The organism is Streptomyces sp. NPDC047869 (assembly GCF_040704065.1).
Taxonomy (GTDB): domain Bacteria; phylum Actinomycetota; class Actinomycetes; order Streptomycetales; family Streptomycetaceae; genus Streptomyces.
Map to the genome: position 1 here is coordinate 1 of NZ_JBEYRK010000003.1, position 114,921 is coordinate 114,921.

The 114,921-nt window shown below is 72.1% G+C and carries 97 protein-coding genes, 2 tRNA genes and 2 pseudogenes (1 of these 101 only partly in view); 51 read left to right on the forward strand and 50 right to left on the reverse strand.

Annotated elements, in window-relative coordinates:
• Positions 1-128: 128 nt before the first annotated feature.
• From AB0924_RS04740 to AB0924_RS04770, 7 genes are all read right to left on the reverse strand, one after another.
• Complete coding sequence (locus AB0924_RS04740) at positions 129-473, reverse strand: hypothetical protein (RefSeq protein WP_358931634.1); 345 nt, start codon at positions 471-473, stop codon at positions 129-131.
• Between the two features lie 221 nt (positions 474-694).
• A complete protein-coding gene (locus tag AB0924_RS04745; RefSeq protein ID WP_366910645.1) occupies positions 695-1,009 on the reverse strand; it encodes a hypothetical protein in 315 nt (104 codons plus the stop codon).
• 134 nt (positions 1,010-1,143) lie between these two features.
• The gene (locus AB0924_RS04750) at positions 1,144-1,473 is read right to left on the reverse strand and encodes a hypothetical protein (RefSeq protein WP_366910646.1); all 330 of its coding nucleotides are present in this window, start codon (positions 1,471-1,473) and stop codon (positions 1,144-1,146) included.
• Positions 1,474-1,540: 67 nt separating this feature from the next.
• The gene (locus AB0924_RS04755; protein WP_358931317.1) at positions 1,541-1,798 is read right to left on the reverse strand and encodes a hypothetical protein; all 258 of its coding nucleotides are present in this window, start codon (positions 1,796-1,798) and stop codon (positions 1,541-1,543) included.
• A 198-nt stretch (positions 1,799-1,996) separates the two neighbouring features.
• On the reverse strand, positions 1,997-3,409 hold the full coding sequence (locus tag AB0924_RS04760; RefSeq protein WP_366910647.1) for a condensation domain-containing protein: 1,413 nt from the start codon (positions 3,407-3,409) through the stop codon (positions 1,997-1,999).
• Positions 3,410-3,616: 207 nt separating this feature from the next.
• Complete coding sequence (locus tag AB0924_RS04765) at positions 3,617-4,159, reverse strand: DoxX family protein (RefSeq protein ID WP_366910648.1); 543 nt, start codon at positions 4,157-4,159, stop codon at positions 3,617-3,619.
• Between the two features lie 190 nt (positions 4,160-4,349).
• On the reverse strand, positions 4,350-5,102 hold the full coding sequence (locus AB0924_RS04770) for a helix-turn-helix domain-containing protein (RefSeq protein WP_366910649.1): 753 nt from the start codon (positions 5,100-5,102) through the stop codon (positions 4,350-4,352).
• A gap of 119 nt (positions 5,103-5,221) precedes the next feature.
• Here AB0924_RS04770 and AB0924_RS04775 point away from each other — a divergent pair, with 119 nt between their 5' ends.
• The 5 genes from AB0924_RS04775 (at position 5,222) to AB0924_RS04795 (ending at position 9,580) form a co-directional block, all read left to right on the forward strand.
• Complete coding sequence (locus AB0924_RS04775; RefSeq protein WP_366910650.1) at positions 5,222-5,776, forward strand: DUF2231 domain-containing protein; 555 nt, start codon at positions 5,222-5,224, stop codon at positions 5,774-5,776.
• Positions 5,777-5,857: 81 nt separating this feature from the next.
• A complete protein-coding gene (locus tag AB0924_RS04780; protein WP_366910651.1) occupies positions 5,858-6,307 on the forward strand; it encodes a hypothetical protein in 450 nt (149 codons plus the stop codon).
• A 387-nt stretch (positions 6,308-6,694) separates the two neighbouring features.
• Entirely contained in the window at positions 6,695-6,934 is a 240-nt protein-coding gene (locus AB0924_RS04785; protein WP_366910652.1) for a ferredoxin, read from the forward strand.
• The gene (locus AB0924_RS04790; RefSeq protein ID WP_366910654.1) at positions 6,931-8,325 is read left to right on the forward strand and encodes an FAD/NAD(P)-binding oxidoreductase; all 1,395 of its coding nucleotides are present in this window, start codon (positions 6,931-6,933) and stop codon (positions 8,323-8,325) included. The genes AB0924_RS04785 and AB0924_RS04790 overlap by 4 nt, the downstream gene beginning before the upstream one ends.
• 13 nt (positions 8,326-8,338) lie before the next feature.
• Entirely contained in the window at positions 8,339-9,580 is a 1,242-nt protein-coding gene (locus tag AB0924_RS04795; protein WP_366910655.1) for a cytochrome P450, read from the forward strand.
• A gap of 184 nt (positions 9,581-9,764) precedes the next feature.
• Here AB0924_RS04795 and AB0924_RS04800 read toward each other — a convergent pair whose 3' ends face one another.
• The 5 genes from AB0924_RS04800 to AB0924_RS04820 form a co-directional block, all read right to left on the reverse strand.
• Positions 9,765-10,700, reverse strand: coding sequence for a DUF5996 family protein (locus AB0924_RS04800; RefSeq protein WP_366910832.1), 936 nt, complete (start codon positions 10,698-10,700; stop codon positions 9,765-9,767).
• A 349-nt stretch (positions 10,701-11,049) separates the two neighbouring features.
• A complete protein-coding gene (locus AB0924_RS04805) occupies positions 11,050-12,384 on the reverse strand; it encodes a Dyp-type peroxidase (RefSeq protein WP_358931338.1) in 1,335 nt (444 codons plus the stop codon).
• 47 nt (positions 12,385-12,431) lie between these two features.
• Positions 12,432-13,511 (reverse strand): hypothetical protein, encoded by a 1,080-nt coding sequence (locus tag AB0924_RS04810; RefSeq protein ID WP_358931340.1) that lies wholly within the window; start codon positions 13,509-13,511, stop codon positions 12,432-12,434.
• Positions 13,508-14,665: a DUF4331 family protein gene (locus tag AB0924_RS04815; RefSeq protein WP_366910656.1), complete on the reverse strand. Its 1,158-nt coding sequence runs from the start codon at positions 14,663-14,665 to the stop codon at positions 13,508-13,510. Before AB0924_RS04815 ends, AB0924_RS04810 begins: the two co-directional genes overlap by 4 nt.
• A gap of 114 nt (positions 14,666-14,779) precedes the next feature.
• Positions 14,780-15,304, reverse strand: coding sequence for a hypothetical protein (locus AB0924_RS04820; RefSeq protein WP_358931344.1), 525 nt, complete (start codon positions 15,302-15,304; stop codon positions 14,780-14,782).
• Positions 15,305-15,623: 319 nt separating this feature from the next.
• On the opposite strand from AB0924_RS04820, the gene AB0924_RS04825 reads away from it, so the two are divergent.
• Both AB0924_RS04825 and AB0924_RS04830 read left to right on the forward strand, forming a co-directional pair.
• Positions 15,624-16,145 carry a sigma-70 family RNA polymerase sigma factor gene (locus tag AB0924_RS04825; RefSeq protein WP_358931346.1) on the forward strand — a complete coding sequence of 174 codons (522 nt, stop codon included), beginning with the start codon at positions 15,624-15,626 and terminating at the stop codon, positions 16,143-16,145.
• A 10-nt stretch (positions 16,146-16,155) separates the two neighbouring features.
• The gene (locus AB0924_RS04830; RefSeq protein WP_358931348.1) at positions 16,156-16,944 is read left to right on the forward strand and encodes a hypothetical protein; all 789 of its coding nucleotides are present in this window, start codon (positions 16,156-16,158) and stop codon (positions 16,942-16,944) included.
• Between the two features lie 360 nt (positions 16,945-17,304).
• On the opposite strand, the gene AB0924_RS04835 is transcribed toward AB0924_RS04830, so the two are convergent.
• The 11 genes from AB0924_RS04835 to AB0924_RS04885 form a co-directional block, all read right to left on the reverse strand.
• Positions 17,305-19,266: a TIGR03960 family B12-binding radical SAM protein gene (locus AB0924_RS04835; protein ID WP_366910657.1), complete on the reverse strand. Its 1,962-nt coding sequence runs from the start codon at positions 19,264-19,266 to the stop codon at positions 17,305-17,307.
• Positions 19,267-19,336: 70 nt separating this feature from the next.
• Positions 19,337-20,836 (reverse strand): CYTH and CHAD domain-containing protein, encoded by a 1,500-nt coding sequence (locus AB0924_RS04840; RefSeq protein WP_358931352.1) that lies wholly within the window; start codon positions 20,834-20,836, stop codon positions 19,337-19,339.
• A gap of 53 nt (positions 20,837-20,889) precedes the next feature.
• Positions 20,890-22,089, reverse strand: a complete 1,200-nt coding sequence (gene rodA, locus AB0924_RS04845) for a rod shape-determining protein RodA (RefSeq protein WP_358931354.1) — start codon at positions 22,087-22,089, stop codon at positions 20,890-20,892.
• Positions 22,086-24,335 carry a penicillin-binding protein 2 gene (gene mrdA, locus AB0924_RS04850; RefSeq protein WP_366910658.1) on the reverse strand — a complete coding sequence of 750 codons (2,250 nt, stop codon included), beginning with the start codon at positions 24,333-24,335 and terminating at the stop codon, positions 22,086-22,088. The genes rodA and mrdA overlap by 4 nt, the downstream gene beginning before the upstream one ends.
• Positions 24,336-24,451: 116 nt before the next feature.
• Positions 24,452-25,126 (reverse strand): rod shape-determining protein MreD, encoded by a 675-nt coding sequence (gene mreD, locus AB0924_RS04855; RefSeq protein ID WP_366910659.1) that lies wholly within the window; start codon positions 25,124-25,126, stop codon positions 24,452-24,454.
• A 13-nt stretch (positions 25,127-25,139) separates the two neighbouring features.
• Positions 25,140-26,078, reverse strand: a complete 939-nt coding sequence (gene mreC, locus AB0924_RS04860; RefSeq protein ID WP_366910660.1) for a rod shape-determining protein MreC — start codon at positions 26,076-26,078, stop codon at positions 25,140-25,142.
• Positions 26,079-26,266: 188 nt separating this feature from the next.
• Positions 26,267-27,286, reverse strand: coding sequence for a rod shape-determining protein (locus AB0924_RS04865; RefSeq protein ID WP_116151120.1), 1,020 nt, complete (start codon positions 27,284-27,286; stop codon positions 26,267-26,269).
• Between the two features lie 313 nt (positions 27,287-27,599).
• Positions 27,600-28,013 (reverse strand): nucleoside-diphosphate kinase, encoded by a 414-nt coding sequence (ndk, locus tag AB0924_RS04870; protein WP_104780585.1) that lies wholly within the window; start codon positions 28,011-28,013, stop codon positions 27,600-27,602.
• A gap of 63 nt (positions 28,014-28,076) precedes the next feature.
• The gene (locus AB0924_RS04875; RefSeq protein WP_358931363.1) at positions 28,077-28,448 is read right to left on the reverse strand and encodes a DUF4233 domain-containing protein; all 372 of its coding nucleotides are present in this window, start codon (positions 28,446-28,448) and stop codon (positions 28,077-28,079) included.
• Between the two features lie 10 nt (positions 28,449-28,458).
• Positions 28,459-29,973 (reverse strand): folylpolyglutamate synthase/dihydrofolate synthase family protein, encoded by a 1,515-nt coding sequence (locus AB0924_RS04880; protein ID WP_358931365.1) that lies wholly within the window; start codon positions 29,971-29,973, stop codon positions 28,459-28,461.
• Between the two features lie 118 nt (positions 29,974-30,091).
• On the reverse strand, positions 30,092-32,716 hold the full coding sequence (locus AB0924_RS04885; RefSeq protein ID WP_358931367.1) for a valine--tRNA ligase: 2,625 nt from the start codon (positions 32,714-32,716) through the stop codon (positions 30,092-30,094).
• A gap of 137 nt (positions 32,717-32,853) precedes the next feature.
• On the opposite strand from AB0924_RS04885, the gene AB0924_RS04890 reads away from it, so the two are divergent.
• On the forward strand, positions 32,854-33,819 hold the full coding sequence (locus tag AB0924_RS04890; protein ID WP_358931369.1) for a hypothetical protein: 966 nt from the start codon (positions 32,854-32,856) through the stop codon (positions 33,817-33,819).
• 109 nt (positions 33,820-33,928) lie between these two features.
• On the opposite strand, the gene AB0924_RS04895 is transcribed toward AB0924_RS04890, so the two are convergent.
• The 6 genes from AB0924_RS04895 to AB0924_RS04920 all read right to left on the reverse strand — a co-directional run bounded on the left by AB0924_RS04895 (position 33,929) and on the right by AB0924_RS04920 (position 39,120).
• A complete protein-coding gene (locus tag AB0924_RS04895) occupies positions 33,929-34,171 on the reverse strand; it encodes a hypothetical protein (RefSeq protein ID WP_358931371.1) in 243 nt (80 codons plus the stop codon).
• A 232-nt stretch (positions 34,172-34,403) separates the two neighbouring features.
• Positions 34,404-35,690, reverse strand: a complete 1,287-nt coding sequence (gene clpX / locus AB0924_RS04900) for an ATP-dependent Clp protease ATP-binding subunit ClpX (RefSeq protein WP_141314321.1) — start codon at positions 35,688-35,690, stop codon at positions 34,404-34,406.
• Between the two features lie 171 nt (positions 35,691-35,861).
• Positions 35,862-36,527: an ATP-dependent Clp protease proteolytic subunit gene (locus AB0924_RS04905; protein ID WP_358931373.1), complete on the reverse strand. Its 666-nt coding sequence runs from the start codon at positions 36,525-36,527 to the stop codon at positions 35,862-35,864.
• A 70-nt stretch (positions 36,528-36,597) separates the two neighbouring features.
• Positions 36,598-37,203, reverse strand: a complete 606-nt coding sequence (locus AB0924_RS04910; protein WP_143632556.1) for an ATP-dependent Clp protease proteolytic subunit — start codon at positions 37,201-37,203, stop codon at positions 36,598-36,600.
• A 290-nt stretch (positions 37,204-37,493) separates the two neighbouring features.
• Positions 37,494-38,864, reverse strand: a complete 1,371-nt coding sequence (tig, locus tag AB0924_RS04915) for a trigger factor (protein WP_358931375.1) — start codon at positions 38,862-38,864, stop codon at positions 37,494-37,496.
• A gap of 179 nt (positions 38,865-39,043) precedes the next feature.
• A tRNA-Pro gene (locus tag AB0924_RS04920) sits at positions 39,044-39,120 on the reverse strand.
• 162 nt (positions 39,121-39,282) lie between these two features.
• Between AB0924_RS04920 and AB0924_RS04925 the strand changes: the two genes are divergently transcribed.
• Positions 39,283-39,353, forward strand: a tRNA-Gly gene (locus AB0924_RS04925).
• 161 nt (positions 39,354-39,514) lie between these two features.
• On the opposite strand, the gene AB0924_RS04930 is transcribed toward AB0924_RS04925, so the two are convergent.
• The gene (locus AB0924_RS04930; RefSeq protein ID WP_136325240.1) at positions 39,515-39,709 is read right to left on the reverse strand and encodes a hypothetical protein; all 195 of its coding nucleotides are present in this window, start codon (positions 39,707-39,709) and stop codon (positions 39,515-39,517) included.
• 534 nt (positions 39,710-40,243) lie between these two features.
• On the opposite strand from AB0924_RS04930, the gene AB0924_RS04935 reads away from it, so the two are divergent.
• Entirely contained in the window at positions 40,244-41,338 is a 1,095-nt protein-coding gene (locus AB0924_RS04935; protein WP_366910661.1) for an acyltransferase family protein, read from the forward strand.
• A gap of 28 nt (positions 41,339-41,366) precedes the next feature.
• Here AB0924_RS04935 and AB0924_RS04940 read toward each other — a convergent pair whose 3' ends face one another.
• Positions 41,367-41,834: an HD domain-containing protein gene (locus AB0924_RS04940; protein ID WP_358931381.1), complete on the reverse strand. Its 468-nt coding sequence runs from the start codon at positions 41,832-41,834 to the stop codon at positions 41,367-41,369.
• Between the two features lie 41 nt (positions 41,835-41,875).
• Positions 41,876-43,048, reverse strand: coding sequence for a PP2C family protein-serine/threonine phosphatase (locus AB0924_RS04945; RefSeq protein ID WP_358931383.1), 1,173 nt, complete (start codon positions 43,046-43,048; stop codon positions 41,876-41,878).
• 174 nt (positions 43,049-43,222) lie between these two features.
• Between AB0924_RS04945 and AB0924_RS04950 the strand changes: the two genes are divergently transcribed.
• A complete protein-coding gene (locus tag AB0924_RS04950) occupies positions 43,223-44,464 on the forward strand; it encodes a GNAT family N-acetyltransferase (RefSeq protein WP_366910662.1) in 1,242 nt (413 codons plus the stop codon).
• A gap of 33 nt (positions 44,465-44,497) precedes the next feature.
• Here AB0924_RS04950 and AB0924_RS04955 read toward each other — a convergent pair whose 3' ends face one another.
• Positions 44,498-45,307: a DNA-formamidopyrimidine glycosylase family protein gene (locus tag AB0924_RS04955; protein WP_366910663.1), complete on the reverse strand. Its 810-nt coding sequence runs from the start codon at positions 45,305-45,307 to the stop codon at positions 44,498-44,500.
• 94 nt (positions 45,308-45,401) lie between these two features.
• Complete coding sequence (locus AB0924_RS04960; protein WP_199210544.1) at positions 45,402-45,887, reverse strand: ribose-5-phosphate isomerase; 486 nt, start codon at positions 45,885-45,887, stop codon at positions 45,402-45,404.
• A gap of 203 nt (positions 45,888-46,090) precedes the next feature.
• On the opposite strand from AB0924_RS04960, the gene AB0924_RS04965 reads away from it, so the two are divergent.
• Positions 46,091-47,515 carry an amino acid permease gene (locus AB0924_RS04965; protein ID WP_366910664.1) on the forward strand — a complete coding sequence of 475 codons (1,425 nt, stop codon included), beginning with the start codon at positions 46,091-46,093 and terminating at the stop codon, positions 47,513-47,515.
• Between the two features lie 108 nt (positions 47,516-47,623).
• Here the strand turns inward: AB0924_RS04965 and AB0924_RS04970 are convergent, their stop codons facing one another.
• Entirely contained in the window at positions 47,624-48,205 is a 582-nt protein-coding gene (locus AB0924_RS04970) for a biotin transporter BioY (protein ID WP_358931392.1), read from the reverse strand.
• Between the two features lie 421 nt (positions 48,206-48,626).
• Here AB0924_RS04970 and AB0924_RS04975 point away from each other — a divergent pair, with 421 nt between their 5' ends.
• The 7 genes from AB0924_RS04975 (at position 48,627) to AB0924_RS05005 (ending at position 56,431) form a co-directional block, all read left to right on the forward strand.
• Positions 48,627-49,826 (forward strand): ROK family transcriptional regulator, encoded by a 1,200-nt coding sequence (locus tag AB0924_RS04975; protein ID WP_366910665.1) that lies wholly within the window; start codon positions 48,627-48,629, stop codon positions 49,824-49,826.
• Positions 49,827-50,067: 241 nt separating this feature from the next.
• Positions 50,068-51,135 (forward strand): ABC transporter substrate-binding protein, encoded by a 1,068-nt coding sequence (locus AB0924_RS04980; protein WP_366910666.1) that lies wholly within the window; start codon positions 50,068-50,070, stop codon positions 51,133-51,135.
• Positions 51,132-51,980 (forward strand): ABC transporter permease, encoded by an 849-nt coding sequence (locus AB0924_RS04985; RefSeq protein WP_358931399.1) that lies wholly within the window; start codon positions 51,132-51,134, stop codon positions 51,978-51,980. The genes AB0924_RS04980 and AB0924_RS04985 overlap by 4 nt, the downstream gene beginning before the upstream one ends.
• Positions 51,956-52,690, forward strand: coding sequence for an ABC transporter ATP-binding protein (locus tag AB0924_RS04990; RefSeq protein ID WP_366910667.1), 735 nt, complete (start codon positions 51,956-51,958; stop codon positions 52,688-52,690). The genes AB0924_RS04985 and AB0924_RS04990 overlap by 25 nt, the downstream gene beginning before the upstream one ends.
• On the forward strand, positions 52,687-54,024 hold the full coding sequence (locus AB0924_RS04995) for an LLM class flavin-dependent oxidoreductase (RefSeq protein ID WP_366910668.1): 1,338 nt from the start codon (positions 52,687-52,689) through the stop codon (positions 54,022-54,024). Before AB0924_RS04990 ends, AB0924_RS04995 begins: the two co-directional genes overlap by 4 nt.
• Before the next feature lie 14 nt (positions 54,025-54,038).
• On the forward strand, positions 54,039-54,929 hold the full coding sequence (locus AB0924_RS05000) for a TauD/TfdA family dioxygenase (RefSeq protein WP_358931405.1): 891 nt from the start codon (positions 54,039-54,041) through the stop codon (positions 54,927-54,929).
• Between the two features lie 119 nt (positions 54,930-55,048).
• Positions 55,049-56,431 (forward strand): amino acid permease, encoded by a 1,383-nt coding sequence (locus tag AB0924_RS05005; protein WP_366910669.1) that lies wholly within the window; start codon positions 55,049-55,051, stop codon positions 56,429-56,431.
• 320 nt (positions 56,432-56,751) lie between these two features.
• Here AB0924_RS05005 and AB0924_RS05010 read toward each other — a convergent pair whose 3' ends face one another.
• Positions 56,752-57,414 (reverse strand): DsbA family protein, encoded by a 663-nt coding sequence (locus tag AB0924_RS05010; protein ID WP_366910670.1) that lies wholly within the window; start codon positions 57,412-57,414, stop codon positions 56,752-56,754.
• 164 nt (positions 57,415-57,578) lie between these two features.
• Between AB0924_RS05010 and pepN (AB0924_RS05015) the strand changes: the two genes are divergently transcribed.
• On the forward strand, positions 57,579-60,161 hold the full coding sequence (gene pepN / locus AB0924_RS05015; RefSeq protein WP_366910671.1) for an aminopeptidase N: 2,583 nt from the start codon (positions 57,579-57,581) through the stop codon (positions 60,159-60,161).
• A gap of 207 nt (positions 60,162-60,368) precedes the next feature.
• Complete coding sequence (locus tag AB0924_RS05020) at positions 60,369-61,406, forward strand: hypothetical protein (RefSeq protein WP_358931414.1); 1,038 nt, start codon at positions 60,369-60,371, stop codon at positions 61,404-61,406.
• Between the two features lie 34 nt (positions 61,407-61,440).
• Here the strand turns inward: AB0924_RS05020 and AB0924_RS05025 are convergent, their stop codons facing one another.
• The 5 genes from AB0924_RS05025 to AB0924_RS05045 all read right to left on the reverse strand — a co-directional run bounded on the left by AB0924_RS05025 (position 61,441) and on the right by AB0924_RS05045 (position 66,469).
• Positions 61,441-62,580 (reverse strand): serine hydrolase domain-containing protein, encoded by a 1,140-nt coding sequence (locus tag AB0924_RS05025; RefSeq protein WP_366910672.1) that lies wholly within the window; start codon positions 62,578-62,580, stop codon positions 61,441-61,443.
• Positions 62,581-62,673: 93 nt separating this feature from the next.
• Positions 62,674-64,422, reverse strand: a complete 1,749-nt coding sequence (locus tag AB0924_RS05030) for a TIGR03767 family metallophosphoesterase (protein WP_358931418.1) — start codon at positions 64,420-64,422, stop codon at positions 62,674-62,676.
• A 200-nt stretch (positions 64,423-64,622) separates the two neighbouring features.
• Positions 64,623-65,111 carry an NUDIX hydrolase gene (locus tag AB0924_RS05035; RefSeq protein ID WP_366910673.1) on the reverse strand — a complete coding sequence of 163 codons (489 nt, stop codon included), beginning with the start codon at positions 65,109-65,111 and terminating at the stop codon, positions 64,623-64,625.
• Between the two features lie 9 nt (positions 65,112-65,120).
• On the reverse strand, positions 65,121-66,008 hold the full coding sequence (locus tag AB0924_RS05040) for a pyridoxamine 5'-phosphate oxidase family protein (RefSeq protein ID WP_366910674.1): 888 nt from the start codon (positions 66,006-66,008) through the stop codon (positions 65,121-65,123).
• Positions 66,009-66,019: 11 nt separating this feature from the next.
• On the reverse strand, positions 66,020-66,469 hold the full coding sequence (locus tag AB0924_RS05045; protein WP_358931424.1) for a VOC family protein: 450 nt from the start codon (positions 66,467-66,469) through the stop codon (positions 66,020-66,022).
• A 109-nt stretch (positions 66,470-66,578) separates the two neighbouring features.
• On the opposite strand from AB0924_RS05045, the gene AB0924_RS05050 reads away from it, so the two are divergent.
• Positions 66,579-67,121, forward strand: a complete 543-nt coding sequence (locus tag AB0924_RS05050; RefSeq protein WP_358931426.1) for a CGNR zinc finger domain-containing protein — start codon at positions 66,579-66,581, stop codon at positions 67,119-67,121.
• A 157-nt stretch (positions 67,122-67,278) separates the two neighbouring features.
• A complete protein-coding gene (locus AB0924_RS05055; RefSeq protein WP_366910675.1) occupies positions 67,279-70,587 on the forward strand; it encodes a S8 family serine peptidase in 3,309 nt (1,102 codons plus the stop codon).
• A 224-nt stretch (positions 70,588-70,811) separates the two neighbouring features.
• Here the strand turns inward: AB0924_RS05055 and AB0924_RS05060 are convergent, their stop codons facing one another.
• Positions 70,812-71,690, reverse strand: coding sequence for a hypothetical protein (locus AB0924_RS05060; RefSeq protein ID WP_366910676.1), 879 nt, complete (start codon positions 71,688-71,690; stop codon positions 70,812-70,814).
• Position 71,691: 1 nt separating this feature from the next.
• Positions 71,692-72,234 (reverse strand): sigma-70 family RNA polymerase sigma factor, encoded by a 543-nt coding sequence (locus AB0924_RS05065; RefSeq protein WP_366910833.1) that lies wholly within the window; start codon positions 72,232-72,234, stop codon positions 71,692-71,694.
• Between the two features lie 345 nt (positions 72,235-72,579).
• Here AB0924_RS05065 and AB0924_RS05070 point away from each other — a divergent pair, with 345 nt between their 5' ends.
• The 3 genes and pseudogenes from AB0924_RS05070 to AB0924_RS05080 form a co-directional block, all read left to right on the forward strand.
• Positions 72,580-73,599 (forward strand): aspartate-semialdehyde dehydrogenase, encoded by a 1,020-nt coding sequence (locus AB0924_RS05070; protein WP_358931432.1) that lies wholly within the window; start codon positions 72,580-72,582, stop codon positions 73,597-73,599.
• Between the two features lie 124 nt (positions 73,600-73,723).
• Positions 73,724-76,294 carry an aminopeptidase N gene (gene pepN, locus AB0924_RS05075; protein ID WP_358931434.1) on the forward strand — a complete coding sequence of 857 codons (2,571 nt, stop codon included), beginning with the start codon at positions 73,724-73,726 and terminating at the stop codon, positions 76,292-76,294.
• A 220-nt stretch (positions 76,295-76,514) separates the two neighbouring features.
• Positions 76,515-76,847, forward strand: a pseudogene (locus tag AB0924_RS05080) (DUF1203 domain-containing protein); the annotation flags it as partial.
• Here AB0924_RS05080 and AB0924_RS05085 read toward each other — a convergent pair.
• Positions 76,754-77,767: an EamA family transporter gene (locus AB0924_RS05085; RefSeq protein WP_366910677.1), complete on the reverse strand. Its 1,014-nt coding sequence runs from the start codon at positions 77,765-77,767 to the stop codon at positions 76,754-76,756. The pseudogene AB0924_RS05080 and the gene AB0924_RS05085 sit on opposite strands and share 94 nt — an antisense overlap.
• 109 nt (positions 77,768-77,876) lie before the next feature.
• On the opposite strand from AB0924_RS05085, the gene AB0924_RS05090 reads away from it, so the two are divergent.
• Positions 77,877-78,383: a MarR family transcriptional regulator gene (locus AB0924_RS05090; RefSeq protein ID WP_358931438.1), complete on the forward strand. Its 507-nt coding sequence runs from the start codon at positions 77,877-77,879 to the stop codon at positions 78,381-78,383.
• Between the two features lie 12 nt (positions 78,384-78,395).
• Positions 78,396-78,497, forward strand: a pseudogene (locus AB0924_RS05095) (TetR/AcrR family transcriptional regulator); the annotation flags it as partial.
• 102 nt (positions 78,498-78,599) lie between these two features.
• Here AB0924_RS05095 and AB0924_RS05100 read toward each other — a convergent pair.
• Genes AB0924_RS05100 through AB0924_RS05110 form a run of 3 tightly spaced genes read right to left on the reverse strand, consistent with a single transcriptional unit; the run spans position 78,600 to position 81,258 of the window.
• The gene (locus tag AB0924_RS05100; protein WP_358931440.1) at positions 78,600-78,875 is read right to left on the reverse strand and encodes a hypothetical protein; all 276 of its coding nucleotides are present in this window, start codon (positions 78,873-78,875) and stop codon (positions 78,600-78,602) included.
• A 58-nt stretch (positions 78,876-78,933) separates the two neighbouring features.
• Positions 78,934-81,012, reverse strand: coding sequence for a 4-alpha-glucanotransferase (gene malQ, locus AB0924_RS05105; RefSeq protein ID WP_358931442.1), 2,079 nt, complete (start codon positions 81,010-81,012; stop codon positions 78,934-78,936).
• Positions 81,013-81,258 (reverse strand): hypothetical protein, encoded by a 246-nt coding sequence (locus AB0924_RS05110; RefSeq protein ID WP_358931444.1) that lies wholly within the window; start codon positions 81,256-81,258, stop codon positions 81,013-81,015. It abuts the gene before it with no gap.
• A gap of 150 nt (positions 81,259-81,408) precedes the next feature.
• Between AB0924_RS05110 and AB0924_RS05115 the strand changes: the two genes are divergently transcribed.
• The 5 genes from AB0924_RS05115 to AB0924_RS05135 all read left to right on the forward strand — a co-directional run bounded on the left by AB0924_RS05115 (position 81,409) and on the right by AB0924_RS05135 (position 85,940).
• The gene (locus AB0924_RS05115; RefSeq protein WP_358931446.1) at positions 81,409-82,026 is read left to right on the forward strand and encodes an RNA polymerase sigma factor; all 618 of its coding nucleotides are present in this window, start codon (positions 81,409-81,411) and stop codon (positions 82,024-82,026) included.
• On the forward strand, positions 82,023-82,904 hold the full coding sequence (locus AB0924_RS05120) for a zf-HC2 domain-containing protein (RefSeq protein WP_366910678.1): 882 nt from the start codon (positions 82,023-82,025) through the stop codon (positions 82,902-82,904). The genes AB0924_RS05115 and AB0924_RS05120 overlap by 4 nt, the downstream gene beginning before the upstream one ends.
• Positions 82,905-83,251: 347 nt before the next feature.
• The gene (locus AB0924_RS05125; RefSeq protein ID WP_366910834.1) at positions 83,252-84,013 is read left to right on the forward strand and encodes an ABC transporter ATP-binding protein; all 762 of its coding nucleotides are present in this window, start codon (positions 83,252-83,254) and stop codon (positions 84,011-84,013) included.
• Positions 84,010-85,341, forward strand: coding sequence for a hypothetical protein (locus AB0924_RS05130; RefSeq protein WP_366910679.1), 1,332 nt, complete (start codon positions 84,010-84,012; stop codon positions 85,339-85,341). Before AB0924_RS05125 ends, AB0924_RS05130 begins: the two co-directional genes overlap by 4 nt.
• A complete protein-coding gene (locus AB0924_RS05135; protein WP_366910680.1) occupies positions 85,338-85,940 on the forward strand; it encodes a hypothetical protein in 603 nt (200 codons plus the stop codon). Before AB0924_RS05130 ends, AB0924_RS05135 begins: the two co-directional genes overlap by 4 nt.
• Before the next feature lie 44 nt (positions 85,941-85,984).
• Here the strand turns inward: AB0924_RS05135 and AB0924_RS05140 are convergent, their stop codons facing one another.
• On the reverse strand, positions 85,985-86,521 hold the full coding sequence (locus tag AB0924_RS05140) for an HNH endonuclease (protein ID WP_199210575.1): 537 nt from the start codon (positions 86,519-86,521) through the stop codon (positions 85,985-85,987).
• Positions 86,522-86,836: 315 nt separating this feature from the next.
• On the opposite strand from AB0924_RS05140, the gene AB0924_RS05145 reads away from it, so the two are divergent.
• The 14 genes from AB0924_RS05145 (at position 86,837) to AB0924_RS05210 (ending at position 105,629) form a co-directional block, all read left to right on the forward strand.
• A complete protein-coding gene (locus AB0924_RS05145) occupies positions 86,837-87,940 on the forward strand; it encodes a mechanosensitive ion channel family protein (RefSeq protein WP_358931455.1) in 1,104 nt (367 codons plus the stop codon).
• 233 nt (positions 87,941-88,173) lie between these two features.
• Positions 88,174-89,385: an ROK family transcriptional regulator gene (locus tag AB0924_RS05150; RefSeq protein ID WP_358931457.1), complete on the forward strand. Its 1,212-nt coding sequence runs from the start codon at positions 88,174-88,176 to the stop codon at positions 89,383-89,385.
• A gap of 60 nt (positions 89,386-89,445) precedes the next feature.
• Positions 89,446-90,789: an ABC transporter substrate-binding protein gene (locus AB0924_RS05155; RefSeq protein ID WP_366910681.1), complete on the forward strand. Its 1,344-nt coding sequence runs from the start codon at positions 89,446-89,448 to the stop codon at positions 90,787-90,789.
• Between the two features lie 2 nt (positions 90,790-90,791).
• Positions 90,792-91,733 (forward strand): sugar ABC transporter permease, encoded by a 942-nt coding sequence (locus AB0924_RS05160; protein WP_366910682.1) that lies wholly within the window; start codon positions 90,792-90,794, stop codon positions 91,731-91,733.
• Between the two features lie 3 nt (positions 91,734-91,736).
• Positions 91,737-92,630: a carbohydrate ABC transporter permease gene (locus AB0924_RS05165; protein WP_358931463.1), complete on the forward strand. Its 894-nt coding sequence runs from the start codon at positions 91,737-91,739 to the stop codon at positions 92,628-92,630.
• Between the two features lie 7 nt (positions 92,631-92,637).
• Positions 92,638-93,906 (forward strand): 6-phospho-beta-glucosidase, encoded by a 1,269-nt coding sequence (locus AB0924_RS05170; RefSeq protein ID WP_358931465.1) that lies wholly within the window; start codon positions 92,638-92,640, stop codon positions 93,904-93,906.
• Complete coding sequence (locus AB0924_RS05175; protein ID WP_358931467.1) at positions 93,897-94,877, forward strand: BadF/BadG/BcrA/BcrD ATPase family protein; 981 nt, start codon at positions 93,897-93,899, stop codon at positions 94,875-94,877. The genes AB0924_RS05170 and AB0924_RS05175 overlap by 10 nt, the downstream gene beginning before the upstream one ends.
• Before the next feature lie 234 nt (positions 94,878-95,111).
• On the forward strand, positions 95,112-96,494 hold the full coding sequence (locus tag AB0924_RS05180; RefSeq protein WP_358931632.1) for a hypothetical protein: 1,383 nt from the start codon (positions 95,112-95,114) through the stop codon (positions 96,492-96,494).
• A 14-nt stretch (positions 96,495-96,508) separates the two neighbouring features.
• On the forward strand, positions 96,509-97,546 hold the full coding sequence (locus tag AB0924_RS05185) for a glutamate ABC transporter substrate-binding protein (protein ID WP_366910683.1): 1,038 nt from the start codon (positions 96,509-96,511) through the stop codon (positions 97,544-97,546).
• A 45-nt stretch (positions 97,547-97,591) separates the two neighbouring features.
• Positions 97,592-98,899 carry a hypothetical protein gene (locus AB0924_RS05190; protein WP_358931472.1) on the forward strand — a complete coding sequence of 436 codons (1,308 nt, stop codon included), beginning with the start codon at positions 97,592-97,594 and terminating at the stop codon, positions 98,897-98,899.
• A complete protein-coding gene (locus AB0924_RS05195) occupies positions 98,896-101,367 on the forward strand; it encodes a tetratricopeptide repeat protein (RefSeq protein ID WP_366910684.1) in 2,472 nt (823 codons plus the stop codon). The genes AB0924_RS05190 and AB0924_RS05195 overlap by 4 nt, the downstream gene beginning before the upstream one ends.
• 3 nt (positions 101,368-101,370) lie before the next feature.
• Positions 101,371-102,708 (forward strand): PP2C family serine/threonine-protein phosphatase, encoded by a 1,338-nt coding sequence (locus AB0924_RS05200; RefSeq protein ID WP_358931476.1) that lies wholly within the window; start codon positions 101,371-101,373, stop codon positions 102,706-102,708.
• A 102-nt stretch (positions 102,709-102,810) separates the two neighbouring features.
• Positions 102,811-104,157 carry a VWA domain-containing protein gene (locus tag AB0924_RS05205; protein WP_366910685.1) on the forward strand — a complete coding sequence of 449 codons (1,347 nt, stop codon included), beginning with the start codon at positions 102,811-102,813 and terminating at the stop codon, positions 104,155-104,157.
• 77 nt (positions 104,158-104,234) lie between these two features.
• Complete coding sequence (locus tag AB0924_RS05210; RefSeq protein ID WP_366910686.1) at positions 104,235-105,629, forward strand: FHA domain-containing protein; 1,395 nt, start codon at positions 104,235-104,237, stop codon at positions 105,627-105,629.
• Positions 105,630-105,635: 6 nt separating this feature from the next.
• Here AB0924_RS05210 and AB0924_RS05215 read toward each other — a convergent pair whose 3' ends face one another.
• On the reverse strand, positions 105,636-106,613 hold the full coding sequence (locus tag AB0924_RS05215; protein WP_358931482.1) for a methyltransferase domain-containing protein: 978 nt from the start codon (positions 106,611-106,613) through the stop codon (positions 105,636-105,638).
• A gap of 95 nt (positions 106,614-106,708) precedes the next feature.
• Between AB0924_RS05215 and AB0924_RS05220 the strand changes: the two genes are divergently transcribed.
• The 4 genes from AB0924_RS05220 to AB0924_RS05235 all read left to right on the forward strand — a co-directional run bounded on the left by AB0924_RS05220 (position 106,709) and on the right by AB0924_RS05235 (position 114,549).
• Entirely contained in the window at positions 106,709-107,113 is a 405-nt protein-coding gene (locus AB0924_RS05220) for a globin (RefSeq protein WP_358931484.1), read from the forward strand.
• Between the two features lie 156 nt (positions 107,114-107,269).
• Positions 107,270-110,632, forward strand: a complete 3,363-nt coding sequence (locus tag AB0924_RS05225) for an ABC transporter permease (RefSeq protein ID WP_366910687.1) — start codon at positions 107,270-107,272, stop codon at positions 110,630-110,632.
• A 1-nt stretch (position 110,633) separates the two neighbouring features.
• Complete coding sequence (locus AB0924_RS05230) at positions 110,634-113,345, forward strand: ABC transporter permease (RefSeq protein ID WP_366910688.1); 2,712 nt, start codon at positions 110,634-110,636, stop codon at positions 113,343-113,345.
• 232 nt (positions 113,346-113,577) lie between these two features.
• A complete protein-coding gene (locus tag AB0924_RS05235) occupies positions 113,578-114,549 on the forward strand; it encodes an ATP-binding cassette domain-containing protein (RefSeq protein WP_358931490.1) in 972 nt (323 codons plus the stop codon).
• 127 nt (positions 114,550-114,676) lie between these two features.
• Here AB0924_RS05235 and AB0924_RS05240 read toward each other — a convergent pair whose 3' ends face one another.
• Positions 114,677-114,921 carry the 3' end of a hypothetical protein gene (locus AB0924_RS05240; RefSeq protein ID WP_366910689.1) on the reverse strand. The gene runs 433 nt beyond the window's last position, so only the last 245 of its 678 coding nucleotides appear in the window; its start codon lies beyond the right edge, outside the window; the stop codon is at positions 114,677-114,679.

The following is a 114,921-nucleotide window of genomic DNA, read 5'->3' on the forward strand; positions in this document are numbered from 1 at the left end:
GTACTGACGGAGCACGGCATGGAGACGATGCGGAAGGTCGCGCCGCATCACGTGTCGTCGGTCCCCGACCCGCGGTCGGGGCACCGGGACTCGCCGTTTCCCCGGCGGACCGTCCGTGCCTACGGCGTTCAGAAGTCGACGTGCGGCTTCTTGAAGCCCTTGGGCAGCTGCGCCGTGTTGGAGCAGTCCACGACCTGCCCGGTGCTCGCGGACTCCTCGCCCGTGACCGCGCCCTCCGAGAACATCACGTGCGGACGGTCGGCCGGCGAGCAGTCCTGCTTCTGCTGGATGATGTGCGTGCCGTCCTTGTCGACACGGGAATCGTTCTTCTGGACGCACACGGTGCCGCCCTGTGCGGTGCTCTGGCAGCCGCCGGGGAGCCCGGAGGCGTGCGCCTGGCCGGCGCCGAGGCAGAGCGCGGCGAGACTTCCCACGAGCCCCGAGACGGTGGCCATCTTCTGTGCGGTGAACATGCGTTGCTTTCCCTCTCTCAAAACGACAGGCCCGGACGCCTGCGCCGGTGACCGGCGTGCGCCCGGGCCGATATCCCTGAACCGTGCCTTCGAAGGCCGGACTTGCCGTCCGGCGCACCCGTTGGCGGGACGCCCGTAGCCCGGGCGCGTGCCGTTACGGCCGGCGCGCGCCCGGGCTGTCTTCGCGGTGTCACCGGGACACCGCTGGACGGAGTACGTCGTTACTTGTCCTCGCCGTGCTCGCCGTGCTCGCCGTGCTCGCCGTAGCCCTGCTCGGGCTCGGAGCTCTTCTGCTCCTCCTGCGGCTCACCCTGCGACTGCTCCTCCTGCGGCTGGGCCTGAGACTGCTCCTCCGGCTGACCCTGCGGCGTGACGTAGTAGCCACCGCCGACGGCGACGGCGTTGGCCGAGGAGTTGGCCACAGCGCTGATCGACGGGGGCGCGTCGTTCTCGCCGGCGAAGCTGGCCCCGGTCCCGAGGACGGACAGTCCGGCCATCGCCGCCATCACGATTGCAGCGCGCTGAAACTTACGCATGGATAGACCCTTTCTTACCCGGACGGAACGCCCGGATCGACTACGTACCGTGAGGATATACACACACCGCGTAGTTGACGAGGATCTACACTCCCCATGTCGCGTCCGCAACTTCAGCGGCGGCCCACCGGCCCTCAGGGCGCCAGACCGAACAACCCCTTGTCACCGTCAGCCTCGTCGGGCTCCCCCGTCGTCGTGGGGGCACAGGTGATCTCGGGCCCGAGCCGGGTGACCCCGGCGCCGACGGCGGCGGGCAGGCTCACGGGCTGCACCGGCGAGCAGGTCTCCTGATGGGGGATGACGCCCCCCTCGGGCACCACGCCCGTGATCCGCTGCGAACAGCTGATGTTGCCCTGGAGGTCGGGCGCACAGGGCGCCGGACCCCCTGCGGCGAACGCCGGAGCGACGCCGGCGCAGGCCACGGCGAGGCCGCCGACGAGCCCCGAGACAGCCGCGATCTTCATCCTGCTGAACATGTGTTGCGTCTTTCTCTGCGGGGGGCGCCCGGGAACCGGCCGCACCGGGCCGGACTCAGCCGTGGAACGCGTTGTTGTGCAACGCGGTGTTGTACTGGCCGCAGGTGGTGTCCAGGGTGCCGGCGATCCCGAGCACACCGACCGGGATGCTGCTCTCGGCCACCGTCTGCGGGCTGCACTCCTGGTAGGGGCGGTAGGAGTCGGACACCTTCGGCCCGTTGTCGGGGGTGTCGGCGACCGCCGTGCCGACGCCGACGGCGGACAGGCCACCGGCCGCCAGTGCTGCGATCACGACCTGCTGGAACTTGCGCATGGAACCCTCGGTCCTTTGCCTGAACAACGAAATTGATTGCCTAGCGTGACTGGCCAGACACTAGCAGTAGCGATACGGGACATTCCACATCGCTGGTCCCGCCGGGAACGGATGGCCCCCCAGGGGTCACCGCGGGGACGTCAATTGACCGCATACGGCGCCCGGTTGCCGAACTCGGGTGCGATCGGCGGAAGTTCGTCAGAGGAAGGCCGGCTCCGCGACCCGCAGGCGACCATGGGCGGGCACGGAGAGGATCAGGTCCCGCAACGCCTCGACGTACAGCCGTACGTTCTTGTAGGCGACCTCGGTGTCCGGGTAGCGACAGGCGAACCACAGTCCCTCGTGCAGCCGGTTGACCCAGGCGCACACCTGGTCGCCGTACGACACCCGGATCAGCCCGTACGCGTTCTGCTCGGCCCAGCGGTCCGATCCGGGAGTGAGACGGGCGTCCACGAACGAGATGATCGAGTACATGTCGGGCGAGGTCGGGCGGAAGTCCGCGCCCAGCAGGCGCAGTACGCGGGCCAGCGGGATGCGTGCCAGCGACCGGTTGGCCTTCAGCTCCGCGCGGACCGTGGCGAGCGCGCCGTCGAAGTCCCGCGCCGCGGGCACCTCGATCGGGGCGCCGCCGACGTACCAGCCGACGGAGTCCGACCACGCGGACTTCAGCCGGGTGTGGAACGGCACGACCGTGCGGTATACCGGCTGCCCGCCCAGCTCGTGGACGATCAGGCTCGTCGCGGCCAGAACGCCCACCAGGCTGCCGCCGTAGGGCCTGCAGTACGCCTCGAACGCGGCGGCGGCGTCCGCGTCGACGAGCGGCTCGCACACCAGCTTCTGCGTCGGCAGCGCGTCACCGGGCCGCAGCCCGAGGTCGACGGGGAACTCCGGGAGCCTCCCGTCGCACCGGCCGATGAACTCCCGCCAGCGGTCGACGATCGCGTGCGTGTCGTCGATCCCGTCCGCACTCGTCCGCTCCTGCTCGCAGAAGTCGACGTAACTGCCGGGGGGCGGGCCGGCCGCGGGCCGCCCCGTGACGTCCGTGGAGTACAACTCCCGGATCTCGTCGGGGATGCGCTGGAGCGAGTAGGCGTCGACGTTGGTGTGGTCGAAGGCCATGTACACGCTGGTGGAGTCCTCGCGGACGACCGCCGTGTAGATGAGGTTCGGCCAGCCGAGCGCGTCCGCCGCCACGTCGAATCGGTCCTGCAGGTACCGGATCAGGGCATTGGTGTCGGCGAAGTCGCCGACCACCTCCCGGTGCAGGGACACGTCGACCTCGTCGAGGGTGAACCGGTGCATCTCCTCCTCGGCCCACCGGAAACCGCTGCGCAGCGTCTCGTGACGCAACGTCCAGCCGCGCAAGGCCCGTTCCAGCGCGTCGAGATCGGCCGGCCCCGGCAGATCGAAGGCGGTACCCAGCCAGGTCGGTACGAACAGTCCGTCCTCCCGCACCGAACGGGCCGTCCTGATGTGCGACTCCTGGATGTACGCCGGCGGCCGCGGGTCGGGCGGCAGCACTGCCGCGGCCTGGACGGTCGCAGGGCTGAACGTCCATTCGACGAGTCGTCCGGGCCGGACCTCGCAGCGCTGGATGTCAGAAATTCGCACGGTGGCGTCTCCTTCGCAGAAGACACCAGCTTGGTGAAGGGGGCGCCGTGCGCGAGCGGCGGCCGCCGTGTCGCCGTCATTTCAGCGGGACGTGTGACGCGTCGAACGGCGAAGCGATCATGCGGAGTTCACCGCCACGGTGCGCGACCGGTCCAGGTCCGGTGACCCGGGCGTTGCGCCGCGCCGGGGGCGAAGGCCGGTGCGGGTTCACAGGCTCAGCGTGATCGCGGCGCCGAGGCCGCCCAGGCCGAGGGCGAAGGCCGCCTCCTTCCAGCCGCCTCCTCCCCAGACGAAGAGGCGGTCGACGGCCAGCCGGCCAGGACCGATGGCGGCCACGGCCAGGGCGACGACCGCGATGCAGACGCTGTATTCCACACCGCCGTCCGCTTCCCACAGGCCATGAGCGCCGGTGACCGTGGCCATCGCGTTGATCATGACACCGATCAGGGCGGCGGCGGCCAGCGGCGTCAGCAGTCCGAGAGCCAGACCCAGGCCGCCGAGGAACTCGGACAGACCTCCGATCACGGCGTAGAGCCTTCCCGGGCGATAGCCCAGGCCCGCGAAGCCCTTGCCGGTCGCGGTGAGGCCCGGGCCCCCGAAGAGCCCGAAGAGTTTCTGGGCCCCGTGGGCGGCCATCAGCAGGCCGAAGGCCAGCCTGATGAGCAGCAGGCCGGCATCGGCGGCGGTGACGGGACGCGCCACCGTTTCCGCGGAACGTTCAGGGCGGTTCAGTATGCGCTTGGTCAACATGGCAATACTCCGGTCGGAACGCCGGAACGGGCGTCTTCCCCCAGCTCGGACGGATACCGAGCAACCGGTGACGGGTGGGCTCCGCGCGGGCGGCGGAGCACGCTCCCCCACACGATCCTTGCGCCGGGAGCGGCAATCGGGCATCCGGGCGGCGGCCCGGGGACGGACGGGCGGGCGGCCCCGCCTCGCCTCAGTGGTCCCGGACCGGCCGGCCGTCGCCGTCGTGGCCGCCGGGGCCGAGTCGCACGCAGCACTCCCCGGGCTCGGGTGCCAGGACGGCCTCGACTCCACCGATCTGAAGGCCGTCGAGGCAGCCCTTGAGGAAGGCGTGGTTCATGCCGCACACCAGATCCGGGGCCTTCGCGGCCAGCGGGTGGAACGGGCAGTTGCGCAGCCGCAACAGCGTGGGGGTGTCCCGGACGGGTTCGTAGCCGTACTGGTCCAGCAGGCGCTCGCACGCGGTCAGCCCACGCTCGGGGCCCAGCCGGCCCGGCCGGGTCTCCTCCCGCGCGGCCTCGCCCAGCTCCCGGCCGCGCCGCTCGGCGGTCCGGACCGCCGCCTGCGCGGCGCTCTCGTCCGCGCCCTCGGTCAGGACGGCGTCCAGCAGCAGATCCGCCAGGAGTTCGTGCCGGCGGTCGGGGATGCTCACGGTGATCTGGGCGCCGGTGGGCTCGTACACCTTCGGCTGCCTGCCGACCTTGCGGATCGCGCCGGGCGTGCCGTACCGCGCCCGCAGCAGGCCGGCGTCGACGAGCTTGTCGAGGTGAAAGGCCGCGAGCTTGCGGGAGATACCGACGCTGGCGGCGGCCTCGTCGCGGGTGACGGCGCGGCGGGCACGCCGGATGAAGGCGAACATGCGCCTCCGCGAGTCCTCGCTCAGGACGCTGACGGAGTCGATGGCGCTGTCGGCCGCGTCGGCCCGGGCGCTCGGATCGGAAGCCACCCGACCACAGTAACTCCCATCGCCGTGGGCACAAGCGTTCTTCACTCGTCGTGGGCTGTAGGTCTTGACTCCCTCCCGCAATAAGACCAAGCTTTGTTGGTGAAATAAAGGAGGTTGCGATGACCCCTGAGCCACAGCTTCAGGCGAAGCGCCCGGTCAGCGCCCCGCTCGCCGGCCCCTACGGCCACCCGTTCCACCCGATGCTGGTGACCGTGCCGATCGGAGCCTGGGTGACCAGCCTGGTGTTCGACATCGCGTCCCACGTCGTGCACCGTCCGGGCTTCCTGACCCAGTCCTCGCAGTGGCTGATCGCGGTCGGCGTGATCGGCGCCCTGCTGGCTGCCATGGCCGGATTCCTGGACCTGTTCGCGATCCCCGCCGGCACCCCGGCCTTCCGCACCGCCCTGGTGCACATGACGCTCAACCTGCTGGTGACCGCCGCCTACGCCGTCAACTTCCTGTGGCGCCACGGCGAGCACACCGGCGGTGGGAGCGTCGCGACCGGACAGCTCGTCCTGTCCGCGCTCAGCGTCGCGGCCCTGGGTGCGTCCGGGTTCCTCGGCGGCAAGCTCGCCTACCGCTACGGAGTCCGCGTCGCCGACGAGACCACCCAGGCCGAGGGATACGCATCCCACCGCGGCCCCGGGAGCAGCCACACCCGCACCCCCGTCTGACCCGGCCCCGCCCCTTCCCGCCACCGCGGCCGGGCCGGACCACCGGCCGTCGCCGCCACCGATCTCATCCGGGAGTTCCCCATGGACATCGCCGCACTGATCACCTGGGTGGTCACCGCTCTGGGCGGCTTCTACATGCTCGGCACATGGATCCAGCGCGGCGGCCTCCGCCAGCAGCGGACCGGTACCAGCCGCCTGCCCGCACCGGTCGTCCTCGGGCACTTCGCCCTGGCCGCGATGGGGCTGGTCGTATGGATCATCTATCTCGTGGCCGACCGGACCGCCCTGGCCTGGACGTCGTTCGGCCTGCTCCTGCCCGTCGCCCTGCTGGGCTTCGTGATGCTGGCCCGCTGGCTCCCCGTCCACCGCGCCGGCGCCGGGGCGCAACCGGCCGCGGCGGGTCGGGCGGCCGAGGCGACCGTCCCCGCCGAACGGCACTTCCCGGTACCTGTCGTCCTGGCCCACGGCCTGTTCGCCGTGGCCACCCTCGTCCTGGTCCTGCTGACCGCCCTGGGCGTGGGGGGCGCCTGACACGGTCGGTGACCGCGCCGGCCGGCGCGCGGATCCACCCGCCGTCCCACCGGCCGTCGGCAGAGGATCAACGACACGACGTCGCCCCGACCGCAGGGGCACGCGGCGCGGGAGTGAACACTGCGCCCGGTGTGCGGGCGATATGCGCCGGAGCTAGGCTTTTCTCACGGCAGGGTCAGGTGCTCAGGGCGGTTTCGCAGGCGCCCTTCGCCCTGTTCGCGACGATCAATTCCTGCTGCGGAGACCCGACGAGCGCGGTGCGCCCCCTCGCGGTTCGCAGGGGTGGCCGGCGGCCGCACTCTCCTCATCGAGTTCGTCCCGCGCTGTGCGTGCCGCGGTGGCACCGGCTCCCAGGGTCCGCAGTTCGCAGTCCCTGTGGAGGTCGGGATGAGAATTGTCGTTGATCTATCCCGGTGCCAGGGGTATGCGCAGTGCGCGTTCCTGGCTCCGGAGGCGTTCCGGATGCACGGCGAGGAAGCGCTGATGTACGACCCGCAGCCCGACGACGCCCGCCGGGAACAGGTGCTGCGCGCCGCGGCGGCCTGTCCGGTCCAGGCGATTCTGGTCGACCAGCTGGAGGGACGGCGCGAGGTCCGGGACGTACCGGTGGAGGCGTCGGCATCATGACCAGCGCCGATACCCTGCGAGCGTTCAAGCGCGACGGCCGCATCGTGGTCGTCGGGGCGTCACTGGCGGGACTGCGGGCCGCGGAGACCCTGCGCGACGAGGGTTTCACCGGCTCGCTGACCATGATCGGTGACGAGCGGGGCGAGCCCTACGACCGCCCGCCCCTGTCCAAGCAGGTACTGACCGGGTGGGTCCCGGCCGGCAACACCACGCTCCCCCGACGCCGTGACGTCGACGCCGAGTGGCTGCTGGGCGTACCCGCGAGCGGGCTGGACCTGGCGGCCAACCACGTGTGTCTCGCCGACGGACGTGAGATCCCCTTCGACCGGGTACTGATCTCCACCGGCGTGCGGGCCCGGCCCTGGTTCGTCGAGAGCGAGGCCGCCCTGGACGGCGTGTTCGTCCTGCGTACGCGGGAGCACGCCGAGGCGCTGCGGCAGGCCCTCGCCGCCGGCCCCAACCGCGTGCTGGTCATCGGTGCCGGATTCACCGGCTCCGAGATCGCCTCCATCTGCCGGGAGCGGGACATCCCGGTCACCGTCGCCGAGCTCGCGCCGTCCCCCCTCGTCGGGGCGCTCGGCGCCATGATCGGCGAGGTCGCGGCGGACATGCAGCGCGCCCACGGCGTCGATCTGCGCTGCGGAGTCAAGGTCACCCGGCTCGAGGGCGACGCGCAGGGGCATTTCCGCCGGGCCCACTTCGACGACGGCAGCACGGTCGACGCCGACGTGGCCGTGGTGGCACTCGGAGGCATCCGCAACACCGAGTGGCTGCGGGGCTCCGGACTGGCGGCCGGTGTGTGGGGCATCGCCTGCGACACGGGCTGCCGCGCCCTCACCCTCGACGGCCTGATCACCGACGACATCTTCGCCGCCGGGGACGTGGCACGCTGCCCGAACCCGGTCTACGAGTACCGGCTGATCTCGCTGGAGCACTGGGCCAACGCCGTGGAACAGGCCGAGGTCGCGGCGCACAACATGGTCAGCGGCCAGGCGGACCGCTGGCCCCACCTGACCCTGCCGGTGTTCTGGTCGATCCAGTTCGGCGTCAACATCAAGTCCGTCGGCGTGCCGACCTTCGCCGACGAGGTCGTCGTCGCCCAGGGGTCGGTCGCCGACCGCCGTTTCGTCGCCGCGTACGGCTACCGGGGCCGCGTCACCGCGGCCGTCACCTTCAACAACGCGAAATGGATCGACCACTACCGGCGGCTGATCGAGACGGCCGCTCCGTTCCCGCCGCCGGGCCCCACGCCCGATCAGCCCCTCGACATGAAGCCCGTGCCCGTCGACTTCCCCGGACCCCAACTGCTCGCCCAGGGCGCCACCGTGGTCGTCACCGGTCACGACCCGGGCGAACGGCGGGTCACGGCCGCGCAGCAGCACCACCGGTAGGAGGGAGAGCGAGATGACCACGACCGAGGCGGCACCCGACACGCTGCGCCGGATCCTCGACTACTCCTCCCGGGCCGACCCGTACCCGCTGTACGCCGAACTGCGCCGGACCCCGGTGGCCCGGCAGGAGGACGGCAGTTACGTCGTCAGCACCTACCGCGAGATCGCGGACCTGCTGCACGACCCGCACCTGAGTTCCGACGTCCGCAATCTGACCCGCCCGATGCCCTCGGCCGAGGGATCCACCACGCCGGCGTTCATCAACATGGACCCGCCCGAGCACGATCGTCTGCGGCGCATGGCGATGCGCCACTTCGGCCCCCCGCACACCCCCGGGCTGGTGGCCGGCCTGGACCCCGTCCTGTCCGCCATCGTCGGCGACCTGATCGACGACTGCGCGGGCAAGGAAGAGATCGACATCGTCGACGACTTCGCCTACCCGTTCCCCGTCACGGTGATCTGCCACCTGCTCGGCGTGCCACGCGAGGACGAACCGCGGTTCCGACTGTGGGTGAACGACATCATCGACGCGATCGCCTACGACCCGAAGACCGACCCGAAGGAGAAGCTGGAAAAGGGTCTGCAGGCCCGGCAGGACCTGCGCCAGTACCTCGGCGGCCTGCTGGAGCAACGCCACGGCCGGCCGGGAGACGACCTGTTGGCACGGCTGGCCAACGACGACGGTCCGGACGGGCGGATGACCGACGAGGAGATCGTCTCCACCGCCAACCTGCTGCTCATCGCCGGCCACGAGACCACCGTCAACCTCATCACCAACGGCATGCTCACCCTGCTGCGCCACCCGGAAGTGTTCCAGCGGCTGCGCGACGACCCCGGCCTGGTCGTGCCGCTGGTCGAGGAACTGCTGCGCTACGAGCCCCCCGTGCACATCATTCCGTGGCGGGCGGCGTACAGCGACATCACCGTCGCGGACACCGCCATCCCCAAGGGCTCGCAGATCATGCTCATGCTGGCCTCGGGCAGCCGTGACCCGGACCGCTTCCACGAGCCCGACCGCTTCGACCCCGACCGCCGGGACAACCAGCACCTGGGCTTCGGCAGCGGCATCCACCTGTGCTTCGGCGGCCCGATGGCCCGGCGGGAGACCCAGATCGCGCTGACCGAGCTGGTACGCCGGCTCGACCGGCCCCGGCTGGTCACCGACCCGCCGCCGTACCGCCGCAGCCCTATCCTGCGCGGCCCGATCCACCTGCGCGTCGCGCAGGGAGACGGCGTGCTCCCCACGGACACGTGAACCGAAGCCCCGGACAAGGCACCCCGCCCGTACAGGGAGGGGGCTCAACAGGCTGTCGCTGTCGTCGGCTCAGTGCGGGTGGCCGGTCGAAGCCGGCGCCGGACCCGCTTTCTTGACCGTCAGGGGCAGCAGGCGGGACACCCTTTACTGACCGCGCTCGACCGTCGGACTTTCCGGATCGGGGTCAGATCCGCCGGATCGCGTCCGTGATGCCCCCGGGGCACGCGAGCGTCGCGATGTCCCATTCGGCACGTCCGGCGCCGGCCCGGTAGGCGCTTTCGTAGAACGCGAGGACGGCGGCACGGGGATCGGTCTCGACGCGGGCCGCGTCGTAGCGCAGCACGGCGAGGTGGTTGTCGCCGCGCGGGACCCACCGCGCGGACGCGGGGCTGAGCGGCTCCCCGGCCAGGCCGGCGGGCTCGGGGGCGGTATACGAGTAGAAGGCGGGCTCGGTGAAGGTGTCGTCGCCGAACCAGAAGCCGAAGCTGATCACTTCCCTGGAGTACGCCTCCCGGGTGACCGGGTCGGCCTGCCGGGGCTGGTCGATCTGTCGCCCGGAGAACCGGCTGTGGGCGATGTCGAAGGTGTGCCAGAAGTGGTGCACCGGGCTGCTCTTTCCCGAGTAGCCCGCCGCGAACTCCTCCAGCACGGACGCCACCTGGCTCAGGACCCGCCAGTAGCGGTTGGCGGCCGGCGGATCGTAGGTCGCGTGCTCGGTGTCCTGGGCGAACGGCCGGCCGGCGTCGGGCAGGTCGAAGGGCCTGGGAATGGCGATGTCCACCCGGACGCCCAGCGCGGTCAGCGCGTCCAGGGTCGCGTCGTGGAAGGACGCGACGGACTGGCCGGGAAGCGGGAAGGACCGCTCTTCGCCGTCCAGCGTCGCGACGATGAGCCGGTGGTCGACGAAGTCGAAGTCGATCGTGAAGATCGGATTCCCGTCGACCTGACCCATCGGACGCGTGGTGATGCCCCGCCCCGTGACATGGAACGGGACGTTCCACCAGTGGTTGCGCCGGGCGCTGGCCGCCAGGCGGATCTTGCCGACGATCTGTTCGAAGCGGTGCAGGGTCTCCTTGGTGTCCCGCCACTGCGTCAACGGCATCGGTGGGAATAGCTCCATCACGGTCCCATGATGACCTCGTGGGCGACGTCCGGCACCCGCACCGGATGGCCGGAGGCATCGCCGCACCGGAGCTGCGGCACCGACAGCGCGCCCGCGCCGAGGACCGCGTGCGCGCCGCTCGCGCCACCGGCTACGCAAGCTCCCGCGCCATGACGCCGCCCTGCCTCCCGGCAGCGGAAGGGCCCCTGCGTTCCCTGCTGCGCACGAGGCCCGACCGGCTACTTGTTGACCACGGTCAAAGGCAGGAGCTTCTTGCCCGTCGGACCCACCTGGATGTTCGTGTCCATGGCCGGGCAGGACTGCGTCCACAACCAGACCCCCCAGGTCCCCCTGAGTTCACGCCGGCTCAGGAGCCGAGGTCGGCCATCCAGCGCAGTGCGCTAAGGCTCGGCAGGAAGAAGTAGTCACCGCCGCGCGTGGTGACGAAGCGCTCGACGCCGTGCAGGCGACGCCGGACGGGGTGCTGCGGGATCGTGAAGATGCCCGAGCCGTCGTTGTCACCGGTGAGCAGGTCCTTCTCCACGTCCAGTCCGGTGAAGTTGCCGTCGTTGAACCATTGCGACTTCACGAACTCGAACTGGCGGTTGAGGTGCGCGTTGACGGCGATGAACACAATGCCGCGGTCGGCGCCGTCGTCGTCCAAGGTGCCGACGGGCAGCGGCGGCCCGTAGCTGGTGCTCCGCCGAATCAGCCGGTGGAGGTCGACGTCACCGATGATCTCCGAGTCACGCGGATTGGCACGCCTGGCGTGGGCACCGTGCGGGCAGACCGCTCCACGCGGATCAGATGCGTAGTCGAAGTCGTTGTTGCGCTGCTCGTCCGCGCCCAGGTCCGGATCATCCGACTCGGGCGCGAGGATCAAAGGGGCACCACTCGGCCAGCGCCCCACGATCTTCGCGGCGAGCAGAGACTCCTCTTCCGAGCTTTTGGCGTTGTCATGGAGATACCGCCGGAAGGCGGCCACGCGCGTGTGCAGCTTCCGCCAGACCACGAAGGTGCCGTTGCGGCCCAGCACGCCCGGCTCCGGCATCGGCGGCAGGTTTCCCGTCTCGTCCGGATAGCCCAGCACGAACTCGCCCGCCTTGAGGACGGGACCGCCACCGGGCGGGTTCTCGGCTCCGCTGCCCTCCACCGCGGGATTGCTGATGCCGTCCTTGTAGCCGAAGCTGGTGCGTCCCGAGGCCAGTTGGTAGAGATCTTGCCGGTACACCACCTGAACGCCGGGAAGCTGCGTGCGCGCCTGCCGCGCCCGTTCGAGTACGACCGCCAGGGACTCCTGGTCGGCAGCGATGAGGGACAGCACGATGTGCACCTGGCCGGTGCCGAAGGGCGGCTCCCAGTGCGCGGGCGCGCTCTCGCCGGTGTCTCCCAGGAACTCGGCCCGTGCCGCCATACCCTGCCGGAACTCCTCCGGGAAGCTGTTCAGAGAGGTCTGCGGCACCTGGAGCGCTTCGAGCCCCCGGTACGTCACCGCGACGTTGAGAAGCGCCGGCAGGGGCGGCTGCCACCAGTTGGCGGCGGAATCGACCAGTCCGGCCAGGCGTCCCATCAACTCACGGCCGGCACCGGGGTCGTCCACCCGCAGCAGGATGTGGGTGCCGACGTACGGGGACGGCCGGGTACGCAGCACGATGCCTTGGATGTCGTCGAGTTGCAGTGGTGGGCCTTCAACCGTCGCCATCTCGTCCCCTCGGTCGAGCGTTGGGCGATTTGTACCAACCACAGGCACTATTGGCGCTGTCCGACACGGCATCTCGCGCGATCGACGAGCGCCCGGGCACGTGGAGTGGGTCGATGTGCGAGGTTCTGGAGCGACAGCCGAAGTGCCCGCCGAGGATCGCCGCCTACGGTCAGCCAGAACTCGGCCGCGTGATCGACGTACGCCTCGGGGTGGCGCGCCATCAGCTCCTCGTAGCGCGCGGCTGCCTGCGCTCGCCAGAACCGGGCCTCCGCCGACGCCCCGCACCCGCCCAGGAGGCGGGCGAGCCCGGTCGCGTACTCGGGGTCGTCGCTGACGAGGACCAGTCGCCGCAGCCGCTCCACCGCCGCGGCCCTCCTCCCCCCGACGGCGTCGGCCTCGGCGAGGTGCCCCAGAGCCGGAGCATAGGACGGCAGGCGGGCGACGGCCGACTCCAGCCAGGTCCGCCCCCTGGCCGGATCGCCCCGCACCAGCCACATCCGCCCGCACTGGAATTCGAGGATCGCCAGGGGAAAGGGACTGACCCCGCGATACGCGTGTCTCGCCGCCAGGAACCACGTCTCGGCCTCCGCTGCCTCATCTGCCTCTTGCACTGCACCGCCGTTCTCGGCGTGGCAGCGGGCCATGGCAGCGAGGGTCCCGAAGTCCCGCTGTCTCGACAACGCCCGTCGACACAGCGCGAGCGCCTCGCCGTACCTCCCGACCGCCTGGCAGACCGCTGCACGCTCCCCGTCGACGGTGCGCCGGTCGAGTCCCAGAACGGCCGCTGCCTCCAGATCGTCCAGCGCCGACGCGAACCGGTGGAAATGGGCCGCCACTCCGGCGCGCGCCAGGAGCGCGCGAGGATCGCCCGGCGCCCGGTCCACGAACACGTCGGCCAGCGCTGCCGCGCGCTCGGCCTCGTCGATGCGGCCCCCCACGTGTCCACGCAGGGCGGTCAGCTCCACCAGCTCACCCCAGCCGCCGGCGGTGAGCCCTCCCGGCACCGCCCGCGCTGCCAGACCTTCGATACGTGCGTCCAGGTTGCCCATGGCGATGACACCGGCCGTCGTGCGCGGCCCGCTCGCGAGGTCGCCTCCGGCAGGAGAAGCTGCGGTGACGCCGCTCATCTGTTCGCCGGAGCCTTCGGGATGGTGGTCGCCTGCTCGGGCGGGTGCGGGTTGGCCGGTGCCAGGTACGGGAAGTCGCGCAGCGCCGGAACGGTGCCGTCGACGCCGTCGCTCACGTGCGGGCCGTGTCCCGCGTTGACGATCAGCGTGTAGAGCGTGTCGATGACGTCGTCGTTGAGCGACCGGCCACCGCAGGACGTGTACTCCCGGCCCTCCAGCAGGGCCCGCTCGATCTCGAAGAAGCTGTCCTCGGCGTACGGCTTGGCAGCATCCACTACCAGGAAGTCCGCGAGAAGCAGTTCCGTCAGCGGATGTGTCCCGTCCGGCTGTGTCGTCCAGTCCAGCTTGCCGTCGAGACGGTCGAAGAAGCCCAGGTTGGCGTTGAGCCGTGAGCGATAGGCGTCCAGGTAGGTCGGACCCAGCCGGAAGGGGTCTTCCTCGTTGTAGAGATCGCGCAGGTCCACGATCTTGTTTGCGCTGTCGACCCCGTTCTCCGACATGAGGATGTTCTTGACCTCGGGACGGCCCAGGCGTTCCAGCCGCACGGGATACGGCCCGAGCGTGACGGTCTCCGCCGCGACGGCGAAGACGCTGCCCGCGGCCGGCCCGAACACCCTGGCGGCATCGAGTTCCGCCACGAAGGTCAGGACGTCGTTGCCCTCCAGCAGGTTGGTGCCCTGCGACACAAAGGCGAGCCGCCCGCTCGCCCGCGTCTCCACCTCCTTGGTCACGTCCATGAAGAAGGGATCCAGCCGCAGCCCCGCGTAGCAGCGCACATCGCCGCCCTCGCCGCCCTGCTCGTCGTTCACCAGGAACGACACCGATGCCCCGCTCGGCAGCACGCATGTTCCCCGCTGCTCCGACCGCCCGTCCTCATCCGGTGCGTCCGGAGCCGAAAAAGTGCACGTGAGCGCGAATTCGTCGGAGCCGACATCGAAGAGGGCTCCGGAATTTCCCAGGGGCACGGACACCGGGCGGACGCGAAATCGATAACTGGCGGCGTCCGAGAACAGGGCTCCGGGCCGGGCGTTGGGAAAGACATCGAGGACGAGGACGAGCCGACCGGGCCGGGAGGGGCTGGGAAAGGCGTAGAGGTCGGTCAGGTCTATGGCCGGATCGGCCACGGCGCGGGTGCCGGAAAGATGGTCGGACATGGTGCTGCGACCTCCGCTGACGGGGCCCGGCCGACACCGCGCGCCGTTGCCGGGCCACCTGGTGGTGCCCAGGCACCACGGCCACGGCTACAGCACCTGGACGCAAGACTGCTACTAGGCGGACGCGGTATCCAGCAGCGTGTTGAACGCCTGCGTGACCCTCTGAGCCTTGGCGGTGTCCTCGACGGTCATGCTCGGATTGGAGGCGTACCACATGTCGGCCTCCACGATCTTCGGCGCCAACCAGTCGACGATGCCAGGATCGCTCGCCCCGGGGTAGCCCTCGACGACACCCTCGAACATCTCGTCGAACCACTCTCCGGCGTTGGCGAAGATGTCAGCCATGTACGGCTTGAAGTCGCCGTCATAGGTGACCGCGCCTACGACCTGAGTGTCATTGTTGATGAACGTGACGCGGAAGTCGTGGACCGTGCCGACGAGCTTTTCGTAGTGAAAAGCATCTTCCTGGATCTTGGCGGCGTTCTGACGGAATCGCTCCGCCCCGCCCGGCGTGGCATCGAGGACAACGGTGATCTCCGCCACCTCCCCAACGCGCTTGCCATATCCGTCGGGCTGCCTCGCCACCTTCGGAGTCGCGTCCGCCGGAGTCGTCGACCCCGCAGAACTCTGTGTCGTCATGACTCCCTCTCCCTTTGATCGTTCATCGGCTGATCCGCGTTCCATCCTCCCGAACGCGTCCGCACAGCCCCCAAAGCAAGCTTTGTCGCCCTCCAGGACGACGGCAAGACGATCACGACCTGCGGGTTCAAGGTGGATCACCCCCGCACGCCGACGGAAAAGGCGGCCGTAACCTTGCCCGGGTGTGGAGCTTCGACTCAGCTCTAAGCCGCGGCGGCGTTGCCCGAGCCACCGAGGGCCGGCACAAATTTCTTCGAACTCTCGCGTTGCACCTTCACGGGTGGTGGACACGTAGGGGCGGAAGTAGCGAGAGGAAGCCATGGCCATCGACAGCGAGGACGAGTTCACCGATGCCTACCGCGCTCATTACGAGGACGTACTGCGTTTCGTCCGCCGGCGTGCTCATCCCATGAACGTGGACGACATCGTCGGTGAGACGTTCCTCGCCGCGTGGCGTCGCCGCCACGAGCTGCCGGAGGACCCACGTCCGTGGCTCTTCGGCACCGCCCGCAACGCGATGCTCAACGCCCACCGCGGGCAGCGCCGCCAGACGGCTGTCGCGGTACGTGTCATGGAGAACGGCGGCGAGGACAACTACGACGGTCTGGCCCGGGCCGAGGACCGGATGGACCTGGTAGCTGCCTGGCGGCAGCTGTCGGCCGTCGACCAGGAAGTACTGGCGCTCCATGTGTGGGAAGGCCTGACGGACCGGGACGCCGCCACCGTGCTCGGCTGCTCACGCGCGGCCTACACGATGCGGCTGTCCCGCTCCAAACGCCGCCTGGCCAAGCTGTTCGGCCCGACCGGTCGAACCACCCCCGCTCCGGCTCCGGCGCACTGAAGGAAGAGACGTGAACGATCACGAGAAGAACCCCCGGTTGCTGGCCGCTCTGGACGCTGCTCCCGTCCGCGAACTGACCGAAGCCGAAAGCAACCGTAAGGAACATCTGTTGCGCACCGTGATGAGTGATGCCACGCCCGTATCGCAGCCGGCCGCTCCGCCCCACCGTCGTCGCCCGTGGCTCTGGGTGGCAGCAGGCGCCGTCACCGCCACCGCGGCGGTGGCCGTCATCGCCCAGGCCCCGCACGGCGCGTCCGGCTCGGGTCCCCTTCCCGCGGCGGAACTCGCCGGTTGGACCGGCACCCCGAGTCGTCCGTCGGCCGCCTCACCGGAGGCCACCGCCGCCGAGAAGTGGTGCGTGAAGGCGCTGGGCAGCGACTACTCGGGCAAGCCCGTCTCATACGCCAACCTGGACGTGCGCGGCACGATCACCTCTGTGGTCGTCACCGATGGGAAGACCATCTCCTACTGCCTCGCTGACAAGACCGGCCACGGCATGGCCGAGGTGATCGACCCGGTCAAGAAGCTCCCCGGCAACGCGATCGAGGTGGACTCGGCCGGCGGCCACGGCGAGAACAGCACCGGCGTGAACTACCTCGTGGGCTCTGTGGGCTCCGATGTCAGGGCCGTGACCCTGCACGACGGCGGCCGCACCATCGAGGCCACCATCCAGAACAACCGGTTCACCGCCTGGTGGCCGTCCGCCGAACCGTCAGGCAGCGCCGAGAAGGTCGACATCACACTCAAGAACGGCTCCACCCGGACAGTAACCGGCGACTCGATCTTCCCGAAGGACTGAAGAACCGGCACCGTCGCCCACACCGCCTCCATCAGGCGTCGAGTCGTCGGTGACCGACCCGGTTGATGACGGAAACAAATGCCAGGAGCCCCGGACCAAGATCGGTCCGGGGCTCCCTCCTGCCATCAGGAGCGGGGCTTCAGGCGAAGCCGTCACGTGCGCCTGCAGGCTTCTCAGACCCACTCCACCTCGGAAACGATGTACGGGGTACTTCCAGGGCCCGGCAGAGGCGTCCGAGGCGATGCAAGTGGCGTCGGCGGGCGAGGACTCGAAGCACCGGCAGCAGCCAACACCGCAGCCATATCCTCCTCACTCACCCCCGCCAGCGCCTCAATCACCCGATCGAGTGCCCCGCCCACCTCAGTGCGCGTGACCACTCGAAGCCGGCGTCGGACCAGCGTTCTTGACCGTCAGGGGAAGCAACTTCTTGCCGGTCGGGCCGATTTGTATGGCCGTGTCCATCTGCGGGCAGACGCCGCAGTCGAAACAGGGCGTCCAGCGGCAGTCGTCGACCTCGGTCTCGTCGAGCGCGTCCTGCCAGTCCTCCCAGAGCCAGTCCTTGTCCAGGCCGGAGTCGAGGTGGTCCCAGGGGAGGACCTCCTCGTAGGTGCGCTCGCGGGTGGTGTACCAGTCGACGTCCACGCCGAAGGAGGCGAGGGCCTTGTCCGCGCACGCCATCCAGCGGTCGTAGGAGAAGTGCTCGCGCCAGCCGTCGAAGCGGCCGCCGTCCTCGTAGACCGCGCGGATGACGGCGCCGATACGGCGGTCGCCGCGGGAGAGCAGGCCCTCCACGATGCCGGGCTTGCCGTCGTGGTAGCGGAAGCCGATCGAGCGGCCGTACTTCTTGTCGCCGCGGATCTTGTCGCGGAGCTTCTCGAGGCGGGCGTCGGTCTCCTCGGCGGAGAGCTGGGGCGCCCACTGGAAGGGGGTGTGGGGCTTCGGTACGAAGCCGCCGATCGAGACCGTGCAGCGGATGTCGTTCGACCGGGAGACCTCGCGGCCCTTCTGGATCACGTGGGTCGCCATGTCCGCGATCTGCAGGACGTCGTCGTCGGTCTCCGTCGGCAGGCCGCACATGAAGTACAGCTTCACCTGGCGCCAGCCGTTGCCGTAGGCCGTGGCGACGGTCCTGATCAGGTCCTCTTCCGAGACCATCTTGTTGATGACCTTGCGGATGCGCTCCGAGCCGCCCTCGGGGGCGAAGGTGAGGCCGGAGCGGCGGCCGTTGCGGGTCAGTTCGTTCGCCAGGTCGATGTTGAAGGCGTCGACTCGGGTGGAGGGCAGCGAGAGGCCGATCTTGTCCTCCTCGTACCGGTCGGCCAGTCCCTTGGCGATGTCACCGATCTCGGAGTGGTCCGCCGAGGACAGGGAGAGGAGGCCGACCTCCTCGAAGCCCGTCGCCTTCAGGCCCTTGTCGACCATGTCGCCGATGCCGGTGATCGAACGCTCACGCACCGGACGGGTGATCATGCCGGCCTGGCAGAAGCGGCAGCCGCGGGTGCAGCCGCGGAAGATCTCGACCGACATCCGCTCGTGGACGGTCTCGGCGAGCGGGACCAGGGGCTGCTTGGGGTAGGGCCACTCGTCCAGGTCCATGACCGTGTGCTTGGAGACACGCCACGGGACGCCGGACCTGTTGGGGACGACACGGCCGATACGGCCGTCGGGCAGGTACTCCACGTCGTAGAACGCGGGGATGTAGACGCCGCCCGTCTTCGCCAGACGGAGGAGGACCTCCTCGCGGCCGCCGGGGCGGCCCTCCGCCTTCCACTCGCGGATGACGCGGGTCATGTCGAGGACGGCCTGCTCGCCGTCGCCGATGACCGCCGCGTCGATGAAGTCGGCGATCGGCTCCGGGTTGAAGGCCGCGTGGCCGCCGGCCAGGACGATCGGGTCGTCCAGTCCGCGGTCCTTCGACTCCAGGGGGATGCCGGCCAGGTCCAGCGCCGTCAGCATGTTGGTGTAGCCCAGCTCCGTGGAGAAGCTGAGGCCGAACACGTCGAACGACTTCACCGGGCGGTGGGTGTCCACGGTGAACTGCGGGACGCGATGCTCGCGCATCAGCGCCTCGAGGTCCGGCCACACGCTGTAGGTGCGCTCGGCGAGGACGCCCTCCTGCTCGTTGAGTACCTCGTAGAGGATCATGACGCCCTGGTTGGGCAGTCCGACCTCGTAGGCGTCCGGGTACATGAGCGCCCAGCGGACATCGCACTCGTCCCAGTTCTTGACGGTGGAGTTGAGCTCTCCGCCGACGTACTGGATCGGCTTCTGCACGTGGGGGAGCAGAGCTTCGAGCTGCGGGAAAACCGACTCGACAGGCATCTCGCGAACCTTCATGAGCTGACAGGGGTGACCATTCAGCGTAACCCGCCCGGAGGGCTCCCCCGTACGCTCAGACGGACGCCCCCGACTTGATCTTCGCCCACAGGCCCGGCAGCTCGGCTTCCGCCGCCGCCGCGCGCCGCTCCTCCCGGCCGTAAAGCAGGCCGTACGTGAAGGTGCTCTCCCCCGCCGCGTGGGCGACCGCGGCGAACTCGCGCAGGATGTGGCGGGCCATGACGCTGTCCTGGTGGTCGCCCAGCAGGGAGGTGAGGGACTTCATCGACTTGGCCAGGGATTTGGCCGGAGCGCCGAGGGCCGGGATGGCGGCCTCGGCGGCGTAGCGGGTGCGCTTGGCCTTCTTGCGGGCCTCGTGCAGGGCGACGTCGCGCTCCTGGCCGGGTGGCAGGTCGAGCGCGTGGGTGATCAGGCGGGTGACCTTGGCGAGGTCCTTGCGTACGGCCTTGGCGAGCACCTTCGCGGGCTTTTTGCCGGCCTTGCCGCGCAGTGGCGGGTCGGCGAGGAGGGCGTCGAGGGTGTCGAGCAGGGCCTGGTAGCGGGCGGAGTCGAGGATGGCGATGAGATGGCCGCGGGTGCTGCTGTGCCGGGCGTCGGCCCAGGAGGCGAGCCGCTGGGGCACGGGACCGAGGACCAGCTCGGACGGGAGTTCGTCCAGGGCGGTGCTGAGGCGCTCTGCCAGTACTTCCTGGTCGCGGTCGGCGCCCAGCTCGCGGGCCAGCCATTTCAGCTCGCTGGCGACCGGGGTGGTGACGGCGGGGTCGAGGACCGTGCCGAAAGTGCGGAAGGTGCTGCGCATACGGCGGGTCGCGACCCGCATGCGGTGCACGGAGTCCGGTATGTCCCGGCGGACGGCCGGGTCGCGGTCGAGGATCTCGTCGCGTTGTTCGCGCAGGTAGGCGAGGACGTGGTCGCCGGCGGTCACGGGGGGTGCGGGCTCGGCGGGCCGGGTGCGGGTGCCGCCGGTCCGCTCCAGCGCGCGGGCCAGCTTGGACGGTGAGGTGGACGGGCGTACGCCCGCCTTGCGCAGGCGTTTGTCGACCTTGTCGAGGAGGGCCGGATCGGCGTCGTCGGCCAGCTCCACCTCGATCTCGGTCCACCGCGTGGTGCCGCCGGCCCGGTTGAGCCGTTCGGCGGTGACCGTGTCGACGCTGGCCTCGGCCAGCAGTGTGCCGTCGGCGTCGACCAGGTGGCGTACGTCGCGGGCGGAGCGGAGCCGGACGACGGGGACCAGTTCGGCGGCCCGGACCCGGGAGCGGACCAGGGCGGCGAGTTCCTCGGGAACGGTGTCGGACAGCGGTGCCCTGATCTCGTCGCGGACACCGGGGGCGACCGGGAATTTCAGATGCCAGCCGTCGTCCGAGCCGCCGGTGCGGCGGCGCAGCGTGAGGGAGGCGGCGGCCAGGCGTTCGTCGGCGGTGTCGTAGTAGGTGGCGTCCAGCTCGACCAGGCCCTTGTCGAGGACGTCCGCCACCTTGCCGACGCCCGTCAAGTCAGGGAGCCCGCCCTCATCGGCTTCGTACTTGCGCTCGATCTCGCGTTTCGTATCCGCCATGAACAGAATCTAGCCGCGATGGGCCTGCTCAGTCCCCTTTCGTGCGGTCGGATTCACGCGGACATCGGACGTTGCACCTTGATGGACTGCAGGAGGCCGACGGCGATCCATACCGCGAACATCGACGTGCCGCCGTAGGAGACGAAGGGCAGGGGCAGGCCGGTGACGGGCATGATGCCGAGGGTCATGCCGATGTTCTCGAAGGACTGGAAGGCGAACCAGGCGATGATGCCGGCGGCGACGATCGTGCCGTACAGCTCGGTGGAGTCGCGGGCGATGCGGCAGGCGCGCCACAGCAGGATGCCGAGGAGGAGGATTATCAGTCCGGCTCCGATGAAGCCGAGTTCCTCGCCGGCGACGGTGAAGACGAAGTCCGTCTGCTGTTCGGGGACGAACTGGCCGGTGGTTTGCGAGCCATGGAAGAGGCCCGCGCCGGTGAGGCCGCCGGAGCCGATGGCGATGCGGGCCTGGTTGGTGTTGTAGCCGACGCCGGCCGGGTCGAGGTCGGGGTTGGCGAAGGCGGCGAAGCGGGCGATCTGGTACTCGTCCAGGACGTGCAGCTGCCAGACGGCGATCGCGCCGACGGTGCCGGCGGTGATCAGGCCGAAGACCCAGCGGTTGGAGGCGCCGGAGGTGAGCAGGACGCCGAGGATGATGACCACCATGACCATGACCGATCCGAGGTCGGGCATGAGCAGCACGATGAGGATGGGTACGGCGGCCAGGCCCAGGGACTGCAGGACCGTGCGGTGGTCGGGGTACTTCTTGTCGCCGGCGTCCACGCGGGCCGCGAGCAGCATGGCCATGCCCAGGATGATCGTGATCTTCACGAACTCCGAGGGCTGGAGCGAGAAGCCGCCGCCGAGCACGATCCAGGAGTGGGCGCCGTTGACGGTGGAGCCCAGCGGGGTCAGCACGGCGAGGACGCCGAAGACGGACAGGCCGTAGAGGATCGGCACGGCGTTGCGCAGGGCGCGGTGGCCGAGCCAGAGCGTGCCGATCATCAGGACGAGTCCGATGCCGGTGTTCATCAGGTGCCGGAGCAGGAAGTAGTACGGGTCGCCCTGGTTGATCTCGGTGCGGTTGCGGGTGGCCGAGTAGACCAGCAGGGAGCCGATCCCCGAGAGGGCGAGTGCCGACAGCAGTATCGGCCAGTCGAGCCGGCGGGCCAGTGAGTCGCGGGCGAAGAGTCTGGTCCAGCCGGCCCGCTCGGGTCCGTAACCGGAGACGGAGAAGCTGTTGGCGCTGGTCATGTGAGCATCCTCCGGCTTCCCCTCCTGCGGTGGCGCCTGCGGGTGTCGCGGTTGCCCGTGGTGGGCGAGGGCGAGGTGGCCGGGGTCTGGCCGTCGTCGTTGCTGGGGTTGTCCTGCTGGGAGGCCTCGACGTCCTTGGCCGGGTCGCCGGCGACCTTCGGGGAGGCGATGGTGCCGTCGGCGCGGACCTTGGGCAGGCTCTTCTGCGGTTCGGGCAGCAGTGCCTTCTTGTTGTCGATGGAGCCGTCGCCGCCGACGCCGTAGAGCGCGCTGTAGATGTTGCGCACGGCCTCACCGGAGGCTCCGGAACCCGTACCGGCCTGGGCGATCGTCATGATCACCGTGTAGTCCTTGGAGTAGGTGGCGAGCCAGGAGGTGGTCTGCTTGCCGTAGACCTCGGCGGTGCCGGTCTTGGCGTGCAGCGGGATCTTGTCCTGGGGCCAGCCGCCGAACTTCCAGGCGGCGGTACCGCGGGTGATGACGCCGGCGAAGGCGTCGTTCATGCCCGCGAGGGTGGCCTTGGTGACCGGCAGCCTGCCGTTCTTCTTCGGCTTGATCTCCGTGACCGTCTTGCCGTCCGCGCTGATGACCGCCTTGCCGATGGTGGGCTGGTACATGGTGCCGCCGTTGGCGACGGCGCCGTAGATCGCGGCCTCCTGGATGGGGGTGACCAGGGTGTCGCCCTGTCCGATGGAGTAGTTGATCGAGTCGCCCTCGCGCATCTTGTTGCCCTCGAGGCAGTTCTCGTACGCGATCTTCTCGACGTAGCTGCCGTCCTTCTTGCCGGACTTGCACCAGGCGTCCTTGTTGGCCTTCCAGTAGTCCTGCTTCCACTGGCGGTCCGGGACGCGTCCGGTGACCTCGTTGGGGAGGTCGATGCCGGTCTCCTTGCCGAGGCCGAACTGATGGGCGGCCTTGTAGAAGTAGTCCTTGGGCTTGCCCTTCTTGGGGTTGATGCCGCCGTCGCGCTTCCACTCCTTGTCGGCGAGACCGTAGAAGACGGTGTCGCAGGAGACCTCGAGGGCGCGGCCGAGGGAGATGGGGCCGAAGTTCTCGCCCTCGAAGTTCTTGAAGACCTGGCTGCCGACGGAGTAGGAGCTGGTGCAGGGGTAGCGGCCGTCGAAGGGGTAGCCGGCCTCGACCGCAGCGGCCGTGGAGACCACCTTGAAGGTCGAGCCGGGCGCGGCCTGGCCCTGGATGGCCCGGTTGAGCAGCGGGTAGTCGGAGTTCTTGCCGGTGAGGGCCTTGTAGTCCTTGGCGGAGATACCGCCGACCCAGACGTTCGGGTCGTAGGTCGGTGCGGAGGCCATGGCCACTATCCGGCCGGTCTTGGCCTCCATGACCACGACGGCACCGGAGTCCGCCTTGTAGTTCTCGCCGGTGATCTTGTCGTACTGCTGGCGGGCGACCTTCATCGCCTTGTCCAGCTCGTACTCGGCGACGCGCTGCACCCGGGAGTCGATGCTGGTGACCAGGTTGGAGCCGGACTCGGCCGCGTCGGACTGGGCCTTGCCGATGACCCGGCCGAGGTTGTCCACCTCGTAGCGGGTGACGCCGGCCTTGCCGCGCAGCACCTTGTCGTACTGACGCTCGAGGCCGGAGCGGCCGACCATGTCGGAGCGCAGGTAGGGCGAGTCGGTGTCCTTGGCCTTCTGGATCTCCTCGTCGGTGACCGGCGAGAGGTAGCCGAGGACCTGGGAGGTGTTGGACTTGCCCGGGCCCGGGTAGCGGCGCACGGCCTCGGGCTCGGCGGTGATGCCGGGGAAGTCCTCGGCACGCTCGCGGATCTGCAGGGCCTGCTTGGCGTTGGCCTCGTCGGTGATCGGGATCGGCTGGTAGGGCGAGCCGTTCCAGCAGGGCTGGGGGGTCTCGGCGTCGCACAGCCGGACCTTGCGCATGACGTCGGCGGGCTTCATGCCGAGGACGCCGGCCAGCTTGGTGAGGACGGCCTTGCCGTCGTCCGCCTGCTTGAGCAGATCGGTGCGGGAGGCGGAGACGACCAGGCGGGTCTCGTTGTCGGCGAGCGGCACGCCCCGGGCGTCGAGGATGTCGCCGCGGACGGCGGGATCGACGACCTGCTGGACGTGGTTGCCGGAGGCCTCCTTCTGGTACGCGGCGCCCTCACGGATCTGCAGGTACCACAGGCGGCCGCCGAGGGTGCCGAGGAGGGAGAGGACGAGGATCTGGATGACGACGAGGCGGATCTGGACCCGTGGGGTCCGTCCGGTCTCGGGAATGTTGGTCACTGCGGCTGTCTCCCCCTCTCAGTGCGCTGACGTGTGTGCGCCGACGAATGATGAACGATCCGCCTGTGCGGCGCCGTTCCACCGCGTTTGCCCCGTTCGGGTGAACTCTGGTGCGTTCACAGCCGCTTGACCCCCTTGATGCGGCCGACCCTGGTGGAGCGGGTGCGGGCCTTGGCCTTCAGGGCGCCGAGGCCGCGCTGACCGCCGACGCGCAGTCCGGTGCCGGAGGAGAGCCAACCGGAGGAGATGTCGCCGGCCTTGGCGGCGGGACTGGTCTCGGCGAGCGGGTCGTTGTCGGAGCGGCGGGCCAGCCACATGATCGCGGGGACCACGAAGGGGGCCAGCAGCAGGTCGTACAGGGCCGCCGAGAACAGCAGGCCCGGCAGGCCGACATGACGGGCGGCGGTGTCGCCGACCAGGGCGCCGACGCCCGCGTAGAGCAGGGTGGAGCCGACGGCGGCGGCGACCACGACGGCCATCGGGCCGGTGGCGGACTTCAGCCGCCCGTTCTCCGGCTTGATGAGTCCGGCGAAGTAGCCGATGACGCACAGCACCAGGGCGTAGCGGCCGGCCGCGTGGTCGGCCGGCGGGGCGAGGTCGGCGAGCAGTCCGGCGCCGAAGCCGACGAGGGCGCCGCCCACGTGGCCGTACACCATGGCGAGGCCGAGGACGGTGAGCAGCAGCAGGTCGGGGACGGCGCCCGGCAGGTGCAGGCGGGCGAGGACGCTCACCTGGATCACCAGGGCGACGACGACCAGCGCGACCGAGAGCAGGATCCGGTTGAGACGCATGGGGATTCAGCTCCTACTGCTGCTCGTTGGTGCCGGGCGCGCCGGCCGAGGGGCTGACCGTGACGGTCACGGTCGGCGTCGGTGTCGGCTTGGGCTTGCGCGGCAGCACCTCGTCGCGCGGGTCCCGCTTCGGGCTCTGGACGACCACGCCGACGACGTCGAGCTTGGTGAAGCCGACGTACGGAGTGACGTAGAGGGTGCGGGTGAGGCCGCTGCCGGAGGGGTCGATCCGGGAGACCACGCCGACCGGGACGCCGGGCACGAAGGGCTTGTCGGCCTGGGAGCCGAAGGTGACGAGCCGGTCGCCCTTCTTCACCTCGGCCTTGCCGTTGAGGAGTTCCACCCTCAGCGGGCGGTCGCCCTGGCCGGAGGCGAAGCCGAGTTCGTCGCTGTTCTCCATGCGGGTGCCGACGGTGAAGTCGGGGTCGTTGGCGAGCAGCACGGTGGCGGTGTCCGGGCCGACGGTGGTGACGCGGCCGACGAGTCCGTCACCGTTCAGCACGGTCATGTCCCGCTCGATGCCGTCGTTGGCGCCGGCGTCGATGGTGATGGTCCAGGAGAAGCCCTGCGCCGACCCTATGGCGATGACCTGGGCGCCCTTGATGCCGTACTGGCCCTCGCCGGCGATCTTCAGCATCTTGTCGAGCTGGTTCAGGCGGCTGCGGTTGCGGTCGTCGCTGCCGAGTTTCGCCTTGAGGGCCGCGTTCTCCTTCTCCAGCGTGGCGAGCCGGTCGTGGCGGGTACCGGAGTCACGGACGGCGGAGACGGCGTCGCCGACCGGGTTCACCGCCGAGGACAGCCCGTTCTCGATCGGGCCGAACGCCGCGGCGGCGGCCTGCCGGGCGCCGTCGACGGGGGAGTTCCGGCCCCCTCGGATGTCCACCGTGATCAACGCGAACGCGATGGCGATCAGCAGGACCAGGAGCAGCCGGCTCTCTTTCGTGTCCCTCACGTGCGGCGGCCGTGCCCTTCCTCGAGTGGAATTCGGGGACCCCCGGTGGTGCGCCGGTGGTGCGGCGCGAACCCTGGGGGCCCATGTGCGGAGCTTGTGCCTCTATGTCAACGACCCGCCGCACGAGAGGGATCGTCTCGTACGGCGGATCCAGGGAACCGCCCGGTCGGCGGATCCGGGGAACGGCCTCATCGGCGGGGCTGGGCGTCCAGTACCTGCTGGAGTGCCTCGAACTCCTCGACACACTTGCCGGAGCCGAGCGCCACGCTGTCCAGCGGGTCCTCGGCGATGTGGATCGGCATTCCGGTCTCCCGCCGCAGTCGCTCGTCCAGGCCGCGCAGCAGGGCGCCGCCGCCGGTCAGCACGATTCCCCGGTCCATGATGTCGCCGGACAGCTCCGGAGGGCACTTGTCGAGGGTCGTCTTGACGGCGTCGACGATGGCGTTGACCGGCTCCTCGATGGCCTTGCGGACCTCGGCGGCGGAGATGACGACGGTCTTCGGCAGCCCGGAGACCAGGTCGCGGCCGCGCACCTCGGTGTGTTCGTCGGCGTCGAGTTCGTACGCGGAACCGATCGTGATCTTGATCTGCTCGGCCGTGCGCTCGCCCAGCAGCAGGCTGTACTCCTTCTTGATGTACTGGATGATCGCGTTGTCCAGTTCGTCGCCCGCGACCCGGATGGACTGCGCGGTGACGATGCCGCCGAGCGAGATGACCGCGACCTCCGTGGTGCCGCCACCGATGTCCACGACCATGTTGCCGGTGGCCTCGTGGACCGGCAGACCGGAGCCGATGGCGGCCGCCATGGGCTCCTCGATGATGTGCACCTGGCGGGCGCCGGCCTGCGAGGACGCCTCGATGACGGCGCGGCGCTCGACGCCCGTGATGCCCGAGGGCACACAGACCACGACGCGCGGGCGGGCCAGGTACCGCCGCTTGTGGATCTTCAGGATGAAGTAGCGCAGCATCCGCTCGGTGATCTCGAAGTCGGCGATCACACCGTCCTTCAGCGGACGCACGGCGACGATGTTGCCCGGGGTGCGCCCGATCATCTTCTTCGCCTCGGCACCGACCGCGAGGATGCCACCGGTGTTGGTGTTGATCGCGACGACGGACGGCTCGTTGAGCACGATTCCGCGACCCCTGACGTACACCAGCGTGTTGGCGGTCCCGAGGTCGACAGCCATGTCACGGCCGATGAACGACATTGAGTTCCCCATCCGGATTCATCTGGCCTTCCTGGGCTTTTGAGGGCATATCAGGTCGGCGAGGCGGGTGCTGTGACGTGAAGGCTTCCATCGTAAACGCGCCTGCACGAACACTGCGCGAGGGTCTCCGCCATTGTCATCAGATGGCGCGCCGCCTCGCTTGTGGAGACGGCCCATCGGGGGCACACGTTCCCCCGATCGGCAACGCATATGCCGAAGGACGGCCGAAAAGGTACGGCCGTCCCAGGTCAGGACTCCGAGCGGACCTGACGCCCCCTCAGAAAAATTCGCGAAGATTCCGCCGGCCGGCAGCTCAGGCGCGGCCCGGGAAGAAGATCTTCACCTCGCGCTCGGCGGACTCCTCCGAGTCGGAGGCGTGGATCAGGTTCTCCCTCACGATCACGCCGTAGTCGCCCCGGATGGAGCCGGGCGCGGCGGCGATGGGGTCGGTCGGGCCGGCCAGCGCGCGCAGCCCCTCGATGACCCGCTCGCCCTCGACGATCAGCGCCACGACCGGGCCGGACGCCATGAACTCCACCAGCGGCTCGTAGAAGGGCTTGCCCTTGTGCTCGCCGTAGTGCTGCTCCAGCGTGTCCTGGTCCAGGGTGCGCAGCTCCAGCGCGGTGATCTGCCAGCCGGCCTTGCGCTCGATACGGCTGATGATCTCGCCGGTCAGGCCGCGACGGACGGCGTCGGGCTTGAGGAGGACGAGGGTGCGCTGGCTCACGGGGGGCTCCTTACGACTGACATGTGCGGTGGGACGAGGTTACAGGGCGTGTCCCCGCCGCCGTTACGCAGCGTCAGGTGCAGGGGGGCCGGGGTCCGCGGACTCGCCCTGGGCCGCGAACCTGGCCTTCGCCGCGTCGACCTTGCGCCCGTAGTGCACCGACGCCCACCACAGGGCGGCGAACAACGCGCCCATGAAGTACATCGTCGGGACGAAGACGCCGGAGGCGATCAGGGCGAGCTGGAGCGCCCAGCCGAGGGCGACGCCGCCCGGCCGGGTCACCATGCCGCACAGCAGCACGCACAGGACCATGGCGATGCCGCTGACCAGCCACACCGTGGACGTGGACAGATCCGGGTCCTTCATGGCCACGAGAGCGGCGAACCCGATGACGAACAACTCGCCGATCAGCGTCGATGAACAGAGCGTACGCACGACGGACTCCTCAGCCCTTTCCCAGGAGCAGGCGGGCCTCGCCCACCGTGATGACCGAGCCGGTGACCAGCACCCCGCCGCCCGCGAACTCGCCTTCCTCCTCGGCCAGCGTGATCGCGGCCTCCAGGGCCTCCGGCAGCCGCGGCTCGACCTGGACGCGGTCCTCGCCGAACACCTCGACGGCGATCGCGGCCAGCTCGTCCGCGTCCATGGCGCGGTGGCTGGAGTTCTGTGTGACGACGACCTCGGCGAAGATCGGCTCGAAGGCCTCCAGCAGCCCGCGCACGTTCTTGTCGCCGCTCGCCCCCACCACGCCGATCAGCCGGCTGAAGTCGAACGCCTCCCGCACCGCCTCGGCGGCGGCCTCGGCGCCCGGCGGGTTGTGGGCGGCGTCCAGGACGACGGTGGGAGAGCGCCGGACGACCTCCAGGCGCCCCGGCGAGGAGACGGCCGCGAAGGCCTTGCGCACCGCGTCGATGTCCAGCCGCTCCGCGCGCTGCGCGCCGACTCCGAAGAACGCCTCCACCGCGGCGAGCGCGACGGCCGCGTTGTGCGCCTGGTGGGCGCCGTGCAGCGGGAGGTAGACCTCCTCGTACTCGCCGCCCAGCCCGCGCAGGGTGAGCAGCTGCCCGCCGACGGCGATCTGCCGGGCGGTCACGCCGAACTCCAGGCCCTCACGGGCCACGGTGGCGTCGACCTCGACGGCCTTCTTCAGCAGCACCTGCGCCGCGTCCACCGGCTGCTGGGCCAGGATCACGGTCGCGCCCTGCTTGATGACGCCGCCCTTCTCGCCCGCGATCTCTCCCGGCGTGCTCCCGAGCCGGTCGGTGTGGTCGAGGCCGATCGGGGTGATCACGGCGACGTCGCCGTCGATCACGTTGGTGGCGTCCCAGGAGCCGCCCATGCCCACCTCCACGACGGCCACGTCGACCGGCGCGTCCGCGAAGGCCGCGTAGGCCATGCCGGTGAGCACCTCGAAGAAGGACAGCCGGTACTCCTGCGAGGCGTCGACCATCTCGATGTACGGCTTGATGTCCTGGTACGTCTCGATGAACCGCTCGGCGGAGATCGGCGCGCCGTCCAGGCTGATCCGCTCGGTGACCGACTGCACGTGCGGGCTGGTGTAGCGGCCGGTGCGCAGCTCGAAGGCGCCGAGCAGGGCCTCGATCATGCGCGCCGTCGAGGTCTTGCCGTTGGTCCCGGTGATGTGGATCGAGGGGTACGAGCGCTGCGGCTCGCCGAGGACGTCCATCAGCGCGGCGATCCGGCTGACGGAGGGCTCCAGCTTGGTCTCGCCCCAGCGGGTGGCCAGCTCCGTCTCGACCTCGCGCAGGGCCCTGTCGACCTCGGGGTCCGCCGGCCGGGCCGGTACGTCGGCCTCGGGCGGGCCGCCCTGGGTGCGCAGGGTGCGGCTGCCCGCCTCGATCACGGCGAGGTCGGGGTCGCGGGTCGTCTCGGCCTCGATGATCTCGTCGAAGCCGTCGAGGGGATCGGGGGTGTCGCTGGTGCCGGGGTGGTCGCTCACGGTGCCAGTCTACGGAGGCGCGGTGACATGGGCGGGCGAAGGCCCCCGGAGCTGTGGAGTTCCGGGGGCCTTCGGCTGCCGTGCACGCGGGGCGGCGCCTGAGCGCCGGCCCGCGTCGTTACGCCGCCGGGAGCCGGTCCAGCTGGGCCTGGATGCGGACGATGTCCTCATCGGCCTTGGCGAGGCGGGTGCGGATCTTGTCGACCACGTTCTCCGGGGCCTTCGCCAGGAACGCCTCGTTGCCGAGCTTGGCGGTGGACTGGGCCTTCTCCTTCTCGGCGGCGGCGAGGTCCTTCGCCAGGCGCTTGCGCTCGGCGGCCACGTCGATGGTGCCGGAGAGGTCGAGGGCGACCTCGGCGCCGGCGACCGGCAGGGTGGCCGTGGCCGTGAAGGAGTCGCCCTCCGGCTGCAGGCGCAGCAGCTGGCGGATGGCGGCCTCGTGCGGGGCCAGCGCCGTACCGTCCAGGGTCAGCCGGGCCGGGACCCGCTGGCCCGGCTGGAGGCCCTGGTCGGCGCGGAAGCGGCGGACCTCGGTGATGACGGACTGCAGGGACTCGATCTCCTGCTCGGCCGCGCGGTCGCGGAACCCGCTGTCGGCCGGCCACTCGGCGATGACGACGGACTCGCCACCCGTGAGGGTGGTCCACAGGGTCTCCGTGACGAACGGGACGACCGGGTGCAGCAGCCGGAGCGTGACGTCGAGGACCTCGCCCAGGACGCGCTTGGAGACCTCGGCCGCCTCGCCGCCCGCCTGGAACGTCGTCTTGGACAGCTCGACGTACCAGTCGAAGACCTCGTCCCACGCGAAGTGGAAGAGGGCGTCGGAGAGCTTGGCGAACTGGAAGTCGTCGTAGAACGCGTCGACTTCGGCGACGACCGAGTTGAGCCGGGAGAGGATCCAGCGGTCGGTGGCGGACATCTTCGCCGGGTCGGGCAGCGGGCCGTCCACCGTCGCGCCGTTCATCAGCGCGAAGCGGGTGGCGTTCCAGATCTTGTTGGCGAAGTTGCGGGAGCCCTGGACCCAGTCCTCGCCGATGGGCACGTCGACGCCGGGGTTGGCGCCGCGGGCGAGGGTGAAGCGCAGGGCGTCGGAGCCGTACTTGTCCATCCAGTCCAGCGGGTTGACCGCGTTGCCGAAGGACTTCGACATCTTCTTGCCGAACTGGTCGCGGACCATGCCGTGCAGGGCGATGGTGTGGAACGGCGGGGTGCCGTCCATCGCGTAGAGGCCGAACATCATCATCCGTGCGACCCAGAAGAAGAGGATGTCGTAGCCGGTGACCAGGACGGAGTTCGGGTAGAACTTCGCGAGGCTCTCGGTCTGTTCGGGCCAGCCGAGGGTGGAGAACGGCCACAGGCCGGAGGAGAACCAGGTGTCGAGGACGTCGGTGTCCTGGTGCCAGCCCTCGCCGCTCGGGGCCTCCTCGTCCGGTCCGACGCAGACGACCTCGCCGTTCGGCCCGTACCAGACCGGGATGCGGTGGCCCCACCACAGCTGCCGCGAGATGCACCAGTCGTGGAGGTTGTCGACCCAGTCGAAGTACCGCTTCTCCATCTCCTGCGGATGGATCTTGACCTTGCCGTCGCGGACGGCGTCACCGGCGGCCTTGGCCAGCGGGCCGACCTTGACCCACCACTGCATGGACAGGCGCGGCTCGATGGTGGTCTTGCAGCGCGAGCAGTGGCCGACGGAGTGGGCGTAGGGGCGCTTCTCGGCGACGATCCGGCCCTCGGCGCGCAGCGCGGCGACGATGGCGGAGCGGGCCTCGAGCCGGTCCAGGCCCTGGAAGGGGCCGTGCGCGGTGATGACGGCGTGCTCGTCCATCACGGTGAGGGACGGCAGGTCGTGCCGCTGGCCGATCTCGAAGTCGTTCGGGTCGTGGGCCGGGGTGACCTTGACGGCGCCGGTGCCGAACTCGGGGTCGACGTGCTCGTCCGCGACGACCGGGATGGAGCGGTCGGTCAGCGGGAGCCTGATGAGCTTGCCGACGAGGTGCTTGTAGCGCTCGTCGTCGGGGTGGACGGCGACGGCGGTGTCGCCGAGCATGGTCTCGGCACGGGTGGTGGCGACGACGATGGTGTCGTCCCCCTCCCCGTACTTCATGGAGACCAGCTCGCCGTCGTCGTCCTGGTACTCGACCTCGATGTCGGAGATGGCCGTCAGGCACCGGGGGCACCAGTTGATGATGCGCTCGGCGCGGTAGATCAGCTCGTCGTCGTAGAGCCGCTTGAAGATGGTCTGGACGGCCTGCGAGAGGCCCTCGTCCATGGTGAAGCGCTCACGCGACCAGGCGACGCCGTCACCGAGGCGGCGCATCTGGCCGGAGATCTGGCCGCCGGACTCGCCCTTCCACTGCCAGACGCGCTCGACGAAGGCCTCGCGGCCGAGGTCGTGGCGGGACTTGCCCTCCTTGCCCAGCTCGCGCTCGACGACGTTCTGGGTGGCGATGCCGGCGTGGTCCATGCCCGGCTGCCACAGCGTCTCGAAGCCCTGCATGCGCTTGCGGCGGGTCAGGGCGTCGATGAGCGTGTGCTCGAAGGCGTGGCCCAGGTGGAGGCTGCCGGTGACGTTCGGCGGCGGGATGACGACGGTGAACGGCGGCTTGTCGCTCTTCGCGTCCGCCTCGAAGTAACCGCGCTCTACCCAGCGCTCGTACAGCGGCCCCTCTACATCGGCCGGCGCGTACTGGGTCGGCAGTTCGGAGTCGGGCGCGGGTGGCTGCTGCTGAGCGTTCTCGGTCACGAGGGTCAGTTTAGGGGTGTCACGGGGTGGTCCCGAAACACGATTGTTCTGTAACGGTGCGGCCCCCGGTGCCGTGTGTTCACGGCGCCTGCGCCAGGATGTCAGGAACACATAAGCATCTGAGGGGGAACTCAGAAATGAGCAACAACCAGCCGGGCCCGTACGGCCAGCAGCCGCCCTACGGCCAGCCGGGGCAGCCTGGTCCCTACGGCCAGCAGGGCCCCTACGGCCAGCAGCCGCAGGCACCCCAGCCCCAGCCCGGCTACGGCTACCCCCAGCAGACTCCCCCGGCCCCGCCGCAGCCCGGGTACGGCTACCCGCAGCAGGGCGGGGTGCCGCAGCAGCCGAACCCGTACGGCCAGCAGCCGGGCGCCTACCCCCAGCAGCCCTACGGCGTCCCGCAGCCGCCGGCGCCGGGCGGCGGCAAGAAGAAGACGGGCCTGATCATCGGCGCGGTGGCCGTCGTCGCGGCGATCGCGGTGGGCGCGTACTTCGTGCTGGGCGGCAGCAGCGGCTCGGACGTTGCGGACGACGGCCCCCACAAGCTGACGACGCCCGCGACGGTGCTGGGCGAGTACAAGAAGTCCGCCGCCCAGGACAGCGGCGGCTTCGACGAGAACGACGTCAAGGACGCGGAGAAGCACGGCGTGAAGAACGCCAAGGACGTGCACGCCGGCTACCAGTCCGGTGACAAGAGCAACCCGCTCGCCGGCAAGGTCATCAACTTCATGGGCGTGTACGGCGACATCGAGGACCCCGAGGCCGTCGTCGACGGCATGTTCGCCGAGATGAAGAAGAGCGCCGCGAAGGACGGGAAAGAGGGCCAGGTCATCGGCAGCCCGCAGTCCTTCTCACCCAGCGGGCTGGACGGCGCGATCCTCAAGTGCCAGGAGATCAAGTACAAGAGCGACTCGTCCACCGGGTCCTCGTCCGGCGGGCCCAGTGCGGTCAGCATGCCGGTCTGCATCTGGGGCGACCACAGCACGATGGGGGCGGTCATCAGCCTCGAGATGGCGGACGCGATGGCGGGCAAGAGCGCCGATCTCGCGGGCGCGGCCGAGCTGACGGCCAAGTTCCGCAAGGAAGTCCGCGTCAAGGCCTGACGCTCCGCAGCGAAGCACTCGTCTTCGGGAAAGGCGGCTCGGGGATCCGAGCCGCCTTCGTGTGCAACCAGCTCCGAGGCCGGAGCAGGGCAATCAGCCGTCCTCTTGATCAGGCACGCATGCACGCGTTCTGGACGACGTCGCCCTTGCTCACGCCGGCCCTGGTGAGTTCAAGGACGCAGGCGGGATTGGGAGCCTTGATGACACCCGAGAACAGGGCCCCATGGCTGCAGGCCGCCTTCACCTTGGGGCCGACCAAGTACCCGTGGCTCCCCACGTAGTTCGCACAGGCACCCTGTGTGGCGCTCGCCGGTGCGGCCGCCATGATCGGCAGGGCTGCTGCCGCTGCCACCACGCTCGCCACCCCTAACATCCGCACCTGTTGAAGCTTCGTTCGGACCCTCCCGTTTCAGTGAGCCAACCACTCGCATGAGTGCCCGACTCCGGTCTGGGTTCAGAAGATCACGGAGACCTACCGGATGCCAGACACGCCCGGGAACATGGCGTGTGTCGCCCCCGATGGCGCGAACGCGTCAGCGGGCAGGCGCCCATCGCACGGCGCCTGCCCGCTGACGTGAGGATACTTACGCCGTCTTCTGCTCGCCCGTCCCCCGCCCCCGGGCGTCCCGGGGGATCAGGGTCGGGTTGACGTTGGAGTGGACGACGTCGGCCGTGATGACGACGCGGGCGACGTCCTTGCGGGACGGGACCTCGTACATCACCGACATGAGGACCTCCTCCATGATGGCGCGCAGGCCGCGGGCGCCGGTCTGGCGGAGGATGGCCTGGTCGGCGATGGCCTCCAGGGCCTCGCGCTCGAAGTCCAGCTCCACGCCGTCGAGTTCGAAGAGGCGCTGGTACTGCTTGACCAGGGCGTTGCGGGGCTCGACCAGGATCTGGAGCAGGGCCTCGCGGTCCAGGTTGTGCACCGAGGTGATCACCGGCAGGCGGCCGATGAACTCGGGGATCATGCCGAACTTGACCAGGTCCTCGGGCATGACGTCCTCGAACTGGTCCTTGGCCTCCAGCTCGCGCTTGGAGCGGATCGTGGCGCCGAAGCCGATGCCCTTGGCACCCGCCCGGGACTCGATGATCTTCTCCAGGCCGGCGAAGGCACCGCCCACGATGAACAGGACGTTCGTCGTGTCGATCTGGATGAACTCCTGGTGCGGGTGCTTGCGGCCGCCCTGCGGCGGGACCGAGGCCGTGGTGCCCTCGAGGATCTTCAGCAGGGCCTGCTGGACGCCCTCGCCGGAGACGTCACGGGTGATCGACGGGTTCTCGCTCTTGCGGGCCACCTTGTCGATCTCGTCGATGTAGATGATCCCGGTCTCGGCCTTCTTGACGTCGTAGTCGGCCGCCTGGATCAGCTTGAGGAGGATGTTCTCCACGTCCTCGCCGACGTAGCCCGCCTCGGTCAGCGCCGTCGCGTCGGCGATCGCGAAGGGCACGTTCAGCATGCGGGCCAGGGTCTGCGCGAGGAGCGTCTTGCCCGAGCCCGTGGGGCCGAGCAGCAGGATGTTGGACTTCGCCAGCTCGATGGCGTCGTCACGGCCCTGGGCGCCGCCGTTCTCGCCCGCCTGGACCCGCTTGTAGTGGTTGTACACCGCGACGGAAAGGGCTTTCTTGGCGGCCTCCTGGCCGACCACGTAGCCCTCGAGGAACTCGTAGATCTCGCGGGGCTTGGGAAGCTCCTCCCAGCGCACCTCGCTGGTCTCCGCGAGCTCCTCCTCGATGATCTCGTTGCAGAGATCGATGCACTCGTCGCAGATGTACACACCGGGCCCTGCGATGAGCTTCTTGACCTGCTTCTGGCTCTTGCCGCAGAACGAGCACTTGAGCAGATCGCCGCCGTCACCGATGCGTGCCACGGTGTGCTTCCCCTTCGCCTGGGAGACGACTGGACGCTTTCGAATCCAGCGGCTCCTGGTGCTGCCTTATGTCCGACGGTACCTTGCCGGGCCCCGTGTTCGGGTCCCCCTTGGCAGGGTTCACTTTGACGTGAATCCTGCCAAGGGGGCCTGAGCGTACGCCGCCTAGGGTCAGCGGACCGCTTCGTTGTTCATCTTCCGGGTGGAGATGATCTGGTCGACGATGCCGTACTCCAGCGCTTCCTCGGCAGTGAGGATCTTGTCGCGCTCGATGTCCTCGCGGACCTTCTCGAGCGGCCGGTTGGAGTGCTTGGCGAGCATGTTCTCCAGCTGCTCACGCATCCGGGTGAACTCGTTGGCGATGATCTCCAGGTCGGAGAGCTGGCCGCGGCCGGTGGAGCCGGCCGGCTGGTGGATCAGCACGCGCGAGTTCGGCAGCGCCATGCGCTTGCCCGGGGTGCCGGCGGCGAGCAGGATGGCCGCGGCGGAGGCCGCCTGGCCCATGCACACCGTCTGGATGTCCGGCTTCACGAACTGCATGGTGTCGTAGATGGCCGTGAGGGCCGTCATGTCGCCACCGGGGCTGTTGATGTAGATCGAGATGTCCCGGTCGGGGTCCATCGACTCCAGGCACAGGAGCTGCGCCATGACGTCGTTGGCGGAGGCGTCGTCGATCTGGACACCCAGGAAGATCACGCGCTCCTCGAAGAGCTTCGCGTACGGGTCGTACTCGCGGATGCCCTGGGAGGTGCGCTCGACGAAGCGCGGGATGACATAGCGGCTGTCGGGCCGGGGCCCTTCGTACATACCGCTGGCGGCGCCGGGGAAGTTGCTCATGAGGGTGTTCACCGTCCTGGTGGCGTTCGGGGGGCTGGTGTCTCGGCGGTGCGTGGCGTGGCCGGGCCGGTCAGGCACCGGTGCCGCCGCCTCCCGGAACACCCGAGGCGTTCCTGATGATCTCGTCGATGAGGCCGTACTCCTTGGCCTCTTCCGGGGTGAACCAGCGGTCGCGGTCGGCGTCACGGAGGATCGTCTCGACCGACTGGCCGGAGTGGAACGCGGTCAGCTCCGTCATGGTCTTCTTGGTGCGCAGCAGGTACTGGGCCTGGATCTTGATGTCCGAGACCGTACCGCCCAGGCCCGCGGAGCCCTGGTGCATCATGATGTCCGTGTGCGGCAGGGCGAAGCGCTTGCCGGCGGTGCCGCCGGTGAGCAGGAACTGGCCCATCGAGGCCGCCATGCCCATGCCGATCGTGACCACGTCGTTCGGGATGAACTGCATGGTGTCGTAGATCGCCATGCCGGCCGTCACCGAGCCGCCGGGGCTGTTGATGTAGAGGTAGATGTCCTTGTCGGGGTCCGCGGCGAGGAGCAGCAGCTGTGCGGTGATCTTGTTGGCGATGTCGTCGTCGACCTGCTGACCGAGGAAGATGATCCGCTCGTTGAGCAGCCGGTTGTAGACCTGGTCGCCGAGGCCACCACCGATGGAAGGCTCGCCGGCGGCGGAGGGCATCAGATTCGTCACGTATCCACCTGCTCGTCTTACGACGGCGCCGGGCCGTCTCACGTCGTCCTGCCGGAGGCTTGGCTGGGGGTTTCAGGAGACTCCCCTGCCCCCGTATTCAAGGACCCTAACGCTCAGGTCCCCTCGGGGAATCCCGGAGATGACGGTGTTCGCCGGGGGCGTAGCGGCCGCGCGGCGGGGGCCGGGCGCGGACGCCCGGGGCCGAACGGCACGGGCCCCCGGGGAAGCACACTCCCCGGGGGCCCGTCCTACGCGCTGCGGAGGCGCCGTCGGGGCACTCAGCCCTCGGCGTTCTCCTCGGAGGTCTCCGACGCCTCGGGGGCCTCGGTCTCCTCCTCCTCGTCGTCCAGGTCCACGACCTCGCCATTGGTGTCCTTCACCGTGGCGGCCTCGACCACGACGGCCAGGGCCTTGCCCCGGGCGACCTCGCCGACCAGGAGCGGAACCTGGCCGCCCTCGACGACGGCCTGGGCGAACTGGTCGGGGGACATGCCGGAGGAGGCCGCACGCCGCATGAGGTGCTCGGTGAGCTCCTCCTGGTTGACGTTGAGGTTCTCCTTCTTGACCAGCTCGTCGAGGACGAACTGGGTCTTGATGCCCTTGACCGCGGCCTCGCGGGTCTCGGCCTCGAACTCCTCGGCGGTCTTGCCCTGGATCTCCAGGTACTTGTCGAGGTCCAGGCCCATCTGGCCGAGCTGGTGGTGCTCCAGGTTGTGCTTGCGGGTGTTGATCTCGTCCTCGAGCAGCTTCTCGGGGACCGGGACCTCGACCAGCTCGAGGAGCTTCTCCAGCACGCGCTCCTGGGCCTGGGTGGCCTGGTCGTACTGCTTCATGTTGGCCAGGCGCTTGCGGCTGTCGGCCTTCAGCTCGTCCAGGGTGTCGAACTCGGAGGCGAGCTGCGCGAACTCGTCGTCCAGCTCGGGCAGTTCGCGGGCGGCGACCTGGGTGACCTTGACGGTGACCTCGGCCTCCTTACCCGCGGCGGAGCCGCCCTTCAGCTCGGAGGTGAAGGTGCCCTCCTCGCCGGCGGACAGACCCTTGACGGCGTCGTCGATGCCGTCCAGCAGCTCACCGGAGCCGATGGTGTACGAGACGCCGTCGGCGACGCCGTCCTCGAGGACCTCGCCGTCGACCTTGGCCTGCAGGTCGATGGTGACGACGTCGCCGTCCTCGGCGGCGCGCTCCACCGGGGAGGTGGAGGCGAAGCGCTCGCGGAGCTGCTCGACGGACTTCTCGAGGTCCTCGTCGGTGACCTCGACGGCGTCGACCTCGACCTCGATGCCGGAGTAGTCCGGGATCTCCAGGGCCGGGCGGACGTCGACCTCGGCGGTGAAGTTCAGCGTCTCGCCGTCCTTCAGGTCGGTGATGTCGACCTCGGGCTGGCCCAGCGGGCTGAGCTCGGCCTCGTTGACCGCCTCGGTGTAGAACTTCGGAAGCGCGTCGTTGACGGCCTCCTCCAGCACCGCACCGCGGCCGAACCGCTGGTCGATGACGCGGGCCGGGATCTTGCCCTTGCGGAAGCCCTTCACCGTGACCTGCTGGTTGATCTTCTTGTACGCCGCGTCGAGGCTGTCCTTGAGCTCCTCGAAGGGCACCTCGACAGTGAGCCGAACCCGGGTCGGGTTCAGGGTCTCCACGGCGCTCTTCACGGTTCGGTCTCCTTGTGGCTGACTTCTTGGTTTCTGCCGGAGCCAGACTGGTCCGGCGGATTTCGCCGCCCGGAGGAGTTCGTAGGCCGAGTGGGCCGGGACACACGGGCGCGCAGCTTGCATAGTAACCGCAGCCGGTCAGCGCCCCCAAAGGCGATCATCAGGATGCCGTGAGCCGGTGGTCGGGGTGGCGGGATTTGAACCCACGGCCTTCCGCTCCCAAAGCGGACGCGCTACCAAGCTGCGCCACACCCCGTCTGGTGCGACACGTAGGGTACATGTCCCGGCCGATTCCGTCGGCCGGTTTCACCACCGCCGCGCGTACGGCATCGCCGCAGTCCAACACGTTGGCCTCCGCGGCGGGCGACCCGCTACGATGCTCTCCAGTGCCACGGTCGCAGACCGGCGGCGCGTTGTCGCGGGCGTAGCTCAATGGTAGAGCCCTAGTCTTCCAAACTAGCTACGCGGGTTCGATTCCCGTCGCCCGCTCCGCACGGTTCAGGGCCGGATGGTGGATCACTCCTCCATCCGGCCCTGAACGTTTTCCGCGGCGCCCCGCCCGTTCCCGGCGGAGCGATCACCCCGCCCCCTCACCCGCCCCGTCGGCCCTGGTGCGGGGCGCGCGCCGATCGCGGGTGGGCGGGGTGCGGTCAGAAGCTGATCTGGTTGATCGTCTCCGCTATCGAGTTCATGAAGCGGTTGATCGACGGCGCCATGCCGGTCGAGGCGAGGAAGAAGCCGAAGAGGACGGCGACGATGGCCGGGCCGGCCTTGATGCTCCCCCCTCGGATCAGCACCACAAGGATGATCGCCAACAGCAGCACCACGGACAGTGAAATGGCCACAACTGATCACACCTTCGGTCGGTCCGCTCTCCCGGCCCTGGGACGCGGCCCCGCGCACCCCAGCCAGAACCATCGTGCCACCAACCCGGCCCTTGTATGCGGGTCGTGACGCAACGTCGGGTGTCGGTCCGGCCCCCGCGAGGCCCCGCACGGTAATTCGACGCGCACACCGACACCTGCGGCACAGGGAATTGCGCAGCTTGGTTTCCATGTCCACACATCATGTGCGCAGGTAATTCGAATTGATGACGCAGAGGCGACGTATGCCCTAATTAGTCAGGATGAATCGGTACATCAGGGGCGAACGAGGGGTGTCGTTGTGCCCACCATCACGTGGACAGGGCAGGCAAGTTATGTGAATCAGGGGGCACCCGAACGTGATAACCAGGAATGACAGGCGGGGTTTTACGGAATCCCACAGTCGACGCTAGGGTGCCTGAGATGTTTGAAGCCGCCTCGTCCCCCGGCCAGAACCGCAGACCACTCCCCCCGGCACAGTCGCCGGCCGACGGAGTGCCCGGTCCGCGTACCCCGATGAGCGAACAGAAGGGGCGGACGACGGTGGACAGACCGGGCAAACAGCGCGACTCGTTCTTCGACAACGCCAAGTACCTGGCGATCGTGCTGGTCGCGATGGGTCACGCCTGGGAACCGCTGAAGGGCGACAGCCGCATCCTGGAAGGCCTCTACACGGTCGTGTACACCTTCCACATGCCGGCGTTCATCATCATCTCCGGCTTCTTCTCCCGCAGTTTCGACATGCGCCCGGACCGGCTGAAGCGGCTGATCACCGGCGTGGCCGTGCCGTACGTCCTCTTCGAGACGGCGTACCCGCTCTTCAAGAGCGCGGTCGACCACTCCCACGAGGAGATCAGCCTCCTCGATCCGTGGTACCTGACCTGGTTCCTGGTCGCCCTGTTCGTCTGGCGGCTCACCACCCCGATGTGGAAGCTGGTGCGCTGGCCGCTCCCGGTGGCCATCGGCCTGGCCATGCTGGCCAGCGTCACCCCGAGCATCGGTGACGACCTCGACCTCCAGCGCGTGCTGCAGTTCCTGCCCTACTTCGTGCTCGGTCTGTGCATGAAGCCCGAGCACTTCCACATGGTGCGCCGGCGCTGGGTGCGGATCGCCTCGGTGCCGGTGTTCGCGGCCGCGCTCGCGTTCGGCTGGTGGGCGGTGCCGCGCATGAACACGGCGTGGTTCTACCACCGTGACTCCGCGCAGGAGCTGGGCGCGCCGTGGTGGATCGGCCCCGTGATGGTGCTCGCGATGATGGGCTGCTCGCTGCTGCTGACGGCCTGCTTCTTCGCCTGGGTGCCGCGCCGCAGGATGTGGTTCACGGCCCTGGGCGCGGGCACCCTGTACGGCTACCTGCTGCACGGCTTCCTGGTGAAGTTCGCCGACTACCGGGGCTGGTTCGACCACTCCGCGCTGCACCACCCGCTCGGCGAGATCCTGGTCACCGTCGTCGCGGCCGCCGTCGTCACGGTGCTGTGCACCGCCCCGGTGCGGCGGGTGTTCCGGTTCGCCATGGAGCCGAAGATGGCCTGGGCGTTCAAGCAGGACGCGGCCGAACTGGCCCGCGAGCGCCAGCAGAAGGAGCGCGAGCGCGAGAAGGTCAGCGCCTAGCCTCCCCTCTCGGCGCCCCGCCTCCCGCTCAGCGCCCGGCCTCACCCTGGCCGAGACCGAGAAGCGCGCGCATCCGCGCGTACTTCTCGGTCAGTCGTCTCCGGGTCGGTTCGTCCAGCACCGCCAGCCGGGCCGGGTCGGCGTTGTGCGCCAGGTCGGCCTCCTTCACCAGCAGCGCGCCCGGGGTGGCGAGGATGCGCCGCGCGTACGCCCCGGGTTCCTCACCGGCCCGCTTGGTGACGGCGCGCACGACGGCCTTGGTGCGTTCCGTCAGGGCGGCGCCCTCGAGCCACTCCTCGCTCAGCGCGCCGTCCTCCACGGCGTCGTGCAGCCAGGCCGCCGCGATCTGTTCGGCGTCCCCGCCACGGGCGCGTACCCCTTCGGCGACGGCCGCGAGGTGTTCGGCGTACGGCCGCCCCGCCTTGTCGGTCTGTCCTTCGTGCGCGGCCCGTGCGAGGCTCTCGACCTCGTCGGGGCCGAGTGGCGTCCCGTTCATCGCCCCAGTGTCCCCGGTGCTCGGGGCGTGCGGTACCCGGGTCAGCGGGAGACCGACGAGGACTCGCGGCAGATCAGCAGCAGGGCCCGGTCGTCGTTGACGTCCTTGGCGACCGCCTCGATGAGGTGCCAGGCGGCGCCGTGGAAGCCGCCGGCGACATAGCGGTCGGCCTCGCCGGTGAGGCGGTCGATGCCCTCGACGATGTCCCGGTCCGAGGTCTCCACCAGGCCGTCCGTGAAGAGCATGAGCACGTCGCCGGGCCGCAGCGAGCCCTTGGTGGAGTCGAACTGGGCGCCGTCGTACACCCCGAGCAGCGGGCCCTCGGCGGCCTTCTCCTCCCAGCGGCCGTTGCCCGCGCTGAGCTGGAGGCCCGGCGGGTGCCCCGCCGAGTACAGCTCGTAGTCACCGGAGTCCAGATCCAGGACGAGGTGGATGGAGGTGGCGAAGCCCTCGTCCCAGTCCTGGCGGAGCAGGTACCCGTTGGCCGCCGGGAGGAAGGCGTGCGGCGGCAGGGAGCCGAGCAGGCCGCCGAAGGCGCCGGAGAGCAGCAGGGCGCGCGATCCGGCGTCCATGCCCTTGCCGGAGACGTCCGTGAGGACGACCTCCAGGGTGCGGCCCCCGTTGGTGCGGGCCGCGACGACGAAGTCGCCCGAGAAGGACTGGCCGCCCGCGGGGCGCAGCGCCATCTCGTGGTGCCAGCCCTGCGGCAGCTTCGGCAGCTTGCTCTGTACCCGGATCCGCTCGCGCAGGTCGAACAGCATGGTGCCGCCGCGCCGCCAGGGCACGCCGACCCGGCTGCGGAACTGTGCGGTGAGCAGACCGAAGAAGCCGCACGCGGCGACCACCAGGACCACGCCCGGGGTGACCCGCGAGGGCCCCTCGGTGTACGGGCCGAGCCGCACCGACTCCACGATCAGCGCGGTGGCCGCGGCGGCGTACAGGCCGAGCAGGCTGGCCGGGCGCAGCAGCAGGCCGCCCGCGACGATCGGCAGCACCAGCGCGCCCGGCGAGAACCACACGGAGTTGCCGAGTGTCAGGGCCGTGAGGACGGGAATGGTGAGCAGCAGGCCGACGAGCGCGATCCAGTCCGAGCCGTTGCCGCGGAAGTAGTCCACGGCGCTTCTGCGCAGGCCGACGCGGACCCGGTGCCACTGCATCTTCCACCGGGCCGTGAACGTCTCGGCCTTCGCTCGCCGCTCTCGTCCTGCTGCCATCAGTTCGGGACCCTATCCATCGGACCAGCCACTTGGCACGGGAGGTCCCACTTGTCCCCCGTGCGGGCTCCGCTTCGCGGTTCGACTTCACAGTGAACGGCACTCGGCGCCGTCGCGCCGCCGCCTGGGAGAAATTCGCTGGCTCGTCCCGGGACGCGCTGGTAGGCATGGCGCATGGCGACCGAGCGTGTGACCGAGCTGACAGTGCTGCGCCCCGAGGAGTGGGACGGGTGGTTCGACCACCTGATCCGTGCCTTCGGTGCCGGTGAGGCCTCCGCCGAGGAGCGCGAACTGGACCGGTCGGTCACCGAGTTCGACCGTTCCCTGGCCGCCCGGGACGGGGACACGCTCGTGGGGACGGCCGGGGCCTTCAGCTTCCGGATGACCGTGCCCGGCGGCGCGCAGGTGCCCACCGCGGGCGTCACCATGGTGAGCGTCGCCGCCACGCACCGGCGGCGCGGGGTGCTGACCTCGATGATGCGGCGGCAGCTCGACGACGTGCGCGCGCTCGGTGAGCCGCTGGCGGCGCTGACCGCCTCCGAGCCGGCGATCTACGGCCGGTTCGGGTACGGCGCGGCGACCTTCCAGCTGCAGGCGGAGATCGACACGAGCCGGGTGGCCCTGGCCCCGGTCGCCGGCACCGGGGAGGTCCGGCTGCGGTACGCAGAGCCCGCCGAGGTGCTGGCCGAGTGCGAGGCGGTGTACGCGGCGCTGGTGCCCCGCAGGCCCGGGATGCTGGCCCGGCAGCCGAACTGGGAGCGGGCCGGTCTGATCGACCCGGCGAGCGACCGGGACGGCGCGTCGGCGCTGCAGTGCGTGGTGGCCGAGCGGGACGGCGCGGTCACCGGGTTCGCCCGGTTCCGCACCAAGCTCGGCTGGGGTCCGAGCGGTCACGACGGCACGGTGACGCTGGAGGACCTGGCCGCGCTGGACCCGGCGACCGACGCGGCGCTGTGGCGCTTCCTGTTCGACATCGACCTGATGACGACCCTGAACGTGCGCGGGCGGCCGGTCGACGACGCCTGGCAGTATCTGGTCTCCGACATCCGGCGCTGCCGGCCGCGCTTCCGGGACGCGTGCCATCTCCGTCTCGTCGAGGTCGGTGCGGCGCTGTCGGCCCGCACCTACCAGGCACCGGTGGACGTCGTGTTCGAGGTGGAGGACGCCTTCTGTCCCTGGAACGCGGGGCGTTGGCGGCTGACCGGCGACGCGAAGGGCGCGTCCTGCGAGCGCACCCGGGACGCCGCCGATGTGGAACTGTCCGTACGGGAGTTGGGGGCGGCGTACCTGGGCGGGGTGTCGCTGCTGTCGCTGGCGGCGGCCGGCCGGGTGCGGGAGCTGCGGCCGGGCGCGCTGGCGGAGGCGTCGGTGGCGTTCGGCTCGCCGGTGACGCCGTGGCTGCCGCACGGCTTCTGACGCGGAGGGGCTGAGCCCCGCCCGCCCCTCGGGTCAGGGTTTCTGGCAGGTGGGGCACCAGAAGAGGTTGCGGGCGGCCAGGCCGGCGGTGCGGATGCCGGTGCCGCAGATGTGGCAGGGCTGGGCGGCCCGCCGGTAGACGTACACCTCGCCGCCGTGGTCGTCCACGCGGGGCGGGCGGCCCATGGCCTCGGGGGTGTGCTCGGGGCGGACGGTGTCGATGCGGTTGTCGCGCACGCCCTCGCGCATGAGCGCGACCAGGTCGGCCCAGATCGCCTCCCACTCGGCCGGGGTGAGGTCCCGGCCCGGGCGGTAGGGGTCGATGCCGTGCCGGAAGAGGACCTCGGCCCGGTACACGTTGCCGACCCCGGCGATGACCTTCTGGTCCATCAGCAGCGCGGCGACGGTCGTACGGCTGCGGGAGATCCTGCGGTACGCGGCGCCCGGGTCGGCGTCCACGCGGAGCGGGTCGGGGCCGAGCCGGTCGTGCACCGCCCGCTTCTCGGCGTCGGTGATCAGCGCGCAGGTGGTGGGGCCGCGCAGGTCGACGTACGCGGAGTCGTGGGCGAGCCGGAGCCGGACGGTGTCGGTGGCCGGGGGCGCGGGGGCCGGGCCGAAGGCGACCTTGCCGAAGAGGCCGAGGTGGATGTGGACCCAGTCGGTGTCCCGGAACCGGAGGAACAGGTGCTTGCCGTGGGCCTCGGTGCCGGTCAGAAGGGCGCCGTCCAGCAGGTCCGCCGCGTCGGAGAACTTGCCCTGGGGGCTGGTCACCCGGGGGGCGGTGCCCTGGAAGCGCTCGGCGTAGTCCTGGGCCAGCCGGTGGATGGTGTGCCCTTCTGGCACGGCTGAGGTGTCCTTTCCTGCCGCTGCCCGCCGGCCCGTCCCGGCCGGTGGAGAGGCTGCGAGGGCCCGGTACCGGTCCGGGCCCTCGGGGGCGCTACTGCTGCGGGTGGTGGGCCGGGATCGGGGGCAGGTCGCCGGTCGTCTCGTAGCCGGCGAGCATGTCGATGCGCCGGATGTGACGCTCGTCACCGGAGAACGGGGTGTTGAGGAACACCTCGACGAACTTCGTCGCCTCCTCCGTGCTGTGCATGCGCGCGCCCACCGCGACGACGTTGGCGTCGTTGTGCTGGCGGCCGAGCCCGGCGGTCTCCTCGCTCCAGGCCAGCGCCGCGCGCACGCCCTTCACCTTGTTCGCGGCGATCTGCTCCCCGTTGCCGGAGCCGCCGATCACGATGCCGAGCGCGTCGGGGTCGGCGGCGGTCCGCTCGGCCGCGCGCAGGCAGAAGGGCGGGTAGTCGTCCTGGGCGTCGTAGATGTGGGGCCCGCAGTCGACGGGCTCGTGCCCCGCCGCCTTGAGCCAGTCGACGAGGTGGTTCTTGAGTTCGTAGCCCGCATGGTCGGAGCCGAGATACACGCGCATGGGACGAGTGTGACACGCCGGTTTCGGGGCAGCAGCCGCGGGTGTGACATCGGCGGAATGTGAATCGGGCCATAGATCCTCAAGGGAACCTCAAGTAACAATCCGGATTCAGAGGTTCCTGAATCCGTTCACCTCGGATTCACTGGACCGGCTCGTACACCGCTCGTGCGGGCAGCTCCACCTGGCGTAAAGGAAATCCGTCCATGACCCCTGGTTCGGGCCTTCAAGCAGGACTGAAAAACCGTCACCTCACGATGATCGCGATCGGTGGCGTCATCGGAGCCGGCCTCTTCGTCGGCTCCAGTACCGGTATCGCTACCGCGGGACCGGGCATTCTTCTGTCGTACGCGCTCGTCGGCACGCTCGTGGTGCTGGTGATGCGCATGCTCGGCGAGATGTCGGCCGCCAACCCCACCTCCGGTTCGTTCTCCGCGCACGCCGACCGTGCGCTGGGACCCTGGGCCGGTTTCTCCATCGGCTGGCTCTACTGGTTCTTCTGGGTCGTCGTGCTGGCCGTGGAGGCCACCGCCGGCGCGAAGATCCTCGAGGGCTGGATACCGGCCGTGCCGCAATGGGGCTGGGCGCTCATCGTGATGACCGTCCTGACCGCGACCAACCTGGTCTCGGTCGGCTCCTACGGCGAGTTCGAGTTCTGGTTCGCCGGCATCAAGGTCGTGGCGATCGGCGCGTTCATCGTGGTCGGCCTGCTGGCCGTGTTCGGCGTGCTGCCGGGCGCGCACACCGACAAGGCGAGCTTCGCCAACCTCACCTCGCACGGTGGCTTCCTGCCACACGGCCCCGGCGCGATCCTCACGGGTGTGCTGCTGGTCGTCTTCTCCTTCATGGGCAGCGAGATCGCGACCCTGGCGGCCGGCGAGTCGGAGGACCCGCAGCGCGCCGTCACCAAGTCCACCAACAGCATCATCTGGCGTATCGGCGTCTTCTACCTGGGCTCGATCCTGATCGTGGTCACCCTGCTGCCGTGGAACGACCCGTCCATCCAGAAGGACGGCTCGTACGTCGCCGCCCTGGGCTCCCTGGGCATCCCGCACGCCGGCCAGGTCATGAACTTCATCGTGCTGACCTCGGTGCTGTCCTGCCTGAACTCCGGTCTGTACACGGCCTCCCGGATGGCGTTCTCGCTCGGCCAGCGCGGTGACGCGCCCAAGGCGTTCGCGCGGACCACGTCCCGCGGTGTGCCGCGGGCCGCGATCCTCGCGTCGGTGCTCTTCGGCTTCGCCGCCGTGTTCTTCAACTACAAGTTCCCGGACACGGTCTTCCTCTTCCTGCTCAACTCCAGCGGCGCGGTCGCCCTGTTCGTGTGGCTGGCGATCTGCTTCTCGCAGCTGCGGATGCGCCGGATCATCCAGCGGGAGGCGCCGGAGAAGCTCGTCGTGAAGATGTGGCTGTACCCGTACCTGACCTGGGCGACGGCCGTGCTGATCATCGGCATCTTCGGCTACATGCTGACCGACACCCAGGGTGAGAGCAGCGGGCGGACGACCGTGGAGCTCTCCCTGCTGGTGGCCGCCGTCGTGATCGCGGCCTCCCTGGTCAAGCAGAAGATCGCGGGCCGCCGGCCGGCTCCGGCCGTGGAGGACACCGCGGAGAAGGTGTCCGTCGGCTGACCGCACCCGGCACACCGCCATGACGAAGGGGAGGGAGTCCCGTCGGGACTCCCTCCCCTTCGTCGTTCGTACGCCCGGCCGGGGCGTGGCCCCCAAAGGGGCGGGGCGTCAGCGCCTGCCGGTGAGCTTCCAGGCGGCGGGCAGCGCGCCCATGGCCAGCGCCGCCTTCAGGGCGTCCCCGATCAGGAACGGGGTGAGGCCGGCGGCGACGGCCTGGGAGAAGGACAGGTGGGCGGCCAGGGCCAGGTACGGCACGCCGACCGCGTAGATGATCGCCTCGCCGATGACCATCGTGCCCGCCATGCGCAGCGGGGAGCGGTCGGCGCCGCGGCGGGCCAGGGCGCCGACGGCGGCGGAGGCGAGCAGCATGCCGAGGACGTAGCCGAAGGAGACGGCGCCCGCGCCGGAGCCGCCTTCCGCGAACCACGGCAGGCCGGCCACGCCCGCGAGCGCGTACAGGGCGAGGGAGAGGAAGCCGCGGCGGGCGCCGAGGGCGGTACCGACGAGCAGCGCGGCGAAGGTCTGGCCGGTCACCGGCACCGGGGAGCCGGGCACGGGCACCGCGAGCTGGGCCGCGAGACCGGTGAGCACGGCACCGCCGAGCACCAGCGCGATGTCGCGGGTCCGCGAAGCGGGCAGCAGGTCGGCGAGGACTTCACCGGGGCGGACGGTTGCGGTGGCGGTGCTCATGGGGACTCCGCGTGGGGCGAGGGCAGATGGGACACCGTGACGCTATCCCGGCGGCCGCGCGGTGATCACCGTCAGCGCTCGACAAAGGGGGGAACGAGGGCTTGGTGGGCTCCCGACAAAGGGTGGCGGTTACACCCGGTACGGCGTGACAACGGTCACTGAGGCAGGGACGCGCAGCTCACTCGGAGGGCCGCCGACGGGACTGTGGAACCCCGCCATTGAACCCTAGTGGACTGGTCGGATTTCCCTTCCTGCCCTACGCTTCCGGCATGGTTGCCCAGGCCCGGTACTTCACGTCGCGTCGCTATGTCGACCTGCGACGGCAGGGCACGGCCACCTGTCGCCGTCCGGGGTAGGGGCGCGTCCCGGCGCGCCCTCGCCCTCCGAGACGTGTCGGCCCCGTTCCCGAGGACGGTCCCCCATGCCCCGTACCGCGGCATCCACCCTTGTCTCCCCCGTTCCCCGCGCCGCCGACAGCGACCGGCGGCGCACGAGTGCCAGTGTCGTGCTGCGGTCCGTGCTGGAGCACGGGCCGGTGGCGCGCAGCACCGTCGCCCGGCTGACCGGGCTCTCCCCCGCGGCCGTGACCGAGCACTGCGCCCGGCTGGCCGGACTCGGGCTGCTCCGTGAGGAGGCGGCGCCGCGCCGCTCGAACGGCGTCGGCCGGCCGCATGTCCCCGTCGACCTCGACACCGGGCGGTTCGTGGTCGGCGGGGTGCACGTGGCCGTGCCGTACACCACGGTCGCGCTGCTCGATCTGCGCGGCCGGGTGGTCGCCCGGCGCGAGCTGAAGCACGAACGGCCGGACCCGCACCGGGTGCTGGCCCGCGCCGCCGACGGGCTGGCGGCGCTGCTCGCGCGGGCGCCGGACCGCCGCCCGCTGGGGATCGGTGTCGCCGCCGGCGGCTGGGTGGACCGGGAGTCGGGCACCGTCGTCGAGCACGAACTGCTGGGCTGGCGCGAGGTGCCGGTACGGGAGCTGCTCGAGGAACGCACCGGCCTGCCGGTCCATGTCGACGGGCACGCACGGGCGTTGGTGAGCGGTGAGCGGCTGTTCGGGCGGGCCCGGGGCAGCCGGAGCGTGCTGCACCTGTTCGTCGGCAACATGGTCGACGCGGCGTTCGCCACCAACGACGAGGTGCACCACGGGCCCCGCTCACAGGCCGGTGCGATCGCCCACCTTCCGGTGCCGGGCGGCACCGAACGGTGCGTCTGCGGCCGTACGGGGTGCCTGCAGGCCGAGTTGAGCGAGCGGACGCTGTGCCGGCGGGCCCGGGCGGCCGGTGTGACCGATTCGGGCAACCCGATGCACGTGGTGGCCGCGGCGGCGGCCGGTGACGCGGTGGCCCGGCGGCTGCTGGTGGAGCGGGCGCGGGCGACGGGCCGGGCGGCCGGGCTGCTGCTGGACGTGCTCAACCCGGAGACGGTCGTGGTGACCGAGGTGGGCGCGATGCGCTTCGACGACTGCCTGACCGCGCTGCGGGAAGCGGCCGGGATGCGACGCGCGGCATCCGTGCTGCCGACGAGTTTCCCCGATTCGGTACTCGCGGTGGCGGGCGGCTCGGTGATGCTGGACGTGCTGTTCCGGGATCCGCTGGGCACGTCACCTGAGGCTATTTAATTCAGAAACTCGGAATGTTGACAGGGGGCGGCAATGGCGGAGAACATGCTGGTCATGAACCCGCTCACGAGTTGTCGCACCCTCTGTTGCTGACATGTTGCCGCGCATGAAGCGCGTGTTTCCGTCTGCGTGAGTTCTCTTTCCAACAGCTCTCCCATGAGCTTTTCTTCCGGCTTTTCGCCGGGAATTCCGGCTGCCTTCCGGCTTGCCTGTCCGCTTTGCGTACCCAGGGAGTCCTCCCATGTCTGCTCCGCCTGTCACCGGTCTCGACCGCCGCCTGTTCCTGACCTCCCTGCTCGGCGCGTCCGCCGCCGTCGCGGGTCTCAGCGGCTGCGCGGGCGGCAGCGCCGCCGCCGACACCGAGGGCGCCCTCACCCGCCCCCTCGCGGCCAAGGTCCCGGCCGGCACCAGCCTGAAGATCTCCTCCTACCAGAACGTCCAGCAGCTCCAGTTCAAGCTGGCCAAGCTGCCCGCGCTGCCGTTCGAGGTGTCCGACTGGCTCAACATCGGGGCCGGCCCGGACGTCATCAACGCCTTCCGCGCCAAGTCCCTCGACCTCGCCAACAACGCGGGCATCCCGCCGATCCAGGCGCACTACCAGGGCTTCGACGCGAGGATCGTGGCGATCAACGTGACCCGCAAGCCCAACTACCTCTTCGCCACCAAGCCCGGCAGCGACATCCGCGCGGCCGAGGACTTCCGCGGCAGGAAGCTCGCCTTCTCGCAGGGCCAGGCGCAGGGCGTCGTGCTGCTGCGGGCGCTGAAGAAGGCGGGCCTGAAGTACGACCAGGTGACGCTGGTCCCGCTGACCAGCAACCAGTTCCTGACCGCCCTGCAGTCCGGCCAGGTCGACGTGGCCCCGCTCGGCAACAGCCAGGCGCCCGCCTATCTCAAGCAGTACGGGAGCAAGGGCGCCCGCGTCATCAAGACCGACGTCGTCGACCTGCTCAACCTGCTGTGGGCACCGCGGTCCGTGCTCGCCGACCCGGCGAAGGCCGCCGCGGTCGCCGCGTACATCCCGCACTGGGCCAAGGGCCAGGTGTGGACTTACGAGCACCCGGACGTGTGGAACGAGGAGTTCTACGTCAAGACGCAGAACCTGACCCTCGACCAGGCCAAGTCCATCACCGCGCTCGCCAACAAGCCGCTGTTCCCGCCCAGCTGGGACGAGGCGATCAGGTGGGAGCAGGAGACGGCCGATCTGCTCGCCGAGGGCGGGTTCGTGAAGAGGTTCGACGTCTCCTCGCTCTTCGACCACCGCTTCGAGGCCATCGCCGCCCGGGCCGTGGCGGCGGAGTACCGGAGGTGAGCGCCGTGACCACGACCACGACCGCCGTGGCGGCACCGGCCGCCCCGGAACCGCCCCAGGTACGCCGGCGCCGGCGACTCTCCCCCGGACGCCGGCTGCCCGCCGCCCGGCTCGCCGGCCCGCTCGCCGTCCTCGTCCTGTGGGCCGTCGCCTCGGCCGCGGGCGCGCTCGACCCGGGCGCGATACCGGCGCCATGGACGGTGCTGAGGACCGCCGGCCACCTGTGGACCGACGGCACGCTGCCCACGGACGTGCTCACCTCGCTCAGGCGGGCCGCCTACGGCTTCGCGATCGGCCTGACCGCCGGGGTGCTGCTCGCGCTGGCCTCCGGGCTCAGCCGGGCCGGGGAGGCGCTGATCGACGGGACGGTGCAGCTCAACCGGGCGATCCCGACCCTGGGCCTGATTCCGCTGTTCATCCTCTGGCTGGGCATCGGCGAGACCTTCAAGATCGCCATCATCGCGATCGTCGTCTACATCCCCATCTACCTGAACACGCACGCCGCGCTGTCCGGCATCGACACCCGGTTCGTCGAACTCGCGGAGGTGCAGGGCCTGTCCAGGCTGGCCTTCGTCCGGCGGGTGGTGATCCCCGGGGCGCTGCCCGGATTCTTCGTGGGTCTCCGGCTCGGTGTCACCGGCTCCTGGCTGGGCCTGGTGGTCCTGGAGCAGATCAACGCCACCAGTGGCCTCGGCTACCTGATGTTCCAGGCGCAGAACTACGGCCAGAGCGACGTCATCCTGGTCGGCCTGCTGATCTACGGCGTCTTCGGCCTGATCTCCGACAGCGTGGTCCGTCTCATCGAACGGAGGGTGCTGTCGTGGCGCCGCACACTGAGCAGCTGACCCGGCCCGCGGTACGACTGCGCGGCCTGACCCGGTCCTTCGGCGGCCGTACCGTCCTCGACGAGATCGATCTCGACCTGCCCGCCGGCCAGTTCACCGCTCTGCTCGGGCACAGCGGCTCGGGCAAGTCGACCCTGCTGCGGGCCGTCGCCGGACTGGATCACGGGGTCGCCGGCAGCGGGCGGCTCAGCGCCCCGGAGCGGGTGTCGGTGGTCTTCCAGGACTCCCGGCTGCTGCCCTGGGCCCGGGTGCTGGACAACGTCCTGCTCGGCACCGAGGGCAAGGACGCGGAAGAGCGCGGCCGGGCCGCCCTGGAGGAGGTGGGTCTCGGCGGCCGCGAGCGGGCCTGGCCGGGCGAGCTGTCCGGCGGTGAGGCACAGCGCGCCGCGCTCGCCCGCTCCCTGGTCCGTGAGCCCGAACTGCTGCTGGCCGACGAGCCGTTCGGGGCGCTGGACGCGCTGACCCGGATCCGTATGCACAACCTGCTGCGCGAGCTGTGGAAGCGGCACCGGCCCTCGGTGCTGCTCGTCACCCACGACGTGGACGAGGCGATCGTGCTCGCCGACCGGGTCCTCGTCCTGGACCGGGGCCGGATCGGCCTCGACCTGACCATCGACCGGCCCCACCCGCGCTCCTACCGGGAGCCGGTGCTGGGCGAGTACCGCGAGCGGCTGCTGGCCGCGCTCGGTGTCACGGAGGACCACGAGTGACCGCGAGACAGCTTCACCTCAACGCGTTCCTGATGAACACCGGCCACCACGAGGCGTCGTGGCGGCTGCCGGAGAGCGACCCGTACGCGCACGTCGACCTCGCCCACTACGTGCGGCTGGCCCGGATCGCCGAGCGCGGCACCTTCGACTCGCTCTTCCTCGCCGACGGCCCGCAGCTGTGGAGCAACCTGGCCCAGCGCCCGGCGGGCGCCCTGGAACCGCTCACCCTGCTCACCGCGCTGGCGACGGCCACCGAGCACATCGGGCTGATCGCCACCGCCTCCACCTCCTACAACTCCCCCTACAACCTGGCCCGCAGATTCGCCTCGCTGGACATCGTCAGCGGCGGCCGGGCCGGCTGGAACATCGTCACCACCGCGGGCCGGGAGGCCGCCCGCAACTTCGGTCTGGACGCCGAACCCGCGCACGCCGAGCGGTACGCCCGCGCGGCCGAGTTCCTCGACGTGTCCCTCAAGCTCTGGGACAGCTGGGAGGACGACGCGATCGTCGCCGACAAGGCGGCCGGCGTCTGGGGCGACGACAGCAAGATCCACCCGCCCCGGCACCAGGGGAGGTACTTCGGCGTCGAGGGCGCCCTCAACGTGCCGCGTTCCCCGCAGGGCTACCCGCTGCTGGTGCAGGCCGGCTCCTCCGAGGACGGCAAGGCCTTCGCCGCCCGGTACGCGGAGGCCGTGTTCACCGCCCAGCAGACCCTCGCGGACGCCCAGGCCTTCTATGCCGACCTCAAGTCCCGCACGGCCGGGGCGGGCCGGGACCCCGAGCACATCAAGGTGCTGCCCGGCATCGTCCCGGTGCTCGGCTCGACCGAGGCCGAGGCGCGGGCCGGCGAGCGGCTGCTGGAGGACCACATCGTTCCGGAGCACGGCCGGGCCCGGCTGGAGAGCCTGCTGCACCTGGAGCCCGGCACCCTCGAACTCGACCGGCAGCTGCCCGAGGACCTGCCGCCGGAGTCCGCCATCGAGGGCGCCAAGAGCCGCTACACCCTCGTGGTGGAGCTGGCCCGGCGCGAGCGGCTGACCGTACGGCAGCTGATCGGCCGGCTCGGCGGCGGGCGCGGGCACCTCACCTTCGCCGGGACACCCGAGCAGGTCGCCGGCCAGATCGGGACCTGGTTCACCCAGGGCGCCGCCGACGGCTTCAACATCATGCCCGCCGTACTGCCCTCCGGTCTGGAGGCCTTCGTCGAGCACGTCGTGCCGATCCTGCGCGAGCGCGGCCTGCTGCGCACCGGCTACGGCCCGCGCCGGACCCTGCGGGAGCGCTACGGCCTGCCCCGCCCCGCCAACCAGTACGTCACGCCCGCCCTCGTCTGAAAGGACCACCGAACATGTCCCTCGAGATCACCAAGGTCACCGCTCGCATCGGCGCCCGCGTCTCCGGCGTCGACATCTCCCGGCCGCTCGCCGCCGAGGAGCTCGCCGGCATCCGCGAGGCGCTGAACGCCCACAAGGCGCTCGTCTTCGACGACGTGCGCCTGGACGACGCCGGCCAGCAGGCGTTCGTCCGCCACCTCGGCGACCTCACCACCGCCCATCCGACGGTCGGCGCCGTCGAGGGCTCCCCGAACGTGCTGCCCGTGGACAGCGAGCGGGGCCGCGCCAACCACTGGCACACCGACGTCACCTTCGTCCTCAACCCGCCGCAGGCCAGCACCCTGCGCTCGATCACCGTCCCGCCGTACGGCGGCGAGACCTTGATCGCCAACGCGGCGGCCGCCTACCGCGACCTGCCCGAGCCGCTGCGCCGGCTCGCCGACACCCTGTGGGCCGAGCACACCAACGACTACGACTACGCCGTGCCGGACGAGGCGGTCGACGAGGACAAGGCCGCTCAGCGCGCCCAGTTCACCTCCATCAAGTACCGCACCGCCCATCCGGTGGTCCGCGTCCACCCGCTGACCGGTGAGCGGGGCCTGTTCATCGGCGGGTTCGCGCAGCGGATCGTGGGGCTGTCGGTGGGCGAGTCCCGCAAGATCCTCGATCTGCTCCAGGCGTACGTCACCCGCCCGGAGAACGTGCTGCGCCACCGCTGGTCGCCGAACCAGCTCGTGCTCTTCGACAACCGCATCACGCAGCACTACGCCATCGACAACTACGACGGGCGGCCACGCCGGCTGCACCGGGTGACCGCCGCCGGTGACGTCCCGGTCGGTGTCGAGGGCAAGGAGAGCTACTCGATCGAGGGCGACGCCTCGCACTACACCCCGGTCGCCGCGTAACCGGAGTCTCACCCTTCGTACGGCGCGTGTCCGCATGCTGGGCGGCCCCTTCGCGGGAGCGAAGGGGCCGCCCAGACTGGCCGGGTTTTTGCCCGCCGATGACTGGACGAGCCGCGCCCATGCCCCACAGCACCCTCCAGACGCCACCGCGGCAGCGGTCCGGCGACTCCCTCTCCCACGGTCTCAAGCAGCGCCACCTGTCGATGATCGCCCTCGGCGGAGTGATCGGCGCCGGCCTGTTCGTCGGCTCCGGCGCCGGTATCGCGGCCGCCGGGCCCTCCATCGTCGTCGCGTACGCGATCTCCGGCGTGCTGGTGATGCTGGTGATGCGGATGCTCGGCGAGATGTCGGCCGCCTACCCGTCGTCGGGATCGTTCTCCGCCCACGCCGAGCGGGCCATCGGCCCCTGGGCCGGGTTCGCCGCCGGCTGGTCGTTCTGGGTGCTGCTGTGCACCGCGGTGGGCCTGGAGGGCATCGGCGCCGCGAAGATCGTGCAGGGCTGGCTGCCGGGCACTCCGCAGTGGGCCTGGGTGGCCCTGTTCATGCTCGTGTTCTGCGGTGCGAACCTCGCGGCCGTGAAGAACTTCGGCGAGTTCGAGTTCTGGTTCGCGGCGCTGAAGGTCGGCGCGATCGGCCTGTTCCTGGTCCTCGGCGGCCTGGCGGTCGCCGGCGTCCTGCCCGGCACCCACTCCCCCGGCACCTCCCACCTCGGCGACTTCCTGCCGAACGGCAGCGAGGGCCTGGTGATCGGCCTGCTGGCCTCGGTCTTCGCCTACGGCGGCCTGGAGACGGTCACCATCGCGGCGGCCGAGTCGCAGGACCCGGTCAAGGGCGTGGCGAGCGCGGTGCGCACCGCGATGTGGCGGATCGCCCTGTTCTACATCGGCTCGATGGCGGTCATCGTGACCCTGGTCCCGTGGAACGCGGAGGCGGTCGTGACGGACGGCCCGTACGTCGCGGCCCTGCGGCAGATCGGCCTCCCCGGCGCCGACCAGGTGATGAACGTGGTCATCCTGGTGGCCCTGCTGTCGGCGATGAACGCCAACATCTACGGCTCCTCGCGCATCGCCTACTCGCTGGTCGAGCGCGGCCAGGGTCCGAAGGCGCTGGCGAAGGTCTCCGGCGGGGTGCCGCGCATCGCCGTCCTCGTCTCGTCGGTCGTCGGCTTCGGGTGCGTGCTGCTCAGCTACTGGCGGCCGGACGACGTCTTCGCCTGGCTGCTGAACATGATCGGCGCGGTGATCCTGGTCGTCTGGATCTTCATCGCGGTCTCCCAGCTGCTGCTGCGCCGCCGCATCGAGCGCGAGGCGCCCGAGAAGCTGGTCGTGCGGATGTGGGCGTTCCCGTACCTGACCTGGGTCGCCCTGGCCGGCATGGCGGCGATCTTCGTCCTCATGGCCCGGGAGCCGGACACCCGCCTGCAACTGCTGCCGACCGGCGGCATGACGCTGTTCCTCGCGGCCGTGGGCTACGCCCGGCAGCGGGCCCGCGCCAGGAGCTGACCGGGCGCCGCCCCGCTCCCACTCCGAAGGCCCCCGTGTACGACACACGGGGGCCTTTGCGTCGCCCACGCCTTGCTGTTGCTAGCGTGTAGTTGCAAGAGACTTGCAATAAGGTTCGGAGGGGAACCCGCCCATGCCCGTGCAGGCGCTGCCCGACCTGCCTACCAAAGGCCGCCGGGTCCCGCGCGGACGTGCTGTCGCCCGCCCCCTGAGAACGTCCCGCCCCGTGATCGTCTTCTCACCCTTCACGACGGCGGGCGGATGCGGGAGGGCCCCCGCGAGGACAGGACTCGCGGGGGCCCTCCGGCTGTGCGCGGGCTCTACAGGTTGCTGAAGTCCGGGCCCTTGGTGCGGGTCCGCTTGATCTCGTAGAAGCCGGGGACGGAGGCGACCGCGAGGGCGCCGTCCCACAGGCGGGCCGCCTCCTCGCCCTTGGGGGCGGGGGTGACGACGGGGCCGAAGAAGGCGATCTGCTCGCCGTCGGGGCCCGGCACCGCGATGACCGGGGTGCCGACGTCCTGGCCGACCTTCTCGATGCCCTCCTTGTGGGAGGCGCGCAGCTCGGCGTCGAACTCGAAGTCCTGCTGCTCGGCGTACTCGATCAGCTCGGCGGGCAGGCCGACGTCCGCGAGCGCGCCCGCGACGGCCTCCAGGGTGGGGCCCTCGCCGTTGTTGTGGATGCGGGTGCCGAGCGCGGTGTAGAGCGGGCCGAGGATGTCCGCCCCGTGCTTCTGCCAGGCGGCGGTGACCACGCGCACCGGCTGCCAGGCCTTGGTGGCGAGCATGTCGCGGTAGTCCTCGGGCAGCTCGTCCAGCCGGTTCTCGTTGAGGACGGCGAGGCTCATGATGTGCCAGCTGACCTCGATGTCCCGGACCTTCTCGACCTCCAGCACCCAGCGGGAGGTCATCCAGGCCCAGGGGCACAGCGGGTCGAACCAGAAGTCCACGGGGGTCTTGCCGGAGGGGTTCGCGGTCTCGGACATGCTTCTCCTCAGCGAAGGTCTTTTGAAGCGGCAACAGAACCGCCGCTGCGGCCATTCCCGCCCCGGCCATGTCGAGGGCTTTCCCTGATGTGCCGTGTCAGGTGCGCATGGCAGGATCGGTCCTGTTGTGAGGTGTCCGTGCGACCACGAAGGAGTGCCACGACGTGCCCGGTGAGAATCTGACCCGTGACGAGGCCCGGGAGCGGGCCGCCCTGCTGTCTGTGGACGGCTACGAGGTGGCGCTGGACCTGCGGTCCGCCCCCGGAGGCGGGGGCACCGAACCGCGCACCTTCCGTTCGGTGACGGTGATCAGGTTCCGCTGCAACGAGCCGGGCGCGTCGAGCTTCGCCGACCTGATCGCGCCGGACGTGACCTCGGTCACGCTCAACGGGAAGGACCTGGACCCCGGCGCGGTCTTCGACGGCTCCCGGATCCTGCTGGAGGACCTGGCCGCCGAGAACGAGCTGACGGTCGACGCCCAGTGCGCCTACTCCCGCACCGGTGAGGGCATGCACCGCTTCGTCGACCCCGAGGACGGCGAGGTCTACCTCTACACCCAGTACGAGCCGGCCGACGCCCGCCGGGTCTACGCCAACTTCGAGCAGCCGGACCTGAAGGCGCCGTACCGCTTCGAGGTGCGGGCGCCCGAGGGCTGGACGGTGTGGAGCAACGGCGCCGGTGAACTCGTGGACGGCGTCTGGCGGTTCGCGGAGACCAAGCCGATCTCGACCTACATCACCTGTGTGGTGGCGGGGCCGTACCACTACGTGACGGACCGCTACGAGCGGGTCTTCGAGGACGGCACGAGGCTGGAGATCCCGCTGGGCGCGATGTGCCGCAAGGGGCTCGCCCCGCACTTCGACGCCGAGGACGTCTTCCTGGTCACCAAGCAGGGCCTGGACTTCTTCCACGACCACTTCGACTACCCGTACCCGTTCGGGAAGTACGACCAGGCGTTCGTCCCCGAGTACAACCTCGGGGCGATGGAGAACCCGGGTCTGGTGACCTTCCGCGAGGAGTACATCTTCCGCGGCAAGGTGACGCAGGCGTCGTACGAGGCGCGGGCCAACGTGATCCTGCACGAGATGGCCCACATGTGGTTCGGCGACCTGGTCACCATGGAGTGGTGGGACGACCTGTGGCTGAAGGAGTCCTTCGCGGACTTCATGGGCACGTTCGCCAACGTCGGCGCGACCCGCTTCACCGACGCCTGGATCACCTTCGCCAACCGCCGCAAGGCCTGGGCCTACCGCGCGGACCAGCTGCCCTCCACGCACCCGATCACGGCGGACATCCGCGACCTGCAGGACGCCAAGCTCAACTTCGACGGCATCACCTACGCCAAGGGCGCCTCCGTGCTCAAGCAGCTGGTGGCGTACGTCGGCCAGGACGCCTTCCTCGAGGGCGCCCGCCGCTACTTCAAGCGCAACGCCTACGGCAACACCCGTCTCGGCGACCTGCTGTCGGTGCTGGCGGAGACCAGTGGCCGGGACATGACGGTGTGGGCCCGGTCCTGGCTGCAGACGGCCGGCGTCAACTCGCTGACCCCGCAGGCGCTGCTGGACACCGAGGGCGGCCGGATCGCCGAGCTGGCCGTGGTCCAGGAGGCGCCCGAGACGCACCCGGAGCTGCGTCCGCACCGGGTCGCGGTGGGCCTGTACCGGCGGACACCCGACGGCGCGCTGGAGCGGTACGCGCGCGTGGAAACGGACGTCGAGGGGCCGCGTACGGTCGTGGCGGAGCTGGCCGGTGCCGAGGCGCCGGAGCTGGTGCTGGTCAACGACGACGACCTGACGTACTGCAAGGTCCGCTTCGACGAGACCTCGCTGGCCACCCTGCGCGAGCACCTGGGCGCGCTCACCGACCCGCTGGCCCGCGCCCTGTGCTGGTCGGCGCTGTGGAACTCGACCCGTGACGGCCTGCTTCCCGCCCGGGACTTCATCGGCCTGGTGCTCCGGTTCGCGGGCCGCGAGTCCGACATCGGGGTGCTGCAGATGCTGCACGCCTGGGCCAACTCGGCGCTGGTGCACTACGCGGCGCCGGCGTGGCGGGCGACCGGCGAGCGGCTGGTGGCCGAGGGCGCGCTGCGCGAGCTGCGGGCGGCCGGGCCGGGCAGCGAGCAGCAGCTCGCCTGGGCGCGCTTCTTCGCCGCGGTGGCGTCGGCGGAGGCGGACCTCGCCCTGCTGAAGGGCTTGCTGGACGGCACGGAGACGGTCGAAGGACTGGCGGTGGACCAGGAGCTGCGCTGGGCGTTCCTGGAGCCGCTGGCGGCGTACGGCATGGCGGACGAGGCGGTGCTGGCGGCCGAACTGGCCCGCGACGACACGGCGTCCGGCAAGCGGCACCAGGTCCGCTGCCTGGCGGCCCGCCCGTCGGCGGCGGTGAAGGCGCAGGCCTGGGCGCAGGTGGTGGAGTCCGACAAGCTGTCCAACGCGCTCGTGGAGGCGACCATCGCGGGCTTCGGCCTGCCCTCGCAGCGGGAGCTGACCGCGCCGTACGCGGAGAAGTACTTCGCGGTGATCGAGCGGGTGTGGCGGGAGCGGTCGATCCAGATCGGCATGGACGTCGTGCGCGGTCTGTACCCCTCCCACCAGGACCGGCCGGAGACGCTGGCGGCGACCGACGCCTGGCTCGAGGCGCACGCGGACGCGGCCCCGGCGCTGCGCCGGCTGGTGCTGGAGGCACGGGACGACCTGGCGCGGGCGCTGCGCGCACAGGAGTGCGACGAGGCGGCGGCCGGCCGATGAGCCTTGGCCAGGGATTCCGCTCTCGGTGACCGTTACGGAATTCAGTCAATAGCAGCCGTAACCCCTGGTCCGTAACCGATCGGACCAGGGGTTTCCGGCCTCTACTCGGCATCCGAACACCCGTCCTTTAATGCCGTGTTGTCCGCATTCTTCGACGAGCCTGTAACAGCGGTTACAGGAGGGACGAAGCGCGGGAACGTCGACGCCATGACGCACGACACCCCGCTCTCCCCCCGCACCCTGCGCCACCTCCCCGACGTCCGCCGGCGCCTCATGACGCCCGCTCAGCTCCGGTCCCACGGGGTCTCCACCGCCGAGCTGAACGAGCAGTGCCGTCCCGGCGGCACCTGGCAGCTGCTGCTGCCGAACGTGGTCCTGCTCCACCCCGGCCCGCCGACCAGCGAGGAGCGGCTGCACGGCGCGCTGCTGTACGCGGCGCGGGAATCGGCTCCGGGCGTTCCCACCCAGCCCACAGCCGGCGACCCGCACCGCCCGGTCTACCCGGAGACGATGATCACGGGTCTGGCGGGGCTCACCCTGCACGGCTTCTCGTCCACCCCGCCGCTGCTCTCCCTGGACCGCGTCGACGTCCTGGTCCCGCGGCTGCGCCGGCTGCGCACCACGGGCTACGTCCGTGTGCTGCGCGCCCCGGACCTGCCCACGCCGGTGGCGGTGACGGGACTGCCGGTGGCGCCGGTCCCGCGCGCGCTGGCGGACGCGGTGGCGGGACTGACGGACGCGGGCGCGGTACGCCGGCTGCTGACCGAGGCGGTGCGCGACGGCCACTGCGAACCGGCGGCGGTGGTGCGCGAACTGACCCGGGCGAAGCTGCTGAACCGCCCGCACGTGGTGGGCGCGGTGGACTCGCTGGTGGCCGAGGGCCGGGCGGTCGCCGAGAACCGGCTGTACCGGATGGTCGGCGAGCACGGACTGCCCGACCCGGTCTGGAACGTGGACCTGCGCCTGCCCGGCGGGCCCCACCTCGGCGGTCTGGACGCGTACTGGCCCGAGCAGGCGGTCGGGGTGGAGCTCGACACCCGCGCGCCCCGGCAGGACGACGACGCGATGTGGTCGGAGTACGCGCGCAAGCGGGAGCACCTGGAGCGGCTGGGGATCACGGTCGTCCACATCACCCCCCGCAAGCTCAGGGAGTCCATGGACCAGCAGGCGGCGGTGGTCCGGACGGCCCTGATGGCGTCCGGCGACCGCGATCCGGCCGCGTACGTCGTGGTGCTGCCCCGGTAGTCCGGGCTCCCGGAAGGCCGGCGGGCGCGGAGGACTAACCTCCGCAGAACTCCTTCTCGGTCACGGCGCCGGTGCCGCCCACCCAGTCGCCGTTGAAGTTGAGCGCGAGGGAGTGCCGGCCGTCGGCCGTGGTCATCGCCGAGGTGGCGGAGCCGTGGATGCCGCCGTCGTGGCCCCAGACATGGACGCCGCAGCTCAGCCTGGTGTCCATCAGGCCCAGCCCGTAGCCGGTGTCGCGGGAGCCGTCGACCCGCACGGTGGTCTTCATCTCCTTGAGCTGCCGGGACGGGAGCAGCTTCCCGCTCAGCAGGGCGGAGTAGAAGCGGTCGAGATCCACCGAGTCGGAGATCATCTCACCGGCCGCGGAGGCGATGGAGGGGTTGAGCTCGGTGACGTCGTAGGTCGGACCCGTCGATGTCGGTGCGAGCTTGGAGTAGGCGCGGCTGCTGGGCCGGGGGACGGTGACCCGGGTGCCGGGCAGCGAGGTGGCGGTGAGCCGCAGCGGCCGGATGACGCGCCTTTCGATCTCGGTGGCGTACGACCGGCCCGTCACCTTCTCGATCACCATGCCGGCGACGACGTAGTTGGTGTTGGAGTACTTCCAGGACGTGCCCGGCGCGAAGTCCGGCTCGTGCCGCATGGCGGTCTCCACCAGGTCGCGCGGGGTGAGCGTGTCGTAGCGGTGCCGGAAGAAGCCGTCCCTGAGGAAGTGGGCGCGGACGAAGTCGGCGTCGGAGGTGTAGTTGTAGACGCCGCTGGTGTGGTTCAGCAGCTGCCGGACGGTGATCCGGCGGCCGTCGTGGCCATGGCCCCGCAGCAGCCCGGGCAGCCAGGTGTCCACCGTGTCGTCCAGGGTGAGCCGGCCCTCCGCCTCCAGCTGGAGCAGGACGATGGCGACGAAGGTCTTGGTGATGCTGCCGACGCGGTAGCGGTCGGCGGCCGAGCGCGGCGCGCCGGTGACGACGTCGCCCACGCCCGCGGTCGCCGACCAGGTGCCCCGGATGTCCTTCGCGGTGACGGTCACCCCGGGCACACCGGCCGCGACCGCCGCCTCGACCGCCCGGCGGGTGGCCACGTGGCCGCCGGCGCCGGGGCCGGCCGCGACGGCCGGGCCCGCCAGGGCCGCCGACAGGAGCAGGGCGGTGGTGCCCACCAGGGCGGTGCGGACGCGCATGCTGTCCCCCAACGTGTGGTGTTCGGTGCCGTCGGGGGGAGATACCCGGCAGCACGCGGGATCGTGCCTGCCAGTGGCCCGGTTGAGTGACTCTCAGCCCTTCTTCAGCACCAGTTCCGTGTTCCGGTCCACCGCGTCGCCCGCCAACGCCTTGTTCGCGCCCGGGGCGTTGTAGGACAGCTCACGGTAGAGGGCGGCGAGGCCGGTCTGCGAGAGGTCGGTGTGGTCGGTGCGGTGCGGGGCGGCGGATTCGACCAGGGTGGTGAAGACGGAGAGCGTGCCGTCCTTGTTGTCGACGAGTTCGACGACCCGGGCGAGCTGGGGGAAGTCGACGTGCGAGGCGGTGGAGATCTCCCAGAAGGAGCCGCCGCCGGAGGCCCGGTGCGGGGTGATGTCGTTGCGGTGGATGTGGCCGTTCACCCAGGCGAGCACATTGCGGTGGGCGGAGAGCACCGAGACCACCTCGGCGCCGTTGTGCCGGCGCTCCCCCGGGCGGCCCGGGTCGGGGCGGGTGTTGGTCATGGTCTTGCTGGTGTGGTGGCTGAAGACGACGGCGTAGGAGTCCTTGTTGTCCTTGAGCGTCCTGTCGAGCCACTTGAGCTGGGCGGTGCCGACGGACCCCTCGTAGTGGCCGCCGGGGTCGGTGGTGTCGAGGCTGATGCCGATGACGTCCTCGGAGACGCGGAAGGCGTAGTACTGGGTGTCCGCGTCCAGGTTCGCCGAGGAGTAGCCGTGACCGGCCGGGCCGACGCCCTGGTGGGCGGGGTCCAGGTGGGCCTTCAGGTAGTCGGCCCGGGTGTACGGGGCCCGCTTCTCGTCCGGGGTGACCTGGCGCATGGAGCGGGCGTGGGCCTTGAGGAAGTCGCGGTAGCCGACGCCCTTGGGATCGGTCGCCTTCTTGATGGTGTCCTGCAGCTTCCTGGCGTCGGCGGCGGAGACGCTCATCAGCTTCCGGCCGCCGATGGCCGCCTCGGTGAGGTACGGGTCGCCGTGGGAGCCGTAGCAGCCGAGCGGGAGGGCGTCGTGGTTGCCGACGGTGGAGTACCAGGGCAGGTTGAGGCCGGGGCTGCGGACCTCGCGGGTCGCGGCGGCCAGGAAGCCCTTCAGGTAGGGGAAGCCGAGCGCCTTGTCGCCGTCGCGTGCGGTGGAGCCGGGCTGCCAGTACAGCTTCAGGCCGCTGTTCTGCACGCCCTCGTAGTGGCGCGGGTCCCCGGAGTCCGGGGTGATGCGGCCGCCGCTCATCACCTTCATGAACCACTCCAGTTCGGAGCGGGCGTTGTTGTCGGTGTTGTCGCCGGTGGTCATCACGAAGTGCAGCGGGGCGCCGGTGACGGGGGCGCCGCGCAGCGCGTTGACCCGCTCGACGAGCGAGACGGCGCCGGGCACGGTGAGCGCCTCGTGCGGACGCCAGGCGTGCGGGTCGTGGGCGCGCAGGAACTCCAGGCGCAGCGGGTGCTGCACATCCATCAGGTGCAGGTCGGTGAACTGCACGAACGCCGCGAGGGTGGTACGGCGGGCGGTACGGCCGGACTTGGGGGCGGCCAGCTCGTCCCGCACGACCCGCTTCCAGCCGGGGCCGTCGCCGAGCCGCCGGTAGCCGGAGCCGCTCAGCGGCGCGGCGACGGAGGCGAGGGTGGTGCCCTTGGTGTAGGGGGCGAGCGGGGCCGGTGCCGCCTTGCGGGAGTTGGCGACGGGCTGCTCGGCGGTGGTGGCGGCCTGGCTGTCGGTGGGGCGCAGGGCGTAGCCGACGCCCGCGGAGAGCGAGACCGCTCCGGCGGCGGCGAGCACGGTACGGCGGTGGACCCCCAGCGTGGAGGTGGCGACAGAGCGTATGCGCGACATGGCGCGATCTCCCCGGGTGCGAACGCGTCGGCGGTGGTCGCGGGCCGTCGCAGGCGCGAACGCCCCGCTCGCTCTGGATGGTTGGCACCGGGGATGACCTGTGCGTGAACGGGGCGGCAACGCGCAACACCGATCACCGTACGTGGATCACGGGGTGCGGAGCGCGGTCATGGAGTGGAACGCGGAGGGCCAAAAGGCGGTCACTCCTCGTTCATCTGCCGGGGTAGGGGATGGGCCCCGGGCCCGAGATGTCCGGTCTCCGGGCGCTCGCGCCACAGCCGCAGCGCGACGTCGACGAGGCGGATCCGGTTGAGGCCGGGCACCGCGTCCAGGTCCTGCCAGGCCGCGAAATCGGTGGAGCCGCCGATCTCGTAGCGGAGTTCGCCGCCGGTGATCTCGGCCTCGTAGAGGATCCGCACCCCCTGGTGGTCGGTGCGGCGCGGCGGCCGGCCGCCGCGGAAGACATGGCGGGAGGAGTCCACACCGAGCAGCCGGGTCACCTCGACCCGGTAGCCGGTCTCCTCGGTGACCTCGCGCCGGACGGTGTCGTAGGGGTCCTCGCCGTGCTCCATGCCGCCGCCCGGCAGCACCCACTCCTGGGTGCCGCCGGGGGCCGGTGAGCGGGCCAGCAGGATCTGTCCGTCACGGACGCACACGGCGTAGGCCGCCACCCTCAACTTCTCTCGCATGACCGGACGTTAGCGCGGGTTGTCCGGATTGGCGGGTGAATACTCCGGCGCGGACCAGCGCAGCGGCAGGGCGGCCGGGGTGTGGACGGCGCCGGTGACGGTGAAGCGGACGGTCCGCTCGCCGCCGGCGCCGAACCCGGTGCGGGCCGAGCCGGTGAGCTGGAGGGTGGTGCCGGTCGTCCAGTCCAGGAAGAGCAGTCCGGCACGCGGGTCGGTGTGCAGGTTGCCGAGGCTGCGGAACATGGCGTTGCCGGGGTAGTCCGGCCAGGCCAGTTCGCGCGGTGAGACGACCCGGACGAAGCCGGGGTTGCCGCCGCGGTGGCTGACGTCGGCGCCGTCGGTGTGCACGGTGGCCAGGAAGAAGGTGTCGGCCGCCGCGACGAGCGCGGCCTGCTCCGCGCCGAGCCGGGTCAGCGGGCGGGGCGCGCCCGGCGCTCGGTCCGGCACCCGCTCGAAGGTCTCCCGGCGCTGGATGTACTTGGGGCAGTTGGCGAACACCTGCTCCGCCTCGACGGCGAAGCCGCCGGGTGCGGGCCGGAGCCGGCCGTTGAGGCGCATCCGGCGGCGGGTCCGCGGATCGAGGGCGATGGTGCCCACGGAGGTGCCCGGCGTGGTCAGGGCCGCCGCGAGCGGGTCGGCCGGGTGCGGCCCGCCCGTGACGGACATCCGCCGGGGCCCGGTGGCCCGGACGAATCCCGGGGTGCCGGCGACCGGCGAGGCCCACACCCGGCCCGTGGCGGGGTCGGCGGCGCCCACGACGAGCAGCGGCTGCAACTCCAGGAAGGCCGCCGCGACCGGTTTGACGTCCGGCCCGAGGGAGCGGCCGACGTGGTCGGCGCGGTCCCGCACGCCGACCAGGTCCTGCACGGCGCGTGAACCGGCGTGATAGACGCTCATGGCGCGGGGTCCTAGAAGAAACCGCAGGTCGGAGCGGATGCGTGCGGAGCGGGCGCGCCCTCGGCGCCGTGCGGGACCGAGATCTCCAGGCGGGTGCCGTCCGGGTCGTGGAAGAAGATCCCGCCCGAGGCCGAGCCCTCCCGGTGGGCCACCACGCCCTCGTGGGCGAACTCCACCCCGGCGGCCCTGAGCGCCGCCTCGTACTCCCGGACCCGGTCCACCGAGCCGACCGCGAAGGCGAGGTGGTGCAGTCCGGCCCGGCCGCCGTCGTAGGAGTCGCGGGCCTGCTGCCAGAGGGTGAGGACGGGCCCGTCTCCCCCGGTCTCGCCGAGGAACGCGTACCTGCGGCCGTCCTCCTTGCCCTCGGCGAGCAGCGCGAAGCCCAGGACGTCCCGGTAGAAGGCGAGGGAACGGTCGAGGTCGGTGACGTTCAGGCCGGTGTGGCCGGTGCGCAAGGTCATGGCTCTCCCCTTCGGACTGTCTAACCTTCGTAAACCACGTTAGAGGGTTAGAGAGCGACGCGTCAACCGGTCACGTACGCTTGAGCGGTTAGCAGAGAAGGAGCCCCTCATGTCCACCGCCCGTGAACCGCGCCCGCTCACCGGCGAGCCCCTGGCCCTCGACCTGCTCAACACCCGGTGGATCAAGGAGGGCGCGCCCCAGGACCTGCTCGACGGCACCGAGGGCCTCGCGGTGTGGCTCGCGGACAACGGGCTGGCCGGCGAGCACCCGGCCGACGCGGACGTACTGCGTCATCTGCGGCAGGCGCGGGACGCCCTCGGCGCCGCGGTGGACGGGTCACTGGAGGAGGGCGCGCCGCTCGTGGACGCCGTGCTGGCGCACGGGCGCATCAGGGCGCGGCTGACCGGCGAGGGAGCTTTCGAGGAACCGGAGTTCACCGACGCCTCCTGGGCTCCGGCCTGGCTGGCCGCCCGCGACTACCTGGACCTGCTCGACCGGGCCCCGGACCGGATCCGCCGCTGCGCCCACGAGGCGTGCGTCCTGCACTTCTTCGACACCTCCCGGAACGGCACCCGCCGCTGGTGCTCGATGGCGTCGTGCGGAAACCGCGCCAAGGCCTCCCGGCATTACGCCCGCACCAAGGAGAGTTGAGCCAATCCGGGACACGACGGGATTCATCCCGCCAAATCCCATCGCGGGTTTTCCCCATACATTGATTACGTTCAGGTCAACGGTCCCCAAATTCCTTTGCCTTGGGTAAAGCTGTGCGCTCGTCCGGCACTGGTTTCCTCACCTGCAAGGGATGCCGATGACCCACACCCCCGAGCGCGACCCGATATCCGGCCCGAGACGCCTGGCCCGCATAGCCGTGGCCGTCGGCGTGGTGGCCGCCCTCTCCGCGGCCGGGCCCATACCGCTGGCCCTCGGCGCGGACGCGCCACCCGCCACGGCCGATCCCGCCGTCAAGTCCGCCCACGACAAGCTCGGTTCGGACGACGCCGACCGGCTCGCCGAGGCCAAGGCGGACGGCGACAAGAACGTCACGATGATGATCGCCACCGCCCCCGGGCAGACCGAGCAGGTCGCCTCGGAGCTGGACGCGGTCAAGGGCGGCTCGGTGGGCCGCACCTACGACAAGCTCGGCTACGTCCGCGCCACCGTGCCGACCGCGAAGGCGGACTCGGCGATCGCGGCCGCCGCGAAGCTGTCCTCGGTGCACGCGATCGACCTGCGCCAGGAGATCGCGCTGGACGACCCGACGCCCAGCGCGGACACCGCCCAGGGGGCCAAGGGCCAGGGTTCGGCGTCCACTTACTCCGGGCCGGGCAAGAGCACCCCGGCCGAGAACCCGTACAACCCGTCCTTCGAGACCGGTGCCGTCGACTTCGTCCAGGACCACCCGAAGGCGGACGGCCGGGGCATCACCATCGGCATCCTCGACTCCGGCGTGGACCTCGGCCACCCGGCGCTGCAGAAGACCACCACGGGCGAGCGGAAGATCACCGACTGGGTGACCGCCACCGACCCGATCATCGACGGCGACGGCACCTGGCGCCGGATGACCAACCCGGTCAGCGGCCCGTCGTTCGCCTACGGCGGCGCGACCTGGAAGGCGCCCGAGGGCAGCTACCAGGTCAACCTGTTCCGCGAGTCGTCGACGGCCGGCGGCGACGCCAAGGGCGACGCCAACCGGGACGGCGACACCACCGACGTCTGGGGCATCCTCTACGACCCGGCCGCCGGCACCGTCCGCGTCGACCTGAACAACAACTTCGACTTCACCGACGACACCCCGATGAAGCCGTACAAGGACGGCTACCAGATCGGGTACTTCGGCACCGACGACCCGAAGACCGACGTGGTCGAGCGGCAGCCGTTCGTCGTGCAGATCCGCAAGGACGTGCCGACCGACCCGTACGGCGGCGACTGGGTCGGCAAGACGGCCGACTTCGTCAACATCGGCGTCATCGAGTCCGAGCACGGCACGCACGTCGCCGGCATCACCTCCGCCAACGGCCTGTTCGGCGGGCGGATGAACGGCGCGGCCCCCGGCGCGAAGATCGTCTCCTCCCGGGCCTGCACCTGGAGCGGCGGCTGCACCAACGTCGCGCTCACCGAGGGCATGATCGACCTGGTCGCCAATCGCGGCGTCGACATCGTCAACATGTCCATCGGCGGTCTGCCGGCGCTGAACGACGGCAACAACGCGCGCGCCGAGCTGTACACGCGGCTCATCGACACCTACGGCGTCCAGCTGGTGATCTCCGCGGGCAACTCCGGCCCCGGCGCCAACACCATCGGCGACCCCGGCCTCGCGGACAAGGTGATCTCCGTCGGCGCGACCATCTCCAAGGAGACCTGGGCCGCCAACTACGGCTCGGCCGTGGAGACCCGGTACGCGATGATGCCCTTCTCCTCGCGCGGCCCGCGTGAGGACGGCGGCTTCACCCCGACCCTGAGCGCCCCCGGCGCCGCGATCAACACCACCCAGACCTGGCTGCCGGGCTCCCCGGTCGCCGAGGCGGGCTACTCGCTGCCGGCCGGCTACTCGATGCTCCAGGGCACCTCGATGGCCTCCCCGCAGGCGGCGGGCGCGAGCGCGCTGCTGCTGAGCGCCGCCAAGCAGAAGGGCATCGACCTGACGCCCGCGAAGCTGCGCACGGCGCTGACCTCGACCGCCGACCACATCAGCGGCGTCCAGGCCTACGAGGAGGGCGCCGGTCTCATCGACATCGTGGACGCCTGGGACGCGATCCGCGACGGCGCCACCGCCCACGACTACACCGTGAAGGCCCCGGTCGACACCGCGATCGACTACGCGCTGAAGACCCCGGGCTTCGGCACCGGTCTGTACGACCGCGAGGGCGGCCTGAAGGCCGGCCAGCGCAAGACGTACGACGTCACCATCACCCGTACCTCCGGCCCGGACCGTGCCCTGCGGCACGAGCTGAGCTTCGAGAACAACGCCGGCCGGACCTTCCGGATCCTCGGTGACGACGAGGTGCGGCTGCCGCTGAACCAGCCGGTGACGGTCAAGGTCCAGGCGGCTCCGGGTTCCGCGGGCCTCAAGAGCGCGATCCTGGACGTCGACGACCCGCGCACGGAGGGGGTCGACAAGCAGATCCTCACCACCGTCGTGGTCGCCGCCCCGGTGAACTACACCTGGTCCGCGTCCGGTTCGGTGCAGCGCAACAGCACCCGCTCGTACTTCGTGACCGTGCCCGAGGGCGCCAGGTCGCTGGAGGTCGCGATCGGCGGGCTGAAGGACAAGAGCCAGACCCGGTTCATCTCGATCCACCCGTACGGCACTCCGGTGGACAACACCAGCACCCCGTACTGCTACAACAACTACCTCGACGGCAACGGCTGCAAGCCGGACGTCCGCTCCTACGCCGACCCGCAGCCCGGCGTCTGGGAGGTCGAGGTCGAGGCCCGCCGTACGTCCCCGCTGCTCGACAACCCGTACAAGCTGGACGTCACCGTGCTCGGCGCGGCCTTCGACCCGGAGACCGTGACCGTGCCCGAGGCGAAGGTCGGCACGCCGGCCACCGTCTCCTGGAAGGTGACCAACAAGTACGCGGCGCTGGACGGCAAGCTGGTCGGCGGCCCGCTGGGCTCCGCCAAGTCGGACCGCCCGGCCATCAAGGAGGGCGAGACGCAGACCACCACGGTCAACGTCCCGGCCGGCGCCAAGTCCCTGGACGTGGCGATCGGCAACGTCTCCGACGCGGCCGCCGACCTGGACCTGACCGTGTACGACGCGAACGGCACGCAGGTCGCGCAGTCCGCGGACGGCGACTCGGAGGAGGCGGTCTCCATCCCGTCCCCGGCCGCCGGCACGTACACCGTCAAGGTCGTCGGCTACTCGGTCCCCGCCGGCTCGACCGACTACGACTACCGGGACGTGTTCTTCTCCAGCACGCTCGGCAACGTCACGGTCGACGGCTCGGCCGCGGTCAAGCTCGGCACGGGCGACTCGGCCACGGTGAGCGGGCAGGTCACGGCCGCCGCCGAGGCACCCGCGGGCCGCGAGTTCTTCGGCCAGGTCCAGCTGGTCAACGGCCGCGGCACCGCCGCGGGCACCGGCAGCGTGAAGATCGAGAAGGTCACGCCGTAACGGGGTGATCCCAGGCGAGGGGCGGGTGTCCGGACACGGGCACCCGCCCCTTCGCCGTCCACCGGGTCACCGTCCCCCGGCACGGTCCGTCCCAGCCGCCGCAAGCGGCACACACGTCCGCGTGACCTCGCTCCGGCACGACGAGGACGACGACCGCCGCCGCGGCGAGCAGCGGCGGCGCTCCCTCGACAGCGGCCCGGTGCCACGGCCTCACGGTGCCCCGCTCACGGCTCGTCGCAGGGGGCGGGCGCCGACTCGGGCGCGGTGCCGGTGAGCCGGGCGCGTTCGGCGGCCACACGGGTGTCGCCGACGGCCCACAGGGTCGCCTCCTGCCGGCCCCGGCCCACCCCGGCCAGCACGTGCTGCCCCCGGCGCGGGGCGGGGCTCGCGGCGTCGCCGAGGAGGAAGGCGACCTCCGACGGGCCGTGGGCGGGGCGGTAGGAGCGGGTCACGGTGAGCACGACGCGGATCCTGGGGGCCCGCGTCCGCCGGTCCACCCGGGCCACGGTGCCCTCGGCGAGCAGCCGGTAGCAGGAGAGCGCCGACCCGCCCGCGGCCCGGGCCGGGGCATCCGCCTCGCTCTTGGCGTCGGCGCTCTTGTCCGAGCTCATCGAGGCACCGCCGCCCGACCGCACCACCACCCAGCCGAGCCCCGCCACCAGCCCGAAGGCCATCACCCCGGCGACCGCCCCGAGCACCACCCGCACCCCCCGCCGGACCCCGCCCGCCCGCGCGGGCCGCCCGGCACCGCCCGGCCGTCCGACACTCCGAGGACGGCGGGCGCCCCTGGCGATGGGCTCAGCACGGCCGGCGCCCGCGGCGGCCGTCCCGGACGCGGCCCGGCCGTGCTCCTCGGCGGCCGCCGGCCCCCGCTCCGGCCGCTCCGGCCGCTCCGGCCGCTCCGGCCGAGGCTCCCCCGTCAGCGCCTCCGCGAGCCAGTCCAGTTGTTCCCTGAGTACCGTGACGTCCGCCTCGGCCGACCGGTGTTCCGCGAGGAAGGCGGGGTCGTCCTGGGCGTCCGGCGGGAGGGGGGTGCCCGTGATGGCGGCCATCAGGGCGTCCATGCCGCCGTGCTCCCCGGTGCCCTCGTGTCCGGCGGGCATCTCACACCACCTCGTCCTCGTGCAGTCGCCGGCGCAGGGCGCGGACCGCCGTGTGCAGCCGGCTCTTGACCGTTCCCTCGGGAACGCCCAGTTCCTCGGCGATGCCGCGCACCGGCAGGTCGGCGAAGAAGCGCAGGATCAGGACCTGGCGCTGGGCGTCGGGCAGTTCGTCCAGGCCCCGGGCGACGGCGAGCGAGAGCACGCTGGTCTCCTCGCCCGACAGGTGCGCGGGCTCGCGCAGGGCCGCCAGCCGCTCCCCCAGCCGCTCCTGGCGCCGTTTGGCCCGGTGCCAGTCCATGGCGAGGTTGGAGGCGACGACCGCCGCCCAGGCCGACACGTCCCGCGGCGCCTCGCGCCCGCTCGCGGCCCGCTCCAGCAGCCGCAGGCGGACCTGCTGCACCCCGTCCGGCAGGTCCGCCTGCGGCACCCCGCCGAGCGCGAGCACCGCCCGCACCCGGCGTTCCTGGGCCGCGTCCAGTGGGTCCCCGCCGGTACGGTCCGCACCGGCGTACGCCCTCTGGCCGCGGCGCGCCCCTCCGCGCAGCACAAGCCACCCCCTCACGCGTTTGCCCCTACGACGCACGAGGAGGCGGAAACGTTCGGCCGGGCGCCGGGGAGGTGGGAGGCGTACGTCACACCACCGTGTGGGCGGGACGCCGATGGGCAGGGGCGGCACAGCACAGCTTCCGGCGCGAGGCCGCCGCCGGGGAAACATCTGCAGCTCAGCGCGGTGTACGACGGAGGTCCGGAACCGGACGCCGGGTGATCGTGTCCCACTTTGCGGGCAGACGCCGCAAAGAATTGGACAGGTGGACCGGGACTGGCCGCATGATGGAAAAGCCCCGGTCATGCGAAGGCAAGCAGCAACAGACACACAGAGGGAGTCGCCGTGAGGGTCGGAATCGTCGGAGCCACCGGTCAGGTCGGCACGGTCATGCGCAGGATCCTCGTGCAGCGGAACTTCCCGGTCACCGAGCTGCGCCTGTTCGCCTCGGCCCGCTCGGCCGGGACCGTGCTGGACGGCGTGACGGTGGAGGACGCGGCGGCCGCCGACTACTCCGGCCTGGACATCGTGCTCTTCTCCGCGGGCGGCGCGACCTCCAGGGCGCTGGCCGAGAAGGTCGCCTCCCAGGGCGCCGTGGTGATCGACAACTCCTCGGCCTGGCGCCGCGACCCCGAGGTGCCCCTGGTGGTCGCCGAGGTGAACCCGCACGCCATCGCCGACCGGCCCAAGGGCATCATCGCCAACCCGAACTGCACCACGATGGCCGCGATGCCGGCCCTGAAGCCGCTGCACGAGGAGGCCGGCCTCGAGGCGCTGGTCGTCGCCACCTACCAGGCGGTGTCCGGCTCCGGCCTGGCGGGCGTGGCCGAGCTGCACGGCCAGGTGCAGAAGGTGGCCGCCGAGGCCGACAAGCTGACCCACGACGGCGCGGCGGTCGACTTCCCCGAGCCTCAGGTCTACAAGCGCCCCATCGCCTTCAACGTCCTCCCGCTGGCCGGCTCCATCGTCGACGACGGCCTGGGCGAGACCGACGAGGAGCAGAAGCTGCGCAACGAGTCCCGCAAGATCCTGGAGATCCCGGAGCTGAAGGTCTCCGGCACCTGCGTGCGCGTCCCGGTCTTCTCCGGTCACTCCCTCCAGGTCAACGCCCGTTTCGCCCGGCCGCTCAGCCCGGAGCGGGCGACCGAGCTGCTCGCGGGCGCCCCGGGCGTCGCCCTGTCCGACATCCCGACCCCGCTGCAGGCGGCCGGCCAGGACCCGTCGTACGTCGGCCGCATCCGCCGCGACGAGACGGTGGACAACGGCCTGGCGCTGTTCGTCTCCAACGACAACCTCCGCAAGGGCGCCGCGCTGAACGCGGTCCAGATCGCGGAACTGGTGGCGGCCGAGCTGTCCGAGAAGTAGGCACCGGTGCGAAAGGGGCGGTCACGTGCGCGTGACCGCCCCTTTCGCATGCCCGGGCTCATCGCTTTCCCCGTGGCCGCCATGGAAGGATGGCGCAACCCACACATAACGAGGAGATGACCGCGTGCCTGGCACAAACCTGACTCGCGAAGAGGCGCGGCAGCGGGCGAAGCTGCTGACCGTTGACTCGTACGAGATCGATCTCGACCTCTCCGGCGCGCAGGAGGGCGGCACCTACCGGTCCGTGACCACGGTGCGCTTCGACGTGGCGACCAGGGACGCCACGTCCTTCATCGACCTGGTGGCCCCGGCCGTCCACGAGGTGACGCTGAACGGGGACTCGCTCGACCCCGCCGAGGTGTTCGCCGACTCGCGCATCGCGCTGCCCGGCCTGCTGGACGGGCGCAACATCCTGCGCGTCGTCGCCGACTGCGCCTACACCAACACCGGCGAGGGCCTGCACCGCTTCGTGGACCCGGTGGACGAGCAGGCGTACCTTTACACCCAGTTCGAGGTGCCGGACGCCCGCCGGGTCTTCGCGTCGTTCGAGCAGCCCGACCTGAAGGCGACCTTCCAGTTCACCGTGAAGGCGCCGGACGGCTGGACGGTCATCTCCAACTCGCCGACGCCGGAGCCCCAGGAGAACGTCTGGGTCTTCGAGCCGACGCCGCGCATCTCGTCGTACATCACGGCGCTGATCGTCGGCCCGTACCACTCGGTGCACAGCGTGTACGAACGGGACGGGCAGAGCGTCCCGCTCGGCATCTACTGCCGTCCCTCGCTGGCCGAGTTCCTGGACTCGGACGCCATCTTCGAGGTGACCCGGCAGGGCTTCGACTGGTTCCAGGAGAAGTTCGGGCTGGCGTACCCGTTCAAGAAGTACGACCAGCTCTTCGTGCCCGAGTTCAACGCGGGCGCGATGGAGAACGCGGGCGCGGTCACCATCCGCGACCAGTACGTCTTCCGGTCCAAGGTGACCGACGCGGCGTACGAGGTGCGCGCCGAGACGATCCTGCACGAGCTGGCCCACATGTGGTTCGGCGACCTGGTCACCATGGAGTGGTGGAACGACCTGTGGCTGAACGAGTCGTTCGCCACCTACACCTCCATCGCCTGCCAGGCCGCCGCGCCCGGCTCCCGCTGGCCGCACGCGTGGACGACGTTCGCGAACTCCATGAAGACCTGGGCGTACCGGCAGGACCAGCTGCCCTCCACGCACCCGATCATGGCCGACATCCGTGACCTGGACGACGTGCTCGTCAACTTCGACGGCATCACGTACGCCAAGGGCGCGAGCGTGCTCAAGCAGCTCGTCGCGTACGTCGGCGAGGACGAGTTCTTCAAGGGCGTGCAGGCCTACTTCAAGCGGCACGCGTACGGCAACACGCGCCTGTCCGACCTGCTGGGCGCCCTGGAGGAGACCTCCGGCCGCGATCTGAAGACCTGGTCGAAGCAGTGGCTGGAGACGGCCGGCATCAACGTGCTGCGCCCGGAGATCGAGACGGACGCCGAGGGCGTCATCACCTCCTTCGCGGTCCGCCAGGAGGCCCCGCCGTTGCCCGCCGGCGCCAAGGGCGAGCCGGTGCTGCGCCCGCACCGCATCGCGATCGGCCTGTACGACCTGGACGGCGCCGGCAAGCTGGTGCGCACCGACCGGATCGAGCTGGACGTCGACGGCGAGCTGACGGCCGTGCCGCAGCTCTCGGGCCGGCGCCGGCCGGCCGTCGTGCTGCTCAACGACGACGACCTGTCGTACGCGAAGGTCCGGCTGGACGAGGACTCGCTGCGGACCGTCACCGAGCACCTCGGCGACTTCGAGGCCTCCCTGCCGCGCGCCCTGTGCTGGGCCTCGGCCTGGGACATGACCCGCGACGCCGAGCTGGCCACCCGGGACTACCTGTCGCTGGTGCTGTCCGGCATCGGCAAGGAGTCCGACATCGGAGTGGTGCAGTCGCTGCAGCGCCAGGTGAAGCTGGCGATCGACCTGTACGCCGACCCGGCCGCCCGTGAGGCCCTGCTGACCCGCTGGACCGACGCCACGCTGGCCCACCTGCGCTCGGCGGGCCCCGGCAGTGACCACCAGCTCGCCTGGGCCCGGGCGTTCGCGGCGACGGCCCGCACGCCGGAGCAGCTCGACCTGCTGGACGCGCTGCTGGACGGCTCGCAGACCATCGAGGGTCTGGTCGTCGACACGGAGCTGCGCTGGGCGTTCGTGGAGCGGCTCGCGGCGGTCGGCCGCTTCGACGAGGCGGAGATCGCGGCGGAGTACGAGCGGGACCGGACCGCGGCCGGTGAGCGGCACGCGGCCACCGCCCGGGCGGCCCGTCCGACGCCGGAGGCCAAGGCGGAGGCGTGGGCGTCGGTCGTCGACTCCGACAAGCTGCCGAACGCCGTGCAGGAGGCCGTGATCGGCGGCTTCGTGCAGACCGACCAGCGGGAGCTGCTGGCGCCGTACGCGGAGCGGTACTTCGAGGTCCTCAAGGACGTCTGGGACGCCCGTTCGCACGAGATGGCCCAGCAGATCGCGGTCGGCCTGTACCCGGCGGTGCAGATCTCCGAGGAGACGCTGGCCCGGACCGACGACTGGCTGGCTTCGGCCGAGCCCGGCGCGGCCCTGCGCCGGCTGGTCTCGGAGTCCCGCTCGGGCGTCGAGCGCGCGCTGCGAGCCCAGGCGGCGGACGCGGCCACCGCGTAACGCCGGTACGGCCAAGAGGGCGCCCGGTCTCGCACCGGGCGCCCTCTTCCGTGCGGCCGGTGCGGCCCGCCCGGCCGGTGCGCCGGGTTCGACGTCCGGATTCCGCCGGTGCGCGGCACCGTCGGCGGGCCACGCTGGCCGTATGACGACCTACACCGCACGGCCCCTGCCGCCCCCGGTCCTCGCGGAGCTGCGCGTCTCGGACGACGCGGCCCGCCCGATGGCCGCCTTCGAGGACACCGAGGGCGGCGCGCCGCTGCGCTGCTGCCTGCGCCGCAGCGCACCGGGCGAGCGCGTCGCCCTGGTGTCGTACGCGCCCCTGCGCCGCTGGGCGGCCGCGACGGGCGCCGACCCGGGGGCCTACGACGAGCAGGGCCCCGTCTTCATCCACGCCGGGGAGTGCGCCGGACCGGACGGCGGCGCGCTCCCCTTCACGGGCGCCCACCGCACGCTGCGCCGTTACTCCGCGGACGGCCGCATACTCGGCGGCCGGCTGGTCGAGGACCCGGACGCCTTCGAACCGGCGTTCACGGAGGCCTTCGCCGATCCGGAGGTGGCGCTGGTGCACGTGCGGGCGGTGGAGTACGGGTGCTTCCTGTACGAGGTACGGCGCCCGTAGACCGCTCCGCTCCCGAGCTGCCCGGCCGCCGTCGCCGCGAACGCCAGGGCCATGCCGAGCGCCTGCACGGGGGTGAGCGCCTGTCCCAGGGCCGCCCAGCCGGTCACGGCGGCGGTCAGTGGGGAGAGCGGGCCGAGGAAGCCGGCCCGGGTGGCGCCGAGCCGGCCGATGCCGCGGAACCAGAGCCAGTAGGCGACGGCCGTGTTCGCCAGCGCGAGGTAGAGGTAGCCGCCGGTCGCGCGGCCGTCGAGCGCGGGCGGGGCCCCCTCGGCCAGCAGGGCGACCGGGGCGATGAGCAGACCGCCGGCGGTGAGCTGCCAGCCGGTGAGGGCGAGCGGGCCGACGCCGTCCGGCCGGCCCCAGCGCCGGGTCAGCACGGTCCCCGCGGCCATCGAGGCGGTGGCGGCGACGGCCGCGAGCACCCCGGCCAGGTCGAGGGCGCCGGCCCCCTTGAGCACGACGAGGCTGACACCGAGCGCGGCCACGGCCCCGGTGACCAGCGTGCGCACGGCCGGCCGCTCCCGCAGCAGCGGTGCCGAGAGGCCGACCACGAACAGCGGCCCGGCCGAGCCGACCACGGCGGCCATCCCGCCGGGCAGCCGGTACGCCGACACGAACAGCAGCGGGAAGAAGGCGCCGATGTTCAGCGCGCCCAGCACGGCGGCCTTCGCCCACCAGATGCCCCGCGGCAGCACCCGGGTGAGGGCGAGCAGCAGCAGCCCGGCTGGCAGGGCGCGGACCATGGCCGTGAACAGGGGGCGGTCCGGCGGCAGGAACTCGGTGGTGACGGCGTAGGTGGTGCCCCAGGAGACGGGGGCGAGGGCGGTGAGCAGGACGGTCGTGGGGCGCTTCATCGCAGGCCCTTCCACGGATTTCGGCAAGTGGCAAGCAGCTTAGCGCCAAGCAACTTATCGTCAAGCTACTTTCTTGCCGACGACCGTCCCGAATGGCGATACTCGGCACATGAACGCAGGCCGGCAGCAGCCCCACGACCCCGTCGACGCGATCATCGGTCAGTGGGCGGACGTCCGCCCCGACCTCGACACCCGGGCGATGGAGGTCTTCGGGCGGATCCACCGCCTCTCCCGCGCCATGGGCGACCGCATGGAGAAGGCTTACGAGCCCTACGGCGTCTCCCGCGGCGAGTTCGACGTGCTGGCCACCCTGCGCCGCTCCGGCGAGCCGTACACCCTGTCCCCGCGCCAGCTCTCGGCGACCCTGATGCTCACCACCGGTGGCATGACCGGCCGCCTCGACAAACTGGAGCGGGCCGGCCTGCTGCGCCGCTCCCCCGACCCCCACGACCGCCGCGGGCTACAGGTGACCCTGACCGAGAAGGGGCTGGACGTCATCGACCGGGCCGTCGGTGCGGGTCTCGCCGTCCAGACGGAGGCCCTGTCCCACCTGGACGACGAACAGGCCGGCCAACTAGCCGGCCTGCTGAGGGAGTTGCTGTCCGGGACGCGGTAGGCGGGCGATCAGCAGGGCATCTTCCGGCTGCCGCCGGCGGTGGCGCCGACGCGCGAGGAGCTGATGGCCTGGCTCGGGCCGACCGTGCAGCGGTACCTCACCGCGCCCAGGCCCCTGAGCCCGCCGGGAAACGCCGAGGGCGCCGGCCTCACCCTGGTACGGCGGTGTGCGCGTACCGGAGGGAGGACGGCGCCCTCGGCGGGACGGGGCGGCCGGTCAGGCCTTCACCTCGCCCTTCACGTTGATGTTGGACGTCGTGGTGTCCTTCTTGGCGTGGTACTTCTCCAGCACCATGACCAGGCCGGCGATGATCACGAACAGGGCGATCGGCGCCACCACATAGAGGCCCAGCGTCTGGATGACGCTCAGGCCGGGGCCGGGGTCGTCACCGTCGTCGCGGGTCAGCGCGAGCGCGGGGGACGACATGAGCAGCATCATCAGCGTCGTACCGGCGGCCAGGGCGCCGGCGCGCAGGGCGTTCTTCTTGTCCACACCCTCAAGTTAGCGAACCACCCGGATGGACGCGCGCCCGGGGTCCCCTACGCGGCCCTCACCGTCCCGTCCCCTCCCTGAACACGTCCAGCAGCGCCCGGAGCCGGGGCGAGGCCGCCAGCTCCTCCAGCGTCATCGGGCGGCCCTGCGGATCGGCGACGGGCAGCCGCCAGTTCGGGTACTCGTCCCAGGTGCCGGGCAGGTTCTGCGGGCGGCGGTCGCCGACGCCGTCCGGGAGCCAGACGCCGACCAGCCGGGCCGGGGTGCGCAGCAGGAAGCGGTGGACGCCCTTGATCTCCGCCTCCTCGTCGCTGCCGGGCGGTCCGGCCGCCGGGCTGTCCAGCAGACCGAGGCTGCCCAGCAGGGCGAGCCACTCCGCCGTGTCCGCGGCCGCCTCGGCGCTCTCCTCGGCGGCGGAGCGGGTGAGCAGGCCCAGACGGTCGCGCAGGCCGACGTGGTCGCCGGTGAGGCGGGCGGCGGTGGGTGGCAGGTCGTGGGTGGTGGCGGTGGCCAGGCAGTCGGCGCGCCACTGTTCCGGGGGCAGCGGGCGGCCGTCGCCCTCCCAGTCCCGTTCGAACCAGAGCACGGAGGTGCCGAGCACCCCGCGCCGCTGCAGCCGCTCGCGCACCCCGGGCTCCACGGTCCCCAGGTCCTCGCCGATCACCACCGCCCCGGCCCGGAAGGCCTCGAGGGCGAGCAGGGCGAGCATGGCCTCGGCGTCGTGGCGGACGTAGGTGCCCTCGGTGGGCGGGCTGCCCTGGGGCACCCACCACAGCCGGAACAGGCCCATCACGTGGTCGATGCGCAGGGCGCCGGTGTAGCGGAACAGGGCGCGCAGCAGGTGGCGGTAGGGGGCGTGGCCGGAGGCGGCCAGCCGGTCGGGCCGCCAGGGGGGCAGCCCCCAGTCCTGGCCGTGGGCGTTGAAGGCGTCGGGCGGGGCGCCGACCGACATCCCGGCGGCGAAGTGGTCCTGCTGCGCCCAGGCGTCCGCGCCCTGGGGGTGCACGCCGACGGCGAGGTCGTGCACGATCCCGACGGGCATGCCGGCCTCCAGCGCGGCGCGCTGGGCGGCGCGGAGCTGGCCGTCGGTGAGCCAGGCGAGCCGGGAGTGGAAGGCGACCCGGCCGGCGAGCCCGGCGCGGGCGCGGGCGGTCTCGGCGGAGCGCGGGTCGCGCAGGCCGGCGGGCCACCGGTGCCAGTCCGAGCCGTGGGTCTCGGCGAGCGCGTACCAGGTGGCGTGGTCCTCCAGGGCCTGCCCCTCCTCGGCGCGGAAGGCGTCGTAGGCGGCCTGCCGTCCCGGTCCGAGGGGGACGGCGAGGACCAGTTCCAGTGCCTCCCGCTTCAGCTCCCACACGGCGTCCCGGTCGATGAGGGCGCCCTTGTCGAGGACGTCGGCGCGCAGCCGCGCGGCGCGTTCCAGCAGGGTGCGGACCCGGTCCTGGTCCTCGACGTGCGCGAACTCGTCGATCAGCTCGACGCGCAGGTGCACCGGGTCGGGGAAGCGGCGTGAGGACGGCCGGTACGGCGAGGGGTCGGTCGGGGTGCCGGGCACGGCCGCGTGCAACGGGTTGACCTGTACGAACCCGGCGCCGGCGGTGCGTCCGGCCCAGCCGGCCAGCTCGGCGAGGTCACCGAGGTCGCCCATGCCCCAGGAGAGCCGCGAGAGCAGCGAGTAGAGCTGGACGAGCAGGCCGTAGGAGCGGGTGGCCGGGGTGGGCAGCCGGTCCGGCGCGACGACGAGATGGGCGTGCCCGGTGCGGCCGTCCGGCGCGACGGCGGTCACCCGGTGCGCTCCGAGGGGCAGTCCTTCGGCCGTGTCCCGCGTCTCGCCCTGCTCGGTCCGGACGGTGAGGCGGGTGCCGGCGGGCAGTGCGGCGAGGGCGGCGGGGCCGCCCGGGTCGCCGGCCCAGTGCACGACCGTCGGCGGGAGCAGCCGCTCGCGCAGCTCGCGCTCCCGTTCGGCGAGCGCGGCGCGTACCGCGTCCGGGGTGCCCGCTTCGACGCCGAGGGCGGCCAGGGCGGCCACCACGGCGGAGGCGGGGACGTCGACCGTGCGGTCCGGGGCGGGGCGGTAGGAGGTGTCCACCCCGTGCAGTGCGGCGAGCCGGGCCAGCTCCTCGTCGGCGGCCGCGGCCATCTACAGTCCCGCGCCGAAGAAGTCGGGGATCGGGTCGGACTCGCTGGTCAGCGGGGCGGCCTCGGCGAGCGGTGGCTCGCTGGTCAGGGGTTCGGCGTCGGGCAGGGGCGGCTCGCTGGTCAGCGGCGCCTCCACGCAGGCGCTCTCCGCGCTGAAGACGCACAGCCGCGCGTCGTCGGTCTCGGCGGACGGCTCCGCCAAGGGTTTCCACTGGGCCGGAATGGTGGGATGAGCCGGTGCGGCCACAGGGGCCTCCTTCTCTCTCGATCGCTTGCCGCGGCTAGCGGTGGTCAGGGCAGGCCTACCCCGCGACGCCGAAGCCACTCACCACACCGTCCGGGCACGCGTGTGCGCACCCCGTGAACCGGTGCCGGGCGCGTGGTCGATAGAGGGGGTGTGAGACTGTTCCGCCCCGTGGGGGGCCAGCGGGAGAAGGACGGCGACGGGGACGCGGCACTGCTGCGGGCCGTCGCGGCGGGCGATCCGGCGGCCATGGCCGATCTGTACGACCGGCACGCCGGCTGGCTGCACGCGCGGCTGACCCGGCGCTGTGCCGATCCGGAGGTCGTCCGGGAGGTGCTGCAGGACACGTTCGTCACCGTGTGGCGGTCGGCGGCCGGGCACCGCGGGCAGGAGGCCGGCGGCTGGCTGTGGACGATCGCGGCACGGCGGCTGGTCGACGCGCGGCGGGCGCAGGAGCGGGCCGCGCGGGTGGCGGGTGCGCCGCTGGAGTTCGCGGACGGCGTCCACGAACCCGCCGCGGCGCCCTCCGCCGAGGACAGGGTGCTGGCCGGTCTCGAGTACGGGGACGTCGGCGCCGCGCTGGACCGGATCTCCCCCGAGCTGCGCGAGGTGCTGCGGGCGACCGTCGTCGACGGGCTGAGCACCCGGGAGGCGGCCCGGCTGCTCGGCATACCCGAGGGCACCGTCAAGTCCCGCGCCCGGCGCGCCCGTACGGAGCTGCGGTCGGCGCTGGCCCATCTGAACCCGTCCCCGCTGGGAGGTACGGCATGACCCACGGCAACACGCACGTCTGGCACGCCTCGGCCGGCGTCGTCGCCCGGTATGCCGACGGCTCCCTGGCGGAGCCGGACGCGTGGTCCCTGGAGAAGCACCTGGAGCACTGCCCGGGATGCGCGGCGCTGGTGTCGCGTGCGGTGCGCGGCACGGCCGCGGGGACGGTGCTGGACGAGGTGCGGGAGGCGGTGCTGGGAGCGGCGCACGCGGGGGCCGCGCGCTCCGCGGCGGCCCCGGCCCCGGCGCTGTCCCGGCGGGCCCGGCTGCTCTGGGCCGCCGGGCCGGCCGTGCGGGGGGCGTGGCTGCCGGCCGTACTGCTCGTGGCGGTGGGGGCGATGGCCCTCGGGTACGGGGGCGGTGTGCCCGGCGCTCGGGCGCTGCTGCTGGCGATCGCGCCCGTGGTGCCCGTGGCCGGGGTCGCGCTGTCCTACGGGCCGCACGCCGACCCGCTGTACGAGGTGGCGGCGGCCAGCCCGGCCGGCGGGCTGCGTCTGGCGCTGACCCGGACGGCCGCCGTGCTCGCGGTGAGCCTGCCGCTGCTGACCCTGGCCGGGCTGCTGCTGCCCGCCTCCGGCGCCCCGGCCGCCGCGGCCTGGCTGCTGCCGGGGCTGGCCCTGAGCCTGGGCACGCTCGCCCTGGCCTCCTTCACCGGCTGCCGTACGGCGGCCGGGGTCACGGCCGGGGGCTGGCTGTGCGCCGTCGGCGTGCCCGTGTCCGGTACCCCGGGCGGCGAGGTCACCACGCCTCTGACCGAGCAGCTGTCCCGCTGCTTCGACGGTGCGGGGACGCAGGGCGCGTGGGCGGCGGCGGCCGTCCTGAGCGCCGCCCTCCTCACTGCCCGCCGCCCGGCCTACGACCGCCTGCTCCGCCGGTGATCGCGGGCCCTGCCGCACCGCCCGGCCCCTGACGGCACCACCCGCGACCACCCCGAACCGGCCCGGCGGACACCGCCCGGACCCTGGTCGCCCCACGGCCCGGTGTCGCGGGGCGACCACCCCGGGCCCGGCAGCCGCCGCGGCGTCCCCTGGGGCCGCCCCGTGCGCCCCCTGGGCCACGCCCCTCGGGAACGCGAACCCACCGGAACCGAACCTCGCACCACCCACCACGGCGGCAGCCACCGTGCCGCCCCGCTGACGATCACCTGATCCGCCGATGCTCCGCCACCACCCCGGTGACCCGGCCCCGGCAAGCCATCTCTGGAGACCCCTTGAGTTCCATACTCGTGTCCGGCCTGCGGGTCCGGCACCGGAAGCACCTCGCGCTGGACGGCGTCGATCTGGACCTGGGCACCGGTGTGCACGGGCTGCTCGGGCCTAACGGTGCCGGGAAGACCTCACTGATCCGGGTCCTGGCCACCGTGGCCCGGCCGTCCGCCGGGCGGGTGGAGATCCTCGGCCAGGACACCGCCGGCCACCGCGGGCGGTCCGCGGTCCGGCGCCGGCTGGGCTATCTGCCGCAGGAGTTCGGCTACTACCCCGGCTTCACGGTGCGGGAGTTCGTCGCGTACGTGGCGTGGCTGAAGGAGATGCCCGCCGCGTCCGTCCCGGCCGCCGTGACGGACGCCGTGGCCCGGGTCGGTCTCGCGGACCGCGCCGACGCGAAGATCCGCACCCTGTCCGGGGGCATGGTCCGCCGGGTCGGCATCGCCCAGGCCATCGTCAACGAGCCGAGCGTGCTGCTGCTGGACGAGCCCACCGCCGGTCTCGACCCGGAGCAGCGGGTGGAGTTCCGCGAGCTGCTGCGCGAACTCGGCACCTCGGCCGCGGTGGTCGTCTCCACCCACCTGGTGGAGGACGTGGCCGCCGCCTGCACGGAGGTCACCCTTCTCGACGGGGGCGGGGTCGCCTACCGCGGCACCCCGCATGCGCTCACGCTGATGGGCGAGACCTCGGGCGGGCCGGGCGACCATCCGATCGAGCGCGGCTACACGGCCGCGCTGCGGGCCCACCGCGGCGGAGCGGGGACGCGGGAGTCGGTGCGATGAGCCTCGTGACCGACCGGAGGACACTCGTCGCGCGGGCGCCCCACCCGCTGCGCGCGGAGGCCCTGCGCGGCTTCCCGCCCTTCGCCGGGGCCGCCGTGCTGCTCACCCTCGGTGTGCTGCTGGCCGGCTCCGCCGCCCGCTGGCAGGGCGGCTGGGCGGAGACCGCCACCCAGACGCACACCACCGTGCTGATCGCCGCCCCGCTGGCCGCCGCGGCGGGCTGCTGGCAGGGCGGGCGGGAGCGGCGGCGGCGTACCGAGGAGCTGTGGGGAACGGCAGTCCGGGGGCGGCTCGCCCGGTTCCTGGCCTCGGCGCTGCCCGTCGCGCTCTGGACGGCCGTCGGCTATCTGGCCGCGGCGGGCCTCGCGATGCTCGCCACCTGGCCCTACGCGCAGGGCGACCGGCCGCACCCCGAGCTGCTGCCCGGTGACACCGTGGCGGTGGCGGCGGCCGCGCTGCTCGGGCATGTGGTGGGGCGGGCCGTGCCCACCCGGCTGGCCGCGCCGCTGCTGGCGATCGCCGGGTACGTCGGGCTCGGCGTGCCGTCGATGAGCCATTCGGGTTCCGCGCGGCATCTCAACCCGGCGTTCCCGGTCCTGGCCCCCGACGCCCCGGTGTGGTGGCAGCCGGTCTCGATGGCCGTGTGGACGGCGGGCCTGGCGTTCGCCGCCGTGCTGGCGTACGCCGCGCGGCGCCGGGTGACGGCTCTGCTGCCGCTGGCCGCCGCCGTGGCCGCGGGGGCGGTGCTGACGCAGACCGGGGACGGTCTGTGGCACGAGGCCCCGCTCGCGCGCCGGCAGGTCTGCGACACCTCCACCACCCCCGCGGTCTGCGTGAACGCCCGGTACGCGGGGATGCTGCCGCAGGTCGTCGACGCCCTGTCGGGCATCACGGGCAAGCTCAAGGGGGTGAGGAATCTGCCGGTGCGGTGGGAGGAGCGCGACCACGAGTCGCACGACGCCGAGGCCCAGCTGCCCAACCTCATGCCGCTGGGCTGGTCGGTGGTACGGGGCCGGCTGACCGATCCGCGGGAGTTCGCGTGGGAGGCGACGGCGGCCCTTGAACGGCGCCCCGACTGCCTGCACTCCACGGAGCGGATGCGCCGGGCCGACGACGCCGTGGAGGCGTACCTCGCCCCCAGTCCGGTGCAGGAGAGGTTCGACGAGATCGATGCCCGTGGCGACGCGGCCCACCGCGCCGACCTGCGCAAGCGCCTCGCCGCCCGGGCCGAGCTGGCCGGAATGGGCGCGGAGGAGCGCCGGGACTGGCTGTCGGCGTATTTCGCGACGGCGGGCACCTGTGATGTGAAGGGGGTGCCCGCCCTGTGAACGGCCCCCTCCTCTACGCCCGTTCCCGCGCCCTCCCCCTCACTCTGCTCGCGCTGGCCGGAACCACCGCCTTCGCGGTGTGGGCCGCCGGCCGCCTGGACGCCTATCTCGACCCCTACCGCCGGGTGCCCGTCGTCGCCCTGGCTCCGCTGCTGGCGGCCGCCGTCATCGGCACGAGCCTGTACTCGGCGTCGGACGAGCTGGACCGGACGGCCGTACGGCCCTGGTGGCCGCGGCGGCTGGCGCAGCTCGGGGCGCTGACCGCGCTGGCGGCACTGGTGCTGCCGCTGGCGGTGCTGGGGCACGCGGAGACCTTCGGGCCGCCCGCGGTCGTCCGCAACACCCTCGGGTGCACCGGTGTCACGGCCGCCGCGGCCGTCCTGCTGGGCGCCCGGCTGAGCTGGCTGCCCGCCTTCGGCTATGTGACGGCCGTCTATCTGGCCTCCTCGGGGGCGCGCGGGCGCGCGGTCACGGTGTGGGCGTGGCCGATGCAACCGGGCGCGCAACCGGGCGCCTGGGCCGCGGCGCTGACCGCGTTCGTGGTGGGCGCCGTGCTGTACGCGGTGCGCGGGGCGCGTGCCGAAGGACCCCGCGGCTGAACGAGGCGCCGTCCGGCCACGGGGTGCGCGAAGGCCCGGAATCGTCAGGCTGAGATGCCGTCGATCCGGGCCATGGCGTCGTCCGCGCCGTACGGCTGCAAGTAGGGCAGCCAGCGCGGGTCCCTGTGGCCGGTGCCGATGATGCGCCAGGCCAGACCGGTGGGCGGGGCGGGTTTGTGGCGCAGCCGCCAGCCGATCTCGACGAGGTGGCGGTCGGCCTTCACGTGGTTGCAGCGGCGGCACGAGGCCACCACGTTGTCCCAGACGTGCTTGCCCCCGCGGCTGCGCGGGATGACGTGGTCGACGCTGGTTGCGACGCCACCGCAGTACATGCACCGGCCCCCGTCGCGCGCGAACAGCGCCCGGCGGGTGAGAGGAACGGGCCCCCGGTAGGGAACCCGCACGAAACGCTTCAGCCGGACCACGCTGGGTGCGGAGACTGTGACGGTCGCGCTGTGCATAAAGGCGCCGGATTCCTCGAGGGAGACGGCCTTGTTCTCCAGGACGAGGACGAGCGCGCGGCGGAGCGGTACGACGCCGAGCGGCTCGTACGACGCGTTGAGGACCAGGACGTGCGGCACGGGTGCCTCCTTGGGCGTCGGCGGCGCGTGGCTCGCGCCGGGACGATCTGCAGTCAGTCTCCCCTCATGCCTGGTGAACGCGCCACCATGTCCCGGTAACGGGCTGGGAGTGTTTTCGACCACACCCGATGTGTCCCCCGGATCATGGCGTGTTCAAGCCCAGGTGAGACCCGTCTCCCTTGGGCGGAACGGCGCGGAGCACACACAATGCCCCGTTAGTGTGTTGGTTCTGTCCGTCCGGTGACCTTTTCGTGATCCCGAAGACCTTGACCGCCCCACCGGAGCGGACCGCGCAGCACCATGGAGGTACCTGCCGTGTCCTTGCCCGTCGTCCTTCTGGCCGCCGGCGCGTCCCCCTCGCCGTCCCCCTCGGATTCGACCGGGTCCCCCGTTCCCGCGCTGCAGGACGCCCAGGAGCACGCGACGAACGCCGCGAGCTGGGTGGAGCAGAACTGGTCGACCTGGCTGGCGATGGGCCTGCAGATCGTGCTGGTCGTGGTCGTGGCGGTGGCGCTCAGAGCGGTGGTGCGGCGGGCGATCACCAAGCTGATCGAACGCATGACCCGGACGGTGCAGGCCTCGGAGGGCAGCGCGCTGGGCGGGCTGCTGGTCAACGTCGAGCGGCGCCGGCAGCGGTCGGCGGCGATCGGCTCCGTGCTGCGCTCGGTGGCCAGCTTCCTGATCCTCGGCACGGCCGCGCTGATGGTGCTGTCCACCTTCAAGATCAACCTGGCGCCGCTGCTGGCCTCGGCCGGTGTGGCGGGCGTGGCGATCGGTTTCGGCGCCCGGAACCTGGTCACGGACTTCCTCTCCGGCGTCTTCATGATCCTGGAGGACCAGTACGGCGTCGGCGACATCATCGACGCGGGCGTGGCCTCCGGCGAGGTGATCGAGGTCGGGCTGCGGGTGACCAAGCTGCGCGGTGACGGCGGCGAGATCTGGTACGTCCGCAACGGCGAGGTCAAGCGGATCGGAAACCTCTCGCAGGGCTGGGCGACCGCCGGGGTCGAAGTGACCGTGCGGGCGAGCGAGGACCTGGACCGGGTGAAGACCATCCTGGACGAGGTCGCCGAGAAGATGAGCAAGGAAGAGCCCTGGAACGAGCTGCTGTGGGGCCAGGTCGAGGTGCTGGGCCTGGACAGCGTGCTGATCGACTCCATGGTGCTGCGGCTGACGGCGCGGACCATGCCCGGCAAGTCGGTGGCCGTGGAGCGCGAGCTGCGCTGGCGGGTCAAGCGGGCCTTCGACGCGGCGAGCATCCGCATCGTGGGTGGCGCGACGGCCGTGGAGGACGTCGAGGACGCCCCGGATCCGGCCGCGGCGGTGGCGGCGCCGTCGGTCTACGCCAACGCGGAGTCCCCGCAGTCGGTGGCGGCGACCCCGATCACCCCTCAGCGCCCGGCCCCTCCCGGCAAGTAGCGAAGCGGTCGCGCGCGGCGCCGCCGGCGCCCGGGCCCCACGCCCCCGAGGTAACGACTCCGTTGCCTCGGGGGCGTTGTCTATTGACGCCCTCTTCGTCCTGGGCTTACGTTCCTCCCACGCCAATAGGAAAGTTTCCTAACAGTGATCTTCCGGGCGCCCGTTGATCAAGACTGGACGTCATGCCCGGCGCACTGAAAAGCTGGGCAGTTGGAAAGGCAGGTGTCGACCGCATGGCAGGAACCGCCGGTACGCCGGGCACCCCGCGCGTCCTGCGCGCCATGAACGACCGCGCCGCGCTGGACCTCCTCCTGGAGCACGGGCCGCTGTCCCGTACCCGCATCGGCAAGCTCACCGGCCTGTCCAAGCCGACCGCGTCCCAGCTCCTGGCCCGCCTGGAGGCGGCCGGGCTGGTCCGGGCCACCGGCACCAGCGAGGGCCGGCCGGGCCCCAACGCCCAGCTGTACGCCGTGAACCCGGGCGCCGCCCACGCGGCCGGGCTCGATGTCACCCCGCACCGCATCCGCGCCGCCGTCGCCGACGTCACCGGCCGCACGGTCGGCGAGTACGAGCTGCCCACCCCGGGCCGGCGTCCGGCCCGGCCCGTCGTGCAGCAGGTCACCGAGGCCCTCGACGGCGCCGTGAAGGCCGCGGGTCTCACCCGGTCCGATGTGCACCGGCTGGTCATCGGCACCCCGGGCGCCTTCGACCCGGGCACCGGCCGGCTGCGCTACGCCTCGCACCTGCCCGGCTGGCACTCCCCCAGCCTGCTCGACGAACTCGCCGCCGCGCTGCCGATGCCGGTCGAGTACGAGAACGACGTCAACCTCGTCGCCATCGCCGAACAGCGGCTCGGCGCGGCCCGCGGTCACGCGGACTTCGTCCTGCTGTGGAACCAGGAGGGCATGGGCGCCGCCCTGGTGCTCGGCGGACGGCTGCACCGCGGCTGGACCGGCGGCGCCGGCGAGGTCGGCTTCCTGCCGGTGCCGGGCACTCCGCTGGTGCGCCAGGTGACCAAGGCCAACAGCGGCGGCTACCAGGAGCTGGCCGGCTCCCAGGCCGTACCGCGGCTGGCCCGCGAACTCGGCATCACCGACGTGCCGGCGGGCCCGTACCCCGACGTGGCCGCGGCCCTTCTGGCGCGGGCGGCCGGCCACGCCGGCGGACCGCACCGGGAACTGCTGCGGACCTACGCGACCCGGCTGGCCACCGGTCTCGCCTCGCTGGTCTCCGTCCTCGACCCCGAACTCGTCGTCCTCAGCGGCTCCGCCCTGACGGCGGGCGGCGAGGTGCTGCGCGCCCTCGTCCAGGCCGAGCTCGAGGAACTCGCCGCGGCCCGCCCCCGGCTGGTCGTCGGCGACGTGACGGAACACCCCGTGCTGCGCGGCGCCCTGGAGTCCGCGCTCGCGACCACCCGCGACGAGGTCTTCGACACCTCGCGCTGAGCGCCCGAGCCCCACCGAAGCAGTCCCTCCTCACCCACCCCGTCCCCGGGAGACCTCGCCATGCCCACAGCCGTACCCGGAACCGCCCGAAAAGCGGCCTTCGCCCTGACCGCCTCGCTCGCCCTGCTCGCCACCGCCTGCACCGGCCAGTCCGGCTCCGGCGCCACCGACGACGCCTCCAAGGAGACGACGATCAACTTCTGGCACGCCTGGAGCGCGCCGAACGAGGTCAAGGCGGTGAAATCCCTGGTCGCCGGCTTCGAGAAGGCCCACCCCAACATCCATGTGAACGTCGTCGACAACATGACCGACGACAAGATCAACCAGGCTCTGCGCACCGGCGGCGACCGGGCCCCCGACGTCATCTCCTCCTTCACCACCAACAACGTCGGCAAGTTCTGCTCGTCGGGCGCGCTGATCGACCTGAACCCCTTCTTCGAGAAGGCGGGCATCGACCCGGAGACGACCTTCCCGAAGGCGATGAACGAGTACACCCGGTTCGAGGGCGACCGCTGCACCGCGCCGCTGCTGGGCGACGCCTACGGCCTCTACTACAACAAGACGGCGTTCCGGAAGGCCGGCATCACCGCCCCGCCGAAGACCTGGTCGGAGTTCGAGACCGACGCCAGGAAGCTGACCATCGCGCGGGGCGACGGCTACCAGCAACTCGGCTTCATGCCGGACTACCACGGCTGGGAGTCCACCACCGAGCACTACTTCGCCCAGTTCTCCCCGGTCTACTTCGGCAAGGACGGCAAGTCGCGCCTCGCCGAGGACCCCGCCTTCGAGAAGGGCTTCACGCTCCAGAAGCGGCTCGTCGATGAACTCGGCGGATTCCAGAAGCTGGAGCGGTTCCGGGCCACGCTCGGCGACGAGTGGGGCCCCAGGCACCCCTTCCACACCGGGCAGGTGGCCATGCAGCTCGACGGCGAGTGGCGGCTGGGCATGGCCGAGGAGGCCAAGCCGAAGTTCGAGATCGGGGTGGCCCCGCTGCCCGTCCCGGACGACCAGGCCGACCAGTACGGCAAGGGCTACATCACCGGCACCATCACGGGCATCGCCGCCACCAGCCACAAGCAGAACGCGGCCTGGGAACTGGTGAAGTACATGACCACGGACACGGACGCGGTGGTCGGCTTCGCCAACGGCATCCACAACGTGCCCTCCACCCTGGCCGCGCTGAAGTCGCCGAAGCTCGAGTACGACCCGAGGTTCAGGACCTTCCTGGACATCGCCGCCGACCCGCACTCCACCACCACCCCCGCCTCGGTCAACGGCGGTGTGTACCTGGTGACGATCCAGCAGTTCGGGTACGACTACGAGAGCGGCAAGGTCACCGATCTGAAGGCCGGCCTGAGGAAGACGGCCGCGCAGATCGACACGGACATCGCACAGGCGAAGTAGCCATGGCCGCGACCACGCTGGGTTCCAGGCGCCGCAGGGCGGCGCTGCGCACGGCGGCCTTCATGTCGCCCTGGCTGATCGGCTTCGCGGTCTTCTTCGCGTACCCGCTGATCTCGACGGTCTACTTCTCCTTCATGCACTACGACGGCTTCCGGCCGCCGACGTGGAGCGGCACGAAGAACTGGACCTACGTCTTCGAGCACTACCCGCTGTTCTGGCCCGCGCTGCGCAACACCCTGTGGCTGGTCGTGGTGACGGTGACGCTCCGGGTCGTCCTGGGGCTCGGGGTCGGGCTGCTCATCACGAGGATCAGGACGGGGGCCGGTGTCTTCCGCACCCTGTTCTACCTGCCCTATCTGGCCCCGCCGGTCGCCGCGACCATGGCCTTCGCCTTCCTGCTCAACCCCGGCACCGGCCCGGTCGACTCGATCCTTCAGCGGATCGGCCTCCCGGCGCCGGGCTGGTTCAACGACCCCGCCTGGTCCAAGCCGGCCCTGACCCTGCTCGCCCTGTGGGGCATCGGCGACCTGATGGTCATCTTCATGGCCGCGCTGCTCGACGTACCGGCGGAGCAGTACGAGGCCGCCGAGCTGGACGGGGCGTCGGCGTGGCAGCGCTTCCGCTACGTCACCCTGCCGAACATCTCCCCGATCGTGATGTTCGCCGTGGTCACCGGCGTGATCCAGACGATGCAGTACTACACGCAGCCGCTGATCGCGGGAAAGGTCGCATCGGGCGTGATCCAGGGCGCGGGCACCCAGTTCGAGCCCGGCTACCCGGACAGGTCCACGCTCACCCTCCCCCAGCTCGTCTACAACCTCGGCTTCCAGCGCTTCGACTACGGCTCGGCGTGTGTCGTCGCGCTGGTCCTGTTCGCCCTGTCGATGGCGTTCACCGCGCTGCTGATGCGGCGCCGTGGCGGCCTCGTCCAGGCAGGTGACTGACCCATGACCCAGGTACTGGAGAAGCCGCTGAAGGCGGCCCTGGCCGTCGCGGGCGCCGAGCGCACGGCGCGGCGCCGGGCGCTGCTGGAGTGGATCGCGGTGCACTCCCTCGGTGTCGCCGCCGCGCTCTTCTTCACCCTCCCCTTCGTGTTCGTGTTCCTCACCTCCCTGATGAGCGACAGCCAGGCGCTGAGCCGGGACCTGATCCCGCACACCTGGGAGTGGGGCAACTACCACAAGGTCCTCGCCACCCCGGGGTTCCTCACCTGGTGGAGGAACACCCTGGTCTACGCCGGGCTCGGCACCGTGCTCACCGTGGCGTCCTCGATACCCGTGGCCTACGCGCTGGCCAAGTTCCGCTTCCGGGGCCGGAATCTGTCACTCATGCTGGTGATCTCGATGATGATGCTGCCCCCGCAGGTGGTCATCATCCCGATGTACCTGTTCTGGGCGAAGCAGCTCGGCCTGTCGGGCACCCTGTGGCCGCTGATCGTCCCGATGGCGTTCGGGGACGCGTTCTCCATCTTCCTGCTGCGCCAGTTCCTGATGACGATCCCGAACGAGTACGTGGACGCCGCGAAGGTGGACGGCTGCGGTGACCTCAGGACCCTGGTGCGGGTGGTGCTGCCGATGGCGAAGCCCGGCATCGCCGCGGTGGCCCTCTTCCAGTTCTTCTACGCCTGGAACGACTACTTCGGCCCGCAGATCTACGCCTCGGAGAACCCCGGTGCCTGGACGCTGAGTTACGGCCTGGAGTCCTTCAAGGGCGCCCACCACACCGACTGGAACCTCACCATGGCCGCCACCGTGCTGGTCATGGCACCCGTGATCCTCGTGTTCTTCTTCGCCCAGAAGGCGTTCGTCGAGGGCGTCACCCTCACCGGAGTAAAGGGTTGATCCACGTATGAAACTCACCGTGGTCGGCGGCGGCTCGACCTACACCCCCGAACTCATCGACGGCTTCGCCCGGCTCAGGGACGCCCTGCCCGTCGAGGAACTCGTCCTCGTCGACCCGGACGCCGAACGTCTGGAGCTGGTGGGCGGCCTGGCCCGCCGGATCTTCGCCAGGCAGGGCCACGGCGGCCGCATCGTCACCACCTCCGACCTGGACGCGGGCGTGGACGGCGCCGACGCCGTACTGCTCCAGCTCCGGGTCGGCGGCCAGGCCGCCCGGCAGCGGGACGAGACCTGGCCGCTGGAGTGCGGCTGCATCGGCCAGGAGACAACCGGCGCCGGCGGCCTCGCCAAGGCGCTGCGCACGGTCCCGGTCGTCCTGGACATCGCCGAGCGCGTGCGCCGTACCAACCCGCGTGCCTGGATCATCGACTTCACCAACCCGGTCGGCATCGTCACCCGCGCCCTGCTGGAGGCCGGGCACCGGGCGGTCGGCCTGTGCAACGTGGCGATCGGGCTGCAGCGCAAGTTCGCGGCCCTGCTCGGCACCGACCCCAAGGACGTGCACCTGGAGCACGTGGGCCTGAACCACCTGACGTGGGAGACGGGGGTGCGGCTCGGCGGCCCCGAGGGCGCGGACGTCCTGCCCGAACTGCTCGCCCGGCACGGCGACGCCATCGCCGGTGACCTGCGCCTGCCCCGGCCCCTGCTGGACCGCCTGGGTGTGATCCCCTCCTACTACCTGCGCTACTACTACGCCCACGACGAGGTGGTGCGGGACCTGCGCACCAAGCCGTCCCGGGCGGCGGAGGTCGCTGCCATGGAGCGCGAGTTGCTGGCGATGTACGCCGATCCGTCCCTCGACGAGAAGCCGGCGCTGCTCGCCAAGCGGGGCGGTGCCTTCTACTCGGAGGCCGCCGTGGACCTGGCGGCGGCCCTGCTGGGCGGCGGCACGGGGAGCCCGTACCAGGTGGTCAACACGCTCAACCGGGGCACGCTGCCGTTCCTCCCGGACGACGCGGTGATCGAGGTGCAGGCGGCGGTCGGCCCGTCCGGTGCCGCGCCGCTCGCCGTGCCGGACCTCGACCCGCTGTACGCGGGCCTGGTGGCGAACGTGACGGCGTACGAGGAACTGGCGCTTCAGGCGGCGCTGCGGGGCGGCCGGGACCGGGTCTTCCGCGCCCTGCTGGCCCATCCGCTCGTCGGCCAGTACGAGTACGCCGAAGCCCTCACCGACCGGCTGGTCGCGCACAACCGGGAGCACCTCGCGTGGGCCTGATCCCGACCGTCCTCGCCATCGACGCGGGCAACAGCAAGACCGACGTGGCCGTGGTCACCGCCGGGGGCGAGGTGCTGGCCACCGCCCGCGGCGGCGGCTTCCGCCCGCCGGCGGTGGGTGTCGGCGCGGCCGTGGACGCCCTCGCCGAACCGGTCGCGCGGGCGTTCGCGGACGCGGGCCTGACCACCGCCTCACACGTCTCCGCCTGTCTCGCCAACGCCGATCTGCCGGCGGAGGAGGAGCGGTTGGCGGCCGCGCTGCACGCGCGCGCGTGGGGCGCCTCGGTGGAGGTCCGCAACGACACCTTCGCGATCCTGCGGGCGGGTGTGCCCGAGCCCAGGGGCGTGGCCGTGGTGTGCGGCGCGGGCATCAACTGCGTCGGGATGCGCCCCGACGGCCGCACCGCCCGCTTCCCGGCCATCGGGCGGATCTCCGGCGACTGGGGCGGCGGCTGGGGCCTGGCCGAGGAGGCCCTGTGGTACGCGGCCCGGGCGGAGGACGGCCGGGGCGAGGCGACCGAGCTGGCCCGGGCCCTGCCCGCCCACTTCGGCCTGCCGTCCATGTACGCGCTGATCGAGGCCCTCCACCTGGGGCACGTCGAGCACGGCCGCCGGCACGAGCTGACCCCGGTGCTGTTCCGCACGGCCGCGCACGGGGACCGGGTCGCCCGCTCCCTCGTGGACCGTCTCGCGGAGGAGGTCGCGACGATGGCCACGGTGGCCCTGACCCGGCTCGACCTCCTCGGCGAACAGACCCCGGTCCTGCTGGGCGGCAGCGTCCTGAGCGCCGGTCACGCCCGGCTCGACGACGGCGTACGCGACCTGCTGGCGTCCCGCGCCCCCAAGGCGGACGTCCGCGTGGTCACGGCCGCCCCGGTCCTGGGCGCGGCCCTCCTGGGCCTGGACCACCTGCGCGCGCAGGAGGCGGCCCTGGAACGGGCCCGGGCCCACTGGGACACCGGCCGGCGCTGACACCGGCCGGCGCCGCGCCGGCGGGCGCTCCGGGCCAGGTGGCCGCGGGAACCGAACAGGTGCCCACGGCGTATTCATGGGCAGGGGACGCAGCGATCCGATCAAGATCCAGCGAAGGCCGGTGCGGATGTCGGTCCGTGCCGCAATACTTGGCGGCGAACGGATGACCATGGGGGAGGTCAGGTGACACACCCGCCGAAGAGCAGCACGGCACCGCCGTCGGCGGGCGCCGTCATGCCCGCCATCCCCCCGCAGCCCGCGCCGCCGGTGCCGCCCGCCCGGCCCGGCCCGCCCCCGGCACCCCGCCGTACCGCCTTCGCCGAGGGCGTCGACCGGCTGCGGGCCGCCGCGACCACCGAGCCAGGGCGGCTGCGCGTCATCGGCGCCGTCCTGGCCGTGCTGGTCGTCGCGTTCGGCGCGGTCACCGCCTGGCAGACCGCCGAGCGCGCGGCCGCCGCCGACGACGTGCTGCACAGCAGCCAGCCGCTCAGCTCCGGCGCCGCCGACATCTACCGCTCGCTGGCCGACGCCAACACCGCCGCCTCGAGCGGATTCCTGGCGGGCGGTCAGGAGACCGCGGACTCGCGGGACCGGTACGAGAAGGACATCCGCACGGCCGCCGCAGGCCTCGTCACCGCCGCCGCCAACTCCGAGCCGGGCTCGCCGTCGGAGGCGGCCGTCGCCAAGCTGAACAAGCTGCTGCCCGAGTACAAGGGGCTCGTGGAGCGCGCCCGTACCTACAACCGGCAGGGCTATCCGGTCGGCGGCGCCTATCTGCGGTACGCGAACGAGAAGATGCAGAAGGAGATGCTCCCGGCGGCGGAGGACCTCTACAAGAAGGAGAACCAGCGGCTGAACGCCGACTACGGGGACGCGACGCCCTACCCGTGGGCGGCGATCGCGCTCGGCGTGCTCGCCCTGGCCGCGCTCGGCTGGGCCCAGCACCGCACCTACCGGCGTACCAACCGGGTCCTCAACCACGGCCTGGTGGCCGCCTCCGCCGCCACCGCGGTGGCCCTGCTGTGGCTGGTGGTGGGGCACACGCTCGCCAGGTCGGGCCTGAACGGCTCCTACGACAACGGCGTCCGCTCGCTGAACGTCCTGCACGACGCCCGCATCGCCTCCCTGAAGGCGCGGGGCAACGAGAACCTCAGCCTGGTGGCGCGCGGCGCCGAGACCGTCACGGTGGGCGGACAGACGTACGACGCCTACTACTACGACTTCGACCGGGACATGGGCGTGCTCGCCAAGGGCCTCACCGACGCCCGCGGGCTCGCCGACGACGACGCGGGCACCGGGCCGGTCAAGGCGGCCGAGGGCAACATGGCGGTGTGGAAGCAGCGCCACGCCTCGGCCCGCGCCGAGGACGAGAACGGCAACTACCAGCAGGCGCTGGACAAGGTGATCGGCGGCTCCGACGCCACCGGCGCGTGCTTCGACAGCGTGGACCGCAATCTCGCCAAGGCCATCGGCCACGAGCAGACCGAGTTCCAGCGGGCCGCCGGTGACGGGCGGAACGCGATGACCGGGCTGCCCGTCGGCGCCGCCGTACTGGGCGTGCTCGGCGCGGCGTTCGCGGTGGCCGGTGTCGGGCGCAGGCTTTCGGAGTACCGGTGACAGGGGGCGTGACGATGTATGCGAGCCGTGTACGTGCCTCCTTGCGGGGCTGGGGCGGGGTGGGCGCGATGGCGGTGCTGTGCGTGCTGGCCCTGGCCTTCGCACTGCTGCTGCCGTGCACGCAGCCGCGTCACGACGACAGCGGCGCGCGGACCGCCGGCCCGGGCGTCGCGAAGGGCAGCCAGGCGCGCGCCGGCGACTGCGAGGACTCCGAGGCGCAGAAGCAGACGCTGTCCCCGTCCGGCGCGGACGGCCCGACCATCGACGCCATCAAGTCCCGTACGGGCGCCAAGCGCAAGCTGGTCGTCGGCGTCGACCAGAACAGCTACCACTGGGGCTACCGCAACCCGAACACCGAGACCGCCCAGCTCGAGGGCTTCGACATCGACCTCGTCCACAGAATCGCCGAGGACATCCTCGGCGACCCGGACGCGGTGCAGTTCAAGGCCATCCCGACCAGCCGGCGCATACCCGCGATCAAGGACGGCCGGGTCGACATGGTGGTCCGCACGATGACCATCACCTGCGAGCGCCTCGACGACGTGGCTTTCTCCGCGCCCTACTTCAAGACCGGGCAGCAGGTGCTCGCCCCCAAGTCCTCGCCCGTCAAGGGCTACGACGGCACCCTCGCGCACAAGAGGATCTGCACGGCGTCCGGTTCCACCGCCTACGGCAAGCTGAAGGCCGACCGGGACGCGGGCGACCTGCCCGCCTCCACCGACATCTCCACCACCGTCCCCAACCAGCTCGACTGTCTGGTGCGGCTCCAGCTCGGTGAGGTCGACGCGGTGGTCACCGACGGCGCCCTCGCCGCCAGCCAGGCCGCCCAGGACCCGACGGTCGCCCTGAAGGGTGACGCGTTCACCACCGAGTACTACGGCGTGGCGATGAAGAAGGACGCCACCGACCTGGTACGCCGGGTCAACCGCATCCTGGTCGACTACCGCGCGGACGGCTGGCAGGCGTCGTACGACAGGTGGCTGTCGGCCACACTGGGCAAGGACTCGGACCCGTCCAAGCCGCCCGCGCCGCAGTACCTGCGCAAGAGCTGAACCCGACCCGACCCAGGCCAACCACACAGCAGCGAGAGGTGATCGATGGGCGTCACGGACCCCGCCGGGCCGGTGATGGACCGGGACGAGGTGGACCGTGCGCTGGCGCGGCTCGGCGCGGAGCACGAGGCGATCGAGACCTCGCTGCTCGCCCTCCAGGACCACGCGGGCCGCAGACTTCTCGAAGGCGCCGAGCTGACCGGCGTCACCCAGCTCCGCTGGCAGGCCACCGAGGCGTCGATCACCCTGCTGTGGGCGTACTTCGACGCCTACACCGCGGCGCTGCGCTCCGCCCGGGAGATCCGCGCCCGGCGCCGCTGGTCCAGCCGCGAGGACCTGGCGGAGCTGACCGAGCTGCTGCGCGGCGCGTCCGTCACCGTGCCCGGCGGCACCGGTCCCGCGGCCACCGCGAAGCTCAGCGAGAGCTTCTCGCTCACCACCCTGGTCGACCGGATGAACGAGCTGTACGCGTCCTCGCTCGACCTGGTCGTCACCGCCGACGCGGTCTGGTCGGCGCTGCCCGCCCGGATCGATTTACTCGCCGCGGAGCTCCAGCGCACCCGCAGGCTCGCGCACTCCGTCGGCGTCCGCCCGGGCGAGCACCCGGCCGGTGACGACCTGGAGCGCATCACGCGCACACTGACCGCCCTGCGCGCGGACGTGGTCTCCGACCCGCTCGCCTTCTGGGTGCGGGCCGAGGGCAGTTCCGCGCCCGGCGGCGGCCGTCCGGACACCACGGTCTACGACCGCGAGGCGCGCGCCCTGGAGGACGTGCGGCGGGAGATCGACGCGGTGCTGACGGTCCGGCAGGACGCGGAGGCGCGGCTGATCCGGCTGCGGGACGTGCTCTCCCGCGCGGACCGCACCCTCGCCGAGGCGCGCACCGCGCGCGGTGAGGTGCTGGCGAAGATCGCGGCGACCGAGGTGCCGGTGGTCAGCGGACCGCCGACCGCGCTGCAGGAGCAGCTGGCCGCGGCCGCCGAGTACCGGCGGCACGCGCAGTGGCACCGGCTCTCTCCGCTGCTGGAGTCCCTGGAGCAGAAGGCCGACGACGAACTGCTGCGCGCGCGTGAGTCGCTGACCGCCGTGACCGCGCCGCTCGCGGTCCGCGCCGAGCTGCGCGGCCGGCTGGACGCGTACCGGGCGAAGACCACCCGCAACGGCCTCGCCGAGGACCCGCTGCTGGTCGAGCGGTACGACGCGGCCCGGCGGATGCTGTGGAGCGCCCCCTGCGACCTGCGCGTCGCCGAACAGGCGGTGCTGCGCTACCAGCAGGCGGCGGCCGAGCTGCTCGGCGCACCGGGCGTCCCCCGGCAGGGCGGACCCGAGGACCGTAGAGGTGAATCGTCATGAGTCAGGCACAGCGGACGTGCCAGCGGCCCGGCTGCGAGGGCTCCTACGAGGACGTCGGCGGCGGCGAGCTGTACTGCGACACCTGCGGTCTTGCCCCGGTCGTGTCGCCGGGAGGCATGGTCGGCTCGCCGGCCACGGGCGTCACGAAGGGCTCGGCGGCGAGCGGCGGTTCCGGTGCCGGCTCCCGCAGTACGCGCACCTCCTCGCAGTCGTCGAGGTCGCGGCGCTCGGTGTCGGGGCGGCTGTCGCGCTCCCTGTCGGGCGGCTCCAGCGCCCGCTCGGTGTCGGTGCGCAGCTCCGGCGCGTCCTCCGGCACCTCGACCCGCGGCCGGCTCGGCGCCGGGCTGGTCTCGGTGCCGCAGGTGCCGCGGCCCGACCCGCGCGCGATGGTGCTGGAGAACCCGGAGGTGCCCGAGCGCAAGCGGTTCTGCTCGCGGTCCGACTGCGGGGCGCCGGTCGGGCGCGCCCGGGGCGAGCGGCCGGGACGCACGGAGGGGTTCTGCACCAAGTGCGGGCACCCGTACTCGTTCGTGCCGAAGCTGAAGGCCGGGGACATCGTGCACGGCCAGTACGAGGTCGCGGGCTGTCTCGCGCACGGCGGCCTCGGCTGGGTCTACCTCGCCGTGGACCGGGCCGTGTCCGACCGGTGGGTCGTGCTCAAGGGCCTGCTGGACACCGGCGACCAGGACGCGATGGCGGCGGCCATCTCCGAGCGGCGGTTCCTCGCGGAGATCGAGCACGCCAACATCGTGCGGATCTACAACTTCGTCGAGCACCTGGACCAGCGCACCGGCTCCCTCGACGGCTACATCGTCATGGAGTACGTCGGCGGCAAGTCGCTGAAGGAGATCGCCAACGCCCGCCGCGCGCCCGACGGCAGACGTGACCCGCTGCCGGTGGAGCAGGCCTGCGCGTACGGCATCGAGGCCCTGGAGGCGCTCGGCCATCTGCACAGCCGCAACCTGCTGTACTGCGACTTCAAGGTCGACAACGCCATCCAGACCGAGGACCAGCTCAAGCTGATCGACATGGGCGCCGTGCGCCGCATGGACGACGACGAGTCGGCGATCTACGGAACGGTCGGCTACCAGGCGCCGGAGGTCGCGGACGTCGGCCCGTCGGTGGCCAGCGACCTGTACACGGTGGGCCGTACGCTCGCCGTCCTCACCTTCGACTTCCAGGGCTACACGAACGTCTTCGTGGACTCCCTGCCCGACCCGGACAACATCGAGGTCTTCCACCGCTACGAGTCCTTCTACCGGCTCCTCGTCCGCGCCACCGACCCCGACCCGGCCCGCCGGTTCGCCTCCGCGCAGGAGATGTCGGAGCAGCTGACCGGCGTGCTCCGCGAGGTCGTCTCCCTGCAGACCGGGCTGGCCAGACCCGCCCTGTCCACGCTGTTCGGGCCCGAGGTGAAGGTCGTCGACACGGAGCTGTTCCCGAAGGCGCACGGGGACGTGTCGCTGCTCGGGGCGCGTCCGGCGCGCGGTGCCGTCCCGGCCCCCGCGCTGCCCGGGCCGGCCGTCGTCAGGCCCGTGGACACGTCCGCCGCCGCCCTGGCGCTGCCGGTGCCGCTTGTCGACCCGAACGACCCCAACGCCGGATTCCTGGCCGGGCTCATGGCGTCCGCGCCGGGCGAGCTGATCAGCGCCCTGGACGCGGCGCCCGCGCCGAGCGTGGAGTCGCGGCTGCGGCAGATCAGGGCGCGGCTGGAGAGCGGCGACCACCGGGCCGCGCTCACGGCCCTGAACGAGCTGGAGGGCGAACGGCCCGACGACTGGCGGGTGGTCTGGTACCGGGGCGTGGCCGCGCTGGTCACCGGGGACTTCGAGGGTGCCGCGCTGGGCTTCGACGCGATCTACGACGCCTTCCCCGGCGAGGCCGCGCCCAAGCTGGCGCTCGGCCTGTGCGCCGAGGTGCTGGGCCAGCTGGACAACGCGGCCGAGTACTACCGTCTGGTGTGGTCGACCGACCCGAGCTTCGTCAGCGCCGCCTTCGGGCTGGCCCGGGTGCGGATGGCGGCCGGTGACCGGCGCGGCGCCGTCGGCACCCTGGAGTCGGTGCCCGAGTCGTCCGTCCACTGCACGGCCGCCCGGGTCGCCGCCGTCCGGGCCCGGCTGCGCGGACGTACGCCGGGTGCCGGTGACGTACCGTTCCTCGACGACCTGACGGCCGCCGCCGGGCAGGTCGAGGCGCTGGACGCGTACGGTCTGGACCCGGCGCGCCGCGAGCAGTTGTCCGCCGAAGTGCTCGGCAGCGCGCTGGACTGGGTACTCTCCACAGGCCGGGACACCGTCCCGCCGGCCGCCGGCGGACGGAAGGTGCTCGGCAGCGGTCTGGACGAACGGGGCCTGCGCTTCGGCCTGGAACGCGCGTACCGCACGCTGGCCAGGCTGGCGCCCGGCGGCGAGGAGAGGATCGAGCTGGTGGAACGGGCCAACCGTTACCGCCCCCGGACGTGGGTGTAGTTGATGTCGCAGATGCCCCAGCAGGCCGCACTGGCGAAGTGCCCGAGCTGTGCCGAGCCGCTCGAGTCGGGTGACCTCTTCTGCGGCGCGTGCGGATACGACCTGTCCGTCGTGCCCGCCGCGCCGCAGGACCACCCGACCCTCACCATGACCGGCTCCGCCGGGACCGGGGACGGCGTGGACTGGCCGGCCCCGGAGCCCGCCGGCTCCGGCAGCACCCAGCCGGCGGCGCACTCGTCGACCGATGTGCCCGGCACCGACTCGGGCGGCAACGCGCTGCACCACGAGGAGCCGGCCGCGCCCGGCGTCCGCTTCGACCGGCGCCCGGAGCCCGACGAGTACCCGCTGCAGGCCCCCGACCCGCGTGCCTCGGCCGGTCCCGCCGCGCCCTCGGCACCGGCCGCTCCCGACCCGGCCGCTGATCCCGCACAGGTCTGCGTGGCCTGCCGGGCCGGCCGGGTGGACGACGACGGCTACTGCGAGAACTGCGGGCACGCCCAGCCCCGGGAACGCGACCGCATGGAGCGGGAGTCGGGCCCGGTCGCCGCGGTCAGCGACCGCGGCCTGCGCCACCACCGCAACGAGGACGCGTTCGGCGTCGCCCACACCGCGCTGCCCGACGGCTCCCCCGCGGCGCTGGCCATCGTGTGCGACGGCGTGTCCTCGGCGACCCGGCCGGACGAGGCGTCGATGGCCGCCTCGCAGGCGGCCGTCGACACCCTGCTGGCCGCCCTGCCCCGCGGCACCCACCCGCAGGCGGCGATGCACGAGGCGATCGTCGCCGCCGCACAGGCCGTCAACTCCCTGGCCGAGGAGCCCGAGGCGGCGCGCGAGCACGACCCGCACCAGAACTCCCCGGCCTGCACCATCGTCGGCGCGATCGTCACGGGCGGGCTGCTGGTGGTCGGCTGGGTGGGCGACAGCCGCGTCTACTGGGTGCCGGACGACCGGTCCGCGCCCCCGGCCCGGCTCACCGAGGACGACTCCTGGGCCGCGCAGATGGTCGCGGCCGGCCTCATGAGCGAGGCGCAGGCGTACGCCGACGAGCGCGCCCACGCGATCACCGGCTGGCTCGGCGCGGACGCCTACGAACTGGAGCCACACACCGCCGCCTTCAAGCCGGACCGGCCCGGAGTCGTCCTGGTGTGCACCGACGGCCTGTGGAACTACGCCGAGACGGCCGAGGAGATGGCCGAGGTCGTACCCGCGGACGCGGCCGCCCGTCCGCTGCACAGCGCCCAGGTCCTGGTCGGCCACGCCCTGGACGGCGGGGGCCACGACAACGTAACAGTGGCCGTCGTGCCGTTCCCCGCGCCGCCGCAGGGGGCAGGATCGGCCTGAGGCCGCACCACCACGGGGAAGTCCCGGCGGACCGGAGGGGACCGGTCCGTCCAACGGCATTGCCTCGCGCCAGCGGGGCGTCACAGGGGGATCTGAACAGTCATGGCCAATTTCGCCAAGCCGAACGTCCCGCAGTTCTCGGTCGACGTCTACCAGAACGAGTACCTGCCCGAGGGCGGCCGTGAGGTCAACGCCATCGTCACCGTGACCGCCACCGGCGGCGGCACGGTGGGCGGCGCCGTCACGGCCCCGCACCTGTACGCGCCCGGCCAGGGGCCCTCCGCGGCGGTCGCCCTCATGGTCGACTGCTCGGGCTCCATGGACTATCCGCCGACCAAGATGCGCAACGCCCGGGACGCCACGGCCGCCGCGATCGACACCCTGCGCGACGGGGTGCACTTCGCGGTGGTCGGCGGCACGCACGTGGCCAAGGAGGTCTACCCGGGCGGCGGGCGGCTCGCGGTCGCCGACGCCACCACCCGCGAGCAGGCCAAGCAGGCGCTGCGCCGGCTCGGTGCGGGCGGCGGCACGGCCATCGGCACCTGGCTGCGGCTCGCCGACCGGCTGCTGTCCTCGGCGGACGTGGCCATCCGGCACGGCATCCTGCTGACCGACGGCCGCAACGAGCACGAGTCGCCGCAGGACCTGCGGGCGGCACTGGACGAGTGCGCCGGGCGGTTCACCTGTGACGCGCGTGGCGTGGGCACCGACTGGGAAGTGAAAGAAGTCACAGGCATCGCCTCCGCGCTGCTCGGCACCGCCGACATCGTCGCCGACCCGGCAGGGCTGGCCGCCGACTTCACGCGGATGATGGAGACGGCGATGGGCAAGGAGGTCGCCGACGTGGCACTGCGGGTGTGGACCCCGGTCGGCGCGAACCTCCGGTTCGTCAAGCAAGTGGCGCCCGCCGTCGAGGAGTTGACGGACCGCCGCACCGAGGCGGGGCCGCGGGCCGGGGACTATCCCACCGGGTCCTGGGGCGACGAGTCCCGCGACTACCACCTGTGCGTGGAGGTCCCGGCGGCCGGTCTCGGCCAGGAGATGCTGGCCGCCCGGATCTCCCTGGTCGTGCCGCAGCCGGACGGGGAGGTGCGCAACCTCGGCGGCCAGGGGCTGGTCAGGGCGGTGTGGACCGACGACATGGCGGCCTCCACCTCCATCAACCCCCAGGTCGCCCACTACACCGGGCAGGCCGAACTGGCGCAGGCCATCCAGCAGGGTCTGGACCTTCGCAAAGCGGGCGATTTCGAGCGGGCAACGGCCAAACTGGGGCGCGCCGTTCAGCTCGCGAGCGCCTCGGGCAACGCGGATACTGCGAAACTCCTTTCGAAGGTGGTGGACGTGGTCGACGCCGCGACAGGTACTGTGCGGTTGAAGGCGAAGGTCGCGGAGGCCGACGAGATGACCCTCGAGACCCGGTCCACAAAGACTGTTCGTGTAAAGAAGTGACCCGCGGGAGACCGCGGGACAACAAGGAAGAGATCCGGACGTACCGGAGGACCCTCAGGAGAAGGGGAAGCGCCGACATGCCGACCTGCCCGAACGGACACCAGTCGGGTTCCGACGACTGGTGCGAGGTCTGCGGTCACCGCATGGCCGGTGCCGTACCCCCGCCCCCTCCGCCGCCCCCGCCCGGCGGTGGCTACGGCTTCCCGCCGCAGGGCGCCCAGTCCGGCGGCCGCCCGCCCGGCCCCGGCGGCCACGAGCCGGAGCTGTGCCCGCAGTGCCGCACGCCCCGCGAGGGCGGCGCGCCGTTCTGCGAGGAGTGCCGGTGGAACTTCCTGACCAACACGGCCACTTCGTACACCCCGGCCGCCCCGCGCACGCCGCAGCCCCGCTTCGAGCCGCCGAGCACGACGTACGGCGGCGGTGACTCGTACGAGTACCAGGGCTCACGTCCCTCGCAGGTGAACCGGCCCGCCGAGCCGATCCCGTCCTTCGGCAGCGAGCCGTCGGGCCCGACGCCGTTCGCCGGCGAGCGCGGTCCGTCCGGCTTCGGTGGCGGCGGCCGGCCGCCGGCCGGTCAGCCCCCGTTCGGGGGCGTACCGGGGCAGCAGGGCCCGGGCGGCCCCGGTGGCCCCGGTGGTCCTTCCGGTTTCGGGAGCGGTCCGGGCGGTCCCGCTGGTCCGGGCGGTCCCGGTGGTCCGGGCGGACCGCCGCCGTTCGCACGTGAGCCCGGTGGACCGGGCGGCCCAGGTGGTCCCGGCCCCTCCGGCTTCGGTGGCGACCCCTCCCGTCCGGTTCCGCCGCCCGGCCCGACCCCGCCCGCGGGTCCCGGCGGCCCGGCCGGCGGTCCGCCGCAGGCCTTCCAGCAGCCCGGCGCGCCCGCCTTCCCCCAGCAGACCGGCCGGCCCCCGGCCGGCGGCGGGCCCTTCGGCGGCGGTGAGGACGACTGGGTGATCTCCCCGCCGTCCGCCGGCGGCCCCGGTGGTCCCGGTGGCGGCTACGGCTACCCGCAGCCCGGCGCCACCCAGGCCCCGCCCGGCCACGGCTTCCCGCAGGCCCCGCAGGGCCCGGCCACCTGGACCGCGACCATCGGCCCGGACCGCGACTACTTCATGGCGATGATGCAGCGCTCCGGTCCCGAGGCCGCGGGCCTGAACCTGCCCGCCTACTCGCCCGAGCAGCAGCGCACGCTCAGCGGGAACCAGGTCACCATCGGCCGTCGCCGGCACTCCACCGGCGACACCCCCGACATCGACCTGTCCGTGCCGCCGGAGGACCCGGGCGTCTCGCACCAGCACGCGGTGCTGGTGCAGCAGCCGGACGGCAACTGGGCGGTCGTCGACCAGAACTCGACGAACGGCACCACGGTCAACGGCTCCGACGAGCCGATCCAGCCGTTCGTGCCGGTGCCGCTGCAGGACGGCGACCGGGTGCACGTGGGCGCCTGGACGACGATCACCGTCCGCAGGGGCTGAGGCGCCTCACGGGAGGGGCCAGGCGTACGGCCCCTCCGGGTCGTCCAGCCAGGCCCAGGTGCGCCCGTCGCCGACCGTGACGCCGTAGCGCTCCCGGCCGGGACAGCCCTCACGCTCCCACAGCGCGTGCGCCGCCCGCGGGTCCAGCGTGCCCCGGGTCAGGTCGAGCAGGAACCGGAACGCTTCCTGCTCGCCGGCCCGGCGCGGCAGCCCGCTCAGGGACACCGCCTCCGGTTCCGCCCGGCCCGCGCCGCGCAGCGGCACGAAGTAGGCGGCCGTGGGCAGGAAGCGGCCCTCGGCGTGCCCGGGGTCGCGGACGGTGAGGGCGAGCAGACCGGTGGCCAGCGGCGTCAGGATCCGGCCTCCGGGCCGGCACTGGGCGAGCCAGGCGCCCGGCACCGTGGGCAGCCCGCAGGTGGCGATGATCCGGTCGAAGGGCGCGCGCTCCGGCACTCCCCGGGCGCCGTCGCGGGTGACGACGGCCGGGTGGTGACCGGCCGCCGCCAGGTGCTGCCGGGCCGACTCGGTGATCTCCGGGTCCAGGTCGACGGTGGTGACGAGGTCGTCGTCGCCGAGCCGGTGGGCGAGCAGGGCGGCGTTGTAGCCGGTGCCGGCGCCCACCTCCAGGACCCGGTCACCGTCCTCGACGCGCAGCGCGGCCAGCATCAGCGCCATCAGGGAGGGCTGACTGCTGGAGGAGAGCAGTTCGCCGTCGCGCAGCCGGGTCGCCAGCGGGGTGTCGGCGTAGGCGCCGCGCACCCAGCGCTCCCGGGCCTCGGGGTCCGGGCTCTGGCCCCAGCGGCGTTCGTAGCCGCCCCTGACCCCGACGTAGTAGTACGGCACGAACAGGTGCCGGGGCACCGTCGCGAACGCCTCCCGCCACACCCGGTCCTCGGCCCAGGACCCCTCGGCGTCGATCTCCCGCACCAGCGCGGCCCGCGCCGCGGTGGCCAGACGTTCGATCCCGGTGTCGTAGGCGCCCATACCCCCACAGTAGGGGCGCGGTGTGCCGGGGAGCCCCGGACGGACGGGGTCCTAGGCCTGGAGTCCTGGGTCACCCGGTCTGAGACGATGGAGGGGTGAATGAGATTCGGCGCGGCACGCTTCAGGAGCAGACGTTCTACGAGCAGGTCGGCGGGGAGGAGACCTTCCGCCGGCTCGTCCACCGTTTCTACGAGGGGGTCGCCGAGGACCCGCTCCTGCGGCCGATGTACCCGGAGGAGGACCTGGGCCCGGCCGAGGACCGGCTGACCCTGTTCCTCATCCAGTACTGGGGCGGCCCCAGCACCTACAGCGAGAGCCGCGGCCACCCGCGGCTGCGCATGCGGCACGTGCCGTTCACCGTGAACCGTGCCGCGCACGACGCCTGGCTGAAGCACATGCGGGTCGCCGTCGACGAGCTGGGCCTGACCGAGGAGCACGAGCGCACGCTGTGGAACTACCTGACCTACGCGGCGCAGTCGATGATCAACACCCCCGAGTGACCGACTGAATCCCGGATTCCGGGCATTCGGCGCCGGATTCCGGTCACGATCCGGTATAGACCGATCGGCAACCGGTTACCCGTGACCGGTCCCCTCTGCGAGCATCAGCCGAGATCGACAGAGCGCTTGCGGAAGTCCGGACGACACGGGGGTCGGGTGACGGGGTTCGTCGTCTCACGCGCGCGGGCACACCGCCTGCTGCTCGGCTCCGCGCTGCTCACGGTGCTGCTGACCACCGCCGTGCTGGCCACGCTCACGGCGTACTCGGGCGCGATCGGCACCGCGGCGCTGCGCCACGTGCTGAACGACCCGCGCAACGCGGCCGCCACGGCGCTGATCGTCAAGGCCGACGTCTCCGCCGGGCAGCACGCCGCCGCCGACACCGCCGTGCGCGAGGGCGCCCGGAAGACCTACGACGGACTGCCGGTGACCGTGCGGACGCTGCGCCGCTCCGGCCCGTACGCGCTGCCCCTGTCCCTGCGGCCGCCCGCACGGCGCTCGGGCGACCCGGACCTGACCTACTTCGCGGCGCTGGACCACACCCAGGTGCGGCCCACCGCCGGGCGGCTCCCGGGCCGCGGGGCCGGCGAGATCGAGGTGGCCGTCCCGCAGGCCGCCGCCCGGCCGCTCGGCCTTGAACCGGGCGACCGCCTCACCCTGGCCGACCGGCTCGGCGACCGGAAGGTCCGGGTGCGCGTCACCGGGCTCTACCGGCCCGCCGCCACGAGCGCGCCGTACTGGCGGCTGGACGACCTGCTCGGCCGCGGTGTGAAGAGGTCCGGCTTCACCACGTACGGTCCGCTGCTCGCCGATCCCTCGGTCCTCGCCGGCGGACAGGTGAGCACCGGTGGGACGGCCTGGCTGGCCTCGGCCGACTTCGGCACGATGACGACCGGGCGCACGGGGGAACTGCGAGAAGCCGTACGGGCGGGGAGCGGGGACCTGCGCAAGGCCACCGCCCTGCGCGGTGCCACGGCGGTGACGACCTCGCTGCCGGACGTGCTGGACCGCATCGACCGCTCGCTGCTCGTCGCCCGCTCCACCCTGCTGATCGTCGCGCTCCAACTGGTGCTGCTCGGCGGGTACGCGCTGCTGTTGGTGGCTCGGCTGCTGAGCGCCGAACGGGTCGCCGAGACCCGGCTGCTCAGGGCGCGCGGCGCGTCCCGCCCCCGGATCGCGGCCCTCGCCGGGGCCGAGTCCCTGCTGCTCGCCCTCCCCGCGGCCCTCTGCGCGCCGTTCCTCGCCGGACCGCTCACCACCCTGCTCACCGACCGCGGCCCGCTGGCCCGTCTCGATCTGCGCCTCGACCTCCCGCCCGCAGGAAGCCCCGGGGTGTGGCTGGTGGCGGTGGCGGTGGCCCTGGGCTGCGCGCTGACGGTGACGCTCCCCGCGCTGACGGGCACCGGCGCGGAACCATCCGGCCGTCGCGGGCGGCGGGACGCGGAGTCCGGCCGGGCACGCGGTCCGCGCGCCCCCCGCTTCCGCGTGCGCCGTTCCGGGGGCCCGCACGGGGCCCGGCCCCGCCGCGCGGGCGGCGGGCTCATGCCCACCCCGCTCCGCGCGGGCGCCGACCTGGGCCTGCTCGCCGTGGCCGGGGTCGCCTACTGGCAGTTGGGGCAGCAGGGCTCCGGGGGCGTGGCCACCGACCGGTCGGGGACGCTCGGGGTGGATCCGCTGCTGGTCGCCGCGCCCGCGCTGGCGCTGCTCGCCGGGACCGTGCTGACGCTGCGGCTGCTGCCGCCGGTGGCGCGGCTCGCGGAACGGTGGGCGGCGGCCGGCCGGGGGCTGCCGGCGGCGCTGGCCGGCTGGCAGTTCAGCCGCCGCACCGCGCGCGCGGCGGGGCCGGTGCTGCTGCTGGTGCTCGCCGTCGCCCTCGGCATGCTGGCCATCGGCCAGGGTGCCTCCTGGAACCGCTCGCAGGACGACCAGGCCGACTTCCGCGCCGGGGCACCGGTGCGGGTGCTGGACGCCGGGCAGGGCGGACTCGGCCGTACGGAGGTCTACGCGGCCCTGCCGCAGGTCCGCGAGGCGGTGCCCGTCGAACGCGGTGAGCAGGGCCTGTCCGGTGACCGTACGGCGACCGTGCTGGCCGTGGACACCGCGCACGCGGCGAGCGCGCTGCTGATGCGCCCGGACCTCGCGGACGAACCCGTGAAGTCACTGCTGGCCGGGCTGACGCCGAAAGACCCCCCGGCGGGGGCCCGGGTGCCGGCCCACACCGCCCGGCTGCGGCTGACGGCGGGCCTGCGCAGCTCCACCGGGCCCGGGACGACCGCCCAGGTCACGGTCCGGCTGGAGGACGCGGCCGGGGTGTCGTACTCGATGCCGACCGGACTGCTGCCCGCCGACGGCCGCCCGCACACCCTCGTCCTCGACCTCGGCTCCGCCGCCGGCCCGGCGCTGCTCACCGGGCTCCGGCTCGACATGCCCCAGCCCGCCGGGCGCGCCGAGCGCCACCGGCTCACGATCCAGGACCTGACCGCCGAGGCCACCGACGGAACCCGGCGCCCGCTCGCCCTGCCCGCGTCCTGGACCACGGCCGTGGAGACAGGCGGCGCGGCCGTCCCGTCCCCGCGCACCGACCCCACCCGGCCCCGAGTCGTCTCCACCCGTCCCCTGGCCTTCTCCTACGGCACCGGCTACCTGCCGGATCCCGACATCTGGACGGTCGCCAAGGTCACCGTGCGGCTCCAGGTGGCGCGGCCCGCGCCGCCCGAGGTACGGGCCGTCGCGACCGACCGGTTCCTGACCTCGGCGGGCGCCCGCACCGGCCGGCGACTGGACGTCACCGTCGGCGGCGAGAGCCTGACGGTGCGGATCGTCCGGTCGGTACGGGCGCTGCCCTCCACCGGAACCCCCGCCGCCGCCACCGACCACGACGGCGGCGCGGTGCTGGTCGACCTGCGCGCCGCGAACCGGGCGCTGCAGGCGCGGTACGGGGAGAGCGCCACCCCGAACGAGTGGTGGCTGCGGACGGCGCCCGGTGACGCGGCCCGGGTGGCCGCCGCTGTACGGGCACTGCCGGACGTCGACCCGGAACAGGTGGTGGTCCGCGACGAGATCGCCGCCGGGCTGCGCGAGGACCCCTTCGGCGCCGGACCCACGGCCGCGTTCACCGCGGCCGCCGTGGTGGCGGCGGCGCTCGCCGCGGTCGGCTTCGCGGTGGGCGCCGCCGGTTCGCTGCGGGCACGCGAGGCGGACTTCGCGGTGCTGCGCGCCCTCGGTGCCCCGCGCCGCCGGCTGGCCCGGACGGTCGCCGCCGAACTCGCCGTACTGGTGGGCCTGGCCCTCGTGGTGGGCGCGGTCCTGGGCACCGTACTGGCCCGTGGAGTACTGCCGTTGATCGTACTGACCGGCGAGGCCACCCGGCCCGTACCCGGGCTGCTGGTGCGACTGCCTCCCGGGCAGGTGGCGTTGCTGCTGGCGGGCGTCGCCGCGGCGCCGCTGGCGGTGGCCGTGGTGACGGCCCTGCGCCGGGCCGATCCGGCCCGGGCACTGCGTGAACAGGGGGGTGAGTGACGTGCGTTCCGTACCGGCCGTGGTCGCGCCCTGGGTACGGACCCGGCTGCGGGCCGCTCCCGGTGCCGCGCTGGCGCTCGCGCTGCTGGTCGCGCTGACCGCCTGCCTGGCGGGCGCGCTGCCGCGCGCGGTGGACCGGTACGAGGACGCGGGCCTGCGGCACGCCCTCGGCCAGGCGGGCCCCGAGCGCACCACCGTACGGGCGACCGCGTCGATACCGGAGTACGGCGAGTCCGGCGAGGATCCGGACGTCTCGTTCAGCCCCGAGGCCGTCAAACGGCGGTTCGGGAAGCTGCTGCCCGTGGTGGACGGTTCGGTGCCCGTCGACCGCGCCCAGTCGTCGTACGGCACCACCACCGACGACGGCAGCCCGGCGCTCGAACCGTGGCTCCCCCGCCCGACCGGCCTGCCCGCCCAGGTCACGCTGGTCGCGCAGAGCGGCCTGGCCGGACACGCACGCGTCAGCGAGGGGCGGCTGCCCCGCACCACGGGCCGGCCGGACGTGGACGAGGCGGAGGCCGCCGTCTCCACCGCCACCGCCAGGGCCCTGCACATCAAGCTGGGTTCGGTCATCCACGTGCCCCGGCCCAGCGGCCCCCTCTCCGTCCGGATCACCGGCATCCTCGCCCCGCGGGACCCGGCCGGCGCCTACTGGTCGACGGTGCCGCTGCTGCGCACGCCCGCGCTGGAACGGCTGCCCGAGCCCGGCCCGCCGCAGACCTACTGGCACGGCGCGCTCCTGCTCCCCCCGGACGCCACCCTCACCGTGCTGAGCACCGGCGGCAACCCCTTCCGCTACTGGAACTTCGCTCCGGGCACCGCCGGCGGGCAGGCCCATGACCTGGGCCGGCTGCGGTCCGGCGTCGCGTCGCTGGAATCCGGCCCGGGCCTGCGGCGGGCCCGTTCCCTCACCGATCCGGAACTGACCGTGAGTACCGGTCTGGACGACGTGGTCATCGCCTTCGGGCGGCTGCGCTCGGGCATCTCCCCGCTGGTCGGGGTGTCCGCCGCCGGCACCGCCACGGTCGCCACCGTCGTCCTGCTCATGGCGGGCGGCCTGGCCGCCGACCGGCGCCGCACCGAACTCGCCCTGCTGCGCGCCCGGGGCGTCTCCCTGCCCGGCCTCACCGGCCGGCTGCTGGCCGAGACCGCCGTGGTCGCCGTCCCCGCCGGGGCGCTGGGCCTCGCGGCCGCCCTCGTCCTCCTGCCCGGCGTCCGCGCCGGTCACGCCGTCGCCGCCGCCCTCGCCGTCACCCTGACCGCCTGCGCCGCCCTCCCGCTGCACGCCGCGCTCACCCACCGCTCGGTGCGGCTGACGGCTCCCCGGGAGGACATGGCCTCGGTACGCCCCTCCCGCCGCCGCACGGTCGCCGAACTGACCCTGCTGGCGCTGGCGGCCGGGGCGGTGGCCACCCTGCGCTCCCAGGGTGCCTCGGCCGGTCAGCTGGTGTCCCTGGCACCGGTGCTGACCGGTGTCATCGCGGCCCTGCTGCTGCTCCGCCTCTACCCGCCGCTGCTGCGCCGCCTGGCCCGCCCGGCCGGCCGGCTGCGCGGCCCCGTGACCCCGCTCTCCCTGGCCCGCGCCGGCCGCACCCGGGCCTCGGCGGTAATGCCCCTGCTGGCCCTCCTGACCGCCCTGACCACGGCGGCCTTCGGAGGCTCGGTCCTGGCGGGCGTGGCCGGAGCCCGGGACCACGCGGCCCTGCTCACCGTCGGGGCCGACGCCCGCCTGGACTCGGCCACCGCGCTGCCGGCCGGCCTGGCCGCCCGGGTACGCGCTGTGCCCGGGGTGCGCGGGGTGACCGCGGCGGCCATCACCTACGAGGCGACGCCGACGGACGGCGTGGCCACCGTGCCGCTGGTGGGCGTGGACCCGCCCGCGTACGCCGGGTTGACGGCCCGGACGGGCCTCGGGGCCATCACGGCGAAGCAGCTGAAGGGCCCGGACCGGCACCAGTTGCCGGCCATCGCGTCCCCGGCCGTCGCACGCGACCACGGCATCCGGCAGCCCTTCTCGGTGCGGCTCGCGGACGGCAGCACGGTCACCGTCCGGATCACCGCCGTCCGCGACCGCACCCCGGCGGCGCCCGCCGGTGACTTCCTGGTGGTGGACCGCGCCGGGCTGCCGTCGTCCGCCGCCCGGCCGACGACGCTGCTGCTGACCGGCGCCCACCCGGACGCCGCCGCGCTGCGCCGCACGGCCCCCGCCTCGGCCACGGCCCGGCTCCTCACCGAGGAGCGCGCCCGGTACGCCGACTCGCCCCTGCAGACCGGCGCCGGGCACGTCTACACGGCGGCGGTGGCGGCGGGCGCCGGTTTCGCCGTCCTCGCCCTGCTCCTCGCGCTGCTGCGGGCGGCCCCGGAACGCACCGCGCTCCTCGCCCGCCTGCGCACCATGGGGCTCACCCGCGCCCAGGGCCGCCGCCTCCTCGTCCTGGAGTCGCTCCCGCAGGCCCTCCTCGCCGCGGCCGGCGGCATCCTGACCGGCTGGGCCGCCGTCCACGTCCTCTCCCCCGGCATCGACCTGACGACCATCGCCGTGGCCTCGTCCCAGACGCCGGGTGGTGAGGCCGTCCTCCGCCCGGACCCGTGGTCCCTGACCCTCCCGGCCCTCACAGTCGTGACCCTGGCGGTAGGAGTCGCCGCCACCCAGGCCTGGTGGACGACCCGCCGCGGCTCGGTCCGGGGACTACGGGCGGGAGACCCCCAGTGACCGCCCCAACTGCGGGCATACGCGCCCCCGTGTCTGCGGGCATGCGTGCCTCCCTCAGCGCCTCAAAGGCCTGGCGGCACCCCCAGGGCGGCACGGGTGGGCGCAACGGCCACTTGCGAGCGCGGGGAAGCGAAGCACGCTCGTCCCGCACCGACACCGTGCACCCCACAAGCACCGGCACGCGAAACACCCCCGCCCACCGGCAGCACAGGGCACCCGAGCAGGAGACCCCATGACAGCCGACCCCACCACGACGGACACCACCCTCACCGACCTCACCACCCGCATCGCTGAGTCCCGCGACCGCCCCGCCTACGGCCACGACGCCCTCATCACCTGCGACCGCCTCGTCCGCATCTTCTCCGCGGACGGCATCGAGGTACAGGCCCTCCAGGGCCTCGACCTCCTGGTCCGCGAGGGCGAGTTGATGGCCCTGGTGGGCGCTTCCGGCAGCGGCAAGTCCACCCTCATGAACATCCTCGCCGGCCTGGACACCCCCACAGCGGGCGGAGCCCACGTCGCCGGCCGCGACCTGCTCACCATGACCGCGAAGGACCGCCTCGCCTACCGCCGCGAGGTCGTCGGCTTCGTCTGGCAGCAGACCTCCCGCAACCTCCTGCCCTACCTCACCGCGGCCCAGAACGTCGCCCTCCCGCTCCAGCTCTCCGGCACCCGCACGCGCCGCCGCGCCCGCGCCGAGCGCGCCCTGGAACTACTGGACCTGCTCCAGGTGGCCGACTGCCGCGACCGCCACCCGCACGAGATGTCCGGCGGTCAGCAGCAGCGCGCCGCGATCGCCGTGGCCCTCGCGAACGCCCCGGCGGTCCTGCTCGCCGACGAACCCACCGGCGAACTCGACTCCCACACCGGCGCACAGATCTTCGACGCCTTCCGCACGGCGAACGAGACCCTCGGCACCACCATCGTCATCGTCACCCACGACCAGGCGGTGGCCGGCGAGGTCCGCCGCACGGTGGCCATCCGGGACGGCCGTACCTCCACCGAGGTGCTGCGCCGCAGCGAGGTGGACGCGACGACCGGCCGCGAGACGGTGGTCGCCCGCGAGTACGCCATGCTCGACCGCGCGGGCCGCCTCCAACTGCCCGCCGAGTACACACGGGCCTTGAACATGCGCGACCGCGTGGCCCTGGAACTCGAACCGGACCACATCGGGGTATGGCCGGACGACAGCGACGAGAGGTGACCGCGAGAAGAAGCGACCGGCTCCCCGGAACGAGACGGACCTCAAGGCCGCCCGAACCGCGCACCGGCCATCAGGGCTCCCAGGCACCCGGCGAGCCACAAGGCCGTCCGGGCCCCCGCCACGCTGCTCAGCGCACGCTGACGCCCAGCGTGCCGAGCCCCGCCCGTCGCACCGCGACGGATCCGTAGGGCGTCCGCAGCCTCAGCCACGCCCCCGAGGAGAACAGCCCGGTGTCGGCCGCACCGGCCCCCGGCCTGAGGAAGCCGAGGGACTGGGCCGCGTGCACGGCCCGCACCGGAAGCGGGGTGTTCCCGACCTCCCGGGACCAGATGTCCCGCCCTATCCGGTCCAGCTCCGCACGGGTACGCCGCT

Coding starts and splice junctions, on each gene's coding strand:
- AB0924_RS04740 (WP_358931634.1), bottom strand. CDS start 473: ATGTTCACCGCACAGAAGATGGCCACCGTCTCGGGGCTCGTGGGAAGT.
- AB0924_RS04745 (WP_366910645.1), bottom strand. CDS start 1,009: ATGCGTAAGTTTCAGCGCGCTGCAATCGTGATGGCGGCGATGGCCGGA.
- AB0924_RS04750 (WP_366910646.1), bottom strand. CDS start 1,473: ATGAAGATCGCGGCTGTCTCGGGGCTCGTCGGCGGCCTCGCCGTGGCC.
- AB0924_RS04755 (WP_358931317.1), bottom strand. CDS start 1,798: ATGCGCAAGTTCCAGCAGGTCGTGATCGCAGCACTGGCGGCCGGTGGC.
- AB0924_RS04765 (WP_366910648.1), bottom strand. CDS start 4,159: ATGTTGACCAAGCGCATACTGAACCGCCCTGAACGTTCCGCGGAAACG.
- AB0924_RS04775 (WP_366910650.1), top strand. CDS start 5,222: ATGACCCCTGAGCCACAGCTTCAGGCGAAGCGCCCGGTCAGCGCCCCG.
- AB0924_RS04780 (WP_366910651.1), top strand. CDS start 5,858: ATGGACATCGCCGCACTGATCACCTGGGTGGTCACCGCTCTGGGCGGC.
- AB0924_RS04785 (WP_366910652.1), top strand. CDS start 6,695: ATGAGAATTGTCGTTGATCTATCCCGGTGCCAGGGGTATGCGCAGTGC.
- AB0924_RS04790 (WP_366910654.1), top strand. CDS start 6,931: ATGACCAGCGCCGATACCCTGCGAGCGTTCAAGCGCGACGGCCGCATC.
- AB0924_RS04795 (WP_366910655.1), top strand. CDS start 8,339: ATGACCACGACCGAGGCGGCACCCGACACGCTGCGCCGGATCCTCGAC.
- AB0924_RS04800 (WP_366910832.1), bottom strand. CDS start 10,700: ATGGAGCTATTCCCACCGATGCCGTTGACGCAGTGGCGGGACACCAAG.
- AB0924_RS04805 (WP_358931338.1), bottom strand. CDS start 12,384: ATGGCGACGGTTGAAGGCCCACCACTGCAACTCGACGACATCCAAGGC.
- AB0924_RS04810 (WP_358931340.1), bottom strand. CDS start 13,511: ATGAGCGGCGTCACCGCAGCTTCTCCTGCCGGAGGCGACCTCGCGAGC.
- AB0924_RS04815 (WP_366910656.1), bottom strand. CDS start 14,665: ATGTCCGACCATCTTTCCGGCACCCGCGCCGTGGCCGATCCGGCCATA.
- AB0924_RS04820 (WP_358931344.1), bottom strand. CDS start 15,304: ATGACGACACAGAGTTCTGCGGGGTCGACGACTCCGGCGGACGCGACT.
- AB0924_RS04825 (WP_358931346.1), top strand. CDS start 15,624: ATGGCCATCGACAGCGAGGACGAGTTCACCGATGCCTACCGCGCTCAT.
- AB0924_RS04835 (WP_366910657.1), bottom strand. CDS start 19,266: ATGCCTGTCGAGTCGGTTTTCCCGCAGCTCGAAGCTCTGCTCCCCCAC.
- AB0924_RS04840 (WP_358931352.1), bottom strand. CDS start 20,836: ATGGCGGATACGAAACGCGAGATCGAGCGCAAGTACGAAGCCGATGAG.
- rodA (WP_358931354.1), bottom strand. CDS start 22,089: ATGACCAGCGCCAACAGCTTCTCCGTCTCCGGTTACGGACCCGAGCGG.
- mreD (WP_366910659.1), bottom strand. CDS start 25,126: ATGCGTCTCAACCGGATCCTGCTCTCGGTCGCGCTGGTCGTCGTCGCC.
- AB0924_RS04865 (WP_116151120.1), bottom strand. CDS start 27,286: ATGTCGTTCATCGGCCGTGACATGGCTGTCGACCTCGGGACCGCCAAC.
- AB0924_RS04890 (WP_358931369.1), top strand. CDS start 32,854: ATGAGCAACAACCAGCCGGGCCCGTACGGCCAGCAGCCGCCCTACGGC.
- AB0924_RS04905 (WP_358931373.1), bottom strand. CDS start 36,527: ATGAGCAACTTCCCCGGCGCCGCCAGCGGTATGTACGAAGGGCCCCGG.
- AB0924_RS04910 (WP_143632556.1), bottom strand. CDS start 37,203: ATGCCCTCCGCCGCCGGCGAGCCTTCCATCGGTGGTGGCCTCGGCGAC.
- AB0924_RS04935 (WP_366910661.1), top strand. CDS start 40,244: ATGAGCGAACAGAAGGGGCGGACGACGGTGGACAGACCGGGCAAACAG.
- AB0924_RS04940 (WP_358931381.1), bottom strand. CDS start 41,834: ATGAACGGGACGCCACTCGGCCCCGACGAGGTCGAGAGCCTCGCACGG.
- AB0924_RS04945 (WP_358931383.1), bottom strand. CDS start 43,048: ATGGCAGCAGGACGAGAGCGGCGAGCGAAGGCCGAGACGTTCACGGCC.
- AB0924_RS04950 (WP_366910662.1), top strand. CDS start 43,223: ATGGCGACCGAGCGTGTGACCGAGCTGACAGTGCTGCGCCCCGAGGAG.
- AB0924_RS04960 (WP_199210544.1), bottom strand. CDS start 45,887: ATGCGCGTGTATCTCGGCTCCGACCATGCGGGCTACGAACTCAAGAAC.
- AB0924_RS04965 (WP_366910664.1), top strand. CDS start 46,091: ATGACCCCTGGTTCGGGCCTTCAAGCAGGACTGAAAAACCGTCACCTC.
- AB0924_RS04970 (WP_358931392.1), bottom strand. CDS start 48,205: ATGAGCACCGCCACCGCAACCGTCCGCCCCGGTGAAGTCCTCGCCGAC.
- AB0924_RS04975 (WP_366910665.1), top strand. CDS start 48,627: ATGCCCCGTACCGCGGCATCCACCCTTGTCTCCCCCGTTCCCCGCGCC.
- AB0924_RS04980 (WP_366910666.1), top strand. CDS start 50,068: ATGTCTGCTCCGCCTGTCACCGGTCTCGACCGCCGCCTGTTCCTGACC.
- AB0924_RS05000 (WP_358931405.1), top strand. CDS start 54,039: ATGTCCCTCGAGATCACCAAGGTCACCGCTCGCATCGGCGCCCGCGTC.
- AB0924_RS05005 (WP_366910669.1), top strand. CDS start 55,049: ATGCCCCACAGCACCCTCCAGACGCCACCGCGGCAGCGGTCCGGCGAC.
- AB0924_RS05010 (WP_366910670.1), bottom strand. CDS start 57,414: ATGTCCGAGACCGCGAACCCCTCCGGCAAGACCCCCGTGGACTTCTGG.
- AB0924_RS05020 (WP_358931414.1), top strand. CDS start 60,369: ATGACGCACGACACCCCGCTCTCCCCCCGCACCCTGCGCCACCTCCCC.
- AB0924_RS05025 (WP_366910672.1), bottom strand. CDS start 62,580: ATGCGCGTCCGCACCGCCCTGGTGGGCACCACCGCCCTGCTCCTGTCG.
- AB0924_RS05030 (WP_358931418.1), bottom strand. CDS start 64,422: ATGTCGCGCATACGCTCTGTCGCCACCTCCACGCTGGGGGTCCACCGC.
- AB0924_RS05035 (WP_366910673.1), bottom strand. CDS start 65,111: ATGCGAGAGAAGTTGAGGGTGGCGGCCTACGCCGTGTGCGTCCGTGAC.
- AB0924_RS05040 (WP_366910674.1), bottom strand. CDS start 66,008: ATGAGCGTCTATCACGCCGGTTCACGCGCCGTGCAGGACCTGGTCGGC.
- AB0924_RS05045 (WP_358931424.1), bottom strand. CDS start 66,469: ATGACCTTGCGCACCGGCCACACCGGCCTGAACGTCACCGACCTCGAC.
- AB0924_RS05050 (WP_358931426.1), top strand. CDS start 66,579: ATGTCCACCGCCCGTGAACCGCGCCCGCTCACCGGCGAGCCCCTGGCC.
- AB0924_RS05055 (WP_366910675.1), top strand. CDS start 67,279: ATGACCCACACCCCCGAGCGCGACCCGATATCCGGCCCGAGACGCCTG.
- AB0924_RS05060 (WP_366910676.1), bottom strand. CDS start 71,690: ATGCCCGCCGGACACGAGGGCACCGGGGAGCACGGCGGCATGGACGCC.
- AB0924_RS05085 (WP_366910677.1), bottom strand. CDS start 77,767: ATGAAGCGCCCCACGACCGTCCTGCTCACCGCCCTCGCCCCCGTCTCC.
- AB0924_RS05090 (WP_358931438.1), top strand. CDS start 77,877: ATGAACGCAGGCCGGCAGCAGCCCCACGACCCCGTCGACGCGATCATC.
- malQ (WP_358931442.1), bottom strand. CDS start 81,012: ATGGCCGCGGCCGCCGACGAGGAGCTGGCCCGGCTCGCCGCACTGCAC.
- AB0924_RS05120 (WP_366910678.1), top strand. CDS start 82,023: ATGACCCACGGCAACACGCACGTCTGGCACGCCTCGGCCGGCGTCGTC.
- AB0924_RS05130 (WP_366910679.1), top strand. CDS start 84,010: ATGAGCCTCGTGACCGACCGGAGGACACTCGTCGCGCGGGCGCCCCAC.
- AB0924_RS05150 (WP_358931457.1), top strand. CDS start 88,174: ATGGCAGGAACCGCCGGTACGCCGGGCACCCCGCGCGTCCTGCGCGCC.
- AB0924_RS05155 (WP_366910681.1), top strand. CDS start 89,446: ATGCCCACAGCCGTACCCGGAACCGCCCGAAAAGCGGCCTTCGCCCTG.
- AB0924_RS05160 (WP_366910682.1), top strand. CDS start 90,792: ATGGCCGCGACCACGCTGGGTTCCAGGCGCCGCAGGGCGGCGCTGCGC.
- AB0924_RS05165 (WP_358931463.1), top strand. CDS start 91,737: ATGACCCAGGTACTGGAGAAGCCGCTGAAGGCGGCCCTGGCCGTCGCG.
- AB0924_RS05170 (WP_358931465.1), top strand. CDS start 92,638: ATGAAACTCACCGTGGTCGGCGGCGGCTCGACCTACACCCCCGAACTC.
- AB0924_RS05180 (WP_358931632.1), top strand. CDS start 95,112: ATGCCCGCCATCCCCCCGCAGCCCGCGCCGCCGGTGCCGCCCGCCCGG.
- AB0924_RS05185 (WP_366910683.1), top strand. CDS start 96,509: ATGTATGCGAGCCGTGTACGTGCCTCCTTGCGGGGCTGGGGCGGGGTG.
- AB0924_RS05190 (WP_358931472.1), top strand. CDS start 97,592: ATGGGCGTCACGGACCCCGCCGGGCCGGTGATGGACCGGGACGAGGTG.
- AB0924_RS05195 (WP_366910684.1), top strand. CDS start 98,896: ATGAGTCAGGCACAGCGGACGTGCCAGCGGCCCGGCTGCGAGGGCTCC.
- AB0924_RS05200 (WP_358931476.1), top strand. CDS start 101,371: ATGTCGCAGATGCCCCAGCAGGCCGCACTGGCGAAGTGCCCGAGCTGT.
- AB0924_RS05205 (WP_366910685.1), top strand. CDS start 102,811: ATGGCCAATTTCGCCAAGCCGAACGTCCCGCAGTTCTCGGTCGACGTC.
- AB0924_RS05210 (WP_366910686.1), top strand. CDS start 104,235: ATGCCGACCTGCCCGAACGGACACCAGTCGGGTTCCGACGACTGGTGC.
- AB0924_RS05215 (WP_358931482.1), bottom strand. CDS start 106,613: ATGGGCGCCTACGACACCGGGATCGAACGTCTGGCCACCGCGGCGCGG.
- AB0924_RS05235 (WP_358931490.1), top strand. CDS start 113,578: ATGACAGCCGACCCCACCACGACGGACACCACCCTCACCGACCTCACC.